Source organism: Paenibacillus sp. FSL E2-0178 (assembly GCF_038593005.1).
GTDB lineage: Bacteria > Bacillota > Bacilli > Paenibacillales > Paenibacillaceae > Paenibacillus_AQ > Paenibacillus_AQ phytohabitans.
Genome location: NZ_CP151953.1, coordinates 3,746,517 through 3,861,859, shown reverse-complemented (window position 1 = coordinate 3,861,859; position 115,343 = coordinate 3,746,517). Strand labels below are relative to the sequence as shown.

Annotated in this window: 85 protein-coding genes (2 of these 85 cut by a window edge); 62 read left to right on the top strand and 23 right to left on the bottom strand. The window is 51.0% G+C overall.

The genetic code is table 11. The features are described from left to right. Nucleotides 1-4,971, top strand: partial view of a stalk domain-containing protein gene (locus tag MHI42_RS16775; protein ID WP_342424519.1) — the 3' portion only. Its footprint begins 3,723 nt before the window's first position; only the last 4,971 of its 8,694 coding nucleotides appear in the window; its start codon lies beyond the left edge, outside the window; it ends in the stop codon at nt 4,969-4,971. A gap of 74 nt (nt 4,972-5,045) precedes the next feature. On the opposite strand, the gene MHI42_RS16770 is transcribed toward MHI42_RS16775, so the two are convergent. Then, nucleotides 5,046-6,149, bottom strand: a complete 1,104-nt coding sequence (locus tag MHI42_RS16770; protein WP_171719118.1) for a response regulator — start codon at nt 6,147-6,149, stop codon at nt 5,046-5,048. Between the two features lie 12 nt (nt 6,150-6,161). Beyond that, complete coding sequence (locus MHI42_RS16765; RefSeq protein WP_281365913.1) at nt 6,162-6,293, bottom strand: hypothetical protein; 132 nt, start codon at nt 6,291-6,293, stop codon at nt 6,162-6,164. Between the two features lie 258 nt (nt 6,294-6,551). On the opposite strand from MHI42_RS16765, the gene MHI42_RS16760 reads away from it, so the two are divergent. Continuing rightward, nucleotides 6,552-7,706, top strand: a complete 1,155-nt coding sequence (locus tag MHI42_RS16760) for a cobalamin-independent methionine synthase II family protein (RefSeq protein WP_342424518.1) — start codon at nt 6,552-6,554, stop codon at nt 7,704-7,706. 108 nt (nt 7,707-7,814) lie between these two features. Here MHI42_RS16760 and msrAB read toward each other — a convergent pair whose 3' ends face one another. The 5 genes from msrAB to MHI42_RS16735 all read right to left on the bottom strand — a co-directional run bounded on the left by msrAB (nt 7,815) and on the right by MHI42_RS16735 (nt 12,402). Beyond that, on the bottom strand, nt 7,815-9,353 hold the full coding sequence (gene msrAB / locus MHI42_RS16755; protein WP_342424517.1) for a bifunctional peptide-methionine (S)-S-oxide reductase MsrA/peptide-methionine (R)-S-oxide reductase MsrB: 1,539 nt from the start codon (nt 9,351-9,353) through the stop codon (nt 7,815-7,817). 19 nt (nt 9,354-9,372) lie between these two features. Continuing rightward, on the bottom strand, nt 9,373-10,098 hold the full coding sequence (locus MHI42_RS16750; protein WP_342424759.1) for a cytochrome c biogenesis protein CcdA: 726 nt from the start codon (nt 10,096-10,098) through the stop codon (nt 9,373-9,375). A 36-nt stretch (nt 10,099-10,134) separates the two neighbouring features. Continuing rightward, nucleotides 10,135-11,175: an ATP-binding protein gene (locus tag MHI42_RS16745; protein ID WP_342424516.1), complete on the bottom strand. Its 1,041-nt coding sequence runs from the start codon at nt 11,173-11,175 to the stop codon at nt 10,135-10,137. Then, entirely contained in the window at nt 11,175-11,879 is a 705-nt protein-coding gene (locus MHI42_RS16740; RefSeq protein WP_042133522.1) for a response regulator transcription factor, read from the bottom strand. The genes MHI42_RS16745 and MHI42_RS16740 overlap by 1 nt, the downstream gene beginning before the upstream one ends. A 73-nt stretch (nt 11,880-11,952) precedes the next feature. Then, entirely contained in the window at nt 11,953-12,402 is a 450-nt protein-coding gene (locus MHI42_RS16735) for a stalk domain-containing protein (RefSeq protein ID WP_342424515.1), read from the bottom strand. A gap of 256 nt (nt 12,403-12,658) precedes the next feature. Here MHI42_RS16735 and MHI42_RS16730 point away from each other — a divergent pair, with 256 nt between their 5' ends. The 5 genes from MHI42_RS16730 (at nt 12,659) to MHI42_RS16710 (ending at nt 19,857) form a co-directional block, all read left to right on the top strand. Beyond that, entirely contained in the window at nt 12,659-13,732 is a 1,074-nt protein-coding gene (locus MHI42_RS16730; RefSeq protein ID WP_342424514.1) for an iron-siderophore ABC transporter substrate-binding protein, read from the top strand. Between the two features lies 1 nt (nt 13,733). Further along, a complete protein-coding gene (locus MHI42_RS16725; protein WP_342424513.1) occupies nt 13,734-14,510 on the top strand; it encodes an IucA/IucC family C-terminal-domain containing protein in 777 nt (258 codons plus the stop codon). 51 nt (nt 14,511-14,561) lie between these two features. After that, a complete protein-coding gene (locus MHI42_RS16720; RefSeq protein WP_342424512.1) occupies nt 14,562-16,250 on the top strand; it encodes a helix-turn-helix domain-containing protein in 1,689 nt (562 codons plus the stop codon). 170 nt (nt 16,251-16,420) lie between these two features. Continuing rightward, entirely contained in the window at nt 16,421-18,136 is a 1,716-nt protein-coding gene (locus MHI42_RS16715; protein ID WP_342424511.1) for an ABC transporter ATP-binding protein, read from the top strand. Next, entirely contained in the window at nt 18,133-19,857 is a 1,725-nt protein-coding gene (locus MHI42_RS16710) for an ABC transporter ATP-binding protein (protein WP_342424510.1), read from the top strand. Before MHI42_RS16715 ends, MHI42_RS16710 begins: the two co-directional genes overlap by 4 nt. A gap of 43 nt (nt 19,858-19,900) precedes the next feature. Here the strand turns inward: MHI42_RS16710 and MHI42_RS16705 are convergent, their stop codons facing one another. Continuing rightward, nucleotides 19,901-20,812, bottom strand: a complete 912-nt coding sequence (locus MHI42_RS16705; RefSeq protein ID WP_342424509.1) for an SDR family oxidoreductase — start codon at nt 20,810-20,812, stop codon at nt 19,901-19,903. A 202-nt stretch (nt 20,813-21,014) separates the two neighbouring features. Here MHI42_RS16705 and MHI42_RS16700 point away from each other — a divergent pair, with 202 nt between their 5' ends. The 3 genes from MHI42_RS16700 (at nt 21,015) to MHI42_RS16690 (ending at nt 24,603) form a co-directional block, all read left to right on the top strand. After that, the gene (locus tag MHI42_RS16700) at nt 21,015-22,286 is read left to right on the top strand and encodes a carbohydrate-binding domain-containing protein (protein WP_342424508.1); all 1,272 of its coding nucleotides are present in this window, start codon (nt 21,015-21,017) and stop codon (nt 22,284-22,286) included. A 255-nt stretch (nt 22,287-22,541) separates the two neighbouring features. Then, complete coding sequence (locus MHI42_RS16695) at nt 22,542-23,300, top strand: Fic family protein (protein WP_342424507.1); 759 nt, start codon at nt 22,542-22,544, stop codon at nt 23,298-23,300. 133 nt (nt 23,301-23,433) lie between these two features. Further along, nucleotides 23,434-24,603 (top strand): DUF4317 domain-containing protein, encoded by a 1,170-nt coding sequence (locus tag MHI42_RS16690; RefSeq protein WP_076248902.1) that lies wholly within the window; start codon nt 23,434-23,436, stop codon nt 24,601-24,603. Nucleotides 24,604-24,743: 140 nt separating this feature from the next. Here MHI42_RS16690 and MHI42_RS16685 read toward each other — a convergent pair whose 3' ends face one another. Continuing rightward, entirely contained in the window at nt 24,744-25,328 is a 585-nt protein-coding gene (locus MHI42_RS16685; protein WP_076248900.1) for a DUF4304 domain-containing protein, read from the bottom strand. A 368-nt stretch (nt 25,329-25,696) separates the two neighbouring features. On the opposite strand from MHI42_RS16685, the gene MHI42_RS16680 reads away from it, so the two are divergent. Continuing rightward, a complete protein-coding gene (locus tag MHI42_RS16680; protein WP_342424506.1) occupies nt 25,697-31,996 on the top strand; it encodes an S-layer homology domain-containing protein in 6,300 nt (2,099 codons plus the stop codon). Between the two features lie 81 nt (nt 31,997-32,077). Here the strand turns inward: MHI42_RS16680 and MHI42_RS16675 are convergent, their stop codons facing one another. Both MHI42_RS16675 and MHI42_RS16670 read right to left on the bottom strand, forming a co-directional pair. After that, on the bottom strand, nt 32,078-32,527 hold the full coding sequence (locus MHI42_RS16675) for an IS3 family transposase (RefSeq protein WP_342424505.1): 450 nt from the start codon (nt 32,525-32,527) through the stop codon (nt 32,078-32,080). A gap of 2 nt (nt 32,528-32,529) precedes the next feature. Then, nucleotides 32,530-33,471, bottom strand: a complete 942-nt coding sequence (locus MHI42_RS16670) for an AraC family transcriptional regulator (RefSeq protein ID WP_039292517.1) — start codon at nt 33,469-33,471, stop codon at nt 32,530-32,532. Nucleotides 33,472-33,647: 176 nt separating this feature from the next. Here MHI42_RS16670 and MHI42_RS16665 point away from each other — a divergent pair, with 176 nt between their 5' ends. Next, the gene (locus MHI42_RS16665) at nt 33,648-34,667 is read left to right on the top strand and encodes a glycoside hydrolase family 88 protein (protein WP_171719105.1); all 1,020 of its coding nucleotides are present in this window, start codon (nt 33,648-33,650) and stop codon (nt 34,665-34,667) included. 12 nt (nt 34,668-34,679) lie between these two features. Next, nucleotides 34,680-36,842 carry a 1,3-beta-galactosyl-N-acetylhexosamine phosphorylase gene (gene gnpA / locus MHI42_RS16660; RefSeq protein WP_342424504.1) on the top strand — a complete coding sequence of 721 codons (2,163 nt, stop codon included), beginning with the start codon at nt 34,680-34,682 and terminating at the stop codon, nt 36,840-36,842. Between the two features lie 93 nt (nt 36,843-36,935). On the opposite strand, the gene MHI42_RS16655 is transcribed toward gnpA, so the two are convergent. Further along, the gene (locus MHI42_RS16655) at nt 36,936-38,747 is read right to left on the bottom strand and encodes a flagellin (protein WP_342424503.1); all 1,812 of its coding nucleotides are present in this window, start codon (nt 38,745-38,747) and stop codon (nt 36,936-36,938) included. Between the two features lie 167 nt (nt 38,748-38,914). Between MHI42_RS16655 and MHI42_RS16650 the strand changes: the two genes are divergently transcribed. The 5 genes from MHI42_RS16650 to pcp all read left to right on the top strand — a co-directional run bounded on the left by MHI42_RS16650 (nt 38,915) and on the right by pcp (nt 46,851). After that, nucleotides 38,915-40,150 carry an AraC family transcriptional regulator gene (locus MHI42_RS16650; RefSeq protein WP_342424502.1) on the top strand — a complete coding sequence of 412 codons (1,236 nt, stop codon included), beginning with the start codon at nt 38,915-38,917 and terminating at the stop codon, nt 40,148-40,150. A 238-nt stretch (nt 40,151-40,388) separates the two neighbouring features. Next, a complete protein-coding gene (locus tag MHI42_RS16645) occupies nt 40,389-41,555 on the top strand; it encodes a GyrI-like domain-containing protein (RefSeq protein ID WP_342424501.1) in 1,167 nt (388 codons plus the stop codon). A 250-nt stretch (nt 41,556-41,805) separates the two neighbouring features. Next, entirely contained in the window at nt 41,806-42,576 is a 771-nt protein-coding gene (yaaA, locus tag MHI42_RS16640) for a peroxide stress protein YaaA (protein WP_342424500.1), read from the top strand. 198 nt (nt 42,577-42,774) lie between these two features. Beyond that, nucleotides 42,775-46,137: a HEAT repeat domain-containing protein gene (locus MHI42_RS16635; protein ID WP_342424499.1), complete on the top strand. Its 3,363-nt coding sequence runs from the start codon at nt 42,775-42,777 to the stop codon at nt 46,135-46,137. A 102-nt stretch (nt 46,138-46,239) separates the two neighbouring features. Continuing rightward, a complete protein-coding gene (pcp, locus tag MHI42_RS16630) occupies nt 46,240-46,851 on the top strand; it encodes a pyroglutamyl-peptidase I (RefSeq protein ID WP_342424498.1) in 612 nt (203 codons plus the stop codon). Here pcp and MHI42_RS16625 read toward each other — a convergent pair. Continuing rightward, nucleotides 46,820-47,251 (bottom strand): GNAT family N-acetyltransferase, encoded by a 432-nt coding sequence (locus tag MHI42_RS16625; RefSeq protein WP_342424497.1) that lies wholly within the window; start codon nt 47,249-47,251, stop codon nt 46,820-46,822. The genes pcp and MHI42_RS16625 overlap by 32 nt on opposite strands. Nucleotides 47,252-47,949: 698 nt before the next feature. On the opposite strand from MHI42_RS16625, the gene MHI42_RS16620 reads away from it, so the two are divergent. The 13 genes from MHI42_RS16620 to MHI42_RS16560 all read left to right on the top strand — a co-directional run bounded on the left by MHI42_RS16620 (nt 47,950) and on the right by MHI42_RS16560 (nt 64,816). Further along, on the top strand, nt 47,950-49,077 hold the full coding sequence (locus MHI42_RS16620) for an ROK family transcriptional regulator (protein ID WP_342424496.1): 1,128 nt from the start codon (nt 47,950-47,952) through the stop codon (nt 49,075-49,077). Between the two features lie 274 nt (nt 49,078-49,351). Next, nucleotides 49,352-50,863 (top strand): sugar ABC transporter ATP-binding protein, encoded by a 1,512-nt coding sequence (locus MHI42_RS16615; protein ID WP_342424495.1) that lies wholly within the window; start codon nt 49,352-49,354, stop codon nt 50,861-50,863. Nucleotides 50,864-50,873: 10 nt separating this feature from the next. Continuing rightward, nucleotides 50,874-51,908, top strand: coding sequence for an ABC transporter permease (locus MHI42_RS16610; protein WP_340990731.1), 1,035 nt, complete (start codon nt 50,874-50,876; stop codon nt 51,906-51,908). A 78-nt stretch (nt 51,909-51,986) separates the two neighbouring features. Further along, nucleotides 51,987-52,988: a sugar ABC transporter substrate-binding protein gene (locus tag MHI42_RS16605; RefSeq protein WP_342424494.1), complete on the top strand. Its 1,002-nt coding sequence runs from the start codon at nt 51,987-51,989 to the stop codon at nt 52,986-52,988. Nucleotides 52,989-53,035: 47 nt separating this feature from the next. Beyond that, the gene (locus tag MHI42_RS16600) at nt 53,036-54,076 is read left to right on the top strand and encodes an NAD(P)-dependent alcohol dehydrogenase (RefSeq protein ID WP_342424493.1); all 1,041 of its coding nucleotides are present in this window, start codon (nt 53,036-53,038) and stop codon (nt 54,074-54,076) included. Nucleotides 54,077-54,364: 288 nt separating this feature from the next. Further along, nucleotides 54,365-55,000, top strand: a complete 636-nt coding sequence (locus MHI42_RS16595; protein ID WP_042133591.1) for a glycoside hydrolase family 11 protein — start codon at nt 54,365-54,367, stop codon at nt 54,998-55,000. A 215-nt stretch (nt 55,001-55,215) separates the two neighbouring features. Continuing rightward, the gene (locus MHI42_RS16590) at nt 55,216-56,055 is read left to right on the top strand and encodes an SUMF1/EgtB/PvdO family nonheme iron enzyme (RefSeq protein ID WP_342424492.1); all 840 of its coding nucleotides are present in this window, start codon (nt 55,216-55,218) and stop codon (nt 56,053-56,055) included. Nucleotides 56,056-56,166: 111 nt separating this feature from the next. Continuing rightward, the gene (locus MHI42_RS16585; RefSeq protein WP_342424491.1) at nt 56,167-58,449 is read left to right on the top strand and encodes a helix-turn-helix domain-containing protein; all 2,283 of its coding nucleotides are present in this window, start codon (nt 56,167-56,169) and stop codon (nt 58,447-58,449) included. A 319-nt stretch (nt 58,450-58,768) separates the two neighbouring features. Next, nucleotides 58,769-59,695 carry an ABC transporter permease subunit gene (locus MHI42_RS16580; protein WP_246354464.1) on the top strand — a complete coding sequence of 309 codons (927 nt, stop codon included), beginning with the start codon at nt 58,769-58,771 and terminating at the stop codon, nt 59,693-59,695. A 15-nt stretch (nt 59,696-59,710) separates the two neighbouring features. Beyond that, nucleotides 59,711-60,583: a carbohydrate ABC transporter permease gene (locus MHI42_RS16575; protein WP_042210579.1), complete on the top strand. Its 873-nt coding sequence runs from the start codon at nt 59,711-59,713 to the stop codon at nt 60,581-60,583. A 70-nt stretch (nt 60,584-60,653) separates the two neighbouring features. Beyond that, nucleotides 60,654-62,327, top strand: a complete 1,674-nt coding sequence (locus tag MHI42_RS16570) for a sugar ABC transporter substrate-binding protein (RefSeq protein WP_342424490.1) — start codon at nt 60,654-60,656, stop codon at nt 62,325-62,327. A 658-nt stretch (nt 62,328-62,985) separates the two neighbouring features. Next, on the top strand, nt 62,986-64,578 hold the full coding sequence (locus tag MHI42_RS16565) for a glycosyltransferase family 39 protein (protein WP_342424489.1): 1,593 nt from the start codon (nt 62,986-62,988) through the stop codon (nt 64,576-64,578). Then, nucleotides 64,544-64,816 (top strand): hypothetical protein, encoded by a 273-nt coding sequence (locus MHI42_RS16560; protein ID WP_342424488.1) that lies wholly within the window; start codon nt 64,544-64,546, stop codon nt 64,814-64,816. The genes MHI42_RS16565 and MHI42_RS16560 overlap by 35 nt, the downstream gene beginning before the upstream one ends. 49 nt (nt 64,817-64,865) lie before the next feature. Here the strand turns inward: MHI42_RS16560 and MHI42_RS16555 are convergent, their stop codons facing one another. Both MHI42_RS16555 and MHI42_RS16550 read right to left on the bottom strand, forming a co-directional pair. Then, nucleotides 64,866-65,393 (bottom strand): ClbS/DfsB family four-helix bundle protein, encoded by a 528-nt coding sequence (locus MHI42_RS16555; protein WP_342424487.1) that lies wholly within the window; start codon nt 65,391-65,393, stop codon nt 64,866-64,868. Between the two features lie 69 nt (nt 65,394-65,462). Next, a complete protein-coding gene (locus MHI42_RS16550; RefSeq protein ID WP_342424486.1) occupies nt 65,463-66,023 on the bottom strand; it encodes a histidine phosphatase family protein in 561 nt (186 codons plus the stop codon). A 66-nt stretch (nt 66,024-66,089) separates the two neighbouring features. On the opposite strand from MHI42_RS16550, the gene MHI42_RS16545 reads away from it, so the two are divergent. The 3 genes from MHI42_RS16545 to MHI42_RS16535 are packed head-to-tail and all read left to right on the top strand — an operon-like array spanning nt 66,090 to nt 67,471. Next, complete coding sequence (locus MHI42_RS16545; RefSeq protein ID WP_342424485.1) at nt 66,090-66,404, top strand: AraC family transcriptional regulator; 315 nt, start codon at nt 66,090-66,092, stop codon at nt 66,402-66,404. Then, nucleotides 66,386-66,874: a GyrI-like domain-containing protein gene (locus MHI42_RS16540; protein ID WP_342424758.1), complete on the top strand. Its 489-nt coding sequence runs from the start codon at nt 66,386-66,388 to the stop codon at nt 66,872-66,874. Before MHI42_RS16545 ends, MHI42_RS16540 begins: the two co-directional genes overlap by 19 nt. A 24-nt stretch (nt 66,875-66,898) precedes the next feature. After that, on the top strand, nt 66,899-67,471 hold the full coding sequence (locus MHI42_RS16535; RefSeq protein ID WP_342424484.1) for a GNAT family protein: 573 nt from the start codon (nt 66,899-66,901) through the stop codon (nt 67,469-67,471). A gap of 156 nt (nt 67,472-67,627) precedes the next feature. Here the strand turns inward: MHI42_RS16535 and MHI42_RS16530 are convergent, their stop codons facing one another. After that, nucleotides 67,628-69,403, bottom strand: a complete 1,776-nt coding sequence (locus MHI42_RS16530) for an ABC transporter ATP-binding protein (RefSeq protein ID WP_342424483.1) — start codon at nt 69,401-69,403, stop codon at nt 67,628-67,630. Further along, nucleotides 69,390-71,165, bottom strand: a complete 1,776-nt coding sequence (locus MHI42_RS16525) for an ABC transporter ATP-binding protein (RefSeq protein WP_042133617.1) — start codon at nt 71,163-71,165, stop codon at nt 69,390-69,392. The genes MHI42_RS16530 and MHI42_RS16525 overlap by 14 nt, the downstream gene beginning before the upstream one ends. 233 nt (nt 71,166-71,398) lie before the next feature. Here MHI42_RS16525 and MHI42_RS16520 point away from each other — a divergent pair, with 233 nt between their 5' ends. Further along, nucleotides 71,399-72,778 (top strand): amino acid permease, encoded by a 1,380-nt coding sequence (locus tag MHI42_RS16520; protein WP_171719081.1) that lies wholly within the window; start codon nt 71,399-71,401, stop codon nt 72,776-72,778. Between the two features lie 351 nt (nt 72,779-73,129). Here the strand turns inward: MHI42_RS16520 and MHI42_RS16515 are convergent, their stop codons facing one another. Continuing rightward, nucleotides 73,130-74,119 carry a DUF4003 family protein gene (locus MHI42_RS16515; RefSeq protein ID WP_342424482.1) on the bottom strand — a complete coding sequence of 330 codons (990 nt, stop codon included), beginning with the start codon at nt 74,117-74,119 and terminating at the stop codon, nt 73,130-73,132. Nucleotides 74,120-74,290: 171 nt separating this feature from the next. On the opposite strand from MHI42_RS16515, the gene MHI42_RS16510 reads away from it, so the two are divergent. The 16 genes from MHI42_RS16510 (at nt 74,291) to MHI42_RS16435 (ending at nt 98,727) form a co-directional block, all read left to right on the top strand. Then, entirely contained in the window at nt 74,291-76,678 is a 2,388-nt protein-coding gene (locus MHI42_RS16510) for an amylo-alpha-1,6-glucosidase (protein ID WP_342424481.1), read from the top strand. 70 nt (nt 76,679-76,748) lie between these two features. Then, nucleotides 76,749-77,204, top strand: coding sequence for a putative immunity protein (locus MHI42_RS16505; protein ID WP_342424480.1), 456 nt, complete (start codon nt 76,749-76,751; stop codon nt 77,202-77,204). Between the two features lie 369 nt (nt 77,205-77,573). Beyond that, nucleotides 77,574-78,596, top strand: a complete 1,023-nt coding sequence (locus MHI42_RS16500) for a substrate-binding domain-containing protein (RefSeq protein WP_342424479.1) — start codon at nt 77,574-77,576, stop codon at nt 78,594-78,596. Between the two features lie 440 nt (nt 78,597-79,036). Then, a complete protein-coding gene (locus MHI42_RS16495) occupies nt 79,037-80,278 on the top strand; it encodes a PTS ascorbate transporter subunit IIC (RefSeq protein WP_256704025.1) in 1,242 nt (413 codons plus the stop codon). 57 nt (nt 80,279-80,335) lie between these two features. Continuing rightward, nucleotides 80,336-80,677: a cupin domain-containing protein gene (locus MHI42_RS16490; protein WP_042133628.1), complete on the top strand. Its 342-nt coding sequence runs from the start codon at nt 80,336-80,338 to the stop codon at nt 80,675-80,677. 335 nt (nt 80,678-81,012) lie between these two features. Beyond that, nucleotides 81,013-86,043, top strand: a complete 5,031-nt coding sequence (locus MHI42_RS16485) for an AAA domain-containing protein (RefSeq protein ID WP_342424478.1) — start codon at nt 81,013-81,015, stop codon at nt 86,041-86,043. Between the two features lie 85 nt (nt 86,044-86,128). Further along, nucleotides 86,129-86,968: an aldo/keto reductase gene (locus tag MHI42_RS16480; protein WP_342424477.1), complete on the top strand. Its 840-nt coding sequence runs from the start codon at nt 86,129-86,131 to the stop codon at nt 86,966-86,968. Between the two features lie 142 nt (nt 86,969-87,110). Then, on the top strand, nt 87,111-88,007 hold the full coding sequence (locus tag MHI42_RS16475) for an SDR family oxidoreductase (protein ID WP_042210599.1): 897 nt from the start codon (nt 87,111-87,113) through the stop codon (nt 88,005-88,007). A gap of 431 nt (nt 88,008-88,438) precedes the next feature. Continuing rightward, nucleotides 88,439-88,714, top strand: coding sequence for a hypothetical protein (locus tag MHI42_RS16470; RefSeq protein WP_342424476.1), 276 nt, complete (start codon nt 88,439-88,441; stop codon nt 88,712-88,714). A gap of 239 nt (nt 88,715-88,953) precedes the next feature. Further along, nucleotides 88,954-89,655 (top strand): ABC transporter ATP-binding protein, encoded by a 702-nt coding sequence (locus MHI42_RS16465; protein WP_042133636.1) that lies wholly within the window; start codon nt 88,954-88,956, stop codon nt 89,653-89,655. 13 nt (nt 89,656-89,668) lie between these two features. Then, nucleotides 89,669-92,236: an ABC transporter permease gene (locus tag MHI42_RS16460; protein ID WP_342424475.1), complete on the top strand. Its 2,568-nt coding sequence runs from the start codon at nt 89,669-89,671 to the stop codon at nt 92,234-92,236. Between the two features lie 629 nt (nt 92,237-92,865). Further along, nucleotides 92,866-94,608: a peptide-binding protein gene (locus MHI42_RS16455; RefSeq protein WP_342424474.1), complete on the top strand. Its 1,743-nt coding sequence runs from the start codon at nt 92,866-92,868 to the stop codon at nt 94,606-94,608. A gap of 123 nt (nt 94,609-94,731) precedes the next feature. Further along, nucleotides 94,732-95,703 (top strand): ABC transporter permease, encoded by a 972-nt coding sequence (locus MHI42_RS16450; RefSeq protein ID WP_039306525.1) that lies wholly within the window; start codon nt 94,732-94,734, stop codon nt 95,701-95,703. Between the two features lie 59 nt (nt 95,704-95,762). Further along, nucleotides 95,763-96,722: an ABC transporter permease gene (locus tag MHI42_RS16445; protein WP_171717896.1), complete on the top strand. Its 960-nt coding sequence runs from the start codon at nt 95,763-95,765 to the stop codon at nt 96,720-96,722. Further along, on the top strand, nt 96,689-97,705 hold the full coding sequence (locus tag MHI42_RS16440; RefSeq protein WP_171717889.1) for an ABC transporter ATP-binding protein: 1,017 nt from the start codon (nt 96,689-96,691) through the stop codon (nt 97,703-97,705). Before MHI42_RS16445 ends, MHI42_RS16440 begins: the two co-directional genes overlap by 34 nt. After that, on the top strand, nt 97,702-98,727 hold the full coding sequence (locus tag MHI42_RS16435; protein ID WP_042133644.1) for an ABC transporter ATP-binding protein: 1,026 nt from the start codon (nt 97,702-97,704) through the stop codon (nt 98,725-98,727). Before MHI42_RS16440 ends, MHI42_RS16435 begins: the two co-directional genes overlap by 4 nt. Before the next feature lie 128 nt (nt 98,728-98,855). Here the strand turns inward: MHI42_RS16435 and MHI42_RS16430 are convergent, their stop codons facing one another. After that, nucleotides 98,856-99,503: a TetR/AcrR family transcriptional regulator gene (locus tag MHI42_RS16430; protein WP_342424473.1), complete on the bottom strand. Its 648-nt coding sequence runs from the start codon at nt 99,501-99,503 to the stop codon at nt 98,856-98,858. A gap of 173 nt (nt 99,504-99,676) precedes the next feature. On the opposite strand from MHI42_RS16430, the gene MHI42_RS16425 reads away from it, so the two are divergent. The 3 genes from MHI42_RS16425 to MHI42_RS16415 all read left to right on the top strand — a co-directional run bounded on the left by MHI42_RS16425 (nt 99,677) and on the right by MHI42_RS16415 (nt 102,697). Beyond that, entirely contained in the window at nt 99,677-100,429 is a 753-nt protein-coding gene (locus MHI42_RS16425) for a glucose 1-dehydrogenase (protein WP_342424472.1), read from the top strand. A 139-nt stretch (nt 100,430-100,568) separates the two neighbouring features. Continuing rightward, nucleotides 100,569-102,020, top strand: coding sequence for a hypothetical protein (locus MHI42_RS16420; protein WP_342424471.1), 1,452 nt, complete (start codon nt 100,569-100,571; stop codon nt 102,018-102,020). Between the two features lie 23 nt (nt 102,021-102,043). Then, a complete protein-coding gene (locus MHI42_RS16415; protein WP_342424757.1) occupies nt 102,044-102,697 on the top strand; it encodes a SprT family zinc-dependent metalloprotease in 654 nt (217 codons plus the stop codon). Nucleotides 102,698-102,720: 23 nt separating this feature from the next. On the opposite strand, the gene MHI42_RS16410 is transcribed toward MHI42_RS16415, so the two are convergent. Together MHI42_RS16410 and MHI42_RS16405 are read right to left on the bottom strand one after the other, a co-directional pair. Further along, nucleotides 102,721-103,596, bottom strand: coding sequence for a GNAT family N-acetyltransferase (locus tag MHI42_RS16410; protein ID WP_342424470.1), 876 nt, complete (start codon nt 103,594-103,596; stop codon nt 102,721-102,723). A gap of 13 nt (nt 103,597-103,609) precedes the next feature. Continuing rightward, on the bottom strand, nt 103,610-104,197 hold the full coding sequence (locus tag MHI42_RS16405; RefSeq protein ID WP_171717884.1) for a GNAT family N-acetyltransferase: 588 nt from the start codon (nt 104,195-104,197) through the stop codon (nt 103,610-103,612). A 279-nt stretch (nt 104,198-104,476) separates the two neighbouring features. Here MHI42_RS16405 and MHI42_RS16400 point away from each other — a divergent pair, with 279 nt between their 5' ends. From MHI42_RS16400 to MHI42_RS16375, 6 genes are all read left to right on the top strand, one after another. Beyond that, nucleotides 104,477-106,402, top strand: coding sequence for an asparagine synthase-related protein (locus MHI42_RS16400; RefSeq protein ID WP_171717879.1), 1,926 nt, complete (start codon nt 104,477-104,479; stop codon nt 106,400-106,402). 29 nt (nt 106,403-106,431) lie between these two features. After that, the gene (locus tag MHI42_RS16395) at nt 106,432-106,557 is read left to right on the top strand and encodes a paeninodin family lasso peptide (RefSeq protein WP_039306512.1); all 126 of its coding nucleotides are present in this window, start codon (nt 106,432-106,434) and stop codon (nt 106,555-106,557) included. Between the two features lie 116 nt (nt 106,558-106,673). Beyond that, nucleotides 106,674-107,609 carry an aldolase gene (locus MHI42_RS16390; protein ID WP_342424469.1) on the top strand — a complete coding sequence of 312 codons (936 nt, stop codon included), beginning with the start codon at nt 106,674-106,676 and terminating at the stop codon, nt 107,607-107,609. After that, nucleotides 107,606-107,911 (top strand): lasso peptide biosynthesis PqqD family chaperone, encoded by a 306-nt coding sequence (locus tag MHI42_RS16385; RefSeq protein ID WP_052421665.1) that lies wholly within the window; start codon nt 107,606-107,608, stop codon nt 107,909-107,911. The genes MHI42_RS16390 and MHI42_RS16385 overlap by 4 nt, the downstream gene beginning before the upstream one ends. Continuing rightward, on the top strand, nt 107,908-108,366 hold the full coding sequence (locus tag MHI42_RS16380; protein ID WP_042133659.1) for a lasso peptide biosynthesis B2 protein: 459 nt from the start codon (nt 107,908-107,910) through the stop codon (nt 108,364-108,366). The genes MHI42_RS16385 and MHI42_RS16380 overlap by 4 nt, the downstream gene beginning before the upstream one ends. A 13-nt stretch (nt 108,367-108,379) precedes the next feature. Then, nucleotides 108,380-110,179 (top strand): ABC transporter ATP-binding protein, encoded by a 1,800-nt coding sequence (locus tag MHI42_RS16375; protein WP_342424468.1) that lies wholly within the window; start codon nt 108,380-108,382, stop codon nt 110,177-110,179. Between the two features lie 574 nt (nt 110,180-110,753). On the opposite strand, the gene MHI42_RS16370 is transcribed toward MHI42_RS16375, so the two are convergent. Next, the gene (locus MHI42_RS16370; RefSeq protein ID WP_342424467.1) at nt 110,754-111,944 is read right to left on the bottom strand and encodes a nucleotidyltransferase family protein; all 1,191 of its coding nucleotides are present in this window, start codon (nt 111,942-111,944) and stop codon (nt 110,754-110,756) included. Nucleotides 111,945-112,274: 330 nt separating this feature from the next. On the opposite strand from MHI42_RS16370, the gene MHI42_RS16365 reads away from it, so the two are divergent. Further along, complete coding sequence (locus tag MHI42_RS16365) at nt 112,275-112,985, top strand: DUF554 domain-containing protein (RefSeq protein ID WP_171717875.1); 711 nt, start codon at nt 112,275-112,277, stop codon at nt 112,983-112,985. 156 nt (nt 112,986-113,141) lie between these two features. On the opposite strand, the gene MHI42_RS16360 is transcribed toward MHI42_RS16365, so the two are convergent. Further along, complete coding sequence (locus tag MHI42_RS16360) at nt 113,142-114,083, bottom strand: NADP-dependent oxidoreductase (RefSeq protein ID WP_342424466.1); 942 nt, start codon at nt 114,081-114,083, stop codon at nt 113,142-113,144. Nucleotides 114,084-114,326: 243 nt separating this feature from the next. Here MHI42_RS16360 and MHI42_RS16355 point away from each other — a divergent pair, with 243 nt between their 5' ends. Next, nucleotides 114,327-115,343, top strand: partial view of an MFS transporter gene (locus MHI42_RS16355; protein WP_342424465.1) — the 5' portion only. It continues 237 nt past the right edge of the window; the window shows 1,017 of its 1,254 coding nt (coding positions 1-1,017); the start codon lies at nt 114,327-114,329; its stop codon lies off the right edge, out of view.

Sequence of the window (115,343 nt, the reverse complement as noted above, 5' to 3'; positions counted from 1 at the left end):
ATAATTCCAGCGGGCAATATCTCGAAAGCTCTCGAAAAAATTTATGAGGTAGGCAGGCTTTTGGAGGCCAGCAAAGCAGGAACCGGAGTTGGACAATATCCGGCTGAGGCAATAGCAGCATTGGAGGCAGTATTTGATGCAGCGATTATTGTGGTCGATAAACCTTCTTCGCAAGTGAAGCTTGGTGCTACTTACCAAGCCCTTGTAGATGCGGTCGATGTGTTTAAGAAGGCGCAGATACAGGCTGGCGATACTGAAGAAGCAGGAACAGCTGTGATAGAAGCAGAAGCGTTGCTGAAAGATAGTGTTGTAGGTGAAAGCGTAGGCGAATATCCGCAGGCAGCCAAAACAACACTGGAAGCTGCTATTGCAGCAGCTAAGGAAGTGCTGGAACAACCAGCGACACAAGCGCAGATCAATGAAGCCAAAGCAACATTAGAAGCGGCAATTACCGCATTTGTAGCTAAGGTAAATGGAGCAGGCAGTAGCGAAGAAGCTGATGCGGTAGTGACCGGCGCAGAAACGCTGCTGAGAGACAGCATTGTAGGCGAAGGCGTAGGTGAGTACCCGCTGGCAGCCAAAACAGGACTGGAAGCAGCGATTGCAGCAGCTAAGGAATTGTTGGAACACCCGGCAACTCAGGTGCAGATTGATACAGCCAAAGCTACATTAGAAGCAGCAATCAAGACATTTGAAGCTGCGGTGAATAAAGAAGGCAGCAGCGAAGAAGCAGGAACAGCTGTGATAGAAGCAGAAGCGTTGCTGAAAGATAGTGTTGTAGGTGAAGGCGTAGGCGAATATCCGCAGGCAGCCAAAACAACACTGGAAGCTGCGATTGCAGCAGCCAAAGAAGTATTTGAACAACCAGCGACACAAGAGCAGATCGATACAGCCAAAACAACATTGGAAGCAGCAATCAAGGCATTTGAAGCTGCGGTGAATAAAGAAGGCAGTAGTGAAGAAGCTGATGCAGCTATGACCGGCGCAGAAACGCTGCTGAGAGACAGCATTGTAGGCGAAGGCGTAGGTGAGTACCCGCTGGCAGCCAAAACAATACTGGAAGCTGCGATTGCAGCAGCCAAGGAAGTGTTCGAAAACCCTGCAACGCAGGCTCAGATTGATGAAGCCAAAGCAACGTTGGAAGCGGCAATCAGTACATTTGAAGCTGAAGTGAATAAAGAAGGCAGCAGCGAAGAAGCTGATGCAGCTGTGACCGAAGCAGAAGCTTTGTTGGTTGATGTGCCAGTAGGGGAAGGCGTAGGCCAATATCCGTCAGAAGCGGTCGACGTGTTAAAAGCAGCTATCAAGGCAGCCAAGGAAGTGTTCGAAAACCCTGCAACGCAGGCTCAGATTGACGAAGCCAAAGCAACATTAGAGGCGGCAATTACCGCTTTTGAAGCTGCAGTGAATAAAGAAGGCAGCAGCGAAGAAGTTGATGCAGCTGTGACCGAAGCAGAAGCACTGCTGGTCGAAGTACCAGTAGGCGAAGGCGTTGGCCAGTATCCGTCAGAAGCAGTCGATGTGTTAAAAGCAGCCATCAAGGCAGCCAAAGAAGTGTTTGAACATCCAGCAACTCAGGCGCAGATCGATGAGGCCAAAGCTACATTAGAAGCAGCAATCACAACATTTGAAGCTGCGGTAAATAAAGAAGGCAGCAGCGAAGAAGCTGATGCAGCTGTAACCGAAGCAGAAGCATTGCTGGTTGATGTACCAGTAGGCGATGGCGTAGGTCAATATCCGTCAGAAGCGGTTGATGTGTTGAAAGCAGCCATCAAAGCAGCTAAGGAAGTGTTTGAACACCCGGCAACGCAGGCTCAGATTGATGAAGCCAAAGCAACGTTGGAAGCGGCAATCACTGCATTTGAAGCTGCGGTTAATAAAGAAGGCAGCAGCGAAGAAGCTGATGCAGCTGTAACCGAAGCAGAAGCTTTGCTGGTTGATGTACCAGTAGGCGAGGGCGTAGGCCAATATCCGTCAGAAGCAGTCGACGTATTGAAAGCAGCAATCAAGGCAGCCAAAGAAGTGTTTGAACATCCAGCAACTCAGGCGCAGATCGATGAGGCCAAAGCTACATTAGAAGCAGCAATCACAACATTTGAAGCTGCGGTGAATAAAGAAGGCAGCAGCGAAGAAGCTGACGCAGCTGTGACCGAAGCAGAAACATTGCTGGTCGATGTGCCAGTAGGGGAAGGTGTAGGCCAATATCCGTCTGAAGCGGTCGACGTGTTGAAGGCAGCCATCAAGGCAGCCAAAGAAGTGTTTGAACATCCAGCAACACAAGCACAAATTGACGAGGCCAAAGCTACATTAGAAGCAGCAATTACAACATTTGAAGCTACGGTGAATAAAGAAGGCAGCAGCGAAGAAGCTGACGCAGCTGTGACCGAAGCAGAAGCACTGCTGGTCGATGTACCAGTAGGCGAAGGCGTAGGCCAATATCCGTCAGAAGCGGTTGATGTGTTGAAAGCAGCCATCAAAGCAGCTAAGGAAGTGTTTGAACACCCGGCAACGCAAGCTCAGATCGATGAGGCCAAAGCGACGCTGGAAGCGGCAATCACTGCATTTGAAGCTGCGGTTAATAAAGAAGGCAGCAGCGAAGAAGCTGATGCAGCTGTAACCGAAGCAGAAGCTTTGCTGGTTGATGTACCAGTAGGCGAGGGCGTAGGCCAATATCCGTCAGAAGCAGTCGACGTATTGAAAGCAGCAATCAAGGCAGCCAAAGAAGTGTTTGAACATCCAGCAACTCAGGCGCAGATCGATGAGGCCAAAGCTACATTAGAAGCAGCAATCACAACATTTGAAGCTGCGGTAAATAAAGAAGGTAGCAGTGAAGCAGCTGACGCAGCTGTGACCGAAGCAGAAGCATTGCTGGTTGATGTACCAGTAGGCGAGGGCGTAGGCCAATATCCGTCAGAAGCTGTCGACGTATTGAAAGCAGCAATCAAGGCAGCGAAAGAAGTGTTCGAAAACCCGGCAACGCAAGCGCAGATTGACGAAGCGAAAGCAACGTTGGAAGCAGCAATCAGTACATTTGAAGCTGCAGTGAATACAAAAGGTGATAGCGAAGAGGCTGACGTAGCCGTAACCGGTGCAGAAACGTTACTGAAAAACAGCGTTGTAGGCGAAGGCGTGGGCCAATACCCGTCAGAAGCAGTCGACGTGTTGAAAGCAGCAATCAAGGCAGCTAAGGAAGTATTTGATCACCCGGCAACACAAGCTCAGATTGATGAAGCCAAAGCAACATTGGAAGAGGCAATCACAACTTTCAAAAATGCAGTGAATAAAGAAGGCAGCAGCGAAGAATCTGACACAGCTGTGACCGAAGCAGAAGCATTGCTGGTCGACGTGCCAGTAGGGGAAGGCGTAGGCCAATATCCGTCCGAAGCGGTCGACGTGTTGAAAGCAGCCATTAAGGCAGTGAAGGAAGTGTTTGAACACCCAGCCACACAAGCGCAAATTGACGAAGCGAAAGCTACGTTGGAAGCGGCAATCACTGCATTTGAAGCTGCAGTGAATAAAGAAGGCAACAGCGAAGAGGCTGACGCAGCTGTGACCGAAGCAGAAACATTGCTGGTTGATGTACCAGTAGGCGAAGGCGTAGGCCAGTATCCGGCCGAAGCGGTCGACGTATTGAAAGCAGCCATCCAGGCAGCTAAGGAAGTGTTTGATCACCCGGCAACACAAGCACAAATCGACGCAGTGAAAGCGACGTTGGAAGCCGCGGTGGCAGCCTTTGAAGCGGCAGTCATCAAGGCTGGAAATGCCGGAGAGATTCAAGCCCAAATTACCGAAGCGACAACTCTTTTAAATGAAAGCACAGAGGGCAACGGCGTAGGACAGTATCCGGCGGGTTCCAAAGCAATCCTGCAAGCCGCAATTACGGCGGCGGAAAATGTCATCCGTACGGCGGCAACACAAGCAGAGATTGACAAGGCTAATGAGCAATTAACAGCGGCTTATAATACGTTCCGGGCAGCTGTAATCAAGACTGCACCGGTAGATTCGTATACACCGCCGGTTAGCAACTATACCCCACCGGCAGCTACACAGCCTGTGACACAGCCCTCTACCAAAATTACAGATGGACTGAACACAGTTGAAACGGGACAAGGCACGGTAAAAACAGCTGCGTCTGAGGTTCAAGAGATCATGAAGGCTGCCAAGCCGGTTATTCTTGAATCTACGCTTGGTGTAATTGATTTTGGTAAGAATGGCTTAAACGTACCGGAGCTGAAACTAGGATTAGGTACTTCCCTGGAGTTAGGAATACTTATGACAGAGAAGTCCAAAACCGATGAGGTGTTGGCAGGAGCCAAGCTGGATCAGGCGGGCATGCAGCCGCTCGGCGGGAAGGTTCTGGACCTGATTGCCCAGTTGAATTATTCGAACGGCACCAGCACGAGAATCAAGAGCTTCGCTGAACCGGTCAAGGTCACGATTAACTTGAAGGAGCTAGGATTGACCGGTGATACGACCAACCTGACAGCGGTTCGATTCGTACCTCAGGCAGACGGCACGTATAAGACGATCAAGCTTGGCGGGATCTATATCCCGGCAACGAATAGCTTTGAGTTCTATACGGACAGCTTCAGCTTGTACAGCATCGTTAAGGCCGATTCGGTCACCAAGATTACGTTCAAGGTTGACAGCAAGGAGTATTCAATTGGAACACTTGCTAAGCAAAACGATGTGCCGCCTGTTATCCAGGAGCAAAGAACCCTGGTGCCGATCCGGGCTGTAGCGGAAGCCATGGGTGCTGAAGTCAAGTGGGACCACGCAACCAAAACAGCTACCATTACGCTTGACGGTAAAGTGCTGACCATGACTTTGGGAGAATTGATTGAAGGCATGGACGTACCTGCGCAGGCGATTGACGGCAGAATCATGGTGCCGCTGCGTTACGTTTCGGAAGCCTTAGGAGCTTATGTCATGTGGTTCCCGCAAGACAAACGGATCGAGATTATCCGTTAGTATCATCCTAATCTAAAAAGCCGGTTGCCTGTTTCAGGGCAATCGGCTTTTGTCTGCTTATATAAACTTTCTGCTTATCTGTTTAATCTATGCATTAGCTCACGGATGGGGGTGCCCGGCTGTGTTCCCAGCTCCTGCAGCAGAACTTCCTCCAGCTTGCGGTACCGCCGGATGGCCTCGCTTGTTCTTCCGAGTCCGATCAACAGCCGGATGGCCTGTCCGGCGATATCCTCGCGCAGGGCGTCGATCCGGAGGATTTCATCATATGCCTGCAGTGCCTGCTCCATCTGATGCTGCTCGAGATAGATACGGGCGGCCAACTCTTGCAGCTCTATATAATCCTGCTCCAGGCGGCGCGCCTTGGTGCTGGCCCATTCGTAGGTTTTACCCTTAAGAAAAGGTCCGGTATACAAAGCTGCTGCCTGTTTCAGTAATTCCGTATGCCCGTCCCGGTTCATTCTGATTTCTCTCAGCAAACGCTCGAATGCATACAGGTCACAGGACAGGGAATTCTCCACAATCTGTACCTCATTCCGGTCAGGCAGCAGGCATACCTTAAGCCCGCTTTCACTGATAGCTTTGCGGATATAATACAGATTGCTATTCAGGTTGTTGCTTGCCTTCCCGGATTCAAACCCGCCCCACAGGGTGTCCATGATCTCGTCACGGCTGACGGAGCGTTTGTACAGGAGATAAGCGAACAGCTCCTCCGTCTTGGGGCTCCTCAGCCTGAGAGGCTTCCTGTCCGGTCCGGGGTGTAGCAGCTTAAAGCCGCCGAACATGCATACCTCCAGCACAGGCTCCACCTCCGGCCGCCTCGGCCGCCTCCTTATTTTATCCAGAGTCTGTCTCACCCGTTCCGCAGAAACCGGCTTCAGCAGATAGTCAGTTGCGCTGGCGTCGAACGCCTGAAGTGCATATTCCTCATAGCCGGTAACGAATACCACGTCCATGGCCTCATATAGCTCATGAAGCTGCCGGGATAACTTCATCCCGCTTACCTCCGGCATGGAAATATCCAGAAAAGCAATATCGATAGGGTTGTCCCTGGCATATTCATAGGCCTTCACCGGATTCTGGAAGGTCTGGCAGATCACGACCTCTCCGCTCTCGGACAGAACCCAGCTAAGCTGATTAAGTGAAAGCCGTTCATCATCGACAATTATCGCCCGAAGCATATGTTCACCTCCTTATTCTTTTTTAGCCACATCTGCCCTCTGCCAATCTTCCGGCAGCCCTGGACGATATTCCCTGCCGTTATCTTTAATGGCAAACCGGACCGCACCATTCTCCAGCCGGCCCAGCTGCTCCTTGATCATCATGAGTCATTAGTCCTAGAAATCCCAATCAGCCATTAATATTAGCAAATTACACATGGGCTTTCAATTAGAATTCACACCGGGAAAAGTCTATTTGTGTCGGCACAGAGGAAAAATGGTACGGACACTACATAACAGATCCTTACTATACCTTTTGACTATAACCAGATATCATTTTTAAGTGTTACGTACCTCTAAGTCCTCCATGCTAGAATTTAGACACAAGAGAAAGAGATGTATGAGAATAGAGGAGGACTATATATGTGCAATAGATTTCAAATCGTAGGCAGCCTGCTGCGTCCGGCGGAGCTATTAGAATATAAACAGCAGATTGAACACCGTGATGATATCCAGTATCCCTTTTACCAGGACTTTCAGGGGTATGAAAAGTGTGAATCGGAGGCCATTCAGGCCGTAGTGGATAAAGAAAGAGACAATGGGTTGTCCATTCTTACGGATGGGGAATATTCCAAATCGATGTGGCATCTGGACTTCGTCTGGGGCTTCCAGGGGATTGACCGCTATATCGCGGATCATGGATATTTCTTCAGAGATATAGATGGAGCTTCCAAATATGAGACCAGAAAAGATATCGGTCTGCGCATTACAGGTGAATTAGGCGGAAAGAACCATCATTTCATTCATGCCTATAAGAAGCTTCAGGCTCTTGCCGGCGACCGTGAGACCAAGCTGTGCGTACCTTCGCCATCCCATATTTTTGGTGAGCTGTCCTGGTCGGATAACATTGGCAGTACAGGAGTGTATAAGGACAAAGATGAGCTGAAAGACGGTCTGGTTAAGGCTTATAAGGATTTTGTAGGGGAATTCGCTGCTGCAGGAGGACAAATTCTGCAATTCGACGATTGCTTATGGGAGTTATTTGCCGATGATAACCCGAACTCTCCATTTACCGGCGAGAAAATCAATCATGAGGAAGTACAGGGTCTGGCTGCAGAATTTATTGACATCAACAACACCATTATTGATTATGGTCATAGCTTAGGCCTCAAAATGTGGACGCATAACTGCCGCGGCAACTACGATTCCCGTAATATGGGCGGCGGCTCGTATGCCAAGATTGCGAATCTGTTCCTGAAGCAGCTGAAGTATGACCGCTTCTTCCTGGAATGGGATGATGACCGTGCAGGCTCTCTGGAGGCGCTGGCGGTGTTCAAAGATAAACCGGAGACGGAAATTGTACTTGGATTGCTGTCTTCCAAAACGAATACGCTTGACGATGAGGCCCGTGTAGTTCAAATGCTGGATGAAGCATCAAAAATTATTGATAAGGACAGATTGTTACTGTCCCATCAATGCGGGTTCGCGTCTTGCGATGGCGGTAATGAATTAACGGAAGATGAGCAGTGGGCGAAGATTAGACAAGGACAAGAGATTGCCCTGCAATATTGGGGTTAAGTAACAAATAACAAATAACAAATAACAAATAACAATCGCCCTCCACACGGCTCTCTTGAGCGTAGGGAGGGCGATCTTTTTAAGAATCTGTATAAATTTCCACTTGATCTACTCCACCAGCCCCAATAAATACCCGTAATGCTCCGCTTCCATCTGGTCCAGGGGGATGAAGCGGATGGAGGCGCTGTTGATGCAGTAGCGTTTGCCGCCGCGGTCTTCGGGGCCGTCATCGAACACATGACCCAGGTGGATATCGCCGGATTGGCTGCGGACCTCGGTGCGCTCCATGCCGAAGCTGGTGTCTGTGGTGTAAGTTACCACCTCCGGGGTAATCGGCTTCGTGAAGCTGGGCCATCCGCAACCGGAATCATATTTGTCCCGGCTGGTGAATAAGGGCTCTCCTGTCGTGATATCGACATACAGGCCGGGTTCGTAATTGTCCCAGTATTCGTTGCTGAAGGCATGTTCGGTATCATTGTTGACAGCGACCGCATACTGTTCGGCGGTTAATTGTTCCTTCAATTGTTCATCGGAGGGGCGCGGGTATTGGACAGGATCAATTACAACCGCTTGCTCATCCAGAATACTTAAGTCAATGTGGCAGTATCCGTTCGGGTTCTTCTCCAGATAATCCTGATGGTACTCCTCGGCCAGATAATAGTTTTTCAGAGGCAGAACCTCGGTTAAGATCGGCTTATCATAGTTCGCCTGCTCCTGATCTACGGCCTGCTGAATGATGGCTGCATCCTCTGGGGACGAATAATAGATTCCAGTCCGATATTGAACGCCTCTGTCATTGCCTTGCTTATTCCGGCTGGTAGGATCAACCACTTTGAAATAAGACTCCAGCAATTGCTGCAGCGTCACTTGCTTCGGATCATATTTCACATGAACGGTCTCTGCGAACCCCCGGTCTCCACGAATGACATCTTCATAGGCCGGATTCTCGCCTTCCCCGTTGGCATAACCCGAGGTTACATCCTGAACCCCCTGAATGCGGGACATATAGGCCTCCACACCCCAGAAGCAGCCGCCCGCCAGATACAGGCTGTGCAGATCCTTATCGGCAATGGCAGTGGTCTTGACAGTGCGGGCCGTGGACGTCATTTCCCCGAAGGTCTGGGTAATTTGCTCATTGGAAGCATGACCCGGGAGTGATTTCACTAGATTTCCGTCTGCATCAATATAAAAGGAGGTAGGGAATGCCCTGACTTCAAATTTCTTGGCCCATACCCCATCCTCATCCAAAAGTACGGTTAAGTTGTCATAAGACTGTCTGTTGAACCACTCCGTGAATTCCTTGGAAGACTTTTCTCCCTTGGCATCCGGTGTAACAATCGTGATCACCTGGAAATCATTCTCTTGCCCGGCCAAGGCATTGAGGTCCTCAAGTCCGGCCAGACAGATGGAACACCAGGAAGCCCAGTACTTCACATACACTTTCTTACCCTGTAGATCCGACAGTTGAAGGGAGTTACCCTTCAGATCCTGTAATGCAAAATCAGGTGCAGGCTTTCCTTTGTCCATTGCAGCGGGGGAGCCGGTATTTCCGGCGGGCGCGTTCGGCTTCGTACCACAGGCCATCAGGAGCGACAGCATTCCGCCAATCACGAGGACATATCCCATCCATTTCCACGCACTCCTCATAGCTAACCCTCCTAGCGATTTATTGAATCCAGCCGACAATCGTATTCAGCCGGTCTGTCATGAGCAGCAGTCCCATTATAATCAGCATACAGCCGGACGCGATTTTGATTCCTCCCATGAATCTGTACAAGCGGCGAATCCGCTTCACCAGAACTTCCGAGAATACGGACACGACCAGGAAGGGGATAGCTAAACCGAGCGTATACAGAAACATGAGGAAGCCTCCATAAGCAGGAGAGCCTTCACCGGCAGCGATGCTGAGAATGCCTGCGAGTACCGGGCCGATGCAGGGAGTCCAGCCGAAGCTGAACGTCAGACCGAGCAGGAAGGCACCTATATATCCGCCTTTTGTAACACGATTGCTGGATAGCTTTTTTTCCCGTTCCAGCCAAGATAACTTGATTAAGCCTGTCTGATAGATCCCGAATAAGATAACGATGGCTCCGCAGATGGCAATGAATCTCGGGCTGGATATGATATTGCCCAGGATGCCGGAACCGAAACCGAGTAAGATGAAGACTACAGAAAGTCCAAGCACAAACAACAACGTCCGCATCATAAAACTGGAACGAAACCGGAAGGAGCTGGTGTCAGCCACTCCCTGATTCGTGCCGTCCGCTAGGCTTCCTGACAGATAAGACACATATACCGGAAGCAACGGCAGAATACATGGCGCAAAAAACGATAACAGCCCTGCGCCGAATACGCCGAACAGAAATATAGAATCACCGGCCAAATCAGTCACCACCTTAATAAATGCTGCTTACTCTGACCCTAAGGCTTATCGGCTGGTATAGATGGGAACGGTGAACCAGAAGCAGCTGCCTGCTCCCTGTACACTGTGCACCCCAATTGCGCCGCCATGAAGCTCAACAATCGACTGTGCGATGGCGAGGCCCAGACCGGCACCCCCGTTGTTCTTGCTGCGTGATTTATCAATCCGGTAGAACCGTTCGAATATACGTGCGGTCTCCTCCGCTTCAATTCCCTGGCCTTCATCGGTCACTGAGATTCGCAGGTATTGACCCTCTTCAGCGGCAGCCAGAATGACCTTTCCTTCCACAGGTGAATGCTGAATGGCATTCTGCAATAAATTGGACAAGACCCGCTTAATCTGCGCAGGCATCATCAGAGCGGCAGGCAGTTTATCAGGCAGATCAATCTCCACGTTCAGCTTCTTCTCCGCGAGGTGAAACGAGAAGCTCTCCAGCGTACTGATCAGCAGCTCATCGGCATGACAAGGCAGCGGGTCGAAGATTTCACCTTTGGCTTCCAGACTGGATAATTCAAATAGATCATGAATCAGCCCCCCGAGCCGCTTCGTCTCCAGCCGGATGGTATTCAGATAACGTTGAAAGGTAACCTCATCCTGGATGACATCGTCCTCCAGCGCTTCAACAAACGATTGAATGGAGGCGAGGGGGGTCCGCAGATCGTGGGAGACATTCGCAATCAGCTCCCGCCGCGCGGATTCAGAATGGTGCAGATTGTCGAAGCTTTCCTTCAGCTTGAAGCTCATTACATTGAATTGCTGTGCCAATAGCGTGAACTCCTGCGGGCCGATTAAGGGGACTTCGGTATGGAAATCCCCTTCGGCAATTCGCACAGTCTGCTGTGTAATCCGTGCAATGGATTTCTCTAACGGCCGTGTCAGCAAATGCTGCAGGATGAAGGAGAGCAAGCCTACCCCGGCCGTTATACCGGACAACCAATAGAATTGATCGATGGTGAGGAGCATTTTGGAGTAGCTGACGAATAAACAGATGAGTAATACGCCAATCCCCGTGAGGCTGGACAACAATAAATACGAACGCAGTTTCATTAGATGCCATCCCCCGCAAACTTATAGCCTATTCCCCAGACCGTCTTGATATATTTCGGATCAGAGGGAGTCTGTTCGATCTTCTCTCTTAATCTCCGGATATGAACGGTAACTGTTGTGGTATCTCCTTCGTAGCTGAAATCCCATATTTTGCTCAGAATCTGGGTCCGCGAGAACGCCTGGCCAGGATGACTTGCCAGCAAGTACAGCATCTCGAATTCTGTAACCGTCAAGTCAATCACTTGCCCGCTGATCTCCACCGTACGCTTCGCTACGTCCACGGTAAGTCCTTCATACTTAATGGTGTGTTCAGCGGCGGTAACGGGCGATGCCTGAACCACCCGCATCCTGCGCAGGATCGCCTGCACACGCAGCACTAGTTCTCTTGGACTGAAGGGTTTGGTCAAATAATCGTCAGCCCCCATCGTCAGCCCCATCAGACGGTCCTGTTCCTCCCCGCGGGCCGTCAGCATGATGATCGGGACATCTTCAGTCTGCCGAACCTCGTTGCATACTTCCCAGCCATTCTTATGCGGCATCATCAGATCGAGCACAATCAGGCTGGGAGTCTGACTACGCCACAGCTCCAGCGCCTCTAATCCGTCTTTGGCGGTGATCACCAGGTAACCTTCCCGTTCAAGATACCTGCGGCACACATCGGTAATATTTGAATCATCATCAGCGACCAGTATTCGTTCATTCACCCTAACCCACCCCATATCCGGAAAAATACATTTGACTCCATCATAGCATATGGTGATGGTAGCTCAGTCCGTCTTATTTCATAGCCTTGGCAGGCTTCATGTAGTCTGCAACTACCATGTCCACCACATAAGTGCTGCCATCGTAGAGAGCAGGGGCCATATTCAGGCTGACAGCCATACCGTCGACCATAATCTTTTTCGATCCGATCCATACCTTGATCATATTGCCCATCGGCTTCATGCCGTCATCAATCATCTTGTCGTCGTCCATCATCTTGTCGTCGTCCATCATCTTGCCGTCATCCATCATCTTGTCCATGTACACCAGGGATACGGACCGGTCTTTGCTGTTCCACTCGATGCTATAGCCGTACATCCCGGCCGCTTGTCTTAAGTTCACTAGCTCCATGCCGTTCTTTTTCATCGTTTTCATTCCTGCCGCACCGGCTATTCCGGACACCGCCAGAGAGAGCACCAATACCGCCGTCATCATTAACCTTTTGCCTGGTTTACCTTTAACCATGTTAATCACACTCCATCGTTTTATTTGATTACATGAACAGCATAAGCAAGAGAGCTTACGATTCTCTAAGCTAAGTATTACGATTGTCTTACGAAGTGAGCAGAGCTTGGAGATCCGGGCTCCTATGAAACACAATGTCGCATTAATCCGGCTGCAATGTCGCAAAAGTACATGGAAACGGAGCAGGCAGATCGATTATACTCACTTTACAAATATGATAATGAAAATCATTATCACATACAAAGGGGGAGTCAGCATGAAAAGAGCAGCAAAGAGGCAGGCAACCGGCAGCAGGATATACGCCGCCCGGCAATCAGGACTATTAATGGTATGGATGCTGGTACTGGTACTTGTGCTGACGGCTTGCGGTACTGGAGGAGACACTAATGGAGGTACGGCAGCGCAGCCGTCTGCAGCAGCTTCAGCGGAGTCGTCTGCGTCACCTGATACAGAGGTGCAGTCGTCGCCAGAGGCGCAGGCTGCTTCGGCTTTTCCGGTAACGATCACACACCTGAAGGGCGAATATACACTGACGGAGAAGCCGAAGGTGATTGCAGCGCTTGATGTGAAATTCGTCGATCAATTGATAGCGGTTGGCGAGCGCCCGGCGGGCAGCGTTGTGGCTGGGACGAAGGACGAATTCCCGGAATATTTGAACGCCCAATTGGGTGATGTGAAGGTCCTTGGCACACGGGATGAGCCCAATCTTGAGGCTATTGTGGCGCTGAATCCGGATCTTATATTGATGACCGACTTTCAGGAGGAGGTATATGACAGTGTCAGCCAAATTGCGCCTACAGTGGTGCTCGACTTCTACGAGGATTGGCGGGATACGCTGGCTGTCATCGGTACGATAACAGGTAAGCAGGCGGAGGCAGAGACCGTGCGTCAGGCTTACGGGGACAAAATCACCGGACTGCGGGAGCAGCTGGCAGCGAAGCTGGGCGATGAAACCGTAGCGCTGATTCGTCCGAGACCGGAGGGTATCCGTGTACATGGTCCCGAACACCGGACCGGAAGCATTCTTTATGAGGATTTGGGGTTAAAGGCCCCGGCCTTCGTTCAGGAGATTAAAGATGACACTTCCGTTGAAATTTCGATGGAGACAGTCGCTGATGTCGGAGCAGATCATTATTTCCTGCTGTCGGATGATTTGTTCGCCAAAGAGGCAGAGGCTCTGGCAGGCAGCCCGGTCTGGAAATCACTTGATGCAGTCAAAAATAACCGTGCCTATGACGTGAATTCAACACTCTGGATCGCTTACTATGGCCCCCTTGCGCTCAATATTATTGTAGATCAGGCCGCGGAAGCGCTGCTGGGATCGCATTGAAATGGACCACTATCTGTCGTCGGCCTCCTGGAAGCAATTGGCGGAAGAGTACCGTCTGTGGCTGGGCGGTCCGCCTAAAGACAGCGTCCGTACGATTGCTCTGAGCCAGCTGCATGAAGAAGCGCCATGCCGCGAATATGTAAGCTGGCTTAAGGATTATATCGGCGCGCCCGATATGCAGGTTGCGGCTTCCATGCTGGCTAAGCGGATCGGCTATCTGTGGATCGCGCCGTTGCTGACTGCGATGACCTTTCATAACCGGGAAGTCTCCTTCCCGCTGGACACAAGCTTCCTCTATCATCCGGCTTCCCCGGAGTTTAAAGGGGATACGCATTTTCCTTTCCTGGCGGTGAACGGGCTTCGAACAGCCTCCCCACCGGAAGACAGGGAGGCGTGGCGGGAGACGGTTATAGAGGAGATTTTTGCGGTACAGCTTGCCCCGCTGCTGCAGACCCTTGCCGCCATAGGACCCGTTCCGATGGCGGTGCTTTGGGAGAATATTATGGTGCGCATTGCCCCGCTATATTCTCCTGGAACAGACGAATCCGGGCAAGACAGGCAGCGGATGCAAGCCGATTTCGCATTTCTGACCCGGATGGCCCCCGGAGAGTTGTTTGGGTCAAGGCGCAATCCGTTTACCCGGTTCATAGAGCATAATGACGAGACGACGGTTGCGAAGAACAAGCGCAGCACCTGCTGCTTCTATTACCGGATGTCAGGGGAGTATTGCAGGAAATGCCCGAAAATTGACAATGAGAATGAATCTCAATTAAAATGACAACAGGCACGTCCGTCTAGCAGAGGATGCTATTGTCAGGAGATGAGAGAAATGCCGCTGCAGGAGCAGGCAAGTTTATGGAGTGATACGGCGATCAAGACGCTTGACGTACGCAGCGGTACTTTGCCGCCCGGCGGTGTTCTGCGCGAAGCGGGATTGTCAGCCAATCTGTTATTGCTGGCAGGCGGCGGGGAAGGGAGGCTTGTGATGAATGGCGAGGTTCGCCGTATCCAGGCCTCTTTTGTCTGCCACGCTGTTAAGGGGTCGGCATTTACGATGACTGCCGGACCGGAGAACATTCATTATACCGTTATTCTCTACAAGGCTGTTCCAATGGCGGGAGCCGCCCGTGTACTGTTCCCGCAGCGCAACCACCCGCTGCGCACTTCGTTTATTCATCATCCCGCGCATCCGGCGGAGCTGCATCAGACAGCGGACAAGCTCATAGCCAAATGGAGCCGGGGAGAAGGGCTGGAACGCTTCCATACCAATACGCTGCTGCAAGGAATGCTGTACGAGCTTATTATGGAGCATGAACGCGGTCAGGGCGGCGCGGAGCCGGATATGGTGGAGATTGTTGCTGCCTATATAGCGGGGCATTACCGTCAGGAGCTGGAGCTTAAAGAGCTGGCTGCGCTTGCCGGATGCGGTGCAAGACAGCTGCAGCGGCGGTTCAAGCAGGAGAAGCTGCTCGGGCCGATGGAATATGTGATCCGGCTGCGGATGGAGAGCGCAGAACGGATGCTGCGTCATACGGATGCCTCCATCGGCGAAATCGCTGAAAGAACAGGCTACCGCGACATGTATTACTTCAGCAGGGCGTTCAAGAAATATTATGGAGTCCCCCCGCAGCTCTACAGGCGGACTGCCGCTTCAGTGCCCGGTGCGGGCGCTGCGTATTCCGGGCTGCCGGACCCGGTGATCAGTCATATGCGGGGCGATTATAACGTCACTGCTTCTCCGCAGCGAATCGCTGTACTCGATGTTCAATATGCTGACCATTTGCTTGCGCTTGGGCTGTCACCCGCAGGAAGTGTAGGATTGGGCGGTGCAGTGTTGAAATTCCCCCAATATATCCGGGAAAGGCTTAAGGCAACGGAAATGCTCGGAACCTACGAGTACCCGGACCTGCAGGCTGTGGAACGGCTGCAGCCGGAACTGATTATCTGTACCGAGGTGCATGATCCGCATTATGAACGCTTAAGCCGGATTGCTCCCACTATCATGTTTCGGCGCAACGAGAGCTGGCAGACGATTCTGAGCCTGCTCGGTGAACTGACGGACAAGCGGGCCCAGGCGGAACGTATTATTGCCGATTACCTTCGCCGCACGGCATTGCTCTCAGAAGAGCTTGCCCCGGTGCTGGCAGGCAAGAGCGTGGCTCTGATCCGCCCGCGGGAGTCACTGGTCCGCGTACATACGGCTTCGCACCGCACAGGCGCTGTGCTCTACCGGGACCTGGGTCTGCCTGCTCCGCTATTTGTCGCAGATACCTCCGACACGGCGTATCATATTTCCGTCGACAGGCTGCCGGCAGTACATGCCAGCCACTACTTTTGGCTAAGCAACGAGCTGCTGCAGGATGACCTGGCTGTGACCGAGCAGAACGTCCGGGGCTTGCTGGATGCAGATGAACGGCAGCGTATATACCCGGTGGATGCCGCTACATGGATCGGCTGCTATGGGCCGACAGGCATCAATTGCATTGTGGATCAGGTAGCCCGCGCCCTGCTGGCCTGAGCGGTGCCAATCCCAATAGATTCTATTAGATTTAGCTGGTTGTTGCTTCATAAACACCTGTCATTGGCAGGTGTTTTTATCACTTCTTTCATACGAACATTTGTGCTACAATTTCGTTTGTGAATATATGGAAGGGGCTGCGTGAGTCTATGACAAAGAGGCAATGGGTCATGAAATTTATGCTGATGCACAAATGGGTTTTTCTATGCGGGTTCATGATCACTACGTTAATGACGATGGTCAACCTGATTTATCCGTTCCTGGGCGGGAAGATGATCAATATCGCTTTTTATGATAAGGACATGAGCGCCTTTTTGGATCTATGTCTGATCTATGCCGGCATACTCTTGTTCAATCAGTTTGTGGTTGCAACGTTAAACAATCTTATTTCGTCGCAGATGATGACCGGGTTTGTCTTCGATATCCGGCGGGCTCTGTTCAACAAGATATTACATAAAAAAGGCAAAGACCTCTCCGGGATGTACAGCGGGGATATGATCAGCCGGATGAACCACGACGCTACGGATATTATGAATCTCGTCTTCTGGAGCGGACTGTGGGGATACTCCAACTTGCTGCATATCCTATTCGCTGTCTGTTTTATGTTTTACTACAATATACTGCTGGGCGCTTTTACGGTTGTTCTGGTTCCCGCCGTGTTTTTTGCCTCGAAATATTTCAAGACCAGAGCGCAACAGGTCAACAAGGAGCTTCGGGCGGAACAGGGTAAGCTATCCTCGTATTTATTCGAAATTGTGAAGAATCTGCAGGACGTCAAAATCCTTAACGCTGGTAAAAAAGTAACAAGCACTTATCTAAGGAAAACGGCTGCCATTAATAAAATGAATGTGGAAAACGGAAGAATCGGAGTGACCACAGAAAGGGTGAATGCATTCATCACGCTTGCCGCACAATTGCTCATATTTGTCATCTGCGCCTATTTCATTGTTAAAGGCAAAATGCAGCTCGGTGTGTTTGTAGCCGCGATAAGCTATTTCAATATGGCCGTGAATTACTTCAGCTCCATTAACGGCAAAATTACCGATGTCTGGGGGCAGAGAGTCTCCCTGCAGCGTGTCGTGGATATTCTGAATGAGGATGAAGAGGATTACCAGGAAAACCAGCCTCCGCAGCCCATAAAAGAGGGCCTGATTGAATTTAATAATGTCACCTTCGGATACAGTGAAGACAGACAGGTTCTGAACGGGTTCAATCTCCGCGTCGATGCAGGCAGCACGATTGGCATCGTCGGAAGGAGCGGCGCGGGTAAAACAACGATGGGTAACCTGCTCTACAATCTGTATCAAGTGGACAGCGGCGAGCTTCTGATCGACGGTGTGAATGTTAATGACTATAACCTGCATAGCTTGCGGAGCCAGGTGGGGATTGTCCATCAGGAGACTATTCTGTACGATCAGACCCTGCGTTACAATCTTTCATTTACAAATCATAAGGATAATGATGAAGCCCTGATGGAAGCGATCAAGAAGGCCGCTCTGTATGATGTGGTCATGACCTTTCCGGACGGACTGGATACTCTGCTGGGGACGGGCGGACAGGAATTATCCGGCGGGCAGAAGCAGCGTCTGGCAATCGCAAGGATATTAGTCAAGAATCCGAAGATTCTGATCTTCGACGAAGCTACATCCTTCCTCGACAGCCGGAACGAAGCGCTGATCCGGAAGGTAATGCGTGAGCTTTCGCAGGACCGGACGCTGATCATCATCGCCCACCGGTTCTCCACCATCCAGAGCTGTGATAGAATTGCGGTGTTAGCGGACGGTGTTGTCAAAGGCTACGATACTCACGACGTACTGATTACGAGCAATCCAACATACATAGACTTATTCAGCGAACAGTATGCAGGAGGTGGTGAAGCTGTATGAAACGATGGGACACGTATAAGGCCTTAACCCGGGATATAGACGGTATCCGAAAACCGCTCCTTGCACTGGGGATGTTCAAGATATGGAGCTTAGTATTCGGGCTGATCCCCCTGTTCTTGTACTCGTTATTGGTTAACCGCGTTTTGGTAGATAAGCAGTTGAATGAGCTTTGGCTAATCATCAGCGGATATCTGGCGGTTTTCCTGCTTACTACAACCGGGATCGCCGTCAGTAAGCGGTTTTCCAACCAGTTGATGCTGAAGTATGATCTGAGAATCAAGAATAAACTGCTCAAGAAGCTTATCAGCCTTGAACATGATGAATATAGCCAATATAGCATTGGCGATGTTAAGAGCCGGATTGAGAACGATTCGGCAATTGCCGGGAAATTTTTCGAGACGCATATCTTAGATTTTATCTACGCTGTGGTTTACGCTGTTGCACTGGCAGTGATTTTGCTGTGCTATGACTGGCGGATTGCGCTCATCAGTTTTATTTTTGTTCCGGTCTCTTTGGTAACGGTTAATTTTCTGGGAGGGAAAGCGAAGCTAACCGGAGAGGAGCTCTGGAAACTGCAGATTCAATATGAATCCTTTTTACACTCCAATTTTCAAAACTGGAAGGATATCAAAACCAATAATCTTGAAGACACCCAATTGGATGAGCTAAACGGACATTACAAGAAGATCAGGCATGTGTGGTTTCTTAACCAGCTCTATATGCATCTGGGAATTACCTATTCGTTCTTCACCAAGAATTTCATTACCCAGCTGTTCATCTATTTTATCGGCGGATTATTTGTCATCAAAGGCTACTCGGAGGTTGGTGTGCTGCTTGTGTTTATCAGCTTTTACGGGCAGTTCTTCGGATACATCGAGAACATTAGTAATTCCATGATGAACTTCAAGAATGACTCGGTGAGTATCGGTAAAGTGATCGGGCTTCTAAATATAGAAGCAGCTAAGAAGCCCTATAAGAAGATTGAAGGAACAGATATCAATGTTAACCAGCTGAAATTTGCCTATGAGGGGAACGATTCATTTGCGCTTGACGGTATATCATTCTCTGTGGGTAAGGGGGAGCATCTGGCGATCGTTGGACAAAGCGGCAGCGGCAAATCCACCATCGCCAAGCTGTTGACAGGGCAGATGGAACCGCAAGGGGGAACAGTAAGCATTGGCGGCACAGATATCTCTTCGGTGAACAGTGAGAGTGTGTCCGACAAAGTGAGTATTGTTGTGCAGGAACCCGTTCTGTTCAATATGTCGATCAGAGACAACCTGCTGCTGGCCAAGGCCGGGGCAACCGACGCGGAATTGATCGAGTGCTGCCGCAGGGCGAGTATATATGATTTCATTGACACCTTGCCGGATCAATTGGATACGATCATTGGAGAAAAGGGTGTGAAGCTCTCCGGGGGCCAGAGACAGCGGTTATCGATTGCCCGTGCTTTTCTGCAGGACAGGGAGATCATTATTTTCGACGAAAGCACAAGCGCGCTGGACAGCGAGAATGAGAGTGACATCATTAGCGAACTCAAGAGTCTTTCCTCCGGGAAAACCATGATCTCCATTGCGCACCGTCTATCTTCCATTCTGGACTGCGACAAGGTAATGGTTCTGCAAGCGGGCAGGGTCGCAGCCTTCGATACCCATGAGAACCTGTTTAACCGGAACGATGCCTATGATTTGCTGTTCCAGAATCAGTATAGGGCAGGTTGATATAAGGAGACCCGGATGCGTTCAGCGTCCGGGTTTTTGTATTTTATCTGTAGCCTTCAGCATCCGCCGGTTTACCGGCATCTACGACCTCAACCATGTAACGCCAGCAATCCGGCTGGGAGCCGTCCATATCTGTGTACCCGTAGACTTGCGCCAGCTCTCCGCTTGAGAGTGACCGTCCGTTCCATCTGGATAATTCGGGGTCTTGAGCAAGCGCAGCGACGGCCCGGCCTACATAACGTGGGGATTCCGAGATGATGAAGTGAGGCTCATTGGCAGAAGCATCCCGCCAGTTATCTTCTTGTATCCCATAGTGTTCGAGCATCATTTCTGAACGAAGCCAGCCTGGCGTGAGCGCCACCGCTGTACAGCCATAAGGCTTAAGCTCCTGGGCAAGAGCCCAGGCCATACGGGTCACGGAGGTTTTGGCCTGATCATAGAACATCGACACCCGGTAATTCTGATTGTTGTATTCAGCGATTCCGTCCGTCATCTCTACAATTAACCCATTCTTATTCTTAATCAGAAGAGGGAGCGCAAAATGGCTTGTAATGAGATGGGTATCTATCGCGAGCCGTAACATCCGCAGCCCCTTCTCAAGGGAATGCTCCCACAACGGAACATTCCATTCGATGATCTTTTCGGCGCCCCATATATCATTCACGAGAATATCAAGCCGGCCCTGCTCCTGCTCAATGCGATTCACCAATTTCTCTACCTGGGCAGGATCGAGATGATCGACTTGAACCGGAATTCCGTGACCGCCAGCCTGGGTGACAAGCTCAGCCGTTTCTTCTATGGTTTCAGGACGGTCATATTCGGAACGTTGGGCTAGCGTCGATCTTCCTGTCACATATACCGTTGCGCCAGCTGCCCCTAGCTCGGTAGCGATCCCCCGGCCAGCTCCCCTGGTAGCTCCGGCTACTAAAGCGATTTTCCCACGTAAATCCGTCATTTCGTTATTACCTCCTTTGTTGATTACAGCTTCATTATAGAGTATAGGAATGACATCTATTGTCATATATAGTTTAGTTTTCGCGGTTTAAGTTTGATTTAAGTGTTATGGCTTATGCTTGGAATAAGTCAGGTAGCGTTAATGCTTATTGAACGATAAACAGCCTATGGATAACTACTAACTATACGAGGAGTGTTAATACATGAAAATGATAAAGCTGAACAGCATAAGCGTCATTGCTCTCGCCGCATTACTTACTGTATCCGCCGCGGGATGCTCTAATACACAAGAGGGCAGCGGGGTTGCTGCTGCAACCACTCCATCTGTAGCTCAAACCGTGTCACCAAGCGCAACATCCGCAGCAGAAGGTGCTGTTGTTGAATCACCGGAGGCTGCCGTTTCCGCTCTGGACACCACGGAATTATTCAGTGACCGGGATTTAGAACAGGCGGCGGATCTTACTGCTGCAACACCAATGAACCTGGAGAGCAATCAGGATGTGACACTGAGTGAGGAAGGCGTGTATGTTTTGAGTGGTGATGTGGACAATGTGACGGTAACGGTTGAGGCTGCCGACGATGCCAAAGTTCAGATCGTTCTTGACGGTGTGAGTATAACCAATGAAGATGCACCTGCCATTTATGTGAAAGCAGCGGATAAGGTATTCGTTACCTCCACGGACAGTGAGAACTATATGCAGGTATCCGGAAGCTATGTGGCGGACGGGGAAACCAATCTGGATGCGGTTATTTTCTCAAGAGCAGATCTGACCCTGAATGGAACCGGAACCTTAGGCATTGTGTCGAGTCAAGGAAATGGGATCTCTTCCAAGGATGATCTCAAAATTACCGGAGGCGTGTATACCATAGAGTCCTCTGCGGATGCATTAGAAGCGAATGATGCGATTCTGATCCATGATGGAACGATCACGATTGATACACAGAAGGATGGATTGCATAGCGAGAACGAAGAGGATACTACCCTCGGGAATATCTATATCGAAGGTGGCACCTTAACAATCACTGCTGCTGACGATGCCATTACCGGCAACAACCTGGTGCAAATCGATGGCGGGATCATCAACATTAAGAGTGCAGTAGAAGGTATCGAGGCAAACAACATTATCGTAAATGAAGGTCAGATTACGTTGTATGCGACTGATGACGGTATAAATGCTACACCCAAAGTTAGTTCCGGCGCATCGATTGTAGTCAACGGCGGTACGATTGATGTAAGTATGGCTAGCGGGGATACGGATGCCTTTGATTCAAATGGTGACATCTATATCAATGGCGGGACCCTTAATGTAGAAGCGACTTCCGCTTTTGATGCAGATGGTACAGCTGAACTGAATGGCGGCACTGTCACGGTCAATGGCGAACAAATCACTGAAATCACGGAATCACGCGGAGGCGGGTTCGGCGGTGGAGGTGGCCGGGGGGGCGCAGGTGGCGGTAGAGGAACGGGGCAATAATGAAGGGGAGTTTTTCCTAGAGTAGTTGGACGTATATATATTTATTTATAAAAACCGGTTGTGGTATAGTAAAGGCAGGAATAGAGTAAAATGCAAAGAGAGACGTGCATCGGGCGCGACTTCTTATTCATATTATATAGCCCTTTTTAAGGGTGGAGACTTCAAAATAACAGTTAGGAGATAGACCGTTTCCTTTGGATTAGGGCGGTCTATTTCTTTTTTAAGATAGTTAAGCGAAGGAAAGGAGCAGGCAGGATGAGCTACCCTGAATTAATGCGCAAAAAAGATTTATATGAACAAGCCAAAGACACACTTCCGGAAATCACTGTAAAAAGCTATGTGCAGGCTTTCGAACTGGAATATACGCATAACTCAACTGCCATTGAAGGGAATACGTTAACCCTTTTGGAAACCAAGGTGGTTTTGGAGGAAGGGGTGTCTGTAGGCGGCAAGATGCTGCGGGAAATTTACGAGGTCATTAATCATAATAAAGCTTACCAGTATGTTAAAGCCTGCATTGATCAGAGAAAACCGTTGGATGAAGGCATTATTAAAGATATTCATGCTGTACTGACTGAGAATATAATGGTGGGCGGTATCTACCGGAATGTAGAGGTATATATATCTGGAGCGGCCCATACACCACCAGTACCGGGTGAAATGTACCGCCAGGTACAAAACTTTTACGCTGATTTAGCTGAAAAGGATGTCACCAACGTTATTGAGCTTGCAGCATGGACCCATGCCGAATTCGTGCGTATCCATCCGTTCGCCGATGGGAACGGCAGAACTTCGCGGTTGATTATGAACTATCAACTGCTGGCCCACGGTTATCTTCCTGTCTCTATTGCCAAGGAATCCCGGCTGGATTACTTCAATGCACTAGAAGCCTATGCTGTGAATCGGGACTTGAAGCCCTTTGCTGATATGATCGCCTCTCTGGAAGAGCAGCAGCTTGACCGCTATCTGGGGATGATTGAGCGGCAGGGGCAGAGACAACAGCAGTCAGAGTGAACCGGAACCGTAGATTCCTGTGGCGTGTGTACACAACTGAACAGAACCGGCAATAAAAACCCTTCTGGCGAAGGGTTTTTATATCGTTTATACTGATTAAACCAATTTATTTCATAGGAGCTGTGCCCAGAACATGATAAAGAAAGAAGCTGCACATATACGTAAGCAATTTAAGATGGACCACGATCAGCTGCATCTGTTCGATATTCTGAACGTGTATATTATGAAGGAAACCAATGAGATCTACCATTGTGAACGCCAGCCGTTCGCCATGCTGGACCGCGAAAAGCAGGAGCTGTATATGGCGAATTTCCGGAAACTGCTGACCGGGGAGCTGGATCATAAACTGTTCGAGCTGAAGTTCCTTGAAGAAGCGGAGGAGCCGTCGCAGGTCATGCTTCATCAGGGGCTGGTAACGGGAGATCCGGAAGAATGGCAGGACCTGATGCTGATGCTGGTGGATAAAATGCTGGTGGACGTCAAGTATGAGAAGGATGCGGTAATCACGTTTGTCCGCGGACAATACTTCCGGCCGACCAAGGCCCGGAATGATGAAGCCGAAGAAACCGGCAAGGATGAGATGTTCTCACATCCGTTCATCCTATGCAGTGTGAACTCCACGGAGCAGCAGCGCAAAACCCTCCTGTTCGATTACGTGGAGCGGGAATTCAAATATAATGTGATGGTTGATCCGATCATCAAGCTTAGCACGCCGGAGCAAGGTTTCTTCTACCCGAGTGTAACGGACAACTATTCGGATATTAATCGTATCCTGTATTGTACAGGGAGCTCGAATAATCCGAACCCTCATTTCATCGAACAGGTGCTGAATGCGGAGCGGTCCGTGACAGCCATGGAAGAGAGATCCATCTTTGAGGATATCGTAAAGGAAATAACGGGCGAACAACTCGATGTGGCGACCATTGCGCAGGTATATGAAAGTATTCATCAGGTCATCGAGGACCATGAGGATGAGGAAGAGCCGCCGAAGCTCGATTACCGGGATGTAGAGCGTGTGCTGAAGGCAAGCGGCGTAGAGGAAGTGACGATGGAGAAGGTAGAGCGCGCGTTCGAAACCATCGTCGACGATAAGAATTATGAGATGAAAGCAAACAGCGTGATCCCGAAATTCACGTCCAAATCGATCAAGATCGATACAAAGGTAGCTTCGATTACGGTCAGCCCGCAGGATCTGAAGTATGTGAGACAGGTGAATTATCAGGGGAAACGCTGTATCCTGATTGAGATTGATGAGGATGCTGTAATTGAAGGGTTTACACTGATGTCGGAGAATCTATCCTGACCTGTGCAGATAGATGTATATTGAACAAGGGCTATCCCGGCGTCTCCTTACGAGAGCGGGAAGCCCTTTTATTTGTGTAGGGTTGGTGCGAGTGCGCACGGGCCGAATGTATGCGAAAAACCGAACCCAATGTGCTAACGCTAAAGCTTCAGCCCGTATTTCTCCCAAACCGCTGCATACTTCTTCTCCAAGATCGCCCAGCGCTTCTCGGCGCCGTATTTCGCTTGGAGCTGCTTCAGGTATTGCTCCGCAGTCTCTGTATCCCCTGTATCCAGCAGGAACCCCAAGGTCTCCTCACTTAAATGCAGTGCTGTCCGCTGCATATAGTATTCAATAATGGCCCTGGCATCGGTTAAGGTGTACAAGAATTGAAGACCCTGATCCAAATGGAGCAGCAGGTCTGCCGTGAACTTGTCCACATCTACCTCCGGCGTCAGGAAGTAGCGTTCCGGGGCGGCGGGGACGATGTTCCTGATCCGGACATAGAAGTGAGGCAAGCCCAGAGACGAAGCAGGCCTATATTGCGCCAGCTCTTCGGAATGAAGACTGTAATTCACATAGAAGCTGAGTTGCTTGTGTGTATTGTACTTGTATTTCTGGATATTGATTTTATAGCTGAGTTGGCCTTCTGTTTTGTAGAAATTCAGATCTTTTGTACGATAGCCCTGTGCGGAGAAAAAAGGTTTCACGTCTTGCTTGATGATCGTCTTAAACAGCTCTTGCAAAGGAAGCCCTCCCCATCCATAGTTAATTATGATGACCTTCTGATTGATCACATGCCAGGCACCATTCTACTATAGCAATAAATACTTGCAGATGCCAAAAAGAGGAACCAAAAGTAAATGCGGAATCCAATGATAGGGTTACCCCGGAATAGATATAGACATAGGACCTGGGCATGGATGCTTGGGTCTTTTTGTTATAAAGCAATAATAAAAGTCATGTGAATCAGACTAATTACTACGATTGTTTGTCGAAAATTAAACTTATTCATACGAAATGTCGATAAAGTAGACTAAGAGTTTTTGTTGTGCGCTCATACGGAAACGTTATCAATTTATAAAGAGATACTCATTCGACAAGGAGGAACGAAATGTTAAAAAAGATAGGCAAGATAGGTTTGGCTCTAGTGTTAATCCTTGGGCTGCTGCCTATTATGTCACTCCGGGCTTACGCTGCCGTGCCTTCATTTAATGAAACAACGGATTTTGTGATTGAGCCTCCGGTTACATACAGTGCAGGCAAAAATCTTTCTGCTGCCCAGGGTCTTCCGGACGGAAGCACAGCAGTATTGCTGAACTCATTTGTTTATGAAGGCAATACTTACGTTTCATCTAATTTTCTGAGGATATTTGATAATACGGGAATGCTCATAACGGATATTAATCTGAGCAGTTTGATGGATACTTATTACAAAATGACGGACGTAAATATGCTTGTGCTAAATAACGGTAATCTATTAATTACGTACAACAAAAGTGACTCGGGCGAAAATAATCTGCAATTGGGCACAGTTACGGAGAGCACTCCTAATACCTATTTCATGGTGCTTGATAAAGCGGGGCACAAAGTAACCACCCAGACTCAGATAAATACATTTAGTGATGCTAGTCTTCCGCAGCTTACACGCTTTGTATCGGCAACGGAATTGTCGGACGGCAATATAGCCTTTTCCTGGCAGAGAAATGATAATGTTAGCACAGCTACGCGTGTGTTCACTGTTGGAGGGACACCTGTTTCAAGCGAAACCCTTCTAGTGAAATATAATGCGAGTATGTCTTATGTATCCGCCGGGGATGGCGTATATATGGTTGCTTACAATTCAGGAGCTTCAGCCGATTACATCTATCTGAAGATATTCAGTAACAGCGGAACGCTCTTAAGAACAATTGATGTAGGAGCAAGAACGAATGAGAAACAACTGTATCTGTCTACGCTGAACAACGGGAATTTCATGTTCAGCCAATATTACTGGGTGAATGACAGATCCACGGTCTCTTTATATGACAATGAGGGGAACAGCCAAGGCGGATTTGAGGTCAACGGCTATCTGGGTGAAGCTTCGGCTGCAGTCTATAAGGATGGTGCACAGCCCGGATTCGTAACAGTAAGCACGGATCCCATCTCCAATGCTGCCATCAACGATGCATACAATTACGGTACAGAATGGTCAGGGACCCAGTATGCTTACCTGAATTACTATGACTACGACGGTAATCTGGTCCTAACATCGGATCAGCCAGTGGATTCCGCTCCGGTGGTATTTCAGGGATATGATGAAGACAGCTGGATGTTCGATGTGGAATATTATCCGAAATTCGCTTTGTATCCGGCCTTTGCCGATAAAGTTGTTCTGATCAAAACAGATAATACAGATGCCACTCATTATAGAATAATTGGTAAATTGTTTGATACAGAGCCTTCCACTCCGGTTGCGCTGCTGTCAGCGACAGCTGACGGCGTAGCCGGAACAACAACATCGACGAAAATTGATCTGACCTTCGATACTGCGATTGCCGGGCTGACGGCAGACGATATCACAATTACGGATGGTACAGGGTCTGCGGTAAAAGGTACGTTAAGCGGATCAGGGACAGATTGGAGCATCGGGCTTACTTCAGTAACAACTGAAGGGGACGTATCGGTGGCGGTAAATTCGCCAAGCGGATACACGATCAGCGGTTCGCCGATGACGGTAACTGTATCGTTGTTCACGGCATTGCCGGAAGCGACGCCGGCAGCTGAAATAGACTATGCAGCTGAGCAGCTGACGGGACTAACGGCAAACGGTGCATACACGTTGAACGGTACGCTGGCAGTAACGGCGACAGTAGATGGTAAGCTGGCTATAGATAGCAGCTGGCTGGGAACACCGCTGAGTATTGTGAAGAAAGGCAACGGTTCGACGACTATAGATAGCGTGGCGCAGACGGTGAGTATTCCTAGTCGTCCGGCAGCACCTATTGGTGTGGCGGCGATGGATGAGACAGCAATAGACGCCGAAGATGGCACATTGACTGGGGTAACCACGGCGATGGAATACAAAATAGGTATTGCGGGGACGTGGCTTGGTGTATCAGGCACAACCGTGACAGGGCTTGCGCCGGACACGTATTACGTCCGGACGAAGGCGACGCCTGCGACATTTGTGTCGGAAGCACAGAGCGTGACGGTGGCTGCGTTTGTGCCGACGCAGGAAGCGACGCCCGTAGCTGAAATTGACTATGCAGCTGAGCAGCTGAAGAGTCTGGCAGCTAACGGTTCATATACGGTGAACGGAACGCTGGCGGTAACGGCGACCGCCAATGGTCAGCTGGCTATAGATAGCAGCTGGCTGGGAACACCACTGAGTATTGTGAAGAAAGGCAACGGTTCGACGACTATAGATAGCGTGGCGCAGACGGTGAGCATTCCTGTTCGTCCGGCAGCACCTACTGGTGTGTTGGGGACGGATGAAACAGCGATAAGTGCCGAAGATGGCACATTGACGGGCGTAACCACAGCGATGGAATACAAAATAGGTATTGCGGGGACGTGGCTTGGTGTATCAGGCACAACCGTGACAGGGCTTGCGCCGGACACGTATTACGTCCGGACGAAGGCGACACCTGCGACATTTGTGTCGGAAGCACAGAGCGTGACGGTGGCTGCGTTTGTGCCGACGCAGGAAGCGACCCCCGTAGCTGAAATTGACTATGCGGCAGAGCAATTGACGGGACTGGCGGCAAGCGGTTCGTACACGATAAACGGTACACTGGCAGTAACGGCGACCGCAGATGGTAAGCTGGCAATAGATAGCAGCTGGCTGGGAACTTCACTGAGTATTGTGAAGAAAGGTAACGGTTCGACGACTATAGATAGCGCGGCGCAGACGGTAAGTATTCCTGTTCGTCCGGCAGCACCTACTGGTGTGGCGGCGACGGAGGAGACAGCAATTGGTGCCGAAGATGGCACATTGACTGGGGTAACCACGGCGATGGAATACAAGAAGGGCATCGCGGGTACGTGGCTTGGTATAACGGGCACAAGCGCGACAGGGCTTGCGCCGGACACGTATTATGTACGGACGAAAGCAAGTTCGATGGCGTTTGCCTCAGAAGCACAGAGTGTAACGATTGTGGCGTTTGTAGCAACGCCGGAGGCGACCCCGGCCGCTGATATTGACTATGCAGCAGAGCAACTGACGGGTCTGACGGCAAACGGTGCATACACGTTGAACGGTACGCTGGCGGTAACGGCGACCGCAGACGGTAAGCTGGCTATAGATAGCAGCTGGCTGGGAACTTCACTGAGCATTGTGAAGAAAGGCAACGGTTCGACGACTATAGACAGTGCGGCGCAGACGGTGAATATTCCAAGTCGTCCGGCAGCACCTACTGGTGTGGCGGCGACGGATGAGACAGCAATAGATGCCAAAAATGGTACATTGACTGGCGTAACCACAGCGATGGAGTACAAAAAGGGGACAGCAGGTGAGTGGACCGATGTAGCGGGCACAACTGTAACAGCGCTTGTGCCGGACACGTATTACGTCCGGACGAAGGCGACGTTAGCGGCATTTGTATCAGAAGAGCAGAGTGTGACGGTGGCTGCGTTTGTGCCAACACAGGAAGCAACCCCGGCAGCTGAAATAGACTATGCATCTGAGCAGCTGACGGGACTGACGGCAAACGGTGCATACACGTTGAACGGTACACTGGCAGTAATGGCGACCGCAGATGGTAAGCTGGCAATAGATAGCAGCTGGCTGGGCACGTCACTGAGTATTGTGAAGAAAGGTAACGGTTCGACGACTATAGATAGCGCGGCGCAGACGGTAAGTATTCCTGTTCGTCCGGCGGCACCGGCTGGTGTGACAGTAACGGATGAAACAGCATTGAATGCTAACAATGGTACTTTAACGAACGTAACAACTGCAATGGAATACAAGAAGGGTACAGCAGGTGCGTGGACAGATGTGCCGGGCACAACTGTAACGGCACTTGTCCCGGACACCTACTATGTCCGGACGAAAGCGACAGCAACGACATTCACCTCGGCTTCGGTGCAACTGACGGTATTGTCGTTCACGGCAACGCCGGAAGCAACTCCGGCCGCAGAGATTGATTATGCAGCAGAGCAGCTGAGAGGTCTGACACCGGACGCTTCATACACAGTGAACGGTATACCAGTAACAGCGGCAGCGGATGGTAACTTGGCCATCGACAGCAGCTGGCTGGGATCGTTACTGGATATCGTGAAGAAAGGTAACGCCTCGACGACTACAGACAGTGCAGTGCAGACATTGACTCTTCCAGCCCGTCCGGCAGCTCCGGTTGGCGTGAGTGTTACAGATGTGACGTACAACGGGGCGAATGATGGCACCCTGCAGAATCTGACAGTCCAGATGGAGTACAAGACAGGCAGCGCTGGTCTTTGGACAGATGTAACAGACACAATCATCACTGGCCTTGCACCGGACACGTATTATGTACGGGAGAAGGCCACGTCAACAGCATTCGCTTCTAATATTGCTCAGGTTACCGTTCATGATTCGGATGCAGTCATCCCGGCTGCACCTGAAGTGGCAGCGGATGACCAGAACAATACGATTGTTGGTCTGGACACCAGCATGGAATTCGCAGTGGACGACGGAACTTTCATACGCTACGACGGAACCAACCTGCCGGACTTGAGCGGTGAACACACCGTTGAGGTTAGGGTTGCGGCCAGCGGATCGGTTCCGGCGGGTCCGGCAACTACGCTGACCTTTACAATTAATGAGCTTATCCCTGCGGGGGGCTTGTCCGTGAGCGCCAGCGATCCAAGTGGTGCAGGGAATAACGGATATACGCAGATCAGTGTTACGCCGGAGCCAGCTGCAGGACATAAGCTGCTGTACAAGAATTTCGGCACGGGCAGCGTTGTTGCACCTAATGCTGGAGAAATCCTGACGGGATACACCCTTGTAGGAATCGATGGTCTAATTCCTGCAGCTAACGGCGATAGGATTGGAATAGCAGAAGTGGATGCTGACGGCAAGGTAGTGAAGTACGGCAGCGCAACAGCGGTTGTTGTGGCGGCTAATACCGTAACACCAGATCCCGATCCCGTCATTCCGGGAACCGGAACCAGTACTGGTTCCGCGGCAAGCAATGTTACCGATGTGATCGTCCTTGTTAACGGCAAGGAAGAGAACGCGGGCAAAGCCACAACAACGACCTCCGGAAACTTGAAGATAACTACTATCGCTGTTGATCCGGCGAAGCTTCAAGCGAAGCTGGATGCGGAAGGGAATGGCGCTGTAGTTTCAATTCCGATGATGCTGGATTCCAACATCATCATCGCAGAGCTGAACGGCCAGATGATCAAGAACATGGAGAATGTATCAGCTACCCTGGTGCTTCAGACAATCAAAGGGACTTATACTTTGCCGGCATCCGAGATCAACATCGGTGCGTTGGCAGAGAGACTCGGAAACGGAATGAAGCTGGAGGACATTACACTACGGATTACGATTGGCGAGACATCGGCATCCATGAACCAGGTAGTGACAGCTGCTGCAGGCAGAGGGGGCTTCACCCTTGTTGCACCGCCAATAGATTTCACCGTTACCGCAACTTACGGTACATTGACAGTCGAAGTGAGCCGGTCCAATGCTTACGTGGAGCGGACAGTAGCTCTTCCGGATGGTATTGACCCTAACCGGATTACGACGGGGATCGTCGTAGACCCGGATGGTACAGTGCGCCATGTGCCGACCAGATTCGTCCGGAAAGACGGCAGGTATTACGCAGATATCAAGAGCTTGACGAACAGCTCGTATGCGGTGGTCTGGCATCCGCTGACTTTTGCGGATGTGGACAACCACTGGGCGAAGAATGCAGTGAACGATATGGGATCGCGTCTGGTCATTAACGGTGTGAACGAAACGACCTTCAACCCGAACGCAGACATCACCCGTGCAGAGTTCGCAGCGATTATCGTACGCGGCCTGGGATTGAAGCTTGCGGAAGGAACATCGGCGTTTGCAGATGTTGCAGCGGATAGCTGGTATGCGGCAGCGGTGGAGACAGCATCCGAATACGGTCTGATCACCGGCTTCGAGGACGGAGCCTTCCGTCCGGATGCCCGGATCACACGTGAACAGGCCATGAGCATTATCGCCAAGGCGATAAAGCTGACAGGTCTTGCAGAGCAGACCGGCACAGTGGATACAGCAAGTGTACTTGCAGCCTTTACAGATGCAGGCAGCATAGGCGCCTGGGCCGGAGACAGCCTGGCGCTTGCAGCTAAGGCTGGCTTAATTACCGGCCGCGGGGACAGCAAGCTGGAGGCAAAGGCTAATGTTACCCGCGCGGAAGTGGCCGTACTGATTCAGCGGTTGCTTCAGAAGTCGGATTTGATTGATTAATTAAGTTAATTATAGGAGAAGCGAATTCAGACACTGTGCTGAATTCGCTTCTTTTTTATATAATAATTTATTGGGATAATATTATTCCTCCAGTTTCTTATCCACTTGCTTGGCGTAAGACGCACGTAAACCAAGTTCCCTCATGTACTTTCCTACTGTCCGCTCGCTAATAATATAGCCCTCTTCCCTTAAGAGGAGGGTGATCTTTGGACTGCCGTACTGGCCGTGGTTTGCCTCAAAGAGGTAAGCGACCCGCTTTAGCAGTAAGGCTTTGCGCTTCGTCTGAGGGCTGACTTCGGCACTTCTCCATTTGTAAAATCCGCTCCGTGATACTTCAAGAATGCTGCACATCTTCTCTACCGTAAATTCGGAGCTATGGTCTTCGATGAACTGAAATCTTTGTGCTTTAGATTGCGGAAGATATGCGCGGGTCTTTTTTAGGGCGGCAAGCTCCTCTTCTTTTGCCAGCACCTGCTTGTTCAGTTCGTGAATCTTGTCTGCAAGGACAGACTTTTCACCCTTATTATTCATTCTCATACCCACCCCGTAAATTCCAGAATACTTGCCTTCGCCGACTGCGTCTCGGACTGTGCACTCTTACGCCATTCCTTGGGTGACGTGCCCATTAGCTTAGAGAAACAGCGGTTGAAGCTGGAGATGGAATGAAACCCCACCTTTTCAGAAATCTCAAGAATAGAATCCTCGGTGCTCTTCAGCTGCTTACAGGCCTCTTCGATCCGGGTGCTGCTCAGGAAGTCGAGGGGGGCGGTGCCCATCATTTCATGGAATTTGCGGCGGAAGTGGGTGGTGCTCAGGTGGCAGAGGTCGGCCAGGAAGTCGATGGTCATCGGCAGCATATAGTTCCTGGTGATATACTCCAGCGCCGGGGAGATGACGAAGTCGCCCTTCAGATTATGCCCTGCTTCCTGATCGGTCAGCGCCTCATTCGTGGAATGGATCCGGAGCAGCTCGATATACAGCGACAGCAATAAGCCGTAGGCGCTCTCCTGATAATAAGGCTTCTGCTGCTGCAATTCCTCCACGATCGACGTGGCCAGACTGTACACCATGGGATGCTTATCCTTATTCAGGATACAGTTCTTCCCCAGCACCGCCCACAGATTCGGCTCGAAGTTGCTATAGGCGCTTTTGAAGGAATGCTGAAAGAGATCCTCCGGCGAGAAAAAAAGATAAGACCACAGACTGGCCTCACCCGGAGAACTATACGTCGTATGCGGAAGGTACCGGGGGAGGAAGGTCACATCACCGGCTGTAAAAGGTACAGACTCGCCCTTGATCTCCATGATGCCGCTATCCGAATAACAAATCCCAATCTCCAGGTGGTTATGGAAATGCAGGTGCTCGCTCTTGATATCGGAGATCTTCCAGCGTTCCCCGCTTAACAGCAGCACAGGGAAATGGATCGGCAGGCTGTAGTGGCGGTACTCGATGACGGGTTTCTTTTTTCTGGGCATATCCGGGGGCTCCTCTATAATATTAAAATAGATAAATGGTCGAAAATGCGCAGTTTTGCTGTGAATATGCTTAGATATAGAATATTTTACTGCTTACAATGGAGTATGTAAAGCGCTTGCAATGAGACGGATAGTAAGCGCTATTGAGGCGCGTGAGACAAGAGAGGGGTAATAAGATGATTCAAGTGGATTTCAACAGGGAAGAGATTCTAAGTATTATCGACAAGGTCACCAACAAAACACTGGCGATGGACTTAACATGGGACTGGCCTTGCGGCGTAGCTTATTATGGGGTATCCAGAGCTTATCAGACTACAGGGAACAAAGAGTACCTGGACAGACTGGTTCAGTGGGCGGATGAATATATTGAGCTGGGGCTGCCGGACTGGACGGTTAATACTTGTGCCATGGGCCACATGCTGATCACCTTGTATGAAGCGACTGGAGAGCAGAAATATTGGGATATTGCGATGAGCAAGGTAGAATACATCCGTAAAAATGCGCTGCGGTTCGGAGACAATGTGCTGCAGCATACGGTATCGATTTCTAATGATTTTCCGGAACAGGCTTGGGCGGATACGCTGTTTATGGCGGCATTCTTCCTGCTGCGTGTAGGCAGTAAGCTGAAGGATCAGGAGCTGATTCAGGATGCCCTCAATCAATACTACTGGCATATCAAGTATCTGCAGGACCCTGGCACAGGCTTCTGGTTCCATGGCTACAACAATGTGAAGCAGGATCATATGTCCGGACTATACTGGGGCAGAGCGAATGCCTGGGGTGCGTATACAATGTCGCAGGTGAAGCCGCTTTTGAAGGACTGGTATTTGTATCCGCAGTGTATGGACGTGGAATGTTCGCTCCGTGATCAATTGGCGGCGCTGAAGCTTGTCCAGACAGAGAACGGCTTGTGGCGGACGGTGCTGGATGATGAGGAATCTTATGAAGAAGTATCGGCATCCTGCGGCATTGCGGCGGCGATGATCAACAACGGCAATCCGCTGCACACCAAATATGTGCAAAAAGCGTTAAAGGGCATTCTTGCAAACATCAGCGAAGACGGACGTGTCCTGGGCGTATCCGGCGGCACAGCCGTAATGAAGGACCGCGAAGGGTACCGCAATATTCCAAAAGACTGGATTCAAGGCTGGGGCCAAGGCTTAGCGCTTGCTTTCTTGTCCGATATGCTTAAATAGGAGGGAACCGAATTGTCCAAACCATCAACAGGCGCTTTCACACTGCCGGGAGAATCCGGTTACGAAGCGCTAACGCTTGAACTCGCTGAACGCTGGGGTGCCGATGTCATCCGTGACAGTGACGGTACACAGTTATCTGATGAGATTATCAATGCCGGATACGGCATTTATTCTACAGTCTGTATCATCCGGGACCATAATGAATGGGCGTCGCAGAACCCGGATAAGCTGCAGCAGAGCTTCCTTATTACGAATCCGAAGGTGGCTGTGCAAGATTATTTGTCGGTCTACCTGATGGAGGATTTCTTCGCTGAACAGTTCAGAGTGAATGATTCCCGTGAGGCGTATAAGTACTGGCAGGTGTATGACCGGACGACCGGTGAGGAAGTGCCGAGGGAGCAGTGGAATTACGACCGGGAATCAGGCAATGTGGTGGTTACCGGAATCGTACCTTGGCATAAATACACCGTCAGCTTCATGGCCTACCGGATCTGGGAAGAGATCTCCATGTACAATCACACCACGAATAACTGGAACAAAGAGCATCTGATGCAGATTGATCCTATGTATGCTGACACGCAAAAATACCTGCTGGATTGGATGGAAGACTGGTGCGAACAGCATAAGGAAACAACGGTTGTCCGGTTTACTTCTCTTTTCTATAATTTTGCCTGGATCTGGGGCAGCAGTGAGCGTAACCGTCATCTGTTCTCGGACTGGGGTTCATACGATTTCACGGTGAGTGCCAGAGGTCTGGATCTGTTCGCGCAGCAATACGGCTATTCGCTGACGGCAGAAGATTTCGTGAACGGCGGCAAATACCGTGTCAGTCATATCCCGGCGGAGCAGCGCAAGCTCGACTATATGGCTTTTATCAATGATTTCGTGATCGGATTCGGCAAGCAGTTAATTGATATTGTGCATAAGCATGACAAGCTGGCGTATGTCTTCTACGATGACAGCTGGGTTGGCGCAGAGCCTTACAATGACCGCTTCGGTGAGTTTGGTTTCGACGGAATGATTAAATGTGTGTTCTCCGGATATGAGGCAAGGCTCTGTTCAGGGGTGAAAGTGGATACGCATGAGATCCGGCTGCATCCGTACTTGTTCCCGGTTGGTTTAGGCGGTGCGCCTACCTTCATGGAAGGGGGGAATCCGACACTGGATGCCAAAAAATACTGGATCAACATCCGGCGTGCCCTCCTGCGTGAGCCGATTGACCGGATTGGCCTGGGCGGATATCTGCATCTGGTCGAGCCTTACCCGGATTTCTGTGATTATATCGAGAAGATTGCGAATGAATTCAGAGAGATTAAGGAGCTGCATGAGCAAGGCAAGCCCTATCATATCAAGACCAGGGTAGCCATTCTGCATAGCTGGGGCAAGCTGAGATCTTGGACCTTGTCCGGCCACTTCCATGAGACGTATATGCATGATCTGATTCACATTAATGAAGCACTATCCGGTCTGCCGGTTGAGGTGCAGTTCATTGATTTCGAGGATATCCGCCAGGGCGTGCTGCAGCATGTGGATGTAGTGATTAATGCAGGCAGTGCCGGTACAGCCTGGAGCGGAGGGGAGTACTGGAAAGACAGCAAACCGGTGGATGTCCTGACCAAATGGGTATATGAGGGCGGTGCTTTTATCGGGGTTAACCAGCCTTCGGCCGTTGAGGGATACGACAGCTACTTCAGAATGGCGCATGTTCTGGGTGTGGATGAGGACACGGGTGCGCGGGTAGCACATGGCAAATGGGCATATGAGGTTCAAGCTGAGCAAGGTCTGGTGCCTGATGGCGCCAGCATTACACCGAAGAACGGCATCCATCTTACGGATGGTTCCGCTGCGGTACTCAGTGAGGTAGACGGCAAAATCACGCTATCTGCGAATAGTTTCGGTAAAGGTAAGGGAATCTACCTGCCTTCCTTCGAATTCGGCTGGGAGAATACCCGCCTGCTGCTGAACCTGATCCGCTATGCCGGTAAGGAGCTACAGGAAACGAAATATATTCCGGATAACCTCTATACCGAGTGCGCGTATTATCCGGAGAGCAAGATGCTTGTCGTGATCAATAACAGCGACCAGCTGCAAAAGACTACGATTGAGACGGAGTATGGGCCGCAGACTGTGGAATTGGAACCGTTCGATACGATTATTCGGACTATTGGGGAATAGGAATGTGAAAAAGCTCAAGCCTGGGGTGTTATGCCGGGCTTGGGCTTTTTGTGTGTTGATTCGGATTTGTCCTGCTTGTTGTCAGTGCCTTCCCTATACAGAATTTAACAGCTGTAGTACGGCTTGAGGATTCTGATTGGCTTGGGCGAGCATTGTCTGTGTAGCCTGAATTAGGATGCTAGCTTTGGTGGAACTCAGCATTTCCTTGGCTATGTCGGCATCACGGATACGTGATTCTGCTGAGGTCAGGTTTTCATTGGAATTCTGCACATTGTCCAAAGTGTACTCCATACGGTTCTGCAATGCTCCATATAATCCTCTGTAGTTCGTTACTTTCGTTAGGGCTGCATCGGTCTGTTTCAATGCTGTCTCAGGTATGGAGGGGGGCACTATTCCCAGATTCGCAATACCTAATCCCTGCGAGGTTACATTGAACAGGGGGATGTGGATGACCTGATCTTGTCTATCCCCTGCCTGAATGTCGACTTTGGGTGGAACGTAATCTATATCAGTGGTATCCGTGTTCACAGTTGTATCGATATGTTTGGTTGTAACGGTCTCATGGGTTAGCTCATACACACCAAGATTTAAGGAAAACGGGCCATAAGTGAAGCCCAATGTTACACTCGCACCGGCTGGTAAATCGAGCTGCCAATCGAAATTAATCTGCGGTTGACCTACTGCAGGATTATTAATGGTCAACTCTGTAGGCGCCAGCAATCCTGAAGAATCATCAAACTTCAGGCCAGTATCAGCATCGGTCCCCGACAGGTTGAAGTTGCTTCCAGATGGAGGATTTATAATATTATTTCCAATAGACAGCGGATTTCCACCTGCATCTGTGATTGTCGAATTTGCGGGAGGATCAATCATATTGTCCAGTTTGATGTTGGTATCAAATGTATTCATGTTATTGATTACATACTTGATCTCCATGGAGTTATCAGGAAGTACTGTCCTGTATCTCATTATGGACAGGTTCGTACCGGAGAACCACATATGATCCCAAGCAGGATCTGTTCCAGAGCCGCTGCGTGATGAATATTCCACAGGTACCGAGCTTCCGTTCACTTCGATATTCTCAAACATTGCACCGTATACATCGCCAAGCTCCTTAGGTCCAAAGCTGGTTTTATTCATACCTGAAGAGAACCAATAGGCAGGCTTGGAGTATTGCGGATCATTTGATGCTGTTAACGTTTCGTAGACAGTATTATTGGTATCCGTTGTAGTTATTGTGTGAGTATCAACATTATACTCATTATATCCGGCGCTTCCGTCTGGAGTGGTAATCGGAATGTTAGTATTGGTACTCGAATATGTATGACTCGTTTCTGTGGTATCTGTATTACTTATGACATGCTTGGGTTCATCGGGTGTTCCTTGCGGTTTGTAGACTACACTGGTAGATACTGTAGTTACTGGAGGCGGATCAGTTACACCAGAGATTGAACTGCTGCTTGAACGATCAGCAAGGATTGTGTAATCATCCCGTGCCAGCAGGTTAATTGTATTAAATTCAGAACTCTTTGACAGGCTGTCTAAGGCGTCGGTAAGCTGCTTTATTTCCTGGTCGATCATCTGCCTGTCGCGATCGCTATTTGTACCATTCAATCCCTGAACTATCAATTTTCGTTGTCTTTGCAGAATTTCATTCATCTCGTTCAAGCTGCCTTCAGCTGTTTGAACTAGGGATACACCGTCCTGAATATTCCTGGATGCCTGCTCCAATCCTCTGATTTGTCCTCGCATTTTCTCGGAAATGGATAAGCCTGCAGCATCGTCAGCTGCTTTGTTGATGCGTAAGCCAGATGACAGCTTTTCCATACTGTTGGAACTGGCCTTGGTGTTTCTTCGCAGCATATTATTTGCATTTAGAGCAGATAGATTATGTGAAATTATCATAGTTCATACCTCGGAGATAAATATTGTAAATTCTCATACATATTATCACAAAAATAGACACAGCGTCCATGACTCTTCACGGGTTCTTTTTGCATTTATGTGATGGTGATAATACACAAATGGATCACACATTGATACATTTACTATAAAAGAATGGAGGACTTCCCATGGACAAATCCGCCCGCTTCAAGCAATCCATAGCCTTCATAGAGGAACGTTTATACGAAGACATCAACCTCGGACAAGCTGCGCAGGCCGGGTACACCTCGCTGATGCAGCTGTATCGTGACTTCTATACCTATACCGGACACTCGGTAAAAGAATACATACGCAAGCGCAGGCTGTCAGGCGCGCTCGGATTGATCCGGGCTTCGCAGAGACCGCTTGCTGAGATTGCCTATTCCTGCGGCTATAGCTCCCAGCAGGCTTTGTGCAAATACGTGAAATCCGCAACCCATATGACACCGCTAGAGTACCAGAAGAGTGAAGCCATCGGGCAGGTGACCGTCACTGCTGAAACGATCCCCAAGACCTTACGCGCGAAATTCTATCATCCCAAGCAGTACGGCATTGAGCAACAAGCGCTAGAAGCGCTGCATTTTCTAATACCAGAATACCCGGGCAGAATCTTCGGCAGAAACGGGCAGCAGCGGGACGGCTTATTCTGTTATGAACTCGCTGTGGAGTATGATGCGGATTTGCTAGACAGACTGGCAGACAGCACTTTTCAGGAAATAAAGGTGGCTCAAGAATTCAGTTCAACCTTCGCGAAAACAACCGTTAGGAACGATGAGGCCGAGATCGGGCTGGCATGGGATTATCTCTATCTGAAGTGGCTGCGAACCAGCATGTTCGTGCAGGATGACGGGCGTTATTTCGAAGAATATATCTACAAAAGCAGAAAGGTGAGGAAGCTAATTCTGTATCTGCCAGTGAAGAGGCGGACGGATTATGACAAGATTAGTGTGAACTTCTGTGCAGGCTTGGAGTTTCTGGTGTCGTCCCGGGAAGGGGATCAGGCAGAGGAGGAGGCATCTGCTGCGGTGATGAACTATATTTCCTGGCATACCCCTGAGGCGATAAGCACAGTTAGGGAATTCTATGTAGCCCAAAAGGGCTTAAGCTACACCTGCGGAGTGCGGCTGGAACAGGCGATAGAGCTTCCCATAAATAGCGGGCTAGAAGTAATGCGGGTTGCCGCAGGCCGTTATGCGATGCTTGAGTGCAGCAGTTGTAGTGACCGCGGAGTGTTTATTGCTCTTTTGGATACATGGATACAGGAGCACGGATGGAGTAAGGATGAGCTGCCTGCTTTTACTACCTATGAGACCGGAGGTCAGGGTGACCCGGACGCTATCATAATGAGAGTGTGGATTAAGCTGAAAGATGTTAAGAACGGATAATATTTAGCAGGCGGTCATCTATAAACTAAATCTATATAGATTGAACTGAGGAAGACAATACAGGATGAGAATAGCGGAGGGGGATTTTGGAACTGTAGGAGCGGTAGCGTCCGCCTTTGTCACCGGATTTCTACTGCGGATAGCGGTAACAATCAGGAAATCTGGTGACAACAGCGGCCGGAAGTCCAAATATTCACCGCAGTTATGAACAACATCTATATAGGAAGGGAGCACACAAATGAATCTAAGAAAACAAGCACTGCCGCAGCAAGCGCCCGAAGATTACAGTCCCCGTGTGAAGCCGGTAATCCTGAGAATGGTGGAGGAGATGAAGCGGATGGGAATTTCAAGTGAGATTCATGTAGAACAGATTACAGAGCTGTGCAGTATTGTGGACCGGCCGGAGATGAAAGTGGTGGGTATCGCGCTGCCGGTTTCGTATGAGAGCCGGGGGTATGGCGGTTTCCATGGGTCTGAGCATGCGAGCTGTACGTTGAATGATTATTTGTATACCAAGAAGCTGACTTCAGAAGGCGATATCGCGCTCCTCTCTGGTCTCATCAGCCGGCAAATCAAAGGCAAAGAGGTTGTTACCGTACGATCAGAGGTACAGGGTGACGGCAATTATAAAGTCATTGTGGGGTATGAGGTAAGCAGCTTCGACGGGTTGCCCGCCCATTTGCCGGAATATACGGAGACGCTTACAGTGCCAGCTTGCCGCTATGCCAAAGTCCTAATCAACGAGACTAAGGAGGCTGGACGGATCGGCTATGATGAGCGGATGCATGCAGATGAATATTTCGTTGGCCAATTCCGTAATGACACCAGCTACGTCTATAACCCTTCCGGCCTTAGCTTCAATACATATGATGACTCAGGGGAGATTCTCACCAAATACGAACCCGTTAAGATACCGGGAAAGGATGCGGAGCGGTTTGACTCTTTGCGCTTCAAGGCGGTGACATTGCCGGAGATGAAGATCGCCTGCAGCATGACGCTGCCGGATGATGAGGAGTTTGTAATCACGAAATATTTCGACGTGCAGGACCAGGTATTCGCCACTGAGGCGGCTAAATATTATCTGCATGATTATTACGGTTTTCCGGTGAACAGTGAGGAGGAGGGGAAGGTGAACTCCTGCTTCGGCACCAGAGTCAGCACCTTTGAGTCACTTCCTGATTGCGTGGAAAAGATTACAGTGCCCGGAGGCATCTATCTGCACATTACCCAGCTCGAAGTGAATGGTGATAATCCCGGTATGCCGTATGATGTGGCGTTCAATCATCTGGATGAGCTATTCCTGAATGCTCACCCTGAGTATACACGTGACTGGAGCAGGCATGTGATCGCCCGTTTCCGGCAGGCGAACTGTGCCTCCGTATTTGTGCCGCTTGCCAGCGAATAACTAAATAAGATGGATAGAAGAAGTAACAAAAGGCGGGAAGGAACGAAGGGGGATTTTGGAACTGTAGGAGCGGTAATAATCAAGAAATCTGGGGACAACAGCGGCCGGAAGTCCAAATATTCACCGCAGTGACGACTAAGGTTTAAGTTAGTATACTAAGTTAGTATCTTAAGTTCAGCTTATATAATATAAATTATGATAGTATAAAGGTACATTTAGTTTTCCCCGCGGGGGTAGAAAAGGGAGCAGCATGAGAATCATTATATCACCAGCCAAGAAGATGAAGACGGACACGGATTTCCTGGATTACCGCCAAGTGCCGCAGTTCATCAGCGATTCGCAGACTCTTCTGGCCTTATTACGCAAGTTGAATTATGAAGAAGCCAAAGCGCTATGGAAATGCAATGATGCCATCGCCACGCTGAATATGGAACGGATCCGGGAGATGGATGTCACCAGGAATCTGACGCCGGCTATCTTCTCATATGAGGGAATACAGTACCAGTACATGGCGCCCGGGATCTTTCAGACGGAGGAGTTGGATTATCTTCAGCAGCACTTGCGGATCTTGTCCGGATTCTATGGAATCGTCAGACCTTTTGATGGCGTTGTGCCGTACAGGCTGGAGATGCAGGCTAAGCTGGGCGGTAAGGGCTTCAGTTCTCTCTATGAGTTCTGGAATAGAAGACTGGCGGACCAGCTATTATCGGAGAGTGACATCATTCTGAACCTGGCTTCCAAGGAATACAGCAAGTGTATCTCCCCGTACATTGGCAAGGATGCTCGAATGATTAGTGTGGTGTTCGGGCAGGACATCGGTGGCAAGGTGGTTGAGCGGGCGACGCTGGTCAAGATGGCCAGGGGTGAAATGGTCCGCTACATGGCCGAGCGGCAAATTACCCGCGTGGAGGATATCAAAGGCTTCGACGGGTTTGATTTCGCATTTGCAGAAGGCTTGTCAGATGAGAACACGTATGTGTTTATCCAACAGAAGCGCGATAAGAATGAAATGGTAGAGTAAGGCTTGCAACGGGTAATCTTGAAGACGGTTGAATAACCGGATTAGGGTTGCCTTTTTTTTGTTAAGGAGATTATCTAAGCTGAATAAAAGAAAATAACAATAGCGCAAATATTCACCGTAGTGACAATTGAGTTTAAGTTAGTATCTTAAGTTCAGCCTATAATGAATGGAACCAGAACAGGTTAACGAGGAGGAGTTATGATTTTGAGAAGAGATCCATTGGACAAGCAGAGCTTACTTAAAGAACTGGATTCACTAGGTTACTCCGACAGAATCAGAAAAGTAACGACATTGGGCCGTGAGCACCTTGGATCAGCCCGGTACTCCGAATTACTGGCCTCATTACTGGAGGGCGGTGCGTATGAAGCGCGCCTTGCCTTAATGGGTGCCATCGCCACACTGGATGCCCCGGTTATTCTGTCTGCGCTGCGGCATCCTCTGGCAAGCATCAGGAACACGGCTGCGGGTCTGCTATCCAAAGCAGCTTCAGATGAAGAGATTGAACGTGAGCTCCCGCATTTATCACATGATTGCCGCCGCAAGCTGCTCCGCACCATTTCACAGATAGACCGTCAGGAACTGGCGGAACGCCTGTTACCTGTGGTATACGCCCGGTGGGGTGCGGAGGAGGCAGCGATTATACTGCAGGCCTGCCATGCGGCAACGGTTAGCAAGTGGCTTGCGGATATCGGTTTTGCCATCAGAGACTGGAAGAAGTTAGCCAGCCGGCATCTTGATGTAGTAGCGGAATACTTCGCAGCCACGCTGGAGAGCACCCCACTCAGGGAAAAAGGGCATGTCTGGTCGAGGTTCTCGTCTGCTATGGAGCATCTGTGCAATCATAAGGCGGATCTGATGCTTGCGTGTGCACTGAATCATGGTCCTATGGGCATTATACATCCTGCACTCAAAGAACATCTGGGCACACTTGTGCGCCAGAATCCGGATAAGGTGTTTCAGCTGCTGACACAAACGGAATTGCGGAGTGATCTGCTGTCCCATGGTGTTCCTGAGGCTGTGCTGAAAAGAAAGAAAGTTCTGTCCATAGACCAGTGGATCGGGATTGCGAAATTACTCGCAGATTACCCTATGCATGTAGCGAAGCTGCTTGAACATATGGCGCCGTCTAACCGCAAGGTGATTTTTGATGCCGTGTATGAGGAGGATAGACGCAAAGAGCGGATTTTCCCGGAAAAATTACTGTATGAATTGCCGTATGCCTTGCGTGATAAGGAGGCTGCCCGGATGCTTGGCCTTCGTGAGATCAAGGATAACCGGGACCGCACCCTCCGTATTACCGCCAGCCGCTCCATTCTTCATTCAAGAGAGCAGCTTGAGCTGGCCACACGGGTATCCAGTGCAGACGAACGTGCTACGGCGCTTATGCAGCTGATCCGAAGTACGGTTCTGTCGAGGCAGGGGATGAATGAAACCCTGGTCTATCTGGGCCGGATTAAGAATGACCAGGATCCTGTACGCAGCGCAGTGTTCAAGGAGCTGTCGGAAAGTCCTGCGTCTGTATACGAGGATGCCCATGTGCAGGCGCTTACTTTACTCGTTGATAGTGTTATCGATGCCAGAGATACCTCGCATGGTACGAAGTTCTCTGTCCAGCAGCTGGCCTTTGCTATTCTGCGGCATAACGCAGAGCAGCCTCACGGTGAGCTGTTCAAGTTTGCGCTAGATACAATCAGGAAGCTGGCCAAGCAGAACGGGCAGCTATCCCTTCCATCACTAGAGAAACTGCCCCAGGGAGTAGAAGAGATGATCTTCGACGGCATTTATGCCTTTGCTGCACAGGCCAACCGGACAGAGAACTACTATCTGGTAATGAGCCTGGCGGGTTCTTTTGGCAAAAGAGGTCACGGTATTATTAAACTTCAGAATCTGTTAAAGGAAGCCACGAGGTCCACGGCAGATGCAATAGCTATGCGTGCAACCCGGCTCTGGCTTGAGCCACATCAGACGCGTGATGCCAGAGTTAAGGAACTATTGGCTTCGGATAAATCGTATATTACGATCCATGAAGTGTTCCGGCATCTGCACTTGAAGCGCCAAGAGTGGCTCGATCCATATATTTCGGGGGCTGTGATCAAAGGCAGGTTCCTGTCAGGCAAAACGATTTATCCCGTGCCGGCGGAGAGCGGATTCTACCGGTGGCTGCCGCGTCAGCAGCAAGCTTACAGTTCCCTCTTAGCGAAAATTGCGGATGATCCTAAGCGCAGTCTGTCCGAGCGTGCAAGAGTGATCAGGATTATGGCCGGTATGCCTGATCTTGGCCCGGACAGGCTGCTTGGACTGGTACAGGATGAGGAAGTCGCTGTAGCAGAGGCGGCGCTTCATGCCCTGTCACTCCTGGAAGAGCCGGAGAAGGTGCTCCCCGTGCTGCTGGACAATCTGGATGGAGACCGGGCACGTGTAGCGATGTACTCCATACCAAGGTGCATCCGCAGAGTGAATCCGGTGTTATTGGTTACCTTGCTGAAGGAGCTGCTAAACCGGGATAAGCTGAAGATTACGGTCCGGAAAGAAGCCATCCGCTTGCTGGGCGCGTATAGAAGTGAGGACAGCCTTCCGCTGCTCCTGAACGAGCTCGGCAAGCCAAACGCCCATAAGGATGTGATCATCGCCATAGGGCATGCTGCGAAGCAGCTTTTGGATGATGAACGCAGCTGGGAGATTCTAAGGGCCATCGCTGCTTCCCCGCAGAGTGATATCGCACTAAGCTTATTATCCCAGCAGCCTAATGCTCTCCCGTTTGACTATAGACCGCGCTATCTGGCCTTAATCATTGAGATTGCCGATCATCCGGATACGTCCGTTGGCAGATACGCGTTTGCTTCAATGATTTGGTGGACTAATGGAAATGAAGATGTGATTGCTGCTGCCGCTGCTCAGGCGATTACGGACCTGGAAGACAGCACGAGATGGGAGGCTGCGGTGAATACGCTGATCGAAACCTGCCGCGACGGCAAGGTCAACGAGGCTGTAATTGGTGTTTGCCGGAAGCTCGCCGGTACAGGGATAAGCGGGGATTGGAATGCAGCTGCGGGAAGAGATTTGCCTCACCGGCAGCGCCTCCAGAAATTAATCAACCAGCTGACCTCGTTGCCGAAGAATACACGTATCCATCTTATCCCTTTGTACCTGGGACTGATCGATTGTCACGCAGCCGATGAGACTTTACAGCAGCTTGTGATGAAGTTGTATATCGCAGCCATGGACTGGAATAACGTGGAGGAATCCGCCGCGTATCTGAACCGGATGATTGATGGCATGTCCGATCAGCCGCAGCTGTTAAGCGAGGCGTACAGCCAGATCGCCCATAGCATACAAGACAGCACAGGGTACTGGAATCCCGAGATTCTGCTCGAAATTGTGGATGTGTTAGGGGCTGAGCAGCGTTACGAATCCCCGTATATGGGACTTTCATTGCTGGAAGTAGCAGGACAGGCTCTACATTGGAGCCCGGAACCGGCAGAGCGTTTGCGGTCGTTCAGAAATCATACGAACCTTGCGGTCCGCTCGCGTGCGCTGAATATTTGGACAGCGAGGGAGTAGAGGTTAAGCGGACATGATCCATAGCGTTGTTCCTGATTGACAATGCGCATGTACTGGCTTTTCCGGGATAACGGGATCAGAAAGAAAGAGAGGCTACACGCTATGAAAATCCTTATAACAGGCTTCGAGCCGTTTGGCGGAGAGCTTGTTAATCCTTCGCTGGAGGCGGTACAGCGTCTGGAGAATTACATTGGCGGTGCGGAGATCGTTAAGCGGTCTTTGCCCGTGGTGTTCCAGAAGTCGGTGGAGACACTGATCAGCTATATGGAGGCCGAAAAGCCGGATGCAGTGGTCTGTATCGGACAGGCGGGCGGGGTGAGCGGCATTACGGTGGAACGGATTGCAGTTAATCTGATGGATGCTCCCATTGCCGATAACGAGGGCTGCCAGCCGGAGGATGTGCCGGTCTGCGCGGACGGACCGAATGCCTATTTTTCCAGCCTGCCTGTCAAAAGAATTGTTCAGAGAATCAAAGACAACGGCCTGCCGGCCTTCCTCTCGAACAGCGCTGGAACTTATGTCTGCAACAACACGATGTACGGTCTGCTCCATCACATTGAACAGCATTATCCGGCTATGCGCGGCGGCTTCATCCATGTGCCCTATATCCCTGAGCAAGTACTCGATAAGCCGGGTAAGGCCAGTATGGCGCTGGGTGATATCGTTAAGGCTACCCGGATTGCTATATCTGTGATAGCTTCATATGCAGAATAGGCCAGGGCTGGCCTTGTTCATCCCGTTCAGACCGGTCATAGACCTGGAATCCCAGATGCTCGTAGAATCCGAGAGCCTGGGGATTTTGCTCATTCACATCCACGTAAAGTACGTTTAGAGTGTGCAGGGCATAAGTGACTAGCTGCTTACCAATGCCTTGTCCTCTGACGGCGGGGTCTACGAACAGCATTTCAATCTTCTGCTCCTGAACATGCTCCTGACCGGTACAGGCAAGCAAATGGGAGACATGTGCGATACCTTGATGAACCAAGGGACGTAATCCTTCAATATCCTGTTCTGTTAGGAAAAAATGTGTGGCACGGACCGCTGATTCCCAAATGTCCAGCAGCTCTTGTGATATATTCTGATCTCTGTCAGTAATTTTTTGTATCCGGTTCATAGGCTCCTCCTGGCAATTTTGCTATGATTATAGCATACGACAAGGAATGAATTCTGAGGCTGATTTCATATATAACTGAATCGAGATGAAGCGGCTTGAAACCAACGGTTAACCTGATTAAGTTCGGCGGAATCACATTCATTTTTTCCGGCAGTCTCTTTTTTGCCCAGTATCTGTTTATGATGCCTATGCCTGCTCCCCCGCTGCCGGATGCTGAGCTGTTGTCCTGGCTGCATTCAGGCTCAACCGTTCGCTGTCACTCCTACCCTACTGAATCCTGCACGAAATACAACATATCTCTATTAATATCAGTCCTATTTGGGAATTGTTGTATAAAAGGCAGGATTTCGCCTTCCAACAGGCGGTTAGCAGGACAATTCTTGTAATTCATACAACAATTCTGCCGAGGCGTCTATTATTTAGGGGGCAGAGTTGTAATACGTACAACATTAGGATGTTAGTGCGGGTGAACGTAAGAGTCCAGCTAGTCTAGGGGCCGTAATTCGGACAAAACAACACAATCCGGGGTGCAAGTGTGAAAAGACTAATGACGGGGAAATAAATACTTGATACAATGACCGTATATTAGTGAAAATATTCACAATTAGAACATACATATGATTGCAAAAACGGGTGTGATTGTATATTATATTTATATACATTATTAAAGTACATTTGTAAAAGTCGGAGGCTATATAATGGCGACACATCGCTTGAACAGTATGGAAGTTAAAAAGATGAACCGGAACGCCATTTACCGATATCTGTATCACCGTGAATCTACTTCTATTCAAGAGATTGCGCAGGCGCTCAATCTGAGCCTGCCTACAGTTACCCAGAACCTTAAAGAGCTGCAGGAAAGAGAGCTGATCGAGGAGACCGGGCTGTTCGAATCCACCGGCGGCCGCAAAGCCAAGTCGATGGCCTGCAACAGTGTGGCGAGATATGCCATCGGGCTGGATGTGACCCTGAATCATGTGGGGATAGTCATCATTGATCTAAGCGGCAGAATCGTTAAGAATGTCAGAAACCACTTCCCCTTCGCGAACAGCGAGGTCTATTTCCAGGGGGTGGGCAAGCTGGTGGAGGATTTTGTGGAAGATTGTCAGCTTGAGCGCGGCCGGATTCTGGGCGTGGGGATTGCGCTGCCCGCGATTCTGTCCGATGACCGCCAGACGGTGAGCTATGCCACGGTAATTGATTTCAAAGGCGGAAGTGTCCGGCGGTTCGCCGAATTCATCCCTTATCCCTGTGTGCTCAGCAATGATGCGAACGCGGCCGGCTTCACCGAATTGTGGGGGGAGCAAGACATTCACAATGTAGTCTATTTATCCCTCAACAACAGCGTGGGCGGTTCAATTATAGTTAGTAACCAGATCTATGCCGGTCAGAACCACCGCGGCGGAGAGTTCGGACACATGACGATTATGCCTGAGGGCCGTACCTGCTATTGCGGGCAGAAGGGCTGTGTGGATGCCTATTGCTCAGCTAGAATTCTATCGGACAGCACCGGGGGCAGTATTTCTGAATTTTTCCGGCTGCTTCGCGAGGGGAATGAGCCGCAAAAGGCCATCTGGCAGGAGTACCTTGGCTACCTGGTGATTACAATTAACAACCTGCGGATGCTGTACGATTGCGATGTAATCCTCGGCGGTTATGCCGGAGCGTATATGGAGGAATATATTGATGATCTCCAGGCGCTCGCGGCCCGGAAGAACACCTTCGAGCAGGACGGCACCTACCTCCGGGTCTGCAAATACAAGCTGGAGGCTACCGCCGTGGGAGCTGCGCTGGAGCTGGTAACGGAGTTTATTGACAGCATCTAGATATAACCTTTAAACAAAAGAATATCCTATTCTTCTCCCGCTCCTCCGGAAGAGGGACGGTGCTGCATTTGCGGCTCCGCCTTCTTCCGGAGGCTTTTTTTGTATGTCCGCCTGTATACAGAAAGCTGCAGGTTGAATGCGTTTTCATCACGTTTTAAGTTTTTGTTGACTTCAATACAAAACTGGCTATAATCTTATTTAGAAGGTTTTATAAAAGTACTTTAGTAACAATTGGGGCAGGCGGGAAATCAGTTTATCATTTGGGGGGAAAGGAATGGAAGAGAGCATTAAACTCAGGGTGTCACAGATCGAGAAGTCCTTTCCGGGGGTCAAGGCATTAGACAAGATTGATTTCAAGGTGAGAAAAGGTTCGGTGCATGTCCTGTGCGGCGAGAACGGTGCAGGTAAATCAACCCTCATGAAGATCATCAACGGCATTCACCAGCCGGATGGCGGGCAGATCTTCATAGACGAGAAGCCTGTCAGAATCAGCAACCCGATTCAGGCACGGAGCCTGGGGATTTCGATGATATTCCAGGAGCTGAATTATGTGCCGGAAATGACCGTGGAAGAGAATATCTTCCTCGGGAATCTGCCGGCGAACCGGTTCGGCAAGGTGGACTGGAAGCAGGTCAGAGCGCGTACCAAGGAGCTGCTGCGTGCAGAGAATCTGCCGTATTCCCCGACTACCCTGCTCAAGGATCTGACGGTGTCCGATATTCAGATGCTGGAAATTATGAAAGCGATTTCGTACAAGTCAGATATCATCATCATGGATGAGCCTACCTCTGCGATTACCCACGAGGAAGTAGATAAGCTGTTCGTGAAGATCAGGGAGCTGCAGGCCCGGGGCGTTAGCATTATCTATATTTCGCATAAGCTGGACGAGATTTTTCAGATCGCCGATGAGATTACCGTATTCCGGGACGGAACGGTAGTGGAGAGCCATCCCAAGGAGAAGCTGGATATTGAGACGGTGATCTCGCTGATGGTCGGCCGCAAGCTTACCAATACCTACCCGAAAGAAGAGGTAGAGATTGGCGACACCTTGCTGAAGGTAGAGAATCTGAGCGGTCACGGCGGTTATGAGAATGTAAGCTTCCATGCACGCAAGGGGGAAATGGTCGGCTTCGCCGGCCTGATCGGGGCAGGGAGAACCGAGGTGATGCGTTCGCTCTTCGGGCTTGATCCCATCGCCTCCGGGCAGGTGTACATCAAGGGCCGCGAGGTCACGATCAAGAACGTGGAGCAGAGCATCAGGCAGGGTATGGTCATGCTCTCCGAGGACAGACGCAGATACGGGATCATTCCTATGCGGTCGGTGAAGGAGAATACGACCCTGTCTTCCCTGAAGAGCGTGTTCTACCGCTTCCGGCATCATGCCAAGGCCGAGCAGGATATCGTGTCGGAGATGTTCCAGAAGATGCGGGTGAAGACACCCTCGATGGATACAGTCATCGCCTCGCTGAGCGGGGGCAACCAGCAGAAGGTGGTGCTGGCCAAATGGATGATTCTGGGTCCCGATATTCTGATCCTGGATGAGCCTACCCGGGGCATTGACGTTGGCGCCAAATACGAAATCTATAAGCTGATGACCGATCTGGTCAAGGAGGGCAAGGTCGTCATTATGGTCTCCTCCGAGCTGCCCGAGCTGCTGGGGATGTGCGACCGGATATACGTGATGGCCAAGGGCACAATTACCGGGGAGATCAGCCGGGAGGATTTCACCCAGGAGCAGATTATGAAGTACGCCACCGGAACGATTACATCAAATGAGGTGAACTGAATTGAAAGAGATGAATTGGAGCCAATTCTGGAGCACATTTAAAAAGACGTACAGCATCTATCTGGTGCTGCTGGCATTATTTATTGTCTGTTCTTTTGCCAACCCGAACTTTCTGTCCATTAATAACCTGACCAACATCTCCACCCAGCTGGCGGTAACTACCATCCTGGCGTTTGGCCAGACCCTGCTGATTATCAGCGGGATGCTGGATTTATCGCAGGGGTCTGTGCTGGCCCTTTCCGGAGTGTTTGCTGTATCCGCTTACAAATCTACAGGTTCCTTTACAGCCGCTATTGTAGTCGGCATCGTGACCGGCGTGGTGTGCAATATTGTCAATGCCGTGATGGTCAGCACCTTCAAGACGCCGCCCTTCATTGCGACACTGGCCATGCTGACGATGGCGCGCGGGGTAGCCCTCCTCTTCACCAAAGGACAGAACATCCTGCAGCTGGGGGATTTCACCGTCCTCGGCCAAGGCTCCATCGGCTTCATTCCTATCCCCGTGCTGTTTCTGATTGCCTTTGCCCTTATCACCTGGTACATCTTGCGGCATACCAGGTTCGGACGCTCGCTGTTTGCAGTAGGCGGAAATGAAGAAGCGGCTACCGCTTCAGGCATCAACGTATCCAAGGTCAAATACACGGCTTTCATCATTAACGGTATCTTCGTAGGGGTTGCCGGAATTCTCTTCATGTCCCGGGTGAATGCCGGGCTTCCCAACGGTGCAATCAACTATGAATTCACGGCGCTGACGGCGGCGATCATCGGGGGCACCAGCTTCTCCGGCGGGATCGGCTCGGCGGGCGGCACCCTGGCTGGCGCCTTCATTGTAGGCTTCCTGGATAACATCATGAACCTGACCAATGTCGACTCTTACATGCAGCAGATTATCCGCGGGGCCATTATTGCGCTGGCGGTAATCTACGATATCCGGTCCAAGAACCGCAGAACCAAGAACACACTTGGCAGAATTGAAGACAAGAACGGCAGGAACGGCAAGAGCAGCGGACGCAAGAGGGAGCAGAGTCCGGGAATCGCCAAGTGACCCGGTACAGGTAAGAGGATGTCCAGGCAACCGGATTAAACAGCCGCGCTGTTTAAAATAAATAAAAGGGGAAAAACAATGAGAAAAACATGGATCACCTTAGTTTCAATGCTGTTGGTACTGGGACTGCTAGCAGGCTGTGGCAACTCGAATACGGCAAGCTCATCCGATTCAGGAGCGCAAGGAAGTAACAGCGGTGAGAAAGTATATAAGGTTGCCTATATCGCACGTGCACAGTCAGACTCCTTTGCCGCCTGGCTTGCCAACGCCGTGAAGGAAGAAGCCAAGAAATATCCGAACATCAAGCTGGAGGTCTTCGACGGGCAGGCCAGTGACGATAAAGAGAATTCCATGATCGAGAATGCCATCACCAACAAGTTCGACCTCGTCATTGTGCAGCCTAATAACGGTGAGGCGCAAAGACCTTACGTAGAGAAGGTGATCAAAGCCGGTATTTATGCCATCACCACTAATGCACGCATCTCCGGCATTGAAGGAGCTTCAACCGTGGATGCCGATCCTTACGAGCAGGCCGGAGTCAATGCCCGCGCAGCACTGGATCAGATTCCGCAGAATGCCAAGGTAGTCGTATTGAACGGTCCGTCCGGGAACTTCCACGCTGACAAGCGCAGAGAGAGCTGGCAGAAGGAATTCTTCGACAAACGTCCGGATGTGCAGATCGTCGGCGAACAGATCGCCAACTGGAACAAGGACGAGGCGATGAAATATATGGAGGACTGGGTTCAGGCCAACGATACCATTGATGCTGTTGTTTCTATGAACGACAATATGGCGGCAGGCGCGATTGAAGCGGTTAAGGATAATGCCAAGTTCAGCAGCATGCTGGCTTATGGTGTGGATGGAACGGCAGAGGCGTTTCAGCTGATTAAGCAGGGTAAGATGACCTCCACTTGTCTGCAGAATGCCTTTGAGCTGGCAGAGAAGCTGCTCGATACCAGTAACAAGCTGCTGACCGGTGCGGAGAAACAGATCGACACCGATATCGGCAACCCGCTGATTGCCAAGGATAACGTGGACGAGTATATCGAGCTGCTGGAGAAGGCGGAAGCCCTGAAGTAATTCAGGCTTTTATACAGAACGCTATAGCCCCTGAGGAGGAGAAACTTATGAAGAACAGAGCCTTTTATATGACAGAGCTGAAGAAGCTGGAAATGAATGAAATTGACATGCCGGTGGCCAAAGAGGGCGAGGTTGTCGTAAAGCTGGAATATGTCGGAATTTGCGGCTCGGATGTGCATTATCTGGAGTATGGCCGGATCGGCGACTTCGTGGTCGACGGAGATTTCATCCTCGGGCATGAATGTGCCGGAGAAGTGGTGGAGCTTGGCCCCGGGGTGAAGCATCTTAAGGTGGGTGACCGGGTTGCGCTGGAGCCTGGAGTCACCTGCGGCCAGTGCGAATTCTGCAAGAGCGGCAAGTACAATCTCTGCCCGGATGTGCAGTTCCTGGCCACTCCGCCCTACCATGGCTGTCTAATGGACTATATGGCATTTCCGGAGAACATGGCCTTCAAGCTGCCGGACAACGTATCTTCGGAAGAAGGGGCATTGGTGGAACCGCTGGCGGTGGGACTGCATGCTGCGGCGCAAGGCGGAATTAAGCTGGGGGACCGGGTTGTGATCCTGGGAGCAGGCTGCATCGGGCTTGTCACACTGCTGGCCTGCAAGGCTTATGGAGCAACAGATATTGTGGTCGTAGACATCATTGAGAAGCGGCTGCAGGCAGCGAAGAAGCTGGGAGCGTCCCGGGTAATCAACGCCAAGCAGGAGAATGTTCTGGATGTAATCGCTGCACTGACAGACGGTCAGGGCGTGGATAAGGTCATTGAAACGGCGGGAAGCGAGCATACCGTGAAGCAGACGCCTTATCTGGTCAAAAGAGGCGGAACGATTGTGCTCGTCGGACTCGCAGCCAAGGATATCATCGACTTCGACTTTATGCAGATTATGTTCAAAGAAGCCGACATCAAATCGGTATTCCGTTACCGCAACCTGTATCCTGCCGCCATTGGAGCGATTGCCGACGGTAAAATTGACGTCAAGGGTATCGTGACCCATGAATTTAACTTCGAGGATACCCAGAAAGCTTTTGATTTCGTCATCAATAACAAGGAGGATGTGGTGAAGGCCGTAATCAAGATGGGCTGACACAATCCATAAGATTACTGATGCAGAGCCGTCCTTTAATGGGGCGGCTTTTTTAATTGATAAGTTATGCCGTCTCGCCTCCATAAGACCTATAAAAATTGGGATTAAACCTTTAATTTACAGAGAGAAATGTAAACGCTTACCTTATATAATTTACTCGTGAAGGAGGACAAGTAAATATCTGGGAGATAACTCAGGATAAGTTAGATTCTGTGGACAGAAGCTACGGGCAAGTGAGGGCGGGGAAGAAAGGCTGTACACAACAAATTATTCTTAGGAGGTAATTCAATGTTTAAGCTAAACAAGAAAATTCTAACGGTATTCATGGCAGCCACAATGAGCTTCAGCGCGTTTGCAGCGACCTCAAGTGCAGCAACAGATTATTGGCAGAACTGGACTGATGGCGGGGGTACAGTCAATGCTACGAACGGAACAGGCGGGAATTACAGTGTAAACTGGTCCAATACCGGCAATTTCGTGGTCGGTAAAGGCTGGAATGTTGGATCGCCAACACGAACAATCAACTACAATGCAGGCGTCTGGGCGCCGTCCGGCAACGGGTATTTGACCCTGTACGGCTGGACAAGAAATTCACTCATCGAATATTACGTTGTTGACAGCTGGGGGACTTATAGACCTACCGGAACGTATAAAGGCACTGTGACCAGTGACGGGGGCACCTATGATATCTATACCACCATGCGCTACGACGCGCCTTCCATTGATGGAAATGCCACATTCCCTCAATACTGGAGTGTAAGACAGTCGAAGAGAGCAACGGGAAGCAATTCTGCTATCACTTTCAGTAACCATGTTAACGCATGGAAGAGCAAAGGGATGAATCTGGGAAGCAGCTGGTCCTATCAGGTGCTTGCAACAGAAGGCTATCAGAGCAGCGGCAGCTCTAACGTAACGGTGTGGTAACAGGCGGCTGACAGGCACTAACCGGGTTCCGGCTATGCAGAAAGACGGCTGATATTTGATAGGACTGAGGCCTGCCGGTCACACAGCCGGCGGCCTTAATAAGCCAGCTATATAGGCTGGACTCCACATGAAATCTCTATGACTACTGTGCTTCCTATATAGAGGCTTATCAGCAGGTCCGTACCTTTCCCAATCGGTTCAAAGGAGATATATCCATGCGAAAACTATTGATTGTCATTTTAATAGCATTAACAGGTATTGCCGCTGCCTGCTCGCAGGAGAAGCCTGCCAGGGAAGAGCGTCTTGTATGGGTCGGGGGCGGTGCCTTTGTAGACACAAAATCCAATTATTACGGAACAGATGTGACCCTCCCTGATTTTTATATCAGTAAATATGAGGTGACTCAACAAGAATGGCTGGAGGTGATGGGGGATAACCCTTCCCAGTTTCAGGGGGATAATCTGCCCGTAGAGAGTGTAACCTGGTATGATGCTGTGGAGTACTGCAATCAACGGAGTATGAAGGAGGGCTTGAAGCCCTATTACAATATAGACAAGAATACTGTTGATCCGAATAATACAAGCGACAGAGATTTCATGAAGTGGACCGTAACGGTCAATGCAGGAGTGAACGGCTACCGTTTGCCGACTGAAGCGGAGTGGGAATATGCAGCAGGCGGAGGACAGATGAGCAAGAGCAGCAGCTATAGCGGAAGCAGCAAGGCTGATGAGGTAGCCTGGTATTGGAGGAATTCAGGGGATCAATTCTTAACCGGGGATTGGAACTGGCCGGCGATCGAGAATAACCATAACCAGACGAAAATTAGCGGCCTCAAGAAACCCAATGAGCTGGGGCTTTACGATATGTCAGGTAACGTAAGGGAATGGTGCTGGAACTGGTACGAAGGCCCGGACAGCAGCAGCGGCTCCCTCAGACTGGTGAAGGGCGGCGGTTGGATCGGCGGCGTTAACAATACAGAGGTATCGTTTCGGGGCAAGTTTGAGGGGAGCAGCAGGGGAAATGACCAGGGTTTTCGTGTGATCCGCAGTGAGTAAATAGCCAAACCTGCTTAAACTGTACATCAGATTTCAAATTGTACATATGAAGCTTACCCCAATTTCATTTATGATTGAAATGTACAAAAAAGGGAATTAGGGGGATTGCAATTGAATTTGGAAAGGGGTCACTTCACACAAAGTGTAGTTTTCCGGTTAATTGTCTCGTATGCGGTGATTCTGTGCATACCTGTCATTCTTAGTGTGATCATCTATGGTCAGACGAGAGAAATTGTGAAAAATGAGATTAAGCTGGCAAGCAGAGCGATGCTCCAGCAGGTAAGATATATTGTGGACGGGGAGCTGCTGCAGACAGAGAGCCTTGCTACGCAGCTGGCCGTTCATTCCGAAGTGAAAGGCTTTCTGTCTTCATCCACACCTGATAACGCTTACAAGATATACGGGCTGAAGCAGGAGCTGGGCAAAATGTTATCTGCCAACAATTTCATTAAGGAGATTAACTTATATTCGAAACCGCTGCAGTCGGTGCTTTCCAGTGAGACCTATATAGAAGAACAATCTTTTTATGAGATGAAGCTTCAGACGGATACGTTCGCTTACGATGATTGGCAGCAGCTTATGGGCCAGCATCATTCGGGTGAATACGTGCTGCTTCCGCTCAAGAATCCGGATAAAAAAGTTGCGTATACCCCGTTCTATATCCGTTCGTTGCCGATTCAGGCGACTGCCGAACTAACAGGCGCACTCATCATACCGCTTAATGTGGAGAAGATGATGACGATGCTTGCAAATATCGACTGGGTAGAGCGGGGCCGGGTATTTATTATGGACACGAATGGCCAGATTATGATTCAGAATGCTGGAGATACGCTGATCGAACCTTCGGCTTATCAGGAATGGAATGACCGCGGCACCGGCACCTTTACGAGTACCTTTCAGGGAGTTAAATCGATGATCACCATCGAGTCGTCTGATACGACAGGCTGGAAGTATATCAGCGTGTTTCCGACCGATGTCTTCTGGGAGCATATCGGGGGAATGCGGACGATGAACATGTACGGATTATTGCTGTGCTTTGCGGTAGGCAGTGCGGTTATCTATTATTTCGCCCGCAAAAACTATGATCCGATCAAAGAGCTGGTCGGCGTATTCACCCGCAATCCGGCGCAGGGCACCGGTGAATATCTGGATGAATATACGTTCATCCGCAGGAATGTTCTGGAGACGATCAGGGAACGGGATGATACGAACAATAAGCATGATCAACAGCTGCGCGTGCTGCAGAATTACTATTTAGGGAGGCTCCTGAAGGGTCAGGCCGACCGTAACGTCCCATTCACGGAGCTGGCGAAGATGTATAAGCTGAATTGGACGACTGATCATTTCGCAGTGCTGCTGTTCTATATCGATAGCGATGACGATGGGATACAGGATCTCGCGTTATCCCAATTTATTGTATCCAATATTGTTGCCGACCTGGTCAGCAATCATTGGACGATCAATTTCACAGATATGGACGGCATGCTGGCGGCGGTCGTGAACGTAGCTCCGGAGCGTGCAGAGCACTGGAAGGATGATATCGAGGATGATCTGGCCCAAGCCTACGAATTCATTACTCTCCGGTACAAGCTCCGCTTCACCACAGTGGGCAGTGAGCTGCAGACAGGTCTGAACGGCGTGAATCTCGCGTTCCTTCAAGCCCTGGAAGCCCAGGAATACCGCAGCGTGCTCGGTGATGAGATGCTGATCTGGTACGGAAGCATCAAGCCAAGCGCCGGCAGTTATTTCTTCACGGTGAATGACCAGATGATGCTGATCAACTTCCTGAAGGCCGATGAATTCGATAAGGCCAACGAGATGATTAATAGTATCTTACAGCAAGCGTTCCAAAGAGAGAGGTCGCATGAAATCTCGAAATGCATCCTGCTTGATGTAGCGGCTACGATGATTAAAGCCATTCCTGATCAAGAGCAGACCAGCATTGCCTGGGATGAATGGCGGCCGCTCAAGCGGCTGCTGTCCTGCACCACGAAGCCCGAATTCGAGCAGGAGCTGCTCGATATCTTTGAGCGGGTATGCACGGTGCTCCGCAGTAAGCCTAATCTGCAGACGAGTGCCGGTATCGGCGAGAAGGTTACAGCGTTCGTGCAGGAGAACTACAGCGACAAGAACCTGAGTGTATCACAGATCGGCGATCATTTCGGATTGACGCCGCAGTATGTATCCCGGTTGTTCCGCGAACAGACAGGGCAGGTCGGACTGCGTGATTATATCAGCCAGAGCCGGGTTGAAGCAGCCAAGGTTCTGCTGCTCGAAGGGGCCAGTATCGACGATACCGCCGAGAAGGTTGGATTCGCCAGCAGCCATGCGTTTATCCGGGTATTTAAGAAGTATGAAGGGATTACGCCGGGGAAATACAAGGCGATCCAGTGAAACAGGATAGTGAAGCAGATGGACAGATGATCTCCGGTTGCCGGAGGTCATCTTTTTTGGTTTCCAGAGCGGAAATACGCGAAACCGTCTATCCGTTTCAAGATGTCAACCGCCATTTGCAGGTTAACGTACATCATTTCCGGTATTGAACATTGATGAGCCGCCGGGTTAGCAAGTACATTGATGGAGCAGAAAGCGATTACATCCGGACGGCCGCGAACCCGCCCGCAAGCGTCAGGCTGCCGTCCCTGCTAGAGTGAATTATTCGTGAGGAAGTGATGATGACATGGCAGTTCCTGCTAAAGCTAAGACTGCAGGCATGATTCCACGCAAGAAGGCGGACAGAATTCCCTTATGGAAGCATGTTAAACAAGAATGGAAGCTATATTCGTTTCTGGTCATCCCGGTAATCTACTTCATTATTTTCAAGTATGCGCCGATGCTGGGGAACATTATTGCTTTCCGGAAGTACAGAGGCGGGCCTAATATCCTGGGTACGGAATGGGTCGGGTTTACGTACTTCGAGATGTTTATGAAGGATCCGACATTTTGGCGGGCTTTTTTCAATGATCTTACCTTAAGTGTCAGTTATCTCCTGGTGAAATTCCCTGTTACTTTGTCATTTGCGCTCCTGCTTAACGAAATACGGAGGATCAAATGGAAGAAATTCGTCCAGACGGTATCCTATCTTCCGCATTTCATCTCCATGGTTATCGTCGCAGGGATGATTAAAGAGGTGGTTTCTTTAACGGGCCCCCTGAATAGCGTTCTGACGTCCTTTGGACTGGAGACAATCTCCTTCATCTCCCTGCCGCAGTGGTTTCCGGTGATCTATGTTACCTCCGGCGTCTGGCAGAGCCTGGGCTGGGGAACGATTCTCTATCTGGCCGCGATGACCGGCATCGATCCATCATTGTATGAGGCAGCGAAGATTGATGGCGCTAACCGCTTCAAGCTGGCGAAGCATGTGACCATTCCCGGCATTCTGCCGACGATTATGGTGCTCCTGATTCTGGATATCGGCAGCATCCTGGGCTCCAATTTCGAGAAAATCCTGCTGCTGTACAATCCGCTTACCTACGAAACCGCTGATGTTATCTCTACCTATGTGTACCGGATGGGGATCACCGGAGGGAACTTCAGCTATGCGACAGCGGTAGGCTTGTTCGAAGGGATTATTGGACTGATCCTGGTGACGATTGCCAATACCGTATCCAAAAAAACTACGAAATCAAGCCTGTGGTAGAAAGGAGCCGAACCCGTGAAGCGAACCTCAACCTTTAACTTGTTTAACATTTTGAACAGTATATTTATGATTCTGATTGTCATCTTCACCTTATATCCATTCGTCTATCTCGTAGCCCAGTCCTTCAGTTCGGAAGCCGCTATTTATGCAGGCAAGGTGACCTTATTCCCGGTAGAATTCACAACCAAAACTTATGAGGTGATCTTGAGCAAACCGGATTTCTTCCATTACTACTGGAACACCATTGTATATTCCGTAACAGGCACTTTAATCGCCGTGACGGCAACAGCAGTAATCTCTTATCCGCTATCCAAAGATAAACTGCGGCTCAACAAATTTTTCATTCCGTTTGTCCTGTTCACAATGTATTTCGGAGGCGGACTCATCCCGAACTATATTCTGGTGGCCAAGACGTTAGACATGCGGGATACAATCTGGGCGATTGTCATTCCGGGGGCGATCAGCGCCTTCAATGTCATCCTGATGAAGACGTTTTTTGCCAGCCTGCCTTATGAACTGGAAGAAGCGGGTCGGGTGGACGGCCTGGGGGTATTCGGGATTTTCACCAAAATCATTCTGCCCTTGTCAAAGCCGATTCTGGTTACCATTATGCTGTTCGTGATGGTCGGCATGTGGAATAACTGGTTCGGACCGTCACTCTATCTGCAGTCAAAAGAGAAATGGCCGGTCGCCCTGTATCTGAAGCAAATCATCGACAATGCGGTCAGTCCGACCGAAATCGGGGCATCCTCCGATCAGACGAGCCAGATTGCGGCAAGCATCAAATCGACGGCCATGGTGTTAACCTCACTGCCTATCATCTGCGTGTATCCTTTCGTGCAGAAGTATTTCGTACAGGGCATGATGATCGGCGCGGTCAAAGGATAAACGGTATAACCGGAGGGGGTATGGCCCTCTCTGTTATATATAGCTCTATACACAAAAAGGGAGGCAAACAATGAGATTCAGTAAACCACTTGCAATGGCATCGCTGGCGTTGATGTTGTCTATGACAGCTTGTTCATCCGGGAATAAAGAGGCTTCGGGCACCAGTAATTCCACAGCACCGAATGCTGCGGGTACGAATGCACCTGCAACAGCCGGGGCGGAAGATTATACCTTTGGCGCAGATCAGACCTTCCACTCGAATGAACCGGTAACCTACTCCATGATGTACAGCGACCATGAGAATTATCCATATAATAAAGACTGGCGGCTGTGGAGTGCGATCCAGGAGAAAACGAATGTAAACTTTGATCTGGCCATTACGGCAAGAACCGAATATGAGAACCAGAAATCCCTGCTCGTGAACAGCGGAGATGCTCCTTATATTATTCCTAAGACTTATGATGAATCCGCTTTCGTGGCCACAGGCCAGATTGTACCTGTCAGTGACTGGGTGCAGTACATGCCGAACTATATGAAGGCCGTGAAGGATTGGGGAATGGAAGAGGATCTGAAGGCTAAGCTCAAGGAGGACGGCAAATATTACGTGCTTCCAGGCATGTGGGAGATTGCCGGTGGCGGTTATTCCTACATTATCCGCAAGGATGTGTTTGAGGCTGCGGGAGTGGATGTTGAAGGCCAGCAGGGCAACTGGACCTATGAAGACTTCTATGAAGCGATGAAGAAGGTCAAGGACTTCACAGGCAGCAAATATGTCATCTCTGACCAGTTCAAGGGAGATTCCGCACTGAACATTGCTGCGGTTCAATATGGCGTTACTGCCGGCTGGGGATTATCCAACGGTCTGGTCTTTGACCAGGATAAGCAGCAGTTTGTTTTTGCTGATGCCTCCGATGACTTCAAGGACTATCTGAGCTACTTCAACAAGTTAGTCAATGAAGGCATTATGGACCCTGAATCCTTCACTCAGGAAGATGATGCGGCACAAGCCAAGTTCTTCAAGGGCGACACCTATGTGATCAGCGGAATCTATCAGGTTATGGCCGATTTCAAGAGCAAGATGCAGGTTCCGGATAGCGAGCTCTACATGATCACCCAGCCGGGCGGCCCCAAAGGGAAACTGCAGGTTGAAACCTCCCGTCTGGAGAACGGAATCATGATCAGCCAGAATGCGCTGGATGACCTTGGCGAAGAAGAGTTCATTAAGATGCTCCGCTTCGTCGACTGGTTCTGGTACTCTAATGAAGGTCAGATGCTCAGCTTATGGGGCGTAGAAGGGGAGACGTATACCCTGGATGCAGACGGAAATGTAGTGCTGAATCCGGATATCTATTATAACGGAATCAATGAAGGTGCCGCTAAGCAGCTGAATGTGGATTACGGCTTCGCCGGCGGGATGTTCGCCTACGGCGGCTCTGAGAAGCTGAAGCTGTCCAAGATGACCGATGGGGAGAAAGACTTCGTGAGCCGCGTCCAGTCGACACGGGATACCCGCAAGCTGGCACCGCCGATCATGGCTACTCCTGAAGAGAATGAGCAGATGAAGCTGATCTCGACGCCGCTGATGGATTACGTCAAGACCATGACGCTCAAGTTCGTGACCGGCCAGGAAAAGCTGGACAACTGGAGTCAGTATACGGCTCAGGTTGAAGCCAACGGCAGCACGCGGTATACGGAGATGGCCAATGATATTTTTGCGAAGACAAAGAGTCTGTTAGGCTATTAATGATTAACTCGCTTAAGTAAATAGATTCAAGTACGGCAGATCCCCTTCAGGCAGACTTTCCGGCAGCAGCATCTTAGAATGCGGTGGCTGGAGAGGGCTTGGAGGGGATTTTTGCGCCCATTCCTAATTGTCAGCATCCATTCTATGATGGAAATAAGAGATAATCTGCTGAACGGTTCTTTCAGGGTAATGAATGCCTTTGCATCGCCGGATTTGTCTATAACTGAAGCTGTGCATGAACTTGTAGGTTGCGCTGCGCAAGAGTTGAAAGTTGGTTTTCAATTCAAAATCCTGCACCAAATACAACATTTCCCTCGATAATTTGGCCGAATTTCAAAATTGTTGTACTGAATGCAACATTTCTCCTCCTACTGGCAGTTCAGCGGGGGGATTCTTGTATTTTGTACAACAATTCTCCCAAACACCCGGTTATCTACGACTCGAAGTTGTACTACGTACAACATTATTATCTTCTGAGGGTGAAACTGTGGGATTTACTCTGCTGCTGGGCGGGGGAGCGTGCTATTCAGCTTTCTCCAAGTATATTGGCGCACCTGAACCCCATCTTCATCTGTTATTCAGGTTCGGTGTTTATACTACTTCTATAAATCAAGGCATGTGCGGATGGAGAACGGACGCTGCCGTAGAGGAGGTTAACATGGTAAAAGGAATCCAGCGAATATTATATGTCATGCTCGCCTTCTTCATAGGGCTGTTTATTGCTTCCTCCTTCTTTATCAGGGCGAAATATAACTATGCAATCTATGGCGATACAACAGTGCTGGAGAAACAGAATCTCTTGCTCTTTATCCTGCTGGCCGCAGCCGTTCTGGGACTGAGCTACGTGCTGTACAGGCTCTGTCTGAAGCTTAATAAATACAGCAGGAGGATAGTCATCCCTGCGGTCCTGTTATTATCTGCCGCCATTCAACTCGTGATCATCTTCCTGTTCACCCGCATGCCGACGGACGATTCGCAAACGGTGCTGTCGCTGGCGTGGGATATGCTGTACAACAAGGATTATTCATCCTTCCAGTCGGGCGGATACCTGTATATGTTCCCGTTCAATTTCTCAATCGTTCTGTACCTGAAGACGCTGCTGTTCCTGTTCCCGGACAATTATCTGGTCATCAAAAGCTTCAATATCCTGTTCTCGCTGGTCACCACGCTAATGATCTATCTGCTCTACAAAGAGCTGAATGCCAAGTCCCGATCGAATGACTATGGTGTCCTGGTGTTCGCCGCGACCTATATTCCGTCTTTGTTTATGAGCAACTTTATCTATAATGATGTGATTGCCACAGCTCTGCTGACCAGCGCTTTGTACTTTGCCGTTACATTCATCCGCAGAAGATCCATGAGGGATATCGTGTTCGCGGCCATCCTGCTGGCGCTCGGCAACTATTTCCGGAGCACAGGCATGATCTTCCTGATTGCCGTGCTTATCTGTCTGCTATTTAACTTCCGTCACCTTGGGCTTAAAAAAGCCATTGCCTCCATAGGCATAACGCTGCTGGTATTTAACATTCCGGGCTGGACGCAGAACGCTGCGCTCCAGGCCACAGGTATCGTGGACGAATCCCCGTCCAGTAATGCTGCACCGGTCTATATGTGGCTGAATATGGGGATCAATCTGGAGACGCTCGGCTTCTGGGATAACCGGGAGAGCTATAATATCTATCAGCAGGATGCCGGCTACAATAAAGCGGAGAGCGTGGAGCTCTTCAAAGCGTCCATCAGTAATAAGCTCTCGGAGGCTACTCTAGGGGAGCTTGCCGGAATGTATTATAAAAAGCTCGTCTGGATCTGGACCGAAGGAACGTATCAGGTGGAGCGGTACGGCATCGGGAATGATGGAACCTCTATAGGCGGCGGGGGGAGAAACGGCTTTGTGATGGACCGCTATATTTATTCCACCCCGGCTTCTGAGCTGCTTAAGGGAGATTCGGATTACCGGAGCGGACTGCAATGGGTGGTTTATGTCCAGAATATCCTTATGTACGGCTTCATTCTCTTCCGGCTGATCTGCGGGATACGGGCCAAGCGGTTTGCGGAAACCCCGCTGGTGCTGGTGATACTAGGCTTTATCGGCTTCTATTTGCTCTGGGAGATCAAGGCCCGGTATATTTATCCGGTATATCCGCTGCTGATTGTCTTATCCTACATGGGCTTTAAAGATGTCTATGAACTTCTGACCACGAAAAGGGGGACTAGGCATGCGGTTCAACAATCGGCACAAGAGTCGGACTAAGAAATCCTGCATCACCTTAATCATTACTGTGCTTAGCTGTTCGCTGGTGCTCACCTCTTGCGAGGCAATTACTGCCCAGAAGATTTCAAGTGACGATTTCAACTCCAGGTCGGGCGGGTTCCCCGGCATGAACGGCGGCACGAATTTCAATGGCGGCGGCCGGGGAATGGATCGGGGAGGAACGCGCAGAGGCGGCAGTCAGGGGACGGATAGGGGAACGGGCAGCAGCCAGCAATAGAGAGCAATAGCCAGCAATAGCCAGCAATGAGCCGGCCGGGTAGTGGAGGTTATGCCAGCGTGGCGGGGAAATGCTTTTTCCACTTTCTGATCTTTCCCCGGAAGGTTTTGAACGGAGCTGCTGAATTAATGTGAATCCACCGGGCCATGGGCCAGTTGTCCTTGGTTCCGGTCCATTTACGTGAGCCCTGGATGAACAGCTCTTCTTCCGTTAATGTGCTGACCCAGTCCAGCCACTGCTGCTCCGATTGCCGGAATAAGCTGCGCAGTTCAGTCAGTGAATACTCAGAATATTTGTCGTAAAAGGACTGATATAATCCGCCCAGCTCATTCCACTTATAATCCTGAGCCGGCATGAGGAAGGCCTGTCCTTCCAGCTCCTTCTGATCCCAGCTCCTCACCAGCTCCAGCCATCCCAGCTGATAGGCGATGATCTCGGCGGGGGTTTTATCCACTTCAGGAATTCGCGTATCCTTGTACTTATCGTCAATACCGCCATACTCGGCGTCCAAGAGCAGGTAAAGGGTATGGATCGTTTCCAGCAGGTCCTGTTTGGACGAATATTCATAGCTTGCCATAGCGCTCACTCTCCTTTAATTAGGTTATACCATAGAGCTGTGACAGCAGTCTGTCCAGTTTAACCAGATTCAGCTCCTGTTCCAAATCCGCTGCACGCCGGTAAGTGTGTCTCCATTGAAGCTTAGCTTATAGATATCCGGCATATCCAGCTGCTTCCAGAAGCCGTAATCATAACGCTTATCCAGCGCATTCATGATTAAGACCATAATGTTACCGTGAGTCCCGATGACGGCGTTACTGCCTTGGTATTGCTGCAATACTTTGTGGAGTGCCTGAACTCCCCTGTCCTGGGCAGTCAGGTTAGATTCTCCGCCTTCCCAGGCAAAAGAGGGATTCTCCCATACCTTCGCAACGGCCTGGCCGAAGTCACTGACGGGTCCGCCGGACAATAACCGTTCTCTGAAATCCTCTTCGATTACAGGTTCAAGGCCCAGGGGGCCGGCCAGTCCTTCAATGGTCTGTATTGCCCGTTTATAGGGACTGGAGATCAGGACATGAATATTCTCATGGATGAGCAGTCCGCTGACCTTCCGCGCATCTGCCTGTCCACGTTCAGATAAAGGTCTGTTTAATTCATCGGCAGAATAAGCCGAGTGCGCATGTCTTACCAAATACAAATTTGTAACCATTATTTATCACCTCATCTGCTAATATTTGTAATGCATTGTATCATGAATGAAGCGGGGAATTCAGCGATGAATCTTGATTATAGAGAGCGGATCGATAAGGTCATTGCCTACATAGAGGAACACAGCAGTCAGCCGCTTAAGCTCGATACGCTGGCGGAGATCTCCCATTTCTCCAAATTTCATTTCAGCAGAATATTCACAGCTATGGTCGGTGTGACTCCCATGGCCTTTGTAAACAGGAAGCGTATACAGCACTCACTGGTGCTGCTGACCGAAACGAATAAGACTATTCTGGAGGTTGCAGGTCAAAGCGGTTTCGAATCGGTATCGGTCTTTAATGCCCATTTCAAACGGTATTATGGCTGTACACCGGGCAGGTAGAAATCAGGCAGATCCCTGAGGTTGAAGTTGCTTATATCAGGCATATTGGAAGTTACCTGGATACGTATAGCGCATGGGACAAGCTAAGCCGCTGGGCATACCAGCGGGGTATTCATGGAGGGAATCAGCAGTTTATCGGAATATCGTTGGATGACGGGGATCTCGTAGAGGAGTCTGCGTGCCGGTATGATGCCTGTGTCACCCTTCCGGAAGGGTTTGAGCAGGAAGCACACCGGCCGCAGGTAGAATTCAAGACAGTATCCGGCGGCATGTATGCGGTGTATTCATACTACGATACGGTGGACAAATTGGTCCTCGCGTATGACAGCATGTTCAGCGTGTGGTTACCCCGCAGCGGATATGAAGCGGACGACAGGCCCTGCCTCGAATTCTGCCTGAATGATCCCATGAAGGATCAGGAAGGCAAGTGTAAGGTTGATTTGTATATTCCCATTAAGCAGCGCGTATAAGTATCGGAGAATGGAGTGGCGGGAATGAATGTGGAGGTTGTATTTGAACGTTTTCCTGTACTAAGATCAGATGAACTTGTATTGAACAGAATTGAAGAGACTCATCTGGACGAGCTGTTTGATATTTACAGCAACGATAGAGTTTTTGAATATTGCGGGATCATCCCGAAGCATAACAAGGCTACAGTCAGCAATATGATAGGACATTTTGAACGGGACTACGCCAAAAGATCAAGGGTCAAGTGGGGCATCTTTGCCAGTGGTGAGGAGGGGCGTCTGCTCGGAATTATTGAAGCCTGTGATTTCAATCAGAAGGTGAATATGGTGACGATCGGCTACTTCCTGGCGGAAGCCCATTGGGGGCAAGGCATTGCCTCTAAGGCTGTTGAAATCCTGCTGGATTATATCTTCAGGGAGGTTCAGGTGAACAGAGTTCAGGCCGAAGTGATGCTGATGAATGAACCGTCCAAGAAGGTGCTCCTGAAGACCGGCTTCATCAAGGAGGGGATGCTGCGGCAAGCCGCCTTGTGGTCAGGCAAAGGAATTGTCGATCTGGAGATATACAGTATGCTTAGGGAAGATTATATTCAGGTGTGAAAATAAGAAAAAAAAGCTCAGGCCCGTTAATAGGCTTGAGCTTTTTGGTGCTGTAAGAACTAAATTATTGGGGTAATTTTTGGGGTCCCCGCAAAGTACCTGAGTCAGCTTCGAAGCTGGAGCCTCACTTTGTGGGGTTATTTTTGTGGGGGAGGCTTATGCTTCCATCTTCTGCGCCGTATAGAGCCGGTGGTAGAGGCCGCGGCGGGCAATCAGCTCATCATGCGAGCCGCTTTCCGCAATGCCCTTATTCGAGACATACATGATGCGGTCGCAGTTCTTCACGGTGGACAGCCGGTGCGCGATGATGAACGAGGTACGTCCCTTAAGCAGCTCATTCAGACCCTTCTGAAGCAGACGCTCGGTCTGCGCATCAATGGAAGAAGTGGCTTCATCGAGAATGAGAATGCGCGGGTTGGCCAGCAGGGTTCTGGCGAACGAGATGAGCTGCCGCTGTCCCTGGGACAGCTTGGAGCCGCGCTCATTAACCTCCGTCAGGTAGCCCTGGTCGAATTCACAGATGAAATCATCGGCGCAGACGGCCTTCGCAGCGGCGATGATCTCTTGCTCGGTGGCATCCGGTCTGCCGTAGCGGATATTATCCAGAATCGTTCCCGAGAAGATGAAGCTGTCCTGCAGCATAATCCCCATCTGGCTGCGCAGCGATTTCAGCGTGATCCCGGCAATATCCTGCCCATCGATCAGGATTCTGCCGCCCGTAAGGTTATAGAAGCGCGAGATCAGATTGACGACCGTAGTTTTGCCGGCACCGGTCGGTCCGACCAGCGCGATGCTCTCTCCGGCTGCAACATCGAAGGAGATGTTCTCCAGGATGTTCAGCCCCGGATCGTAGGCGAAGGTTACATCGTCGAAGGTGACCCGGCCCTGAACGGGCGGCAGCTCCTTCGCCCCGGGAATATCGCTGACGGTAACCGGCTCATCCAGCGTTTCGAAGATACGCTCCAGATAGGCTACCGCATTGATGAAGTTGTTGTATAGCTGGGATAGATTGAGAATCGGCTGCCAGAAGCGGGCGGCATAACTGCTCATCGCGAGAATGACACCAAGCGTCATGTTCTGCGGGTTCATAGTCAGCAGGCCAACCAGGAAAATCATTGCCGTAACCATGGTAGACAAGTTATCGACAGTGAACGGAATAAGCGTATTGTAACGCAACGCCCGCATCCATTCCGTGCGGAAATTACCGGCCAGGCGCGTAAAGACGCCCTCATTGCGCTGTTCCCGGGAGAACATCTGCGTTACGCCGATCCCGCTGATGCTTTCCTGCAGATAGGCGTTCAGATTGGAGCTTTTGTTCGATACCGCCTGCCATGCCCGGCGCTGCCGGGTTTTGATAAGCAGCATGACACCGAGGAATACAGGCAGTCCGGCAAGGATGACGAAGGAGAGCCGGACATCAACGGCGAACATGAAGGCAGCAATGAAGATCAGATTCACGATTTCTAAGATAAAGTTAATAATTCCGTTCGACAATACGTCGGATACAGCATTGACGTAGTTAACAACCCGGATCAGAATCTTGCCCTGCGGCCGGTCATCGTAATATTTGAACGGCAAATCCTGCAGATGCTTGAACAGATCGGTACGGATATCGAAGATAATATCCTGCCCGACACTGGTCATGATCCGTGAGCGGATGGTAGCCAGAATTACGCTGACCACAATGGTCACCAGCATCAGCGCGGACCAGCCGACCAGCGCGCCCATATCTTTGGCGGGAATGGTCACGTCTACCACATGCTGCATAATCAGCGGGGCGGATAGGGCGATAGCCGCCGACAGTGCGCTGAGCACGAATGCGAGAATCATCGGTTTCTTCTTGCGTCTGATATAGACCATGGCCCGCCGGAAATGCTTAATATTAAACGGCGATTCCAGATTCTCATCGACATCGAATTTATTCCTGGCCACTCTCGGTCACCTGCCTTCCAATGCCCTCGTTCTGCAGCATGAATACATCGTAGTAATACCCCCGCTTGGCCAGCAGCTCGGCGTGGGTGCCTTCCTCAATCAGACGGCCGCCCTCTAAGATCAGGATGCGGTCTGCCTGGGCGGTAGTGGATACCCGCTGTGCAATGATAATCTTCGTGCAGGGATACTCCAGCTCACGCAGACTCCGCTGAATATGCTCCTCCGTCTCCAGATCGACGGCAGACGTCGTATCATCCAGGATCAGGATCGGACGGCGGACCGCCAGCGCGCGGGCAAGCGCAATACGCTGCTTCTGTCCCCCGGACAAGCCGACACCGCGTTCGCCGACTACCGTGTCATAGCCTTCCGGCATTTTGACGATGAAATCATGGGCTGCTGCGAGGCCGGCATAGGCCTGTGCTTCTTCTTCCGTAAGCTCGGGGTCACCATAGGCGATATTCCCGTCGATTGTATCGGAGAACAGGAGGACGTCCTGCGTAGCCATCCCGATATTCCCGCGCAGTTCATCAAGCTCAAGCTCACGGACATCTCTGCCGTCTACCAGCACGCGGCCTCCGGCCACATCGTAGAACCGGGGGATCAGGTTGATCAGCGATGTCTTGCCTGAGCCTGTTGCGCCCATAATGGCAATCGTTTCACCGGGTTCAATCGTGAAGCTCAGATCATCCAGCACGGTAGCGCTGTCATATTTGAACCGGACATGCTCGAATTCAATCCGGCCCTCATAGCGGCGGCTCTCTGTGACATTATGCTCGTTCACAATAGCGGGGCGGGCATAATAGATATCAACGATTTTGGATAAGCTGGCAAAGAAGCGCTGGATATCATTGATAATAATCCCGATATTGCGCATAGGGTTGGATACCGCCCAGATAAGCGAAGAGAAGGCTGCGAACTCACCAAAGGTGATCCGGCCGTGCATCAGGAAGTAACCGCCGGCCAGCATCAGAATGACGTTGAAGGCTTGGGCGAAGGATTCCAGATAAGGAAAGTAATCAAGCCAGACTAGGGCCGCCTTCTTGTTCGCCACAGAGTAGTTGACATTCTTCTCCGTGAATTTGGCAATCTCAAACTCTTCACGGGCGAAAGCCTTGACTACACGGTTGCCTGAAATGTTCTCCTGGGTCGTCGTGTTAAGCTGGGACAGCCGCTCGCGCAGATCAATGTACATGGGACGGACACGTTTGGCGAAGATAAAGGCCACGACAAAAATCGGTGGCGACAGAATCAGCATCCACAGCGTCAGCTGGACATCAATCGTAAGGAAATAAATAACGGCCGCCAGAAAAATAGTCAGCGATTCAATGATCGTCTTGAAAATCCACGCCATCGAATGCCGGACCATATCCAGATCGCCTGTCATCTTGGTCATAAGATCACCGGTACGGTTGCGGTCATAATACTCCCGGTCCTGCCCCTGAATCTTGTTGTACAAATAAATGCGGATGTTGTACATCATATTCTGGGAGGATATTTCGTACTGCATGGTCGTTAGATAAGCCAGACCTGTACGGAGCAGGGAAAAGCCAATCATGCCCAGGCAGAGCGCGATGAGCAGACCCCTCTCTGTAGCAAGATTCTGCCCTGCATGGTCGCCGGCTATAAACGTATCGACGATGCGCTGGCTGAGGTACGGGTTCACAATCGTAAGACTTGAGCCCACTACCGAGAGACAAAGTGCCACGATATACCGTGCCCGGTTGCCCTCCAGGTTTTGCCACAGCCATTTAAGTTCAAACATCTGATCACCTGCTTCTGTTTTTCTTATTTCTTGTGAATAAATCAAAGTGATTATAACACTATGAAACAAAATGTATAGGTTTACAGCTAATTTTCTTGTTACAATCGACCGAACTTTTGGTGGAGTAATTCTGCATTGCGTTAATGTATGTCACAGCTTACAATGATTCTGACATACTATGATAGTTTTGCGTTCTACATAGGCAAGGAACATATATGAGGGGGAGCATTTTTTTGGAAACGAAACAGTTAACAAGAGGGCTTAAGCCGCGCCATATCGAGCTAATCGCACTCGGCGGTACGATTGGCGTAGGGTTATTCATGGGCTCTGCAAGTACGATTAAGTGGGCAGGGCCCTCCGTGCTGCTGGCCTATCTTTTGGCGGGAATAATCATGTTTTTTGTGATGCGGATTATGGGGGAGATGCTGGTGCTCGAACCGGTCACCGGCTCCTTCGCCACCTTTGCCCACAAATATATCAGTCCGCTGGCCGGATTTCTCACTGCCTGGAGCTACTGGTTCCTCTGGGTGACTGTAGGCATGGCGGAGGTTACGGCAATCGGGATTTACGTGGGATATTGGTTCCCGGACATACCGCAGTGGATTCCGGCTCTGATTGGTGTCGGTATTATTGCGGCAGCCAATCTGGCAGCTGTGAAATTGTACGGGGAGTTTGAATTCTGGTTCGCGATGATTAAGGTGGTCGCCATTGTCGTGATGCTGGTGATTGGAACGGGAGTTATCTTCTTTGGTCTGGGGAACGGCGGACAGCCGCTCGGCTTGTCGAACCTGTACAGCCATGGAGGCTTTTTTGCGGGAGGACTAAAGGGCTTCCTGTTTGCGCTCTGTATTGTCACGGCCGCCTATCAGGGGATTGAGCTGGTGGGCATTACTGCAGGGGAAGCCGAGGATCCTAAGCGTACTTTGCGAAAAGCGATCAAAAATATCATCTGGCGTATCCTGATTTTCTATGTGGGGGCAATCTTCATCATTGTAACGATCTATCCATGGAACGAAATTGGCGGAATCGGCAGTCCATTCGTGATGACCTTTGCCAAGGTGGGGATTGTCGGCGCTGCGGGCATCATCAACTTTGTAGTGCTGACAGCGGCTATGTCAGGCTGCAACAGCGGAATCTACAGTGCGGGCAGAATGCTGTACACCTTAGCCCAGAACGGGCAGGCTCCGAAGTTCTTCGGGAAGGTCTCGGCAAGCGGGGTGCCCAGAAACAGTATTATTACAACCATCTCCCTGCTGCTGGTCGGGGTGCTGTTCAACTACCTTATGCCGGATTCCAAGCTGTTTCTCTATATTTACAGTGCCAGTGTGCTGCCGGGAATGATTCCGTGGTTCGCTCTGGCCTTCAGCCAGTTCCGGTTCCGTGACAAGTGGAAGGGCGAAATGGCAGATCATCCGTTCAAGTCGCGCCTGTTCCCGATAAGCAACTACATTATCATTATCTTCCTGTCGCTCGTGATCGTCGGCATGTGGTTCAACCCGGACACACACCTGTCGCTGATTGTGGGGGCTTCGTTCCTGGCCATTGTTGTTGCCGGCTATTATGCCTTCGGCATTGGCAAGCGTGAGCGTCCGGAGGAGGCAGGGGAAGCATAGAAGATAATAAAGAGCCTGTCTCCAATAAATTGGGGACGGGCTCTTTTTCTGGAACCACTTTTATAGAAATGTCGCCGGAATACAATGCCGGCAGAATTGAGACTTTTGGGTAAACACTGTATCGGCCTTATGTTGTACGTAATGCAACTTTGGCTCATAGTTACCCGTGTGTTTGGGAGTATTGTTGTACAAAATACAAGAATTTTCCCGTCATACTGGCTGAAACCGAAGATATGTTGCATTTTGTGCAACAATTCTGGTTTACGGCCGATTTTTCGAAGAAAATGTTGTATTTGGTGCAGGAATTCCATCACATAACCGGTCTCCGCCACACACGGCAGGCCTATAAATCTAATTCGAAGAAGACGAGGCCGCAGCAGCGGATGTTGCGGCTGCAACCGCAATTGCCGTCTGCTGGGCAATGATGATGTTGGTAAGGCTGGTAGATAACGCGGAAGTGATAATGCCGCTTTTCACGTCGTCTATATACGTATAGGACACCAGTGCAGCAGACAGCAGGAGCAGCTCCTGCTTGTTAATCGACCAATTTCCGAAGCCCTTCCGGGTGCGCAGTACCTCATACGTCTCCGAGACATCGCTTACCAGCTCTTTCTGTTCATAGGGAAGCAGTGACAGGATGCCAAGCGAAGGAAGTGTATATTCCTTGTCCATCCGGATGTCCTGTGCACGGAAGGCCTCACGCAGGCTGAGCACCCGTTCTGCAGATCCGCCATCTTCCTCCCCAAGCAGCATTACCTGTGTCAGAGCCTGAACGCTGTTGCCGGAGAAAAACTCAGGCTTCAGAGCAACATAGAGCTGTTCCAGGCGCTCGACTCCGTGCTCGATTCCGATATTGGAAATTCCGAGCATGGCAGCGAAGATATAGTCATCCTGTCCGGTCAGGAAAGGGTGCTTCGCTCTCATGCCATCGAAGAATGCCTTCGTGCGTTCGATCACCTGGACATATTGCTCTGATGTGGTATGGGCAGCAATCTGATAGGCGGCAATGACGAGATAGTCAGAAGCTCTGAATTTGACATCCTTCATTAGCTCATAGACGGCCAGCGTTTCGGCAAGCTGCTGCTCCGGTTTAGCAGAAAGAGAGAGCAGGGTGGCAATACTGATGGCGGAAGTCCCGCGGAAGGAAGAGAACATCCGGGTGTTCTCCTTGATCAGCACATGGTGCGCACGGATCGCTTCAGGATCGGCTGTTTTGTTCTCCACGGTGTAGAGCAATGCGGCCAGGCGGTTCACCTGAGCATTTTGCCAGGGGAATTCTTTCTTGATTCTCTGTGCATTTTCAGCGAACAATTCAAGTCTTGCCAGGTATTGTTCCTTCATCGGGTACACCTCTCATCTATACTTGGATACTTGGGCTAATTCTACTATACAAACCCAAATGATGAAAATGAATCTAATCTCATAGACTTGCCGTGTAACCTATGAGAGCGTATTCTTGAACATAGAGAAGGTACATCAGCGCATTATAAACCTGGAAAGAGAGGCATGAGAATGATAAGAGCATCTGAAGATAACGAGTATTATGAGTTGTCGAGCCCGACAATTCTGCCCAAGGCTTCAGGATTTCTATGGAATGAGCGGATGATGATTCATATGAATTGCCGCGGGTATGCGGTAGCCCAGTTCATGCAGCCCGAGCCTGCCAAGTACTCCTATGCCCCGAATCTGGAAGCCAAGACCTTCATGCAGCCGGAGCAGCCCTATTATGCCCACCATCCCGGCCGGTTTGTCTATGTGAAGGATGAGGAGAGCGGTGAGCTATTCTCTGCCCCGTATGAACCCGTACGTATGCCCCCTGATCACTATACCTTTGCTGTAGGCAAACATAATATTGTGTGGAAAATAGAGAAGAGCGGTATCGCTATCGAGATGACGCTGAGCCTGCCCAAGGATGAGCCGATGGAGCTGTGGCGCGTGAAGGTAACCAATCTGTCTTCTGCTCCACGGAAAATAAGTATCTATCCCTACTTCACCATCGGCTACATGTCATGGATGAACCAGTCCGGCGAGTATAAGGAAGCTCTGCAAGGCATCGTCGCTACAGCCGTTACGCCTTACCAGAAATATCAGGAATATGACAGGATCAAACACCTGAAGGATAAGACCTTCCTCCTGGCCGATCATGCCCCCGCGTCCTGGGAAGTGAACCAGGAAGCATTCGAAGGGGAAGGCGGGATCAGCTCGCCGTCAGCGCTGAGAAGCAGTCTGCTCTCCAAAGGGGAAGCCCGTTACGAATCACCGGTTGCCATTCTGCAGTATAGTATCGGCCTGGAGCCTGGTGAAGAGCGCGAGTACCGGTTCATCTTCGGTCCAGCTCAGACAGAGCAGGAGATCGCTGATATCCGCCAGCGGATGTTCCTTAATGCTGATGCCGACGGCGAAGACGGATTTGAGCTTGCGGAACGTGAATACGCGGAATACATCCGCGAAGGCAGAGGCTGCATTGAGATCACGACTCCGGATGCGGATCTTGATAATCTGGTCAACCACTGGCTGCCCCGGCAGATGTACTATCACGGGCAGACGAACCGCCTGACGACAGACCCCCAGACCCGTAATTATCTGCAGGATAATATGGGCATGAGTTATATTAAGCCGCAGATAGCCAGGCAGGCTTTTCTGACTGCTCTAAGCCAGCAGGCGGTAAGCGGAGCCATGCCGGATGGCATTATTTTGCATGAGGCTGCTGAACTGAAATATATTAATCAGGTCCCGCATACGGACCATTGTGTCTGGCTGCCCATTTGCCTCATTACCTATCTGGATGAGACGGATGATTACAGCATTCTGGAAGAGGTTGTCCCTTATGCGGGGAGTGAGGAAACAGGATCAGTCTTCGAACATATTGACCGGGCGATGCACTGGCTGATTCATGAGCGGGATGAACGGGGTCTGAATTATATCAATCAGGGTGACTGGTGTGACCCGATGAATATGGTAGGTTACCGGGGCAAGGGAGTATCCGGATGGCTGACGATAGCTACGGCGTATGCCTGCATGATCTGGGCGGATATCTGCGGTCACAGCGGCCGACTGGAGGCTGGCAAGGCATTCCGCCTTGCGGCGGATGAGACGAATGCGGTCGTCAATCAGTATTTCTGGGATGGTGAGTGGTACGCACGGGGAATCACCGATGACAATGTCGTGTTCGGAATTAGTGAGGATAAGGAAGGGCGGATCTTCATTAATCCGCAAGGCTGGGCGCTGCTCAGTGGTGCGGCCGATGAAGAGAAGCGGGAGAAGCTAATGAAGTCGGTCACGGAACAGCTGGAGACACCATATGGGGTTGAAAAGCTGGCACCCTCCTATACCGCCATGCGGGAGGATGTAGGCCGGGTCACGCAGAAGCATCCGGGCACTGCCGAGAACGGGGCAGTCTATAATCATGCCGCAGCGTTCTATATCTATGGCCTGTATGCGGTGGGAGAGCAGGATCAGGCGTACCGCCTGCTGCGCAAAATGCTCCCGGGACCTGACATCGGGGATATCATCAGACGCGGCCAATTGCCTGTCTTCATCCCCAACTATTACCGTGGTGCTTACAAGCAATTCCCGAAGACTGCCGGACGCTCCAGCCATCTGTTTAATACTGGCACCGTTCCGTGGGTATACCGCTGCCTGATAGATGGCCTGTTTGGACTCCAGGGCACGCGCGAAGGACTGCAGGTGAAGCCGCAGCTCCCTTCCGGCTGGCAGGAGGTTACGGTTAAACGTAACTTCAGAGGTGCCGGGCTGCACATCAAGATGCAGCGTGAAGCGGGGGTGACCAAGGCAGAGGTCTATCTGGACGGCCAGTTAGTGGAGGATGGTATTCTTAAAGGTCTGAAATCCGGTATGGATTATACTGTGCTGGTCAAGCTTCCGCCTGACAATGCCTGATAGAAATGAATACAAACCGAAGGGCCGGAATCGCTGGAAGATTCCGGCCTTCTTCCAAGGGAGGAATATAGTGAAAGCGAAACTGGCCGCGGGCGGACTGGATAAGTCCATCGCCGCGCTTGCAGGCACAAGTAATCATCAAGTGTTAGCGCTCTGGGCTGCCGACTGCGCCGAGCGCGTGCTGCCTTATCTGGAGGCAGCATGCCCGGAAGAGCAGCGGCCGCGGCAAGCGGTTGAAGCAGGACGCGCCTGGGTGCGCGGTGAGCTTAAGATGGCCGCAGCCCGCCAGGCAGCGTTTGCCGCTCATTCAGCGGCCCGTGACGCCGGTCCGGCAGAGGCTTGCGCTGCAGCCCGCGCAGCCGGACATGCTGCGGCAACTGCGCATGTCGCCGCCCATGCAGTGCATGCCGCAACCTATGCGGTTAAGGCTGTCCATGCTGCAGCGGCCCCTGCCGGAGCCGAACTCGCCGTCACGCAGGAGCGTGAATGGCAGTACCGGCATCTGGCCCAGCTTAACGAGGCCTGATTAGTTGAGGGGGAGGACTGGTGGAAGTCCTCCTGCGATCCTTTTGGCGGCAGTCAGTTACACTGACTTGAAATCCTGCACTAAATACAACAATTCTCTTAAACACACAGATATGATTGAATCAAAGTTGCAAAACGTACAACATTTATGATTTATCGCTTTGCCGGCTGCAGAAAGATCCCGCGATTCGCTTAAAGATATGAACTCTGAACAAACTGTGTCGTTCCGGCCTGGGCAAATTTATGCCTGATTTCCTACCCGCCCAAGAAAGTATATAATACAGTAGAACTCACATGCGTCGTGAAAACACTTTGGCACACGGGCGAAGTGTCTTTTTGCATAAGGGAAAGTGTTGTAGGGGGCTGGATCATGGCAGTTACGATGAAGGAAGTTGCCGAACTTGCAGGGGTATCCAAAAGTACGGTTTCACAATTTCTGAACAAGAGATTCAACTATATGAGTGTGGATACGAAGAAGAAGATTGAAGAGGCCATTGAAGAGCTTAACTATATTCCCAATGAGGTGGCCCGCAGTCTCAAGCATAAGAAGACGTTCATTGTAGGCGTGATTTCCTCAACCATTCTATCGAAATTCACTACGGAGGTTGTGCGTGCCATCGAGGATGAATGCCAGCTGAAGGGGGTGCAGGTGATCGTCTGCAACACCGATGATGACCCGCTCAAGGAGAAGAAATACGTTCAGTCGATGATTGCGCGGCAGGTGGACGGCCTGATTATTTTTCCGACGGAAGAGAATAAGAAGATGTATTCCTCGCTGGTTAAGAATGGATATCCATTTGTATTTGTTGACCGTAAAATAGACGATATCAGCGTGGACACCGTACTGCTCAATAACGAGAAAGCCAGCGAGCTGGCAGTCGAAGCCTTCGTCCTTCATAACCATACCCGAATAGGAATCATTACCTTTCCGCTTGGCAAAAAGGCAATTACCACGCGGGTTGAGCGCTTGTCCGGTTACAGAAATACGCTGAAGAAGCATAGTCTTCCGGTGAATGAGAGCTATATCCAAAGCGGCAGACTGGACGAAATGCCGGCGCTGATCGGGCAGCTGTTCCATATGGACAATCCGCCTACTGCCATCATCGCCACCAATGACATGATTTTGGAGCAGGTGCTGATCTACGCCAAGAATAACCGCTTAAGCATACCGGAGGATTTCTCCCTCATCGGGATCGATGATGTATCCTTTGCTTCCTTCTACAATCCGCCGATTACGACCATATCCCAGCCAAGCTTTGAAATGGGGAAGAGGAGCGCCCGGCTGCTGCTGGATCTAATTGACCAGAAGGAAGAGGAGCAGGCAGGGCGGCCCGAGCTGGTCCGTTTGAACCCTGAGATTAACCATAGGGAATCGGTCCGCACGCTGGACTGAATGATTAAGGGCATAGATTATTGAATCGCGCAGCTTACTTTCTTTTGGAACGGAGACAGAACCGGAGAAGGAGAGTAAGTCTTTTTTTGCTTTGGAAACGGTTTTATTTTTTCTGTTGCAAAAAGCAGATATCACGTTATAATGATCGTATGATTCGAGTAATGAATACCCTTGCATTCCTGATTGTTCCTGTTTTTAACAATGATAGCGTGTTCTTTTGAAGAGGGGGTACCGGATGGCGTTAATGAGTGAATTGTTTGATTGTGGTTGTGATTTTGTTCACAAACAAACAAAGTAGTTTTATTGCACAATGTTAAGGCATGTTGTTTTATGGTTTACGGGAGGATCAAATTTTTTTGGAATTCTACTAAATCGATTTAGTAACGAGTTTAAAACTATAACTTTGAGAAAGAAGTTGGAGACCCGCCATGCATATGTTTATGAGTATTATCAAAGAACCATCGATTATTATTGCCATTGTGACGCTTCTCGGCCTCATCTTCCAGCGTAAGAAGATTCCTGAAATTATTACGGGCACAACCCTTTCCTTCATGGGCTTCACCATGATCAAAGTAGGCGGCGGTATCCTGGGCGGCGTGCTCACCAACTTCAGCAAAATGTTCTCATATGCCTTCCACCTCAAGGGTGTTGTGCCGAGTAACGAAGCGATCATGGCGCTGACCATTGATCAGATTGGAGCAGACGCTGCGCTGATCCTGCTGTTCTCCATGATTCTGAACATTGTGCTTGCGCGTGTAACGAAGTTCAAATACATCTATCTGTCTCTGCACCTTGTTCTGTTCATGAGCTTCGCCGCTACTGCGGTTATGAAAGGTCTGGGACTAAGCTCAGTAGTGACTGTTATTGTCGGTTCCCTGGCCATAGGCAGTTACATGGCGGTATTTCCTTATCTGCTGCGCAATGCCAGCCGGAACATCATCAAGTCGGATGAATATACCATCGCTCATGCTTCCATGACCTCCTACATCATCGGTACGTACCTGGGCAAAGTGTTCGGCAACCGTGAGAATGATACGGAGAACATCAAGATTAACGACCGGATCAGCTTTTTGCGCGATCCCAATGTGGCTACTACCTTAACGATGCTGGTGCTGCTGCTGGTGTCAGGACTCGTCGCCGGTGCTGATTTTGTTAACGAATTATCGGATGGCAAGGAATATATCGTCTTCATTCTGGAGCAGGCTGCAATTTTCGCCGCCGGGTTGTATATCGCCAAAGCCGGTGTTAAGCTGTTTACTACAGAAATCGTCCCTGCCTTCAAAGGCTTCTCCCAAGTGTTCGCTCCGGGCGCAATCCCAGGTGTGGATGTCCTGGTCCTGTTCGACAAATCGCCGAATTCCGCTCTGGTCGGATTCCTGGTCAGCTTCTTTACGGGTGTGGCCTGCGTGTTCCTGTTCCCGCTCGTTGGATTGCCGGTAATTGTTCCCGGAATTATGGCCTGCTTCCTGGCCGGCGGTGCTGCTGCGATCTTTGGGAATTCCAGCGGAGGCTTCAGAGGGGCTGTCATTTCCAGCTGTCTGAACGGTTTCCTGCTGTGTCTGCTGCCTGCTCTTACGTTGCCGCTGTTCTCCTACCTGGGAGCTGAAGGGGTAACATTCGCTGATCCGGACTTCACTTCTTTGTCGGTTATCCTATGGGGGATTTTCCGCTGGTTCCATTAATTTTTTCGCACACTAACTAAATCGATTTAGTGACTATTGAATAGGAGGTATTATTTTATGTTTTATCACGATCAAGAGATTCAGGCTGTAACTGTAGACAGCAATACTACCCGTAAGGTGCTCGCTCACAGCGACCAGATCATGTATACGAAGGTGATGTTCGCCCAAGCCCAGGAAGGAGAAATCCCGCTGCACAAGCATGTGCATGAACAGGTTACCTATGTGCTGCAGGGCAGCTTTCAGTTCATGATCGATGACGGTGAAACGCAGGATGTACAGACCGTCAAGGCTGGCGACAGTATCCACTTCCCGTCCAATGTGCTTCACGGCTGTATCCCGCTGGAGGATGACGGCGTTCTGTTGGATGCTTTTACACCGGCACGGGCGGATTTTCTATAGAAGAGTAATTGAAAAAGCAGATTAAGCTGATGAGAGGCGCGGGGGATCCGCGTCTCTTTTTTGGAAATAATTATAATATGGGGTCTATTCAAAGTACCTGATTAAACATCGCAGTTAAAGCCCCGCCTTGCGGGGTTATTTGAAAATATAAGAATTTATATGTTTCACATGATAAATTATCCTTCTATTTCTCGCTGAAACGGTACGGTCCTTTAAAGGACGGTACCGTTTCTACTTGGTATGGAAATACGGGTATTTTAACCTGGCCGATTATATTATAATTAGTTCAAAAAACAGGATCTTTGTCGCAAAAGGACAGAGAAGAAGGGCTTTGTATGGGAATTAGTGAAGATCAGCGAATCGCAGCGAAACAGAAGCTTATTCAGGTATTCACCTATCTGCAGGCTCTGCACCAGCTGAAGCAGCCGATAATCAAGCATATATCCGGGCAGTTATGGTCGCAGTCCCTTGCGGATCTGCCGGTTCATTCTAATGTGACCTGTGATTTCACAGAGGGGATAAGCCCCTCTGAACGTATAGACGAGGAGATGCCTGAGGTTCTGCTTCGCGTGAAGCGGCCTGACCGGACCGCCTGTCCGAAGCCGCCGGAGCTGCTGCAGCGCTGGCTGAAGCCGGATTGGGAGAAAATTCATACCCGCCCGGAACGGCTGGAGAGCATGGACAGCTACCGGGAAGCTGCGGATTCCGGGGAATATGAGGCTTATGTTGAACGTTTCGATCAGGATGAAGAGAGAGTGCGGCTCTGGGAGAATTGGACTCAGGAGCGTGAGGCCTGGCAGGAGCGGGAGTGGCCTGTCCGCAGAACGATTAAGCTGTTCGAGGATTTGTACATGCTCTATTCGTGGATTGAGCGGGAGCGGGACGCTGTGGAGCTGATGATCGGCGACGGGATTCTGCACTGGGAGCTTAGACCGGAGACGATTCACCATCCGGTGCTGCTACAGAGGATCGAGCTTGTATTCGATCCGGAGGGACCCGAATTTACAGTTATAGCCTCCGAAGCCGCCCCCGAATTTCATGGCTCCTTGTTCAGAGATGTGCCTGAAGTCAGTCCAGGGTCGATTAAGAAATGCACCGCGGATTTGCTCGAGGCTGCATGCTCCCCTTTGGATTTCACGGATACGGATGAATATTTGCGCAAAGTATCCGGATACTTGTCTGCCCAGACTGCGTTTATTCCTTATAATAGAACATCTGCACAACCGGCTCAGGACAAGACAGCAGTGTATATCCGGAGAGAACCGGTTATTTTCCTGCGCAAGCGGTCGGCCGGTTTCGATCATGCGTTCGAAGAGATTATTCAGGATTTACAAGATAGAGAGGAACTCCCCCAGGCGATTGCCAGAATTACCGGCATTGATCCGGGGGAGGCTTCAGACGGAACGCAGGTTTTTTCGTATTCGAATTTGAATGTGAATGGTGAGAACGAAGAGATTCTGTTCACCAAAGAAGCGAACTCTGAGCAGCTGGATATTGCTCTTAAGCTGGGCAGATACGGTTCTGTTCTGGTGCAGGGCCCGCCGGGTACCGGGAAGACGCATACGATTGCCAATCTGCTGGGCCATTTCCTGGCAGAAGGCAAAAGCGTACTGGTCACCAGTCACACCTCAAGGGCACTCGCCGTGCTGCGTGACAAGGTGGCAAGGCCGCTTCAGGATCTGTGTGTCAGTGTGCTGGATGATGCCAGCGGGCAGAAGCAACTGGAGAATTCCATCGATAAGATTACTTCCACCTTAAGTTCCATATCCATTGAACAGACGGAAGCGGAAGTAGAGCAGCTGACTGCCGGACGCAAATCCATTCTGGAGCAGATCAGAGGCATTGAAGACAGATTGCGGCTCTCCAGAGAGAACGATTACCGGTCTATTGTTATGTTTGGTACTTCCTTCGATCCATCCGCAGCTGCCAAAATGATCTCCGCAGGCCGACATACGATGGAGCTGGTGCCGGGAAGGATAGCCGCCGGACAGGCTTGTCCGCTTACCCCTGACGAGCTGGAACAGTTATATAGAAGCTCTGGGGAAATCAGTGCACTGGATGAAGCGGAATTCCTGTACTTACGCAATCGTATAGAACTGCCTGTCACTCCTGAAATTTTCCATGAGCTTGTGCTGGAATATCAGGCACTTGCCGCTGCAGATACCGTCAGACATCTTCCTTACTTCAAGCCCGGTATGGCTGTACATCCCGGGAAGCTGAACGCCGCTCTCCAGCAGCTGCTTGAGGCGTTTGGTGCCGTTACTGAGGAGGACTGGAAGCTGAATCTGATCTCGGCAAAAGATAATGATAAGCACGATTGGACCGATCTGCTGGAAGAAGTGGAGAAGTGGCTTGAGCTATACCGGCTTGCGAGAACCGCCAGATACAAATATGGCTTTGAACATTTGGCCGATACGGATCTGCAGCCGCTGCTGCCTGTACTGGAGGAGATGAAGCAATATCTGGAAGACGGGGGAAAGCTGAGCACGTTCCAGCTGTTGCTTAAGAGACCGTGGAAGAAGGCCTGCGAGCTTATTGCGCCTCCCGGCAAAGGAATTGAACAGGTCAACGCTGCCTACCTGGACGCTCTGGTTACTGTCGGTACGTATCAGGCGCAGCGGGCCAAGTCCGTCATCCGCTGGAAGCGTCAGGTTACGGACGGGGGCGGATATGATCTGGCCCGGTTCGGACCGCAGCCCGAAGAGTATATGGATAACATTATTCAGGAGATCCGCAGCCTGCTGGACTGGCGGCAGACAAGCTTTGATCCGCCGCTTCAATCCCTCGAGAGCGAGGGGCTGCTGTGGAATGTTCTGCTGAACGCCAAGCCTATGACGGTAGGCAAACATATGGATTGGATTCATATGCGGGAGCTGGTAGAGCAAGAGCTTCCTTCTATTATAGGTGCCAATATTAAGGCAGAGAAATGGAGAACAGTTAAAGAGCAGATTGCGGAAGCAGGCAGGGCTGCAGAGTTGCTGGCAGATTCCCGTTCCGCTATAGCCTGCCGGCTGCAGGAGAGTGTAGAGCGGCTGGACCCGCAGTCCTATGAGCAAGCGTATCAGGCAGTTCAGCAATTATGGGATAAAAGTACGCGGATCGGTCAAAGGGAAGAATGGCTGGAGCGGCTGCAGCAGAGTGCTCCGGATTGGGCGGAGGCGCTCAGGGACAGAAGCGGAATCCACGGAGAGCACCGGGCCCCCGATGGACTTGAAGCGGGTTGGCTGCTTAAACAATTGGATATGGAGCTTGATCAGCGGGCGGGCATCTCCGCACAACAACTTCAAGAAGAACTGGTGGAGATTCGTAAAAAGTTCAAAGCGGCCACACTTCAATTAGTGGAGAAGAAGGCCTGGCTGGCGCTTGCCCGGAAAACTACGCTGAAGCAGCAGAACGCTCTTCACGGCTGGAAGCTGCTGATGAAAAAAGCCGGCAAGCGCACGGGAAAAGCGGCTCCCCATCTGCTTGCCGAAGCCCGGAAGCTGATGCCGGTCTGCCAGACAGCTGTTCCTGTCTGGATTATGCCTACGTACAGAGTGGTCGACAGCTTCACTCCGTCCGAGAACCGGTTTGATGTGGTTATCGTGGATGAAGCCAGCCAGGCAGATATTATGGCGTTGACAGCACTGTATCTGGGTACACAAATTGTTGTGGTAGGCGATGATGAGCAGGTGAGCCCGGAAGCCATCGGCCAGCGGCTGGATGAGACCAGAAGACTGATGGATGCCCATCTGGAGGGGATTCCCAATGCCGCACTTTATGACGGCAGCACCTCAATTTATGACTTAGCCAAAACTTCATTCGCGGGCATGACGCAGCTTAGGGAGCATTTCCGCTGTGTGGAGCCGATTATCCAGTTCAGCAACCTGCTCTCCTATAATGGTTCCATTCTTCCGCTCCGCGATGCCGGCGGAGTAACCACGAAACCGTATACCGTGGAATACCGGGTTGAGGGCGGGAACCGGAACAGTAAACGCAATGAGGCAGAAGCAGAGGCCATTGCTTCGCTAATTCTGTCTGCTATCCAACTGGAAGAATACAAGGATGCTACATTTGGCGTGATTACGCTGCTTGGCGAAGAGCAGGCCATTCTGATTGACCAGTATTTGCAGAAGTATATTCCGGCAACGGAATACAAGCGGCGGAAGATACGCTGCGGCAACTCCGCCCAGTTTCAGGGGGATGAGCGCGATATTGTGTTCCTGTCCATGGTGGACGCTTCAGAGGAAGCTGTGCCTCTGCGCCTCATCTCTGATCCGGGAAACCGCACCAAGAAAAGGTATAACGTAGCTGTAAGCCGCGCCCGCGACCAGCTATGGCTGGTGCACTCACTTGATTCCGTAGCCCAGCTCAAAGAAGGGGATTTGCGGAAACGGTTAATTGAGTATGTCAGAAATCCGTATGCAGCGGATGCAGCGTATAAACAGCAGGAGCCCGTGCTGGAGTCCGAATTCGAGCGGCAGGTTATGCGGCGGGTGCTGGATGAAGGCTATAGAGTACTGCCTCAATGGAAAGTAGGGGCGTACCGGATTGATATGGTTGTTGAAGGCGGGGGGAGACGTCTGGCGGTGGAATGCGACGGAGACAAATGGCATCCGGCAGAGAAGCTTAAGGAAGATATGGACAGACAAGCCATACTGGAACGCCTTGGCTGGAGTTTTGTGCGGCTGCGGGGCGGTGAATATTTCCGGAATCCGGAGCAGGCGCTGCAGCCGCTGTTCCGCAGACTGGAGGAGCTCGATATTCCCCGTGAGCTTCACCGGCAGGAGGCGGATGCGGATGACGGGGATGCCGGACAACCTGCGCTGAAGACGGTTATCGTAAACAGGGCAGCGCAGATCCGGCGGGAATGGCAGGAGCTTGAACGGGAACCTGGTGTTGAAGATTCGAGCTCTCCGGGGTCAGCGGCGGAGCGGGAGGGGTTCATTGCTGCGGAGCAAGCGCAAGAGGAGACGGCGGAATTCTTTTATCAGGAAATCAGCCGGCAGCCGAATTTGACGGACTATTGGACGGAAGAAATGCGAAGCAGGGAAGAAGACAGACAGGCGGTGCTGGAGCAGGAGCTTAGCTTGCTGGAAGCGGATGCGGGTCTGGAGCTTCCTTACTGGCAGGGCCTAACGGCCGACAGTTCTGGAACGGGAGAGGATGGGGACTCCGGCTCCGGATTTAACCTGGTGGAATATTTGCGCAGCCGGGATTTGCAGTTTGTAGATACCAGAGATCAGGACGGTGCAGTATGGATTATTGAAGACCTGAACCTGATCCGCTATTTGCCGGAATTACGGCGGAAGGCAGTACCGTTTAATTATCTGAAGGAAGGGGTATATGCTACCCGCTGGAGAGCCGCCTGGTATAGCAGATCATGAGAATAATGATATGGGGCTTTTTGATATTACCCTCATTCTCTGCGATAATGTAAGCAACTATCTTAATAGAGGAGGCTGTATCATCATGGCTAATCACATTCCAGAAGTATTGTTGAACGACGGGTTGAATATGCCTGCGATTGGCTTTGGAACCGCGTGGATTAAAGGCACGGAGGGAGTACAGCATCTGAAGACTGCCCTTGATTTGGGCTATCGCCTGATTGATTCAGCATTTAACTATGAGAACGAAGGCGTTGTCGGGGAAGCGGTGCGGCAGGGCGGAGTGCCCAGAGACCAGCTGTTCATTACCTCCAAGCTGCCGGGACGTCACCACAAGTATGATGAGGCGATCGTGACCGTTCAGGAATCGCTGTACCGCGCGGGACTTGATTATTATGATCTGTATCTGATCCACTGGCCGAATCCGAAGGTGAACCTGTATGTAGAAGCTTGGCAGGCACTTATCGATGCCCGGAAGCAGGGGCTGATCCGCTCGATAGGGGTGAGTAATTTCCTGCCGGAGCACCTGGACCGTCTGGTTCAGGAAACAGGCGTAGCACCGAGCATTAATCAGATTGAGCTGCATCCGTATTACAATCAGGCAGAGCAGCGTGCTTACCACGGGAAACACGGGATTATTACAGAATCATGGAGTCCGCTGGGCCGCGGCACGGAGCTGCTGAAGAATGAACAGCTCGGCGCAATTGCCGCCGCCCATCATAAATCCATCTCACAGATTGTTCTGCGCTGGCATGTTCAGCTGGGTGCTGTTCCGATTCCGCGATCCTCTTCGGAAGAGCATCAGCGGGAGAATATTAATATTTTCGACTTTACGCTGTCAGATGAAGAGATGAAGCTAATCTCGGAACTTCCGACAACCGGACCACTGTGGGATCAGGACCCGGCGGTGTACGAAGAGTTTTAAGAAGGGTTGAATGGGAAGTGTTAAGCCTCTTGCTTATTTAGCAGGGGGCTTTTTCATATTCCTTGTCATACATAATTCGTTTAGGAAAATGGGAAGCTGGTTACATAGAAAGAGTCAGAAGCCTACAGAGGAGGAATACACAATGAGCGATCAGTATACGATTCAGGACCCTGCGAAGCAATATGAAAAAGCTACGCCGGAGTTTGAACAGCAGCAGCCGAGTCCCGGCCTGGAGAAGAAGATGCATCCGCGTCCCGATGACGGGGCGGGAACGTACCGCGGCAGCGGACGGCTTACCGGCCGCAAGGCCGTGATCACCGGAGCGGACAGCGGAATCGGGCGGGCGGTAGCCATTGCTTTTGCCCGTGAAGGGGCTGATGTGGTTCTTGCCTATCTGCCGGAGGAAGAAGCTGACGCGAAGGAAGTTGTTCAGCTGGTGGAGGAAGCCGGACGGAAAGCCGTTGCTGTACCGGGCGATCTGAAGGACGAGAAGTACTGCGAACAGCTGATAGCCAAAGCCGTAGAGGAGCTTGGAGGGATTGATATCCTGGCCAACATCGCCGGCAAGCAGCAGTTTGTTCCGGATATCGCTGATCTGACCACCGAGCAATTCGATGCGACCTTCAAGACCAATGTATATGCGCTGTTCTGGCTCTGCAAGGCAGCGGTGAAGCATATGAAGCCAGGCAGTACAATTATCAACACCGCATCCATTCAGGCTTATGAGCCTGCGCCGATTCTGCTGGATTATGCCACCACCAAAAGCGCAATCAACACCTTCAGCAAATCGCTGGCTCAGCAGGTAGCCGCCAAGGGAATCCGGGTCAATGTTGTAGCACCTGGACCTGTATGGACTCCGCTTCAGGTAAGCGGCGGACAGCCGCAGGAAGCGCTGAAGGATTTCGGAGCCAAAACACCGCTCGGCCGTCCCGGCCAACCGGCTGAAATGGCCCCGGCCTACGTATTTCTGGCCAGCCAGGAATCCAGTTATGTCAGCGGCGAGACTTTGAATGCTAACGGCGGCATGCCGACACCTTAAATCAGCGTATATGCTCAAACCTCCGCAAGGAGGTTTTTTGTTATATTGGGAATTATGATATTCGTCTGTAGTGGATCAAGTCGGATTAGGAGCAGATTCGTCTGACGGACGAATGTGTTCTTATAGCAGGATTCCCAGTGAATCCGCCGAAAGTCCGGAAGTGGGCGGCCTGGGAAAATCAAAGGGATAAATCCCTCTAAATACGCCGAAAGCGGGGGCATGGGGAAATCAAAGGGATAAATCCCTCTAAATCCGTCGAAAGTGAGCGGCATGGAGAAATCAAAGGGGTAAATCCCTCTAATTCCGCCGAAAGCGGGGGGGCATGGGAAAATCAAAGGGATAAATCCCTCTAAATACGCCGAAAGCGGGGGCATGGGGAAATCAAAGGGATAAATCCCTCTAATCCCGCCGAAAGTGGGCGGGAGGCGGAAATGAAGAGCAAAAGTGCCCCTGATTTCATCGAATGCAGGCAAAAGGAGAAAATGAGGAGAATTAGTGCCCCTGAATCCGCCGAAAGCGGGCGGGAGGCGGAAATGAAGAGCAAAAGTGCCCTTGAATCCGCCGAAAGTGAGCAAAAGGAGAAAATGAAGAGCATTAGTGCCCCTGAATCCGCCGAAAGTGCGCGGCAGGAGAAAATGAGGAGCAAAAGTGCCCCTGATTTCACCGAGTGTGAGCAAAAGGAGAAAATGAGGAGCATTGTGAAGTGACCGTAATCTCTACATAAGCTGCACAGCCGGCATAACCGCATAAGCTCCAGCCTAATTCAGCCGTTAGGGTAATTTTGTTCTGATTCCGTTATTCCGCGAGGAACGGGGCAGGGGGTTGCCGCATAATCCCGCTTTTGTATTTATAGGGGGCTCTTGTGCTAAACTTGAGAGCAGGAATGCATTTGCCGGCATGTATGCCCAAGCAAAGGCGGTTTGTGGAGAAGACAGGAGGAGATGGCATGGCGTTTGTTACTGTGAAAGGCGAATATAAGCGGTACAAAATGGGGGAGACCCTGATTGTAGCCAATGACGGAATTGATTTTGAAATTGAACAGGGCGAGTTCGCTGTGATTGTAGGTCCCAGCGGAGCGGGGAAATCGACGGTGCTTAACATACTGGGCGGGATGGATTCCGCCGACGAAGGCCAGGTCATTGTGGACGGTACCGACATCGCTCGTTTCAGCGCCAAAGAATTGACCGGCTACCGCCGTAATGACGTGGGTTTTGTATTCCAGTTCTATAATCTTGTACCCAATCTGACGACGCTGGAGAATGTTGAGCTGGCATCCCAGATCTCTCCGCGTGCGCTGGATGCCCGTAAGGTGCTGGAGGATGTAGGACTTGGAGAGCGGCTGAATAACTTTCCGGCCCAGCTGTCCGGCGGGGAGCAGCAGCGTGTCGCCATTGCCAGAGCGCTGGCCAAACAGCCGAAGCTGCTGCTCTGCGATGAGCCGACAGGTGCGCTCGATTACAATACCGGCAAACAGGTACTGAAGCTGCTGCAGGATACCTGCCGCAATACCGGAACCACGGTTATTGTCATTACGCATAACTTGGCTATTGCACCGATGGCGGACCGGGTTATTGAAATCAATAACGCGAAGGTACGGAAAATGGTGAGGAACGCAACACCGGTATCCGTGGAAGATATTGAATGGTAAGGAGCCGGAGGACATGAAGAAACGGGCATTATGGAAGGATGTTTTTCGGGAAATCCGTCATACGAAAGCAAGGTTTCTCTCGATTTTTGCGATTATTATGCTGGGGGTAAGTTTTTTTGCCGGGATCAAATCAGCGGGGCCGGATATGCTGGATACCGCAGCGACATATTATAAGGATCATAGGCTGATGGATTTACGTGTTCAGTCCACTTATGGGCTGACAGAGAAGAGTATTGATAATCTTCGGGACATTCCCGGAGTGCAGACTGTTCAGCCTGTGTACAGCTCGGATGTGTTTCTTGGTGAGAGCGGACTGATTGCTAAGGTGTATTCCTATGCTGACGATAATGAACTGAACGGGTACAAGATTACCTCCGGGCATCTGCCTGAGGCATCCGGGGAGATCGTACTTGACGCCTATCTGCTGCAGGAGGAGAAGTTCTCGCTGGGAGATTCAATTACCTTCAGCGGCGAGGCAGGGGATGATCTGGCGGGGAATTTCAAGACATTGAGCTATACCGTGGTCGGCTTCGCGCAGAGTCCGCAATATATTGAAACGTCGACCCGTGGAACGAGCCGCATCGGCAAAGGGACAGCCGATGCGTTTGCTGTCATCCGGGAGGATGACTTCAGCCTCCCGGTGTACACAGAGGCCTATCTCAGCTTCACGGATACGGCTGCAGAAACAGCTTATACTCCGGCTTATGATGCTCTCATCGAGCGGCATCTGCCGGAGACCGAGGAAGCGCTGAAGGATTACCCGCAGCAGCGTCTGGAAGAGCTGAAAGCGGAAGCCGCAAAGCTGCTGGCTGCGGGCCAGCAGCCTATGGACGAGGCGCAGCAACAGCAAACACAGCAACAGCAGGCGGAGGCCTCTGCAGCGCAGAACCCGCTGGAGCTGCCGAAGGTGTATGTGACAGACCGGACGATCAACCCGGGTTACGCCGAATACAAAGATAATGCAGACCGGCTGTCTGCGATTGCCACTGCTTTTCCGGTGTTCTTTTTCCTGATTGCGGCACTCGTCAGCTTAACGACGATGACCCGTATGGTTGAGGAGCAGCGTCTGCAGATCGGTACCTTGAAGGCCCTGGGGTATGGTTCCATGGACATTATGACCAAATTTCTGGTCTATGGCACACTCGCCAGTCTTGCCGCGTCCATTGCGGGGCTTGCGATCGGCTTCACCTTATTTCCGGGCATTATCTACAATGCCTACAGCCAGCTCTATAACCTGCCGGGCGTGATCAAAAGCTTCTATCCCGCCTACGCCATTATTTCCATAATAGTAGCGCTGGTATGTACAGCCATGACAGCGATGATTGCTTCCCGGGTGGAGCTGCGCAGTAATGCGTCGGTACTGATGCGGCCCAAGGCCCCCAAGAGCGGACAGCGTATTATGCTGGAGCGGTTCAGCTTTTTGTGGAAACGGCTTAGTTTCGTGCAGAAGGTGTCGGCCCGCAATCTGTTCCGCTACAAGCAGCGGATGTTCATGACCGTAATCGGGGTGGCGGGCTGTACCGCGCTTATTCTGACCGGCTTTGGGCTGAAGGATTCCATTGGCAGCATTGCAGACCGGCAGTTCGGCGGGATTATGAAATATAGTGCCCTGGTGGCGCTGCATGACAATGCAACAGCCAAAGATAAGGCGTCCTACGCAGAACTGATTAAACAGGAGTCCGCAGTTACGGGAACGCTGGATGTGCTTCAGGAAGCAATGACTGCCCGGGCCAAAGGGGTTAACGATCAGGAGGTGCGGATTTTTGTCCCTGCAGATGCTGATAAACTGGCTCCGTTCGTTACACTGAAGGACCGTACAACAGATGAACCGCGGGTGTTGACAGACGATGGCGCCATCATTACGGAGAAGCTCGCCAAGCTGTATGATCTGGTTCCCGGAGACAGCCTGACCGTGCTGGACAGCAACAATGAGGAGTACCAGGTCAAAGTGTCGGCGGTTACCGAGAACTATGTGCTGCATTATGTGTATATGACACCGGCGTATTATACAGAGGTATTTGGTGACGATCCGGTCTATAACACTCAGCTGCTGAACTACAGCGCGCAGGATAAGCAGTGGGAAGACACCTTCGGGGAAAAATTAACCGCCAACGGCCAGGTGGCACTGGTCAGCTTTTCAAGCGGGGTGGGCGAAGCTTTTGACGGGACCATGAAGAGCATGGACGTTGTTATAGTAGTACTGATCGTGTCCGCTGCTGCGCTGGCCTTCGTGGTGCTCTATAACCTGACCAATATCAATGTGTCTGAACGGGTCCGGGAGCTGTCCACAATCAAGGTTCTGGGCTTCTACGATAAAGAAGTCACCATGTATATATACCGGGAGAATATCCTCTTAACACTGCTCGGGATCATCTTCGGCGGTGCACTGGGGATTCTGCTGCATGGCTTTGTCCTGTCAACGGCTGAGCTGGATGCCACGATGTTCGCGCCGCTGATCAAGTGGCAGAGTTACCTGTATGCAGCCTTGCTGACTGTGCTGTTCTCGGGGATTGTAATGGCGTTCATGCACCTTAAGCTGAAGCGGATTCATATGATTGAAGCGCTGAAATCGGTGGAGTAACGTAGTCACTGTTTTGTCAAAAACATAAAAAGAGCAAGAAAATGAGGAAGAAAAACAGGCTGCAGGAAGAGTTCTCCTGGCCTGCTTTTCTTCCTTTTTGTGCATGGAAATATAGAAATCCCTGTGCGGCTAAGCTCGCAAAAAAGATAATCATGCTGAAAGATGTCGAATTAACACGAAAATGATAACATTAAGTCATAAAAACTAACCGTATTAAACATAGTTGAATAGTTTGAAAAGAGGTTTTTGGTGAGTTTCTTTTACTATATTGGAAGGAATTATTTTTTGTGCGCATAAATAAGATATGAAAGTGATAAAGAAATATATTGACGTAAGATATATTCACATGTAATATAAACCATAATTTATAGGGAATTGTTAAGACTCCCAGCCGGGAAAGTTGCCCCTGCCTCTAATTGACCTGCGGTCTATTTGATCCTTGAATGTCATAGGTATCGTATGTGATATTATATTACATGGATTGCAGATGTCAGCTGAATTATAGCGGCAGGGGTAGAATCATCCAGAATACCCAGTCTCCCGGAAGCTTTGAAGAGAAGGTGGCGAACCGGACCTGTGGTTCCGGGTAACGCTCACTACACGCACTTAACTAAGGAGGAGTAAAAGGAATGGCGAAAAAGAGAAAATGGTGGTCTAGTTTACTTGTTGTATCGTTGGTAGGGGTTCTATTTACGGGTTGCAGCACCAATAACACTGCAAGTTCTCCAACTAATGCTCCTGCAGCAACAACAGCCGCTGAGAGCGCAGCACCTGATGCTACAGCTGAACCGGCCGCAGATGCACCGGTTGACGGCGGAACAATTGTACTCAGCACATTCTCCGATATTGTTAATATTAATCCTCTCTTAATCAATGACACCTCTTCAGGCGATATTGCCCAATTCGTATTCGCCTCCTTGTATGATCTGGACCGTGGAGGGAACGTAACTCCGGAGCCTTGGTCACTGGCTGCAGAGCTTCCGGTTATCTCTGAAGATGGTCTGACTTATACCGTGAAATTGAAAGATACAATCAAATGGAGTGACGGCCAGCCGATCACTGCCGATGATGTAGTGTATACAATTGAAACCGGCAAAAATCCGGAGACAGGTTCACCGCTGACCAGTGCATTTGACAAGGTGAAGACCGTAGAGAAGGTCGATGACCAGACTGTGAAATTCACATTGTCCCAAATCTATGCGCCGTTCCTGTACGCCCTGTGCCAGGCTATCGTGCCAGCGCACATTCTGAAGGATGTAAAGCCGACTGAAATCCAAACCAATGCCTTCGGTACAGACCCGGCCAAGACCGTAACCAGCGGACCTTGGAAATGGACAGCCTGGAAACAAGGCGAAAGCCACACCCTTGATGCCGATCCGAACTACTGGGGTACTGTTAAGCCTCATATCGCTCAAGTGGTTTACAAAATCTACGCCGATCAGAACACTGAGGTTCAGGCTATCATGAAGGGCGACACGGACCATATCAGTGCGATTCCGGTAACGCAGGTTGAAGCTGTGAAGGCTGACGGCGATATCGACATTATTCAGAAGCCGGGCGCACAGTATGAATATGTAATGTTTAACTTCGACGGCAAGAACTTCCCTGATAGCTATGGCCTGTTCGCCGGACAGAAGACCAGACAGGCAATTGCACATGCACTGAACCGTCAAGGTATGGTAGACAATATTCTAAAAGGCGTAGGCGCCCTGATGAATGCCCCATTCCTTCCGGACACTTGGGCTGACCCGGGTGATGCCGCTGTGAACTATGACTACAACGCCGAAACTGCCAAGAAGCTCCTGGCAGAAGACGGATGGGTTGCTGATGCCAAAGACGGTATTCTCACTAAAGACGGACACCGCTTCTCCTTCGAACTGCAATACAATGCCGGCAACAGCCGCCGCGAGCAAGTAGCCGCTGTTATCCAGCAGAACCTGAAGGATGTTGGGATTGAAGTAACACCTAAGGCGATCGACTTTGCAGCTTGGATTGACCAGAATGTAACACCGGGTAAATTCCAGGCCTTGCTGCTGGCTTGGTCCCTGAATACACCGGATCCGGATGCAGAGAGCATTTTCTCCTCCAAATACTTCCCGCCTGCCGGCCAGAACAGCGGCTGGTATAAGAATGAGAAGCTGGATCAGCTGTGGGTAGACGGTTATTCCACTGTTGACCAGGCTGAACGTAAAGAAATCTACAAAGAAGTAGGTAAAGAAATTTCCACGGATCTTCCATATGTATTCCTGTATCAATATGGTCAGGCTATCGGAACAGGTCCTAGAGTTCACTGGGCAGAAGAAGATGCTCCTGAGCCGTCACTGGGCTACGGACAATTCTTCCACGCTATCAAATGGTGGGTAACCGACTAACGAACCGAACAAACTGAATAGAATTACGGGAGGTGAAAGAGAATTCTCTTTCACCTCCCCCTTTTGTATGAATGGGGGAGCCTTCCGTAATCTATCGCCTTACCATCTCTAGGAGGATAGCCCATGACAGAATATCTGATACGACGCGTGCTTCAATCGGTATTGGTCATCTTTCTGATTACCATACTGACCTTTCTTCTCATCCATGCTGCTCCGGGCGGACCGACGCAAGTCATGCTATCTCCGGGCTTATCCCCGGAAATATTTGAACAGCAAGCCAAGAACCTTGGGCTGGATCAGCCTGTTCCGGTACAGTATGTGCGCTGGATCGGCGACCTGCTGCAAGGAGACTTGGGTTACACCTTCAAGAACCATATTGCGGTATCCGATCTTCTCTGGCCGCGTATTGGCAACACCGTGATTCTGATGGGTGCGGCTTGGCTGGTATCACTGCTGATTGCAATTCCTTGGGGGATCTATAACAGTACCAAAGTGTATGGTCTATCTGACCAGACGGCTTCATTCATTTCTTACTTAGGCTTCGCAATGCCGACCTTCTGGTTCGGAATACTCCTCCAGCAATGGTTGTCACTGAAGCTGGACTGGTTTCCGTTGTCGGACATGTATACCAGAGGCAAGGAAGGCAATATAGGCGATTTGTTCATGCATCTGGTGCTGCCGATTACGGTGTTGGCACTTGGTTTCCTGGCCTCTTATATGAAATATGCGCGGGCAAGTATGCTGGAAGTGCTCGATCAGGATTATATCCGTACGGCACGTGCCAAGGGCGTCAAAGAGCGTAAGGTGGTCTTCCGCCATGCGCTGCGCAATGCACTGATTCCGATTATTACGATACTCGGCCTTGATCTTCCCATACTGGTGGGAGGGGCCGCTTTAACTGAGAATGTATTCAACTGGCCGGGAATGGGCCGTTGGTTTGTTGAGATGGCAGGTGCGCGCGAATATTCGGCACTGATGGCTGTTACTATAGTGACGGCTGTTATAGTCGTTATCGGCAATCTCCTGGCAGATATACTGTATGCCGTAGTTGATCCCCGGGTGAAGCTCGGTAAGCAAGGGGGCAAGACGGCATGAATACAGAGAATACTGAGCTTACCAAAGGGGCTGTATCTAAGCCGTTTGGAACCCCGGACATGAATCCGATGCCCGGAGGGACAGATCCTGAGATTGCGGTAGTGGATTCCAAGCGGCCGCCGGGTCCCTGGAGTGTTTTATGGAAGAAATTCTCGCGCAATCCGTTCGCAATGGGCGGTTTGGTAGTCCTGATTATATTTGTGCTCATTGCACTCTGCGCTCCGTGGCTGACCAAATATAAACCGGAAACGATTGATCTGATGTTCGCCAATCTGAAGCCGGGGGCTGAAGGGCATCCTATGGGCACAGACGAGCTGGGCCGCGATATTCTCAGCAGACTGCTGTACAGTGCGCGTGTTTCACTCGCTATCGGATTCTCCGTTGCGTTTGTTTCCGTAGTTGTCGGATCGGTTATCGGTGCGATTTCAGGGTATTTCGGCGGGTTTGTGGATACGGTATTCATGCGTATTGTAGACGTGATGAACTCTGTGCCGACCCTGTTCCTGAACATTCTGATTATGGCGCTGTTCGGCACACAGATTAAATACATGATTCTTATTCTGGCATTTACCAGCTGGATGAGTATTGCCCGGCTCGTCCGGGGGACCTTCCTGCAGCTGCGTGAAATGCAATATGTGGAGGCGGCCAGGGCAATTGGAGTATCCAGCTGGGGCATCATTTTCCGGCATCTGCTCCGTAATGCAAGCTTCCCGATTATCGTAAATGCGACCCTGATGGTCGGCGGTGCGATTCTGAGTGAATCTGCGTTGTCGTATCTGGGCCTCGGCATTCAGGCACCGGCTACAAGCTGGGGACTAATGCTCAGCAACGCACAGGAATTCATGCTGGTTGACCCGATGCAGGCAGTGTACCCGGGCTTCTGCATCCTGCTCGTAGTGCTGGCAGTTAACTTTATCGGCGACGGTATCCGGGATGCTCTAGATCCCAGACAACAAGTGACCAAATCCCGGAGGAGGCTGGAACAATGGCGGAAAAACTACTCGAAATCCGGAAGCTGACCGCCGGCTTTGCAACCGAGAAGGGCCTTCTCAAAGCAACCGACGGCATCTCCATTTCTGTGAACAAAGGCCAGACTGTCTGTATTGTCGGTGAATCCGGCAGCGGTAAAAGCGTAACCTCACTCGCGATTATGCGGTTGATTGATTATGCCGGAGGGATGATTCTTGACGGCAGTATTAATTTTCACGGCCAGGATTTGGCGGCGAAGAGCCAGGAAGAGATGCGGGAAATCCGCGGGAATCAGATTGCCATGATCTTTCAGGACCCGATGTCGTCGCTGAATCCGGTATTTACGGTAGGTGAACAGATTGCGGAGAGCCTGCGGCTTCATCAGAACAAGAGTGATGCCGAAGCCATGCGGATGGCGGTTGATCTGATCAAATTAGTCGGTATCCCGGCTCCGGAGATCCGTGCCAAGCAGTATCCGCATGAGCTGTCCGGCGGGATGTGCCAGCGCGTCGTCATTGCTATTGCGCTGGCTTGTAATCCTGAACTGCTCATCGCCGATGAGCCGACAACCGCACTGGATGTTACGGTGCAGGCTCAGATTCTGGATCTGCTGCGCAAGCTTCAGTCCGAACTCGGAATGTCTATTCTGCTGATCACCCATGATATGGGTGTAGCGGCAGAGATGGCTGACCGCATTGCTGTTATGTATGCCGGAGCCATCGTGGAGGAGGGGACGGTCGAAGAGATTTTCGACCACCCGAGCCATCCATATACGGTCGGGCTGCTCCGGTCGATTCCGGGGTTTGAAGGCGGACGGGGAGGCGAGCTGTATACCATTCTCGGGACGATTCCTCCGATTGGCCAGCTGCCCTCCGGCTGCCGCTTTAATCCGCGTTGTCCTCATGCCATGGATATCTGCAGGAATCAGGAGCCGCCTGATTTCATGATCTCGGATGATCATCGTGCAGCCTGCTGGCTATTCAAGGATAAGCCGGTGCAGGCAGATTACAGCAATGAGGTGAAACGCGCATGATGAATGAAACGGCAACCCAACCGGTAAGAGAACATATGCCTTCTTCAGAAATATTGCTGGAAGTTAAGGACGTGAAGAAATATTTCCCGATCACCAAGGGTCTGCTTAACCGCACCGTTGGACAGGTCAAGGCTGTGGATGGTGTTAATCTATCCATCCGCAAAGGCGAGACCTTCGGGCTGGTCGGTGAATCCGGCTGCGGCAAATCCACGTTCGGCCGGGTGCTGCTCCGGCTGCAGAGTGCAACCGGGGGAGAAGTGTTATTCAAGGGGAAGGATATCCATTCCCTGAGCTCCGGTGACATGCGGAAGCTGCGGGAAGAAATGCAGATTATCTTCCAGGATCCGTTCGGCTCGCTGAATCCGCGGTTCCTCGTCAAGGATATTATCGGAGAGCCGCTGCGCATCCACCGGAGTATGTCGGCTAAAGAGATTGATGCCCGGGTAGTGGAGCTGATGGAACTGGTGGGGCTGGATGCCAGCCGCCGGAACCGTTACCCGCATGAATTCTCCGGCGGACAACGCCAGCGGATCGGGATTGCCCGGGCGATTGCCCTGAATCCGCAGTTTATCGTTGCCGATGAGGCTGTATCGGCACTGGATGTATCGGTACAATCCCAGGTGATCAACCTGCTCATGAAGCTGCAGAAGGAACTCGGATTAACCTTCCTGTTCATTGCGCACGGCCTGAATGTGGTCCGGCATATTTCGGACCGCGTCGGGGTGATGTATCTGGGCAAGCTGGTGGAGGTGTCTGAGACGGAGGAGCTGTTTGCAGCGCCGCTGCATCCTTACACAGCCGCCCTGCTCTCGGCAATTCCGAAGCCTACGCCAAGACGCAAGCAGGACCGCATTGTGCTGGAGGGGGATGTGCCATCCCCGGCTAACCCGCCGTCCGGCTGCCGGTTCCATACCCGCTGCCCGTTTGTCCAGGACAAATGCCGCCAGGTGGAGCCGCTGCTTGAAGAGGTTGTTCCAGGCCGTCCGGTGGCCTGTCATTTCCCGTTGCTTCCGAATTCATAGATAATCCGCGATTTCCTAAGGATGTCCCGCAGATTAAGGGGGTGACCCCGCAGCCATATCCACCACTGGCTGCGGGGTCACCCCCTATTTTTGTATCTCTGGAATAGTCATTGCCCTGCATAAGTGCTCTATACGGGGGGCTTCAGATAGTCGAGAAACACCCGCTTGAGAATATCCAGCTGGAGCTCTGTCGTTAGATCCGCTTCAAGCATAGGGATGTTCTTCTGCAGCGAGAGCTTCTTCGAGAAAATGCCGAACGTATTAATTAATGTAGTTAAAGTATCCCTCACCTCGAGATCAGAACGGACCGAGCCGTCCTCAATGCCATTCTGAATGATCCGGGAATAGACCTGCGAAATTCGGCGGGTCAGAGCATTGAAATGATGAATATCCTCCAGCGGTTCCGGGAAATGGGCGGCGTAGCTTTCGAAGTCAACCATGAAGGTTGTGCTTAATTTATAGTGATCCTCGATGAAAAAATCGAATAATGCTTCAAGCTTGTCCAGGCATGGCACAGGCAATCCGGCCACATATTCAAACCGCTCCAGCATCGGCTCCAGCAGCCGGGTAGCAACGGCGACAATCAGCTTTTCTTTCTTCGGGAAATATCTGAACAGGGTAGCAATGCCGATATTCGCATCAGTTGCAATATCCTGCATCGTGGTTTTCTCAATCCCCTTCTGATTAAATACGCGTTCTGCTGCTTCCAGAATCAGCGATAAGCGCTGTTGTTTGCCGTCAAGGCGTTCCTTCTCGTATCTTGTTTTGGGATCCATAAGAGCTTATACCCTTTCACTATCGGTATTTGAACTACCAGTAGTATAGCCAGTGCTTATTCTTTAAGCAAGGAGGGTTTGAGTTTATCCGCACAAAGTGATATGATAAATATCACAGTGATAGTGTAACTATCACCATATATTTTAACTCATATACCGAAGGGGATACAGCTATGAATCGACTTAAGGATAAGGTTGCTATTATTACCGGAGCCGGCAGCGGCATGGGACGTGAAGAAGCCCTGCTTTTTGCGCGGGAGGGTGCCAAGGTTGCCGTTACCGATATTAATGAAGCTGCGCTGCAGGCTGTAGTGAAGGAGATTGAAGCTGATGGCGGTCAGGCTACAGCTTATGTGCATAATGTGGTCTCTGAAGAGCAATGGGTCCATGTGATCGAAGAAGTGATGAAGACTTACGGCAAAATCGACGTGCTGGTTAACAATGCGGGGATCTCGCTTGCCACCGGACTTCTGGATACAACTATGGAGCAGTGGAACAAGGTCATCAGCATTAACCTGACCAGCACCTTCCTTGGGATGAAATACGTGGTTCCGCATATGCAGGAGAATAATGGAGGCTCAATTGTCAATATTTCATCGATCGCAGGTCTGACCGGAAGCAGCGGCGCAGGCGCTTATACAGCCTCCAAAGGCGGGGTCCGCATGCTGAGCAAAGCGGCGGCTGTTGATTTCGGTAAAAATCATATCCGGGTCAACTCTGTGCATCCCGGCTTTATCGAAACGCCAATGAGCGCTGAGTTCGTGAATGACGAACAAAGGCTGAAATGGTTCCTGTCCCAGACGGCGCTGCCGCGTGTCGGCCGTGCCTCCGAAGTGGCGGAAGCCGTGCTGTTCCTCGCTTCCGATGAGTCGGCTTATATCACTGGTGTAGAACTGCCGGTAGACGGCGGCGTTACAGCGAAATAAGAGCCCGAAGCCCCGGCTCCCGGGAGGGACAAACTTGAAATAGATGAAGAGGAGTGCTGCCGGTTTATGGGCAGCGCTCCTCTTTGCTTTTGATACCGCCGTAAACTAATTATTGTGTAAAAGCCACTTCTATAAGAAAATGAGAAAAAGACTGATTATTGTAATTCTAATCCTAATCAACGCCGCAATGGATGCGGAACCGGAGGCTATGGTGAAAAAGGTCGACAAAGCAGTTTCAGCTCTCTTTATTCTTATAATGATAGTGGCCGTATGGATATGGGCGGTGTCCGTGCATGCGTGGAGCCTGATGGGCACACTTGCCTCGCTAGTCTGTCTGGGGCTGTTTATCTGGACGGGACTGCGGGCCATTCCCGCTTTGACCGGATACATAAGTTCATGGAATACGCAGGAACCGGTAAGTATCGATAGTCTGCCTGAGGAGCGGCAACGGACATGGTGGAAGATTGTGCTCTGGGTGGTGGCCAGCCGTGTGCTGCTCATTCTGATAGCCTATGTCTTCTTGATGCTTAAAGACGGGGTTTCCGGAAGCTTATTCTCCCGTTTTATCGATACCTGGCATATTCGCGGAATAGACGCCATGTCTTATCTGGGGATCGCTGAGCACGGGTATGTCACGGAAGGAGACTCCCGGTTCCACATTGTGTTCCTGCCTTTATTTCCAGTCATTATTAAGCTGGCGCAGTTTTTCACAGGCAATTATATGGTCGCCGGCTTTGTAGCCGCTAACCTATGCACCCTTGCTGCAGCGTTGTTCGCTTATGAGCTTGCCAGGCTGGACATGGGACGCAGCAATGCGCTGCGGGTCGTGAAATATATTTTCATCTTTCCTTCGGCGTTCTTTTTCTTCATCCCCATGACGGAGGCGCTGTTCCTGCTGCTCTCCCTGATGGCATTGTATTATGTGCGCCAGAAGCGCTGGCTGCTCGGCTGTCTCTGTGCGGCGCTGGCCGGCTTCACCCGTTCTCCGGGGATACTGCTGGCTGTACCGGTTGCCGTGGAATTTGCCCGGGATTTGGCAGCAGGCTACAGACAGCTGGAGCGGAAGGCTTTTATTAACAGACTGGTCAAAGCAGTGGTCTCTCTGGCTACAGTGTCCTTCGGTCTGCTGGCTTATCTCTATATCAATTACAATGTTACGGGCAACGCATTCCAGTTCAGTATTTATCAGCGGGAGCATTGGTCGCAGCAGTTCTACTTCTTTTTCGATACGGTGAGATATCAGATGGAGTATGCCGTGAAAACCTTCAAGGATGCAGACTTCCGTTCTTTCCTGGGGCTGTGGCTGCCCAATCTGATTAGTATCTTCCTGGTGCTCTTGATGATGTTCAAAAGCGCGAAGAGACTTCATCCTGCTTATATGGCGTATTTAATCGTCTATTTCGTCTACGTTGTGGGTCCGACCTGGCTGCTGTCCGCTCCGCGTTATTTCGCCGTGGCTTTTCCGCTGGCCTTCGCGGCAGTAGTGTTGACACAAGATAAGAAATGGAAGGATATCGCGCTTACCTCCTTATTCATTGCGGGGAGTCTGCTGTATCTGACAGTGTTTGTAGCCGGGTATCCGGTGTATTAGAAATTACAGAAATGATGGTGGCTATGCAGATTCAACTCGAAGATCAGATGATTACGCTCCATGTTCAATATGCCAAGCGCAAGAAAATGTCCGTTCAGATTGACGGATCAGATCTCATTACCGTTAAGGTGCCTACAGGAACAAGTGAAGAGAGTATCCGCAGTGCGGTGGAAGGCCTCGGCCCGAAGATTCTGGAGAAGCTGCGCAGTAATGCGGCGGCCCGGCAGGTGCCGAAGATCAAGGAGTATCAGGGGGAAGAAACATACCTGTATCTGGGGAAGGAGCACGCGCTGCAAGAGCTGATTGCGACCGGCGGTATGAATGCGGAGGAGCTGAAGCTTGCGCTGAAGAAGTTCTATATAGCCAGTCTGAAAAAAATCGTTGCAGAGCGCATCACCCGTTATCAGGCCCAGCTGAAGGTGAAGCCGAAGAGTATCGAGATTGTGGAATCGCGGACCAAATGGGGGAGCTGCAGCTTTGATAAAAAACTGACCTTTAACTACCGCCTTGCCATGGCGCCGCCGGAGGTGATCGACTATGTCATCATTCATGAGCTCTGTCATCTGCTGCATATGAATCATGACCGGTCCTTCTGGCGCCGCCTGGGAAGTGTAATGCCGGACTACAAAGAGAAGGAAGCTTATCTGGCCCGGCAGGGGCAATTCATGACACTCTGAATCCTATGTGATGACGGCTTAGCTTAAGCGATGGATGTTGCCGGAAGCTTGACGTTCGCAGGGTACTGCAGACTGCTCTGATTCCGCACGAACAAACCGCTAGGGCAGCTGCTGCCCGCCAGTTCAAGGTCATCGTCACTTGGCGTGAAGTGGAAGACTATAGTCTTCGTGACGCTGTCCGTAAGCTTCATTGCGATTTCGCGGACGGCGATGGGCTTCGTGCTGATCAGATCGTAAATCTCTAACCGGCCGCTCTCCTGCCGGCAGATGGCGATGACCTCCTCGTCCTCCAGGTAATATAGATTGCCGCTGAAGACGTTCAGGCAGTAGAACATCAGCAGTCCATCGGTGCCGCTGACGCCAAGGCGTTCGGATACTGGCTGCCGCTGGGCTGCGAAGGTGGAGACCAGGCTCAGATCACGACTTATGGACAGATCCAGCTTGCGGATTCCCGCAGATCCGGCTGAACCGGGAGGGCAGTTCATAGAGAAGAGCTGCTCCTCCACAGGGTGGAATCCGAACTTGGGATAGAAGTCCAGCACCGTATCGTTGGCAAAAAGATACATGAATTCACACTGCTGTCCGTAATCCTCCAGCACTTTGTTCATCAGCCGGGCGGACAGGCCCTGTCCCCGGTAGTCAGGATGCGTCATCACCGTCCCAAGCTGCACGGCGCGGAACTTCACACCCTTAATAATCAGCTCAAGCAGGTTCACCGAGACATTAGCAATTACCCGATTTCCCTCTGCGTAAGAATAAGGAATGTACCGTTCCCCCCAGAAGCCCTGCTCATACCAGCGCTCTAGCTCAAGTTCAAACGTATCAGCAGCCAGCGCGAAAAAGCTGTTTCTTAGCGACTCCCGATCTTTATAATTGCAGACAAATTGAAGATTATCCATGGCACCTGCTCCTTCAGTAATATTCAACCCCGCGAACCTTCGAATAAATCATAGTGTCTCTTAAGGCCCCTTGTACATCTAGTTTGTCATTACGCAGAATACCTTCCAGAGTGAAGCCTGCACGTTCAGCCACCCGCGCACTCTGTGTATTGCGGGAATCACAGCGGATCTCCAGCCGGGCCGCCTGCAGCTCCTGTACGGCGAAATCGGCAATGGCCCTTACCGCTTCCGTGATATAACCTTGTCCGGCGCAGGAGGTGCGCACCCAATAACCGATTTCAAATTTCCGCACCTGCCAGTCGATCCGGTGCAGGCCGCTGCTGCCGACCAGCTGACCGGTCTTCTTATTCACGAGCAGCAGCCGGATATCCTTGCGTTCCAGAAATTGCAGCCGTGACTTCCGGATGGAGGCTTCGGATTCCTCCACAGACGGGATATGCTGTGCCCAGGGCATCCAAGGGCTTAATTCGGCTGTGCTCTCCTGAACGGCTTCATTTACAGCGGCTCCGTCTCCCCATAGAGCGGCACGGATCAGCAGGCGGCTGCTTTCAAAGCTCTCCGGCATGGAGAGGAGGATCGGGTCAATCGGATAAATAGGCATAAGTTCAGCTCCTAGAGAGATATGTAATCTGAGCGTGAGCATTATATATAGCTGCATATAATGAAGCTTTTCAATGAAGCTACTTTTATAGCAACTTATATAGGTCTTCACTCAGCTGCTATATATCATATAACTAGTGATAAGTCAATACGCTAAAGGCTACCTAAAAGTACTCTCTGGTACTATTCACAATCAATGGAAAGAACGTTATCTTATATAGTAAGAAGTGTTCATTATTAAGAACGAATATCGAATTCTTAGACAGCTGGAGGTCGTACAATGAGCGCAATCGCCGGGATCTATTCTATGCAGCATGGGCCGCTGGACCCGGAGCTGGGTCCGCGCCTTATGCAGCAGCTGCAGCGTTATCCGGCTGATGATGCTAGGGCCTGGAAGGCGGAGGGACTCTTCCTCGGCTGCCGCTCGCAGTGGATCACCCCACAGTCAAGGAATGAGATTCTCCCCTATTATGATCCGGAACGCGGGCTGGCGATTGTGGCCGATGCAATCATTGATAACCGCAGCGAACTGTTCGGACAACTTCAGGTTGTCCGGGAAGATCGTGATTCCATTCCAGACAGTCTGCTAATTCTCTTGGCCTATGAGAAATGGGGGGGGGAGGCTCCGGTTCATCTGGTCGGTGACTTTGCCTTCATGATCTGGGACGCGCGCAAGCGGACGCTGTTTGGGGCGAGGGATTTCTCGGGTAACCGGACGCTTTACTTTCGCCGTTCCGGCAGAGAGTTCTCCTTCTGTACCGTAATTCATCCCTTGCTGGCCTTGCCTGATGGTCAGCAGGGTCTGAACGAAGGCTGGATTTCAGAGTATCTGGCGAGCCAGGCCCGGAACGATGTGGCAGATATGTTCTCCACGGTTTATCAAGGGGTGGAACAGCTGCCGCCTTCCCACTCGGTTACAGTCAGCGCGAAGGGGGTTTCCTTCTCCCAGTATTACACCTTCCGGACTCCGCCTCCATTAAGGCTTCGCGGCAACGGCGAATACGAGGAAGCGTTCCGTGAGGTATTCGGGCAGGCAGTCAGAGACCGGCTGCGGACCCATCTCGCCGTAGGCGCCAATCTGAGCGGCGGACTGGATTCCGGCTCAGTGGTCAGCTTTGCTGCAGAGGAGCTCCGCCGCCGCGGCAAGCCATTATTTACATTCAGCTCTTATCCGCTGGACAATTTTACAGGTTTTAAACTGGGCCAGCGGGTCACCGATGAGCGTCCATATATTCAAGAGACCATCGACCATGTGGGGAACATCCAGCCCAGCTTCTTGAACTTTCCTGACCGGAGCCCTTATGGTGAAATTGACGAATGGCTGGATATTATGGAGATGCCCTACAAATTCATAGAGAATTCCTATTGGCTCAAAGGCATATATGAACAAGCACAAATGAAGGGCGCCGGTGTTCTGCTCAGCGGACAACGGGGCAACTGGAGTATCTCCTGGGGGCCTGCACTGGATTACCAGGCGAAGCTGCTACGCGAATTTCACTGGATTTCCTTCTACCGCGAGAACAAGCTTTATAGTCGTTCGATGGGGGCAAGCCGCAAGAAAATGCTGAAGATTGTCGGCCGCAAGGTGTTCCCCGGCCTTGGCCAGCTGATCTCCGGGAAGCAGGAGGCCCCTCTAGAGCTGATTCATCCTGAATTCGCACGGCGGACAGGGGTGCAAGAGAAGCTGAGAGAGCTTGAAGGAGATGCTTCCTCCCAGACGGTATACGATATCCGCAGACAGCATTTCCAGCAGCCGCATATCTGGAATGTGAATGGAACGGCAGCTACCAAGCTGTCGCTGAAGTACAGGGTATGGGATCGTGACCCTACGAATGATCTGCGTGTCATCAACTTCTGTCTGTCTGTCCCTGAAGGGCAGTACGTCCAGAACGGAGTGGACCGGTCGTTAATCCGCCGGGCCATGGAAGGGCGGCTGCCGGACAAGGTCAGACTAAACCAGACGCGGCGCGGTATACAGGGAGCAGATGGGATTACACGTATGCTGCCCCAATGGCAGATGTTCCTGCAGGAGCTAAGGGAGATGCTTCAGGACCCCCGGACTTCCTCTTACTTGAATCATGCCGGGCTCGCCGGGTGTTTAGACCGGCTGGGTAGTGAGCCCGCACCATTATTAATATTCAACACGGATTTCCGCCTTCTTACGAGAGGACTGGTGTTCTACCGCTTTCTGAAGCGTGTGACCTGATGGATGTTTCTTGAAAGGGGGTGACAAATATGAAAAAGGAATACAGCAAGCCTGCATTGGAAGTTCTCGATGTTAAAATGACTATGGCTGGACCTGGGATCGCTATTGCCGACTCCTTCCAATCGGATCCGGAAGAAATCGTTAGTCACTCCTAGTTTTGCTTGGCAACATCCCAGCCCTCATCCCTCTTAGCTTGCTGGAGGGGGATAAGGGCTATCCTCACATCACCGGCAGGCAGCCGGGTGAAATTGATAAAGGTGGAGTGAACCGTATGGCGAGCACAGTGCAATGCCTGGGGTATAAGGCTTTTGGTCTGCAAATTCTCAGTGAATTCCCCTTGCCGGAACTTCCCCGTGCGGAGCAGCCCGGAAGGTTGGGCAGCGTATCTGTTGTGGAGGCTGATTTGTCCGAGCGCTGGGAGGCGATACCGAAGATTTCACCGAATCTGGGTATGGCAGAGCAAGAAGTGATGTTCATGGTTAAAGGCACAGCCGTATTTTCTATACAGAATGGCAGCACCATTAGCGTATCACCCGCAGTCCATGCCGATCCGGATAGCATCCGCCTGTTCATTCTGGGCAGCTGCATGGGTGTTCTTCTGATGCAAAAAGGCGTATTGGCTCTTCACGGAAGCTCACTTGTTCTTGAGAATAAGGCATACGCGCTGGTCGGGCGTTCGGGAGCGGGCAAGTCTACGCTTGCCTCCTATTTAATGGATCAGGGACATCTCCTGGTCAGTGACGACGTTATTCCCGTGTTGGTGCATAATGGAACTCCATTAGCTGTTCCAGGTTATCCGCAGCAGAAGCTGTGGCAGCAGAGCTTGGACTATTTGGGAATGAATTCGTCTGCGTACCGCCCGCTGTTTAAGCGGGAGACCAAGTTTGCCATACCCGTTCATGACCGGTTCCAGGCTGAACCGCTGCCGCTTGCAGGAATATTTGAACTGTCTGTACAGGACGGGCCGGTGTCAGTAGAGGCTATCAGCGGCTTGGAGCGGCTTCATACCTTATATAATCATACCTATCAAAAAGCGCTGGTGGACCCCATGGGGGTCAGGGAATGGCATTTCGGTATGCTGGCCTCATTCGTTAACCGGCTGCCGATGTACCGGCTGACCCGTCCGGAGCAGGGCTTCAGTGCACCGCAGCAGACGGAGCTGATCTTTGAGACGATTACCCAAAAGGTGAAGGAGATGAAAATATGAATATGGATACAGCAGCAGTCCTGTCCCTTGATTCGGTTCTGGTTCAGCGGGAAGGCAATATCGCCAGTGACATGGATGGCGAGAAGGTGATGCTGAATGTGAAGAACGGTAAGTATTACAACCTTGGCGAGGTCGGGGGCGAGATCTGGGAAGCCCTGGCTTCACCGGTGTCCATCCGCCGGATTGCCGAGATCATGCAGGAGATCTTTGAGGTTCCGGCGGAGCTGGCACAGCAGGACGTATTTGATTTTGTGCAGAATCTGCTGAATGAGGATCTCGTCGCCATCGTCAACGGGCCATGATTACCCTCCGGCGCATCGGTTTACTGCTGAAGTATGACAAAGCCGCGCTGGCGCTGATTCCTGAGGCGTTATGGCGGCTTTTCCTGGTTAGAATCCAGCTGCTGTTTCCTTTTGCCAAGACGGCTCCGCAGCTCGGGGTGAAATCCCTGGAGACTCCGGCGGTATCCAAAGACACGGATATTCCCCGCATTCAGCAAATCACGAAGGCCATTCGGGTGATCAGCCGCTATACGCCCTGGAAAAGCACCTGTATGGTAAGAGCCGTAGCCGGTCTGAAGATGCTGGAGAAGCGGGGGATTGAGAGCACCCTCTACATGGGGGTGGCGCGGGATAAGCAGGGGCAGATGATCGCCCATGCCTGGCTGCGAAGCGGGGCGTATTATGTCTCCGGTGATGATGCCATGCAGGGATTCGTGGTTGTGGAGAAATTCGCCAAAGTGTTACAAGCTGAGTGATCGAGGTGGGTCCATGCAAGCGATAATCTATTATTTCCGGCAGCTTCAGCGCTTGTCGGGAGCTAAACTATATCTCAATTTGTCCGGTATGGTGATCAGTGGTCTGCTGGAGAGCTCTGCCATATTGCTGCTTGTACCTATGCTGGGTATGGCTGGTATTCAGTTAGGCGGCACAGCCACCGCCGGTCTTCATCTTCCGATGCTTGGCTTCATCTCCGAACTGCCGCAGACCACGGCGCTCCTGCTGGTGCTTGGCGGTTATGTGCTCATTGTGCTCTGCCAGAATCTGATCTCACGGTCCGTGGCCATCCGCAATGTGGAGATTCAGCAGACCTACGGCAGACAGCTGCGTTATGAGGTATACAGCGCGTTGCTGCGGGCCGAATGGTCTTTTTTTCTGAAAAAGCGTACCTCCGATCTGATCAACGTGATGACCACGGAACTGGCCAGAGTGCTTGCCGGCATCAGCTGCTTCCTGCAGTTTCTTACCTCGCTGCTGTTCACGCTGGTGCAGATCGGCTTCGCCTTCTGGCTGTCCCCCAAGATGACGCTCTCCGTACTCGTCTGCGCTGTCCTGTTGTCCCTGTTCTCCCGCCGCTTCATCCGTAAGGCTAAGAAGCTGGGCAGCCGCAGCACGGAGCTCGGCAAGACCTATTTGGGCGGAATAACGGATCAGCTGAACGGAATCAAGGATATCAAAAGCAATAATCTGGAGCATTCCCGGCTGGAGTGGCTGCATGCCTTCACCGGAGATGTGAAGCAGGAGCAGCTGGACTATACCCGCCTGCGTTCGAACTCGCAGCTGCTGTACAAGTTGTCCTCTACACTGCTGATTGCCGTGTTTATCTTCGTCTCCTTCCGGTTTATGCAAGCAGAGGGTCCTAATCTGCTGCTGGTTATTCTGGTATTTACCCGGCTGTGGCCGACATTCTCTACCCTGCAGTCGCTGATGGAGCAGCTCGCCTCCGTACTGCCCTCCTTCAAGCAGCTGCAGCTGCTGCAGGACGAATGTCTTGCCGCTGTGGAGCATGACCGTGTAGAAGGCGGAGAAGCTGTAGCCCCTATGATCTTGAAGCATAGTCTTGAAGCCAGAAATGTTGACTTCCGCTATCATCCGCATGAACAGGAATATTCGCTTCAGAACGTAAATGTTTCGATTCCGGCCCGGAAGATGACCGCCATAGTCGGACGTTCAGGCGCCGGGAAGAGCACGCTCGTTGATCTGCTCATGGGACTGATGCAGCCGGAGACCGGCGAGATCCTGGCTGACGGTGCACCTATCACAGGTGATCGGCTGCTGTCCTACCGGAGATCCATCGGGTATGTTGCGCAGGACCCTTTTCTGTACAATGCAACCATCCGTGACAATCTGACGATGATCAAGCCGGATGCGGAGGAGGCGGAATTGTGGGAGGCGCTGGAGTTTGCGTCATCGGCTGAATTTGTGCGCAAGCTGCCGGACGGACTGGATACGCTGCTCGGCGACCGCGGCGTGCGCCTGTCCGGCGGGGAACGGCAGCGTCTGGTACTGGCGCGCGCGATTATCCGCAAGCCGTCCATCCTTGTGCTTGATGAAGCGACAAGTGCGCTCGATACCGAGAATGAGAAGCGGATTCAGGAGGCGCTGGAGCGGCTGAAGGCATCGGTGACGGTCATCGTCATTGCCCACCGCCTGTCCACCATCCGGGGAGCCGATCAGATTCTGGTCATCGACCAGGGGCGGGTGATCCAGCAAGGGATATACAGCGGCCTGGCTTCAGAGAAGGGCGGCATGTTCAGCCGTCTGCTTAGCGGGCAGGAAGAAGCAATATAGGGGAGGGGCTAATTAGCCCCTCCCCTATATTGTCTTTAGCCTACGCTGGATGTCACTGCGGTGATCTTGGACTTCCGGATGGCTGATGAACTGTAGTATGAATTTCTGGATTCATCCGCTAATCCTCCGCTAATCATCGTCTGTTCGCGGTAGTGAACGGGTAACTTTATAAAATCCTGCACAGAATACAACATTTTCCTCATATTACCGGCTCAACTCCAATATTGTTGTACAAAATGCAGCATTTCGCCGTTCTCAAGCGGCTTTGCAGGATTATTCTTGTATTTTGTACAACAATCCTCCCACAAACCCTGCGATCCAGAAGTCAAAGTTGCAAAACGTACAACATTTATGCCTATATTGCTTATTTAAGGTTACATTTATGCCCGCATTGCTTACTTAAGAGACTCAATTCTGCCGGCAATCAATCAGAAGTGAGGATTTAAGTGTTTAAGTGTTTATTCCGTTAGTCCCGCAAGTCCCGGCAGTCTGACCAGTCCCGCCAGCGATTGACCGGTATTGACCGGCAACTCGTGTGGTTGTTGAGGAAAGTGCGGTTTCCGCATCCCGCCCGCTATATCCGTTTCTCTGCACCCGTTACCTTCCGCCAGCTCCACAGGAAAGGACGGAGGGGGAAATACAAGAAATGCAGCGCCTCCGGCAGCGGCAGTGTCTTCGCATCCGCTGCGTAAGGATACATAAAGCCGGTTACATAGAGCACCTGATGCCAGGGGGATAGAATCGCCGGCTGATAATATTTATAATGACGCTCGACCTCCGGCTCCAGCGGAGGGTTGTGCAGATTGACCATCTGCGCCACATAGAACAGGGCGCGCTGCGCTAATCTGCGGGCTTTGGGTTGGTCCGTCAGAGCGGACAATCCGGGCTCTATCTCCGCGTCCAGCAGACCGGCTGCCAGAATAAGTGCCTGTCCGCCTACAGCACTGTAATTGTAGCGCCGCAGCAGCCGGGTCAATACAGCGGAGTCGGGCTGCTGCAACAGCAGCATTTTGATGTCCAGCAGCCATCTCAGCCGGGACCATCCATGTCTGGCTCCATGGGCAGCCAGGAACAGGAACAGATCCTCCTGGCCCAGATAGTGGACATTGCGGCCGAAGGGGCTGCTTGTCCGCGCATGCTTCCACAGGGTATCGAAATCGGGCTCTTTGGACGGCCCCGGGCTTAATCTCCAGTGTACCTCCGCCTTGATCTTACTGACCGGATGATTGAATGTAGTATGATGCTCCCGCCATTTCCAGTCTCCGAGTATGCTCTCGAACGTTTCTTCCTTCACATACCCCAGACGGATCAGCAGGGCTTCCGTATCCTGCAGCTGCGCCATCGGCACCAGGAAATCAAGGTCCCGTGAGGTCCGCAGCGAGATATCTCCGTACAACGCCTGCGCAAGCACCGGACCCTTGAGGAATAGGCAGCGGATATTCAATTCGGCCAGCTGAGTGCCGAGGTTACTCATTTCACCGCTGAGCTGAAGCATCTGGACGGTATTGCGGCGATACTCCATTTTTATCCGCTCCAGGACGCTGGCAGGAATCACATCCCCATCCATCCGGCTGAGCTTGGGGTACAAATATGGATATACCCGGTGATGCAAGGTAAGCCGCAAGAATACATCCCAGTCCAGGCCCGTGAACAGCTGCGGATTCTGGTGTGCCGTTTCATTGATATTCTCAGAAGTTAAAAGCGCAAGAAGAAGTAATGTTTCCTTAGATAAGCTCCCCTTATCGAGGGTAGGCCGTTCATTCATAGAGACTCTCCTTACTTGGCTTTGAACAGATCCGCACCGGATTTGTTCAAAGATAAGAATATATATGCCTGACGCATTAGAATGTCCTTATCTTTCCCGCTGAAACGGATACCGTCCTTCTCAGGAAGGCTGGCCGTTTCTACTTGTATTTAGAGAATGATATTAGTGAGCGTACCATCGTTAACAGAAATCTGTCAATTTAATCTGGCGATGTAATCCTGATGGGCCATGTGCATCTAGTCAAGCGGCAACACTCTTGACGCTACAGTGCCTGTTACCCCTATAATGCTAGGATAAGAGAGAAATTATAGTTAGGGGAACTGCTGAGCGATGGTGCTGTTGGGAGCTTTGGTGAATGGAGTAGCTATTATTATCGGAACAATGCTGGGCAAGCTGCTGGAACGGATACCGGAGAGTATGAAGAACACAGTGATGAACGGGATTGGGCTGGCGATTGTTGTGCTGGGGGTGCAGATGGGCCTCAAAAGCGGGAATTTCCTGATCGTCATTCTAAGCCTCGTGATCGGGGCGGTAGCCGGAGAATGGATCAACATTGAAGACAGGTTCACCCGTGCAGGGAATTGGCTGGAGCGTAGAGTGGGGGCAGGCGGACAGGGGAGTATCTCGCTGGGATTCGTCACGGCAAGCCTGGTGTTTGTGGTGGGTGCAATGGCCATTCTCGGAGCCCTGGACAGCGGCATCAAAGGTGATCATCAGATTCTATATACCAAAGCGATTATGGACGGATTCATTTCCATTATTCTGACCTCGACGCTGGGAGTCGGTGTTCTGTTCTCGGCGGTCCCTGTTGTTCTATATGAAGGGATTATTGCTCTGCTTGCTACACAGATTACCCGGTTTGTGCCTGAAGCACTGCTGAACGACTGTATTGCTGAGATGACCGCAGCGGGAGGGATTATGATCATGGCGATCGGCCTGAATCTGCTGGGAATTACCAAGATCAAGGTAGCCAACCTTCTGCCTGGCATTCTTGTGGCTGTACTGCTGGTCGTGCTGGTGCATGGATTTCAACTGAATTGAGAAAATCTGGGCCATACGGGATTTCCTCCGCTTGAACTTGTGGTGAGAAGGCTAATATTACTATAATCAACTACCCCCACTTAGCCCATAAAGGGTCTTGAAGTGGAGGTATCCTTGCCTTATATCAGATGAACGGGCATGCGCATTGCCGGACCGTTATTTGATTGTGATAGCGATTTTGCCCTGAGCCTGCCGGCCTTCGCTGAGCAGATGTGCGCTGCGCAGTCCTTCTGCAGTGAGCGGGAAAGACTGGCTGATTAGCAGCTTCAGCCGGCGCTCGGCCGTCAGCCGGGCCAGCTCGGCTAACTGGAACGGGTCGGCGGCGGGAGTAAGGTACGCTGCCGTGATATCCCCAGCCGCCGCTTGTACCGGGTCAGGCCGCTCCGCAGTGGAGATCAGCCTTCCGCCGAGTGCGAGAACCGCAAAGCTCCGGTTCAGGATCAGACCTCCGGCGGTGTCGATTACAACATCTATGCTCTGCCCGAGAATAGCGGCGAAATCCTGCTCTTGCGAGTCTATCGCCTGGTCGGCTCCGATGCCCCAGACCAGATCAAGCTCATCACCGCTTACCGTCGTAATCACGGTAGCTCCCCGGAGCTTGGCAAGCTGGATAGCCAAGCTGCCGATACCTCCCGCGCCGTCGTGAACCAGCACGCGGTCCCGGCTGGAGACCCTGGCACTGGCAAGCGCCTGCCAGGCGGCAAGTCCGGCAGCAGGCAGAGCGCCAGCTGCTTCAAAGGATAACCCCGGGGGAATCGGCGCCAGCTCCTGGCCGTTTGCCAATGTATATTCCGCGTAGGCCCCGCCCTTCTTAACCTGCATCAGCCCAAACACCTCATCACCCGGTTTGAACCGGCTGACTCTGCTGCCTGTGCTCACGACCACTCCGGCAATGTCTATTCCGGGGATCAGCGGGAAGGCAGCTGTGTGTCCGCTGCCAGCAGGCAATGAGCCCTCCCTGACCTTCAAGTCCGCCGGATTAACAGAAGTCGCATACATTTCAATCAGAATTTCATGCTCACCCGGAATGGGAACGGGGATATCAATCTCTGTTAAATTTCCGGCGGGGCCGAATGCATGAATGGCGATGGCTTTCATTGATGGTAACCTCCTATACTGCTTGCGGATTCGTTTGTACATACTATACTTTTGCAGATGTATTTAAAAGCTAAGAATTTATATGCTCTGCGCATAAATTATCTTATATTTCTCGCTGAAACGGTAGCGTCCTGAAAAAGACGGCAAACCATCCTGCTTGGTCAAAATCCATTAGGTAGCACTGTGGAAACTATGCTAGAATATGACTCTAAAGTGCTGAGAAAGAGGAGGAATCCCCTGACAATGAACACTGACTGGAAGAAAAATATTGCCTTTTTCCTTACCAGCCAGACCGTCTCGCTGTTCGGATCTTCACTGGTCCAGTATGCGATTCTCTGGTATATTACCCTGAATACACAGTCCGGAGTAATGATGACGTTAGCGATTATCTGCGGATTTGTGCCGATGTTTCTCTTGTCGCCCTTTGCGGGGGTCTGGGCAGACCGTTACAGCCGCAAATGGCTGATTGTCCTCTCGGATTCCATTATTGCGGCTTCGACGCTGGTTCTGGCGATATTGTTTCTGCTGGGGTACGACCAGATGTGGCTGCTTTTTGTGGTGTCTGCCCTGCGGGCGCTTGGAGGCGGAGTGCAGACACCGGCTGTAGCAGCCATGCTGCCGCAGCTGGTGCCGGAAGACAAACTGACCCGGATCAGCGGAATCAACGGCAGCATTCAGGCAATGGTGATGCTGCTGTCCCCGATGCTGAGCGGAGCCCTGCTGAGCATGGCGAGTATTGAAATTATATTTTTCATCGATGTGATTACTGCTGCAGTGGCGGTTATGACGATGTTTTTCTTCGTGCAGGTGCCGCTTCACGCCAAAGCTGCTGCAGAGCAGACGCTCAGCTATTTGAGTGATCTGCGCCAGGGCTTCAGCTATATCCGGCAGCATGCTTATATTAGAAGCTTTTTTATTTTCTGTGCTTTTTTCTTTGTGCTGGCGGCCCCGGTGTCGTTTCTGACTCCGCTGCAGGTTACACGAACCTTTGGCGGGGATATCTGGCGGCTGACCGCCATTGAGATTACGTTCTCGATCGGGATGATGCTTGGCGGGCTGCTGATGGCCGTCTGGCCGGGTTTCCGGAACCGGGTTCATACGATGACCTTATCGGCCCTTGCCGTCGGGATATGCACGTTTGCGCTGGGTGTAATTCCGGTCTTCTGGATTTATCTTGCGGTAATGGGGCTGGTGGGACTGGCGCTGCCGTTCTTCAATACCCCCTCCACAGTTCTGCTGCAGGAGAAGGTGGAGCCGGAT

Bases quoted from the DNA above. Each gene is read 5' to 3' on its own strand.
- MHI42_RS16380 (WP_042133659.1), top strand. From the start codon at position 107,908: ATGATTACCCTCCGGCGCATCGGTTTACTGCTGAAGTATGACAAAGCC.
- pcp (WP_342424498.1), top strand. From the start codon at position 46,240: ATGAAAATCCTTATAACAGGCTTCGAGCCGTTTGGCGGAGAGCTTGTT.
- MHI42_RS16595 (WP_042133591.1), top strand. From the start codon at position 54,365: ATGTTTAAGCTAAACAAGAAAATTCTAACGGTATTCATGGCAGCCACA.
- MHI42_RS16535 (WP_342424484.1), top strand. From the start codon at position 66,899: ATGAATGTGGAGGTTGTATTTGAACGTTTTCCTGTACTAAGATCAGAT.
- MHI42_RS16675 (WP_342424505.1), bottom strand. From the start codon at position 32,527: ATGAATAATAAGGGTGAAAAGTCTGTCCTTGCAGACAAGATTCACGAA.
- MHI42_RS16510 (WP_342424481.1), top strand. From the start codon at position 74,291: ATGATAAGAGCATCTGAAGATAACGAGTATTATGAGTTGTCGAGCCCG.
- MHI42_RS16425 (WP_342424472.1), top strand. From the start codon at position 99,677: ATGAATCGACTTAAGGATAAGGTTGCTATTATTACCGGAGCCGGCAGC.
- MHI42_RS16605 (WP_342424494.1), top strand. From the start codon at position 51,987: ATGAGAAAAACATGGATCACCTTAGTTTCAATGCTGTTGGTACTGGGA.
- MHI42_RS16770 (WP_171719118.1), bottom strand. From the start codon at position 6,149: ATGCTTCGGGCGATAATTGTCGATGATGAACGGCTTTCACTTAATCAG.
- yaaA (WP_342424500.1), top strand. From the start codon at position 41,806: ATGAGAATCATTATATCACCAGCCAAGAAGATGAAGACGGACACGGAT.
- MHI42_RS16710 (WP_342424510.1), top strand. From the start codon at position 18,133: ATGAAACGATGGGACACGTATAAGGCCTTAACCCGGGATATAGACGGT.
- MHI42_RS16375 (WP_342424468.1), top strand. From the start codon at position 108,380: ATGCAAGCGATAATCTATTATTTCCGGCAGCTTCAGCGCTTGTCGGGA.
- MHI42_RS16475 (WP_042210599.1), top strand. From the start codon at position 87,111: ATGAGCGATCAGTATACGATTCAGGACCCTGCGAAGCAATATGAAAAA.
- MHI42_RS16565 (WP_342424489.1), top strand. From the start codon at position 62,986: ATGGTAAAAGGAATCCAGCGAATATTATATGTCATGCTCGCCTTCTTC.
- MHI42_RS16735 (WP_342424515.1), bottom strand. From the start codon at position 12,402: ATGGTTAAAGGTAAACCAGGCAAAAGGTTAATGATGACGGCGGTATTG.
- MHI42_RS16415 (WP_342424757.1), top strand. From the start codon at position 102,044: ATGCAGATTCAACTCGAAGATCAGATGATTACGCTCCATGTTCAATAT.
- MHI42_RS16485 (WP_342424478.1), top strand. From the start codon at position 81,013: ATGGGAATTAGTGAAGATCAGCGAATCGCAGCGAAACAGAAGCTTATT.
- MHI42_RS16645 (WP_342424501.1), top strand. From the start codon at position 40,389: ATGAATCTAAGAAAACAAGCACTGCCGCAGCAAGCGCCCGAAGATTAC.
- MHI42_RS16545 (WP_342424485.1), top strand. From the start codon at position 66,090: ATGAATCTTGATTATAGAGAGCGGATCGATAAGGTCATTGCCTACATA.
- MHI42_RS16465 (WP_042133636.1), top strand. From the start codon at position 88,954: ATGGCGTTTGTTACTGTGAAAGGCGAATATAAGCGGTACAAAATGGGG.
- MHI42_RS16745 (WP_342424516.1), bottom strand. From the start codon at position 11,175: ATGAAACTGCGTTCGTATTTATTGTTGTCCAGCCTCACGGGGATTGGC.
- MHI42_RS16590 (WP_342424492.1), top strand. From the start codon at position 55,216: ATGCGAAAACTATTGATTGTCATTTTAATAGCATTAACAGGTATTGCC.
- MHI42_RS16435 (WP_042133644.1), top strand. From the start codon at position 97,702: ATGATGAATGAAACGGCAACCCAACCGGTAAGAGAACATATGCCTTCT.
- MHI42_RS16615 (WP_342424495.1), top strand. From the start codon at position 49,352: ATGGAAGAGAGCATTAAACTCAGGGTGTCACAGATCGAGAAGTCCTTT.
- MHI42_RS16670 (WP_039292517.1), bottom strand. From the start codon at position 33,471: ATGCCCAGAAAAAAGAAACCCGTCATCGAGTACCGCCACTACAGCCTG.
- MHI42_RS16730 (WP_342424514.1), top strand. From the start codon at position 12,659: ATGAAAAGAGCAGCAAAGAGGCAGGCAACCGGCAGCAGGATATACGCC.
- MHI42_RS16680 (WP_342424506.1), top strand. From the start codon at position 25,697: ATGTTAAAAAAGATAGGCAAGATAGGTTTGGCTCTAGTGTTAATCCTT.
- MHI42_RS16700 (WP_342424508.1), top strand. From the start codon at position 21,015: ATGAAAATGATAAAGCTGAACAGCATAAGCGTCATTGCTCTCGCCGCA.
- MHI42_RS16495 (WP_256704025.1), top strand. From the start codon at position 79,037: ATGAGTATTATCAAAGAACCATCGATTATTATTGCCATTGTGACGCTT.
- MHI42_RS16500 (WP_342424479.1), top strand. From the start codon at position 77,574: ATGGCAGTTACGATGAAGGAAGTTGCCGAACTTGCAGGGGTATCCAAA.
- MHI42_RS16550 (WP_342424486.1), bottom strand. From the start codon at position 66,023: ATGGTTACAAATTTGTATTTGGTAAGACATGCGCACTCGGCTTATTCT.
- MHI42_RS16455 (WP_342424474.1), top strand. From the start codon at position 92,866: ATGGCGAAAAAGAGAAAATGGTGGTCTAGTTTACTTGTTGTATCGTTG.
- MHI42_RS16450 (WP_039306525.1), top strand. From the start codon at position 94,732: ATGACAGAATATCTGATACGACGCGTGCTTCAATCGGTATTGGTCATC.
- MHI42_RS16555 (WP_342424487.1), bottom strand. From the start codon at position 65,393: ATGGCAAGCTATGAATATTCGTCCAAACAGGACCTGCTGGAAACGATC.
- MHI42_RS16390 (WP_342424469.1), top strand. From the start codon at position 106,674: ATGGCGAGCACAGTGCAATGCCTGGGGTATAAGGCTTTTGGTCTGCAA.
- MHI42_RS16440 (WP_171717889.1), top strand. From the start codon at position 96,689: ATGGCGGAAAAACTACTCGAAATCCGGAAGCTGACCGCCGGCTTTGCA.
- msrAB (WP_342424517.1), bottom strand. From the start codon at position 9,353: ATGAGGAGTGCGTGGAAATGGATGGGATATGTCCTCGTGATTGGCGGA.
- MHI42_RS16705 (WP_342424509.1), bottom strand. From the start codon at position 20,812: ATGACGGATTTACGTGGGAAAATCGCTTTAGTAGCCGGAGCTACCAGG.
- MHI42_RS16480 (WP_342424477.1), top strand. From the start codon at position 86,129: ATGGCTAATCACATTCCAGAAGTATTGTTGAACGACGGGTTGAATATG.
- MHI42_RS16365 (WP_171717875.1), top strand. From the start codon at position 112,275: ATGGTGCTGTTGGGAGCTTTGGTGAATGGAGTAGCTATTATTATCGGA.
- MHI42_RS16410 (WP_342424470.1), bottom strand. From the start codon at position 103,596: ATGGATAATCTTCAATTTGTCTGCAATTATAAAGATCGGGAGTCGCTA.
- MHI42_RS16760 (WP_342424518.1), top strand. From the start codon at position 6,552: ATGTGCAATAGATTTCAAATCGTAGGCAGCCTGCTGCGTCCGGCGGAG.
- MHI42_RS16720 (WP_342424512.1), top strand. From the start codon at position 14,562: ATGCCGCTGCAGGAGCAGGCAAGTTTATGGAGTGATACGGCGATCAAG.
- MHI42_RS16600 (WP_342424493.1), top strand. From the start codon at position 53,036: ATGAAGAACAGAGCCTTTTATATGACAGAGCTGAAGAAGCTGGAAATG.
- MHI42_RS16625 (WP_342424497.1), bottom strand. From the start codon at position 47,251: ATGAACCGGATACAAAAAATTACTGACAGAGATCAGAATATATCACAA.
- MHI42_RS16610 (WP_340990731.1), top strand. From the start codon at position 50,874: ATGAATTGGAGCCAATTCTGGAGCACATTTAAAAAGACGTACAGCATC.
- MHI42_RS16570 (WP_342424490.1), top strand. From the start codon at position 60,654: ATGAGATTCAGTAAACCACTTGCAATGGCATCGCTGGCGTTGATGTTG.
- MHI42_RS16360 (WP_342424466.1), bottom strand. From the start codon at position 114,083: ATGAAAGCCATCGCCATTCATGCATTCGGCCCCGCCGGAAATTTAACA.
- MHI42_RS16690 (WP_076248902.1), top strand. From the start codon at position 23,434: ATGATAAAGAAAGAAGCTGCACATATACGTAAGCAATTTAAGATGGAC.
- MHI42_RS16430 (WP_342424473.1), bottom strand. From the start codon at position 99,503: ATGGATCCCAAAACAAGATACGAGAAGGAACGCCTTGACGGCAAACAA.
- MHI42_RS16470 (WP_342424476.1), top strand. From the start codon at position 88,439: ATGAAGAGCAAAAGTGCCCCTGATTTCATCGAATGCAGGCAAAAGGAG.
- MHI42_RS16385 (WP_052421665.1), top strand. From the start codon at position 107,606: ATGAATATGGATACAGCAGCAGTCCTGTCCCTTGATTCGGTTCTGGTT.
- MHI42_RS16560 (WP_342424488.1), top strand. From the start codon at position 64,544: ATGCGGTTCAACAATCGGCACAAGAGTCGGACTAAGAAATCCTGCATC.
- MHI42_RS16635 (WP_342424499.1), top strand. From the start codon at position 42,775: ATGATTTTGAGAAGAGATCCATTGGACAAGCAGAGCTTACTTAAAGAA.
- MHI42_RS16445 (WP_171717896.1), top strand. From the start codon at position 95,763: ATGAATCCGATGCCCGGAGGGACAGATCCTGAGATTGCGGTAGTGGAT.
- MHI42_RS16405 (WP_171717884.1), bottom strand. From the start codon at position 104,197: ATGCCTATTTATCCGATTGACCCGATCCTCCTCTCCATGCCGGAGAGC.
- MHI42_RS16655 (WP_342424503.1), bottom strand. From the start codon at position 38,747: ATGATAATTTCACATAATCTATCTGCTCTAAATGCAAATAATATGCTG.
- MHI42_RS16765 (WP_281365913.1), bottom strand. From the start codon at position 6,293: ATGATGATCAAGGAGCAGCTGGGCCGGCTGGAGAATGGTGCGGTCCGG.
- MHI42_RS16395 (WP_039306512.1), top strand. From the start codon at position 106,432: ATGAAAAAGGAATACAGCAAGCCTGCATTGGAAGTTCTCGATGTTAAA.
- MHI42_RS16420 (WP_342424471.1), top strand. From the start codon at position 100,569: ATGAGAAAAAGACTGATTATTGTAATTCTAATCCTAATCAACGCCGCA.
- MHI42_RS16695 (WP_342424507.1), top strand. From the start codon at position 22,542: ATGAGCTACCCTGAATTAATGCGCAAAAAAGATTTATATGAACAAGCC.
- MHI42_RS16525 (WP_042133617.1), bottom strand. From the start codon at position 71,165: ATGTTTGAACTTAAATGGCTGTGGCAAAACCTGGAGGGCAACCGGGCA.
- MHI42_RS16370 (WP_342424467.1), bottom strand. From the start codon at position 111,944: ATGAATGAACGGCCTACCCTCGATAAGGGGAGCTTATCTAAGGAAACA.
- MHI42_RS16490 (WP_042133628.1), top strand. From the start codon at position 80,336: ATGTTTTATCACGATCAAGAGATTCAGGCTGTAACTGTAGACAGCAAT.
- MHI42_RS16715 (WP_342424511.1), top strand. From the start codon at position 16,421: ATGAAATTTATGCTGATGCACAAATGGGTTTTTCTATGCGGGTTCATG.
- MHI42_RS16460 (WP_342424475.1), top strand. From the start codon at position 89,669: ATGAAGAAACGGGCATTATGGAAGGATGTTTTTCGGGAAATCCGTCAT.
- MHI42_RS16620 (WP_342424496.1), top strand. From the start codon at position 47,950: ATGGCGACACATCGCTTGAACAGTATGGAAGTTAAAAAGATGAACCGG.
- MHI42_RS16650 (WP_342424502.1), top strand. From the start codon at position 38,915: ATGGACAAATCCGCCCGCTTCAAGCAATCCATAGCCTTCATAGAGGAA.
- MHI42_RS16580 (WP_246354464.1), top strand. From the start codon at position 58,769: ATGATTCCACGCAAGAAGGCGGACAGAATTCCCTTATGGAAGCATGTT.
- MHI42_RS16665 (WP_171719105.1), top strand. From the start codon at position 33,648: ATGATTCAAGTGGATTTCAACAGGGAAGAGATTCTAAGTATTATCGAC.
- MHI42_RS16515 (WP_342424482.1), bottom strand. From the start codon at position 74,119: ATGAAGGAACAATACCTGGCAAGACTTGAATTGTTCGCTGAAAATGCA.
- MHI42_RS16725 (WP_342424513.1), top strand. From the start codon at position 13,734: ATGGACCACTATCTGTCGTCGGCCTCCTGGAAGCAATTGGCGGAAGAG.
- MHI42_RS16400 (WP_171717879.1), top strand. From the start codon at position 104,477: ATGAGCGCAATCGCCGGGATCTATTCTATGCAGCATGGGCCGCTGGAC.